The organism is Paenibacillus puldeungensis, assembly GCF_042678945.1.
GTDB lineage: Bacteria > Bacillota > Bacilli > Paenibacillales > Paenibacillaceae > Fontibacillus > Fontibacillus puldeungensis.
The window spans coordinates 1-113,142 of the sequence record NZ_JBHTLM010000016.1 but is presented as its reverse complement, the minus strand read 5'-3'; the positions used below and the strand labels follow the sequence as shown (position 1 = coordinate 113,142).

General features: G+C 47.7%; 102 protein-coding genes, 3 pseudogenes and 2 riboswitches. Of the genes and pseudogenes, 61 read left to right on the top strand and 44 right to left on the bottom strand.

Annotation, left to right across the window (positions count from 1 at the left end):
• A pseudogene (locus ACFQ3W_RS19395) lies at positions 1 to 296 on the top strand (PLP-dependent aminotransferase family protein); the annotation flags it as partial.
• A 250-nt stretch (positions 297 to 546) separates the two neighbouring features.
• On the opposite strand, the gene ACFQ3W_RS19390 reads toward ACFQ3W_RS19395, so the two are convergent.
• Positions 547 to 765 carry a hypothetical protein gene (locus ACFQ3W_RS19390; RefSeq protein WP_379320881.1) on the bottom strand — a complete coding sequence of 73 codons (219 nt, stop codon included), beginning with the start codon at positions 763 to 765 and terminating at the stop codon, positions 547 to 549.
• Between the two features lie 12 nt (positions 766 to 777).
• Positions 778 to 1,584, bottom strand: a complete 807-nt coding sequence (locus ACFQ3W_RS19385; protein ID WP_379320880.1) for a DUF2161 domain-containing phosphodiesterase — start codon at positions 1,582 to 1,584, stop codon at positions 778 to 780.
• A gap of 348 nt (positions 1,585 to 1,932) precedes the next feature.
• Here ACFQ3W_RS19385 and ACFQ3W_RS19380 point away from each other — a divergent pair, with 348 nt between their 5' ends.
• The gene (locus ACFQ3W_RS19380; RefSeq protein ID WP_379320879.1) at positions 1,933 to 3,828 is read left to right on the top strand and encodes a PrkA family serine protein kinase; all 1,896 of its coding nucleotides are present in this window, start codon (positions 1,933 to 1,935) and stop codon (positions 3,826 to 3,828) included.
• A gap of 339 nt (positions 3,829 to 4,167) precedes the next feature.
• On the opposite strand, the gene ACFQ3W_RS19375 is transcribed toward ACFQ3W_RS19380, so the two are convergent.
• From ACFQ3W_RS19375 to yhbH, 3 genes are all read right to left on the bottom strand, one after another.
• Positions 4,168 to 5,142, bottom strand: coding sequence for an aldo/keto reductase (locus ACFQ3W_RS19375; protein WP_379320878.1), 975 nt, complete (start codon positions 5,140 to 5,142; stop codon positions 4,168 to 4,170).
• Positions 5,143 to 5,285: 143 nt separating this feature from the next.
• Positions 5,286 to 6,725 carry a SpoVR family protein gene (locus ACFQ3W_RS19370; protein WP_379320877.1) on the bottom strand — a complete coding sequence of 480 codons (1,440 nt, stop codon included), beginning with the start codon at positions 6,723 to 6,725 and terminating at the stop codon, positions 5,286 to 5,288.
• On the bottom strand, positions 6,722 to 7,885 hold the full coding sequence (gene yhbH / locus ACFQ3W_RS19365; protein WP_379320876.1) for a sporulation protein YhbH: 1,164 nt from the start codon (positions 7,883 to 7,885) through the stop codon (positions 6,722 to 6,724). Before yhbH ends, ACFQ3W_RS19370 begins: the two co-directional genes overlap by 4 nt.
• A 177-nt stretch (positions 7,886 to 8,062) precedes the next feature.
• Here yhbH and ACFQ3W_RS19360 point away from each other — a divergent pair, with 177 nt between their 5' ends.
• Positions 8,063 to 9,082 (top strand): DUF7309 domain-containing protein, encoded by a 1,020-nt coding sequence (locus ACFQ3W_RS19360; RefSeq protein WP_379320875.1) that lies wholly within the window; start codon positions 8,063 to 8,065, stop codon positions 9,080 to 9,082.
• A gap of 100 nt (positions 9,083 to 9,182) precedes the next feature.
• On the opposite strand, the gene ACFQ3W_RS19355 is transcribed toward ACFQ3W_RS19360, so the two are convergent.
• The 3 genes from ACFQ3W_RS19355 to ACFQ3W_RS19345 form a co-directional block, all read right to left on the bottom strand.
• A complete protein-coding gene (locus ACFQ3W_RS19355) occupies positions 9,183 to 10,037 on the bottom strand; it encodes a DegV family protein (RefSeq protein WP_379320874.1) in 855 nt (284 codons plus the stop codon).
• 28 nt (positions 10,038 to 10,065) lie between these two features.
• On the bottom strand, positions 10,066 to 10,926 hold the full coding sequence (locus ACFQ3W_RS19350) for a DegV family protein (RefSeq protein WP_379320873.1): 861 nt from the start codon (positions 10,924 to 10,926) through the stop codon (positions 10,066 to 10,068).
• A 154-nt stretch (positions 10,927 to 11,080) separates the two neighbouring features.
• Positions 11,081 to 11,491, bottom strand: coding sequence for a hypothetical protein (locus ACFQ3W_RS19345; protein WP_379320872.1), 411 nt, complete (start codon positions 11,489 to 11,491; stop codon positions 11,081 to 11,083).
• Positions 11,492 to 11,720: 229 nt separating this feature from the next.
• Between ACFQ3W_RS19345 and ACFQ3W_RS19340 the strand changes: the two genes are divergently transcribed.
• Positions 11,721 to 12,101 (top strand): DUF423 domain-containing protein, encoded by a 381-nt coding sequence (locus tag ACFQ3W_RS19340; protein WP_379320871.1) that lies wholly within the window; start codon positions 11,721 to 11,723, stop codon positions 12,099 to 12,101.
• A gap of 79 nt (positions 12,102 to 12,180) precedes the next feature.
• Here ACFQ3W_RS19340 and ACFQ3W_RS19335 read toward each other — a convergent pair whose 3' ends face one another.
• Positions 12,181 to 12,744 carry a hypothetical protein gene (locus tag ACFQ3W_RS19335; RefSeq protein WP_379320870.1) on the bottom strand — a complete coding sequence of 188 codons (564 nt, stop codon included), beginning with the start codon at positions 12,742 to 12,744 and terminating at the stop codon, positions 12,181 to 12,183.
• 284 nt (positions 12,745 to 13,028) lie between these two features.
• Between ACFQ3W_RS19335 and ACFQ3W_RS19330 the strand changes: the two genes are divergently transcribed.
• From ACFQ3W_RS19330 to sufB, 6 genes are all read left to right on the top strand, one after another.
• Positions 13,029 to 13,511: a Dps family protein gene (locus ACFQ3W_RS19330; RefSeq protein ID WP_379320869.1), complete on the top strand. Its 483-nt coding sequence runs from the start codon at positions 13,029 to 13,031 to the stop codon at positions 13,509 to 13,511.
• A gap of 334 nt (positions 13,512 to 13,845) precedes the next feature.
• Positions 13,846 to 14,628, top strand: a complete 783-nt coding sequence (gene sufC / locus ACFQ3W_RS19325) for a Fe-S cluster assembly ATPase SufC (RefSeq protein WP_379320868.1) — start codon at positions 13,846 to 13,848, stop codon at positions 14,626 to 14,628.
• Between the two features lie 18 nt (positions 14,629 to 14,646).
• Positions 14,647 to 15,948, top strand: a complete 1,302-nt coding sequence (sufD, locus tag ACFQ3W_RS19320; protein WP_379320867.1) for a Fe-S cluster assembly protein SufD — start codon at positions 14,647 to 14,649, stop codon at positions 15,946 to 15,948.
• Positions 15,945 to 17,159: a cysteine desulfurase gene (locus ACFQ3W_RS19315; protein WP_379320866.1), complete on the top strand. Its 1,215-nt coding sequence runs from the start codon at positions 15,945 to 15,947 to the stop codon at positions 17,157 to 17,159. The genes sufD and ACFQ3W_RS19315 overlap by 4 nt, the downstream gene beginning before the upstream one ends.
• A complete protein-coding gene (gene sufU / locus ACFQ3W_RS19310; protein WP_379320865.1) occupies positions 17,159 to 17,581 on the top strand; it encodes a Fe-S cluster assembly sulfur transfer protein SufU in 423 nt (140 codons plus the stop codon). The genes ACFQ3W_RS19315 and sufU overlap by 1 nt, the downstream gene beginning before the upstream one ends.
• A 24-nt stretch (positions 17,582 to 17,605) precedes the next feature.
• A complete protein-coding gene (sufB, locus tag ACFQ3W_RS19305; protein WP_379320864.1) occupies positions 17,606 to 19,003 on the top strand; it encodes a Fe-S cluster assembly protein SufB in 1,398 nt (465 codons plus the stop codon).
• Between the two features lie 98 nt (positions 19,004 to 19,101).
• Here sufB and ACFQ3W_RS19300 read toward each other — a convergent pair whose 3' ends face one another.
• Positions 19,102 to 19,668: an NADPH-dependent FMN reductase gene (locus ACFQ3W_RS19300; protein WP_379320863.1), complete on the bottom strand. Its 567-nt coding sequence runs from the start codon at positions 19,666 to 19,668 to the stop codon at positions 19,102 to 19,104.
• Between the two features lie 9 nt (positions 19,669 to 19,677).
• Entirely contained in the window at positions 19,678 to 20,736 is a 1,059-nt protein-coding gene (locus tag ACFQ3W_RS19295) for an LLM class flavin-dependent oxidoreductase (RefSeq protein WP_379320890.1), read from the bottom strand.
• A gap of 137 nt (positions 20,737 to 20,873) precedes the next feature.
• On the opposite strand from ACFQ3W_RS19295, the gene ACFQ3W_RS19290 reads away from it, so the two are divergent.
• Positions 20,874 to 21,218 carry a winged helix-turn-helix transcriptional regulator gene (locus ACFQ3W_RS19290; RefSeq protein ID WP_379320862.1) on the top strand — a complete coding sequence of 115 codons (345 nt, stop codon included), beginning with the start codon at positions 20,874 to 20,876 and terminating at the stop codon, positions 21,216 to 21,218.
• On the opposite strand, the gene ACFQ3W_RS19285 is transcribed toward ACFQ3W_RS19290, so the two are convergent.
• The 3 genes from ACFQ3W_RS19285 to moaD all read right to left on the bottom strand — a co-directional run bounded on the left by ACFQ3W_RS19285 (position 21,219) and on the right by moaD (position 23,585).
• A complete protein-coding gene (locus ACFQ3W_RS19285; protein ID WP_379320861.1) occupies positions 21,219 to 21,557 on the bottom strand; it encodes a L,D-transpeptidase in 339 nt (112 codons plus the stop codon).
• Between the two features lie 144 nt (positions 21,558 to 21,701).
• Entirely contained in the window at positions 21,702 to 22,748 is a 1,047-nt protein-coding gene (locus ACFQ3W_RS19280) for an HD-GYP domain-containing protein (RefSeq protein WP_379320889.1), read from the bottom strand.
• A 90-nt stretch (positions 22,749 to 22,838) separates the two neighbouring features.
• Entirely contained in the window at positions 22,839 to 23,585 is a 747-nt protein-coding gene (gene moaD / locus ACFQ3W_RS19275) for a molybdopterin converting factor subunit 1 (RefSeq protein ID WP_379320860.1), read from the bottom strand.
• Between the two features lie 140 nt (positions 23,586 to 23,725).
• Here moaD and ACFQ3W_RS19270 point away from each other — a divergent pair, with 140 nt between their 5' ends.
• The 11 genes from ACFQ3W_RS19270 (at position 23,726) to ACFQ3W_RS19220 (ending at position 33,422) form a co-directional block, all read left to right on the top strand.
• Positions 23,726 to 25,174, top strand: coding sequence for a bifunctional metallophosphatase/5'-nucleotidase (locus ACFQ3W_RS19270; protein WP_379320888.1), 1,449 nt, complete (start codon positions 23,726 to 23,728; stop codon positions 25,172 to 25,174).
• A gap of 26 nt (positions 25,175 to 25,200) precedes the next feature.
• Complete coding sequence (locus ACFQ3W_RS19265; RefSeq protein WP_379320859.1) at positions 25,201 to 26,034, top strand: undecaprenyl-diphosphate phosphatase; 834 nt, start codon at positions 25,201 to 25,203, stop codon at positions 26,032 to 26,034.
• An 85-nt stretch (positions 26,035 to 26,119) separates the two neighbouring features.
• Positions 26,120 to 27,220, top strand: coding sequence for an HD-GYP domain-containing protein (locus ACFQ3W_RS19260; RefSeq protein ID WP_379320858.1), 1,101 nt, complete (start codon positions 26,120 to 26,122; stop codon positions 27,218 to 27,220).
• Positions 27,217 to 28,359: a radical SAM/CxCxxxxC motif protein YfkAB gene (gene yfkAB / locus ACFQ3W_RS19255; protein WP_379320857.1), complete on the top strand. Its 1,143-nt coding sequence runs from the start codon at positions 27,217 to 27,219 to the stop codon at positions 28,357 to 28,359. Before ACFQ3W_RS19260 ends, yfkAB begins: the two co-directional genes overlap by 4 nt.
• A gap of 16 nt (positions 28,360 to 28,375) precedes the next feature.
• Positions 28,376 to 29,737, top strand: coding sequence for a hemolysin family protein (locus ACFQ3W_RS19250; RefSeq protein ID WP_379320856.1), 1,362 nt, complete (start codon positions 28,376 to 28,378; stop codon positions 29,735 to 29,737).
• Positions 29,738 to 30,123: 386 nt separating this feature from the next.
• Entirely contained in the window at positions 30,124 to 30,465 is a 342-nt protein-coding gene (locus ACFQ3W_RS19245; RefSeq protein WP_379320855.1) for a PadR family transcriptional regulator, read from the top strand.
• A complete protein-coding gene (locus ACFQ3W_RS19240; protein WP_379320854.1) occupies positions 30,462 to 31,421 on the top strand; it encodes a permease prefix domain 1-containing protein in 960 nt (319 codons plus the stop codon). Before ACFQ3W_RS19245 ends, ACFQ3W_RS19240 begins: the two co-directional genes overlap by 4 nt.
• 197 nt (positions 31,422 to 31,618) lie before the next feature.
• Positions 31,619 to 31,837: a spore coat associated protein CotJA gene (locus ACFQ3W_RS19235; RefSeq protein WP_379320853.1), complete on the top strand. Its 219-nt coding sequence runs from the start codon at positions 31,619 to 31,621 to the stop codon at positions 31,835 to 31,837.
• Between the two features lie 4 nt (positions 31,838 to 31,841).
• The gene (locus ACFQ3W_RS19230) at positions 31,842 to 32,168 is read left to right on the top strand and encodes a spore coat protein CotJB (protein WP_379320852.1); all 327 of its coding nucleotides are present in this window, start codon (positions 31,842 to 31,844) and stop codon (positions 32,166 to 32,168) included.
• A gap of 48 nt (positions 32,169 to 32,216) precedes the next feature.
• A complete protein-coding gene (locus ACFQ3W_RS19225) occupies positions 32,217 to 32,786 on the top strand; it encodes a manganese catalase family protein (protein ID WP_379320851.1) in 570 nt (189 codons plus the stop codon).
• A gap of 174 nt (positions 32,787 to 32,960) precedes the next feature.
• Positions 32,961 to 33,422 carry a hypothetical protein gene (locus ACFQ3W_RS19220; RefSeq protein WP_379320850.1) on the top strand — a complete coding sequence of 154 codons (462 nt, stop codon included), beginning with the start codon at positions 32,961 to 32,963 and terminating at the stop codon, positions 33,420 to 33,422.
• Here ACFQ3W_RS19220 and ACFQ3W_RS19215 read toward each other — a convergent pair.
• Both ACFQ3W_RS19215 and ACFQ3W_RS19210 read right to left on the bottom strand, forming a co-directional pair.
• The gene (locus ACFQ3W_RS19215) at positions 33,412 to 35,172 is read right to left on the bottom strand and encodes an S-layer homology domain-containing protein (RefSeq protein ID WP_379320849.1); all 1,761 of its coding nucleotides are present in this window, start codon (positions 35,170 to 35,172) and stop codon (positions 33,412 to 33,414) included. The genes ACFQ3W_RS19220 and ACFQ3W_RS19215 overlap by 11 nt on opposite strands.
• A 54-nt stretch (positions 35,173 to 35,226) precedes the next feature.
• Positions 35,227 to 37,452 carry a metallophosphoesterase family protein gene (locus ACFQ3W_RS19210; protein WP_379320848.1) on the bottom strand — a complete coding sequence of 742 codons (2,226 nt, stop codon included), beginning with the start codon at positions 37,450 to 37,452 and terminating at the stop codon, positions 35,227 to 35,229.
• An 858-nt stretch (positions 37,453 to 38,310) separates the two neighbouring features.
• Here ACFQ3W_RS19210 and ACFQ3W_RS19205 point away from each other — a divergent pair.
• The 8 genes from ACFQ3W_RS19205 (at position 38,311) to ACFQ3W_RS19170 (ending at position 55,055) form a co-directional block, all read left to right on the top strand.
• Complete coding sequence (locus tag ACFQ3W_RS19205; protein ID WP_379320847.1) at positions 38,311 to 39,279, top strand: LacI family DNA-binding transcriptional regulator; 969 nt, start codon at positions 38,311 to 38,313, stop codon at positions 39,277 to 39,279.
• Positions 39,280 to 39,436: 157 nt separating this feature from the next.
• The gene (locus ACFQ3W_RS19200) at positions 39,437 to 40,387 is read left to right on the top strand and encodes an ABC transporter permease (protein WP_379320846.1); all 951 of its coding nucleotides are present in this window, start codon (positions 39,437 to 39,439) and stop codon (positions 40,385 to 40,387) included.
• A gap of 13 nt (positions 40,388 to 40,400) precedes the next feature.
• Complete coding sequence (locus ACFQ3W_RS19195) at positions 40,401 to 41,297, top strand: carbohydrate ABC transporter permease (RefSeq protein ID WP_379320845.1); 897 nt, start codon at positions 40,401 to 40,403, stop codon at positions 41,295 to 41,297.
• A gap of 126 nt (positions 41,298 to 41,423) precedes the next feature.
• Entirely contained in the window at positions 41,424 to 43,046 is a 1,623-nt protein-coding gene (locus tag ACFQ3W_RS19190; protein WP_379320844.1) for an ABC transporter substrate-binding protein, read from the top strand.
• A 28-nt stretch (positions 43,047 to 43,074) separates the two neighbouring features.
• The gene (locus ACFQ3W_RS19185) at positions 43,075 to 45,540 is read left to right on the top strand and encodes a PfkB family carbohydrate kinase (RefSeq protein WP_379320843.1); all 2,466 of its coding nucleotides are present in this window, start codon (positions 43,075 to 43,077) and stop codon (positions 45,538 to 45,540) included.
• Positions 45,537 to 47,807, top strand: a complete 2,271-nt coding sequence (locus ACFQ3W_RS19180; protein WP_379320842.1) for a GH32 C-terminal domain-containing protein — start codon at positions 45,537 to 45,539, stop codon at positions 47,805 to 47,807. The genes ACFQ3W_RS19185 and ACFQ3W_RS19180 overlap by 4 nt, the downstream gene beginning before the upstream one ends.
• 155 nt (positions 47,808 to 47,962) lie before the next feature.
• Positions 47,963 to 53,575 carry an S-layer homology domain-containing protein gene (locus ACFQ3W_RS19175; RefSeq protein WP_379320841.1) on the top strand — a complete coding sequence of 1,871 codons (5,613 nt, stop codon included), beginning with the start codon at positions 47,963 to 47,965 and terminating at the stop codon, positions 53,573 to 53,575.
• A gap of 52 nt (positions 53,576 to 53,627) precedes the next feature.
• Positions 53,628 to 55,055 carry a GH32 C-terminal domain-containing protein gene (locus tag ACFQ3W_RS19170; RefSeq protein WP_379320840.1) on the top strand — a complete coding sequence of 476 codons (1,428 nt, stop codon included), beginning with the start codon at positions 53,628 to 53,630 and terminating at the stop codon, positions 55,053 to 55,055.
• 76 nt (positions 55,056 to 55,131) lie between these two features.
• On the opposite strand, the gene ACFQ3W_RS19165 is transcribed toward ACFQ3W_RS19170, so the two are convergent.
• From ACFQ3W_RS19165 to ACFQ3W_RS19140, 6 genes are all read right to left on the bottom strand, one after another.
• Positions 55,132 to 56,130: a LacI family DNA-binding transcriptional regulator gene (locus tag ACFQ3W_RS19165; protein WP_379320839.1), complete on the bottom strand. Its 999-nt coding sequence runs from the start codon at positions 56,128 to 56,130 to the stop codon at positions 55,132 to 55,134.
• A 49-nt stretch (positions 56,131 to 56,179) separates the two neighbouring features.
• Positions 56,180 to 57,268 carry a glycoside hydrolase family 172 protein gene (locus ACFQ3W_RS19160; protein WP_379320838.1) on the bottom strand — a complete coding sequence of 363 codons (1,089 nt, stop codon included), beginning with the start codon at positions 57,266 to 57,268 and terminating at the stop codon, positions 56,180 to 56,182.
• Positions 57,269 to 57,287: 19 nt separating this feature from the next.
• A complete protein-coding gene (locus tag ACFQ3W_RS19155) occupies positions 57,288 to 58,121 on the bottom strand; it encodes a carbohydrate ABC transporter permease (protein ID WP_379320837.1) in 834 nt (277 codons plus the stop codon).
• A gap of 1 nt (position 58,122) precedes the next feature.
• Positions 58,123 to 58,998 (bottom strand): carbohydrate ABC transporter permease, encoded by an 876-nt coding sequence (locus ACFQ3W_RS19150; protein WP_379320836.1) that lies wholly within the window; start codon positions 58,996 to 58,998, stop codon positions 58,123 to 58,125.
• 101 nt (positions 58,999 to 59,099) lie between these two features.
• Complete coding sequence (locus ACFQ3W_RS19145) at positions 59,100 to 60,449, bottom strand: ABC transporter substrate-binding protein (protein WP_379320835.1); 1,350 nt, start codon at positions 60,447 to 60,449, stop codon at positions 59,100 to 59,102.
• 68 nt (positions 60,450 to 60,517) lie between these two features.
• Positions 60,518 to 61,981 carry a GH32 C-terminal domain-containing protein gene (locus ACFQ3W_RS19140; RefSeq protein ID WP_379320834.1) on the bottom strand — a complete coding sequence of 488 codons (1,464 nt, stop codon included), beginning with the start codon at positions 61,979 to 61,981 and terminating at the stop codon, positions 60,518 to 60,520.
• A gap of 196 nt (positions 61,982 to 62,177) precedes the next feature.
• On the opposite strand from ACFQ3W_RS19140, the gene ACFQ3W_RS19135 reads away from it, so the two are divergent.
• Positions 62,178 to 63,056 (top strand): ROK family protein, encoded by an 879-nt coding sequence (locus ACFQ3W_RS19135; RefSeq protein WP_379320833.1) that lies wholly within the window; start codon positions 62,178 to 62,180, stop codon positions 63,054 to 63,056.
• 410 nt (positions 63,057 to 63,466) lie between these two features.
• Here the strand turns inward: ACFQ3W_RS19135 and ACFQ3W_RS19130 are convergent, their stop codons facing one another.
• Positions 63,467 to 64,039, bottom strand: a complete 573-nt coding sequence (locus tag ACFQ3W_RS19130) for a TetR/AcrR family transcriptional regulator (RefSeq protein WP_379320832.1) — start codon at positions 64,037 to 64,039, stop codon at positions 63,467 to 63,469.
• Positions 64,040 to 64,283: 244 nt separating this feature from the next.
• Here ACFQ3W_RS19130 and ACFQ3W_RS19125 point away from each other — a divergent pair, with 244 nt between their 5' ends.
• From ACFQ3W_RS19125 to ACFQ3W_RS19095, 7 genes and pseudogenes are all read left to right on the top strand, one after another.
• The gene (locus ACFQ3W_RS19125; protein WP_379320831.1) at positions 64,284 to 65,174 is read left to right on the top strand and encodes an NAD(P)H-dependent flavin oxidoreductase; all 891 of its coding nucleotides are present in this window, start codon (positions 64,284 to 64,286) and stop codon (positions 65,172 to 65,174) included.
• A gap of 300 nt (positions 65,175 to 65,474) precedes the next feature.
• Entirely contained in the window at positions 65,475 to 65,900 is a 426-nt protein-coding gene (locus tag ACFQ3W_RS19120; RefSeq protein WP_379320830.1) for a MarR family winged helix-turn-helix transcriptional regulator, read from the top strand.
• A 132-nt stretch (positions 65,901 to 66,032) separates the two neighbouring features.
• A complete protein-coding gene (locus tag ACFQ3W_RS19115; RefSeq protein ID WP_379320829.1) occupies positions 66,033 to 66,251 on the top strand; it encodes a hypothetical protein in 219 nt (72 codons plus the stop codon).
• 117 nt (positions 66,252 to 66,368) lie between these two features.
• A pseudogene (locus ACFQ3W_RS19110) lies at positions 66,369 to 66,530 on the top strand (MFS transporter); the annotation flags it as partial.
• Between the two features lie 59 nt (positions 66,531 to 66,589).
• Complete coding sequence (locus ACFQ3W_RS19105; RefSeq protein ID WP_379320887.1) at positions 66,590 to 67,369, top strand: NADPH-dependent F420 reductase; 780 nt, start codon at positions 66,590 to 66,592, stop codon at positions 67,367 to 67,369.
• A 126-nt stretch (positions 67,370 to 67,495) separates the two neighbouring features.
• Positions 67,496 to 67,654: a hypothetical protein gene (locus ACFQ3W_RS19100; protein WP_379320828.1), complete on the top strand. Its 159-nt coding sequence runs from the start codon at positions 67,496 to 67,498 to the stop codon at positions 67,652 to 67,654.
• Between the two features lie 925 nt (positions 67,655 to 68,579).
• Positions 68,580 to 69,128: a CueP family metal-binding protein gene (locus tag ACFQ3W_RS19095; RefSeq protein WP_379320827.1), complete on the top strand. Its 549-nt coding sequence runs from the start codon at positions 68,580 to 68,582 to the stop codon at positions 69,126 to 69,128.
• 2 nt (positions 69,129 to 69,130) lie between these two features.
• Here the strand turns inward: ACFQ3W_RS19095 and ACFQ3W_RS19090 are convergent, their stop codons facing one another.
• On the bottom strand, positions 69,131 to 69,523 hold the full coding sequence (locus tag ACFQ3W_RS19090) for a MerR family transcriptional regulator (RefSeq protein WP_379320826.1): 393 nt from the start codon (positions 69,521 to 69,523) through the stop codon (positions 69,131 to 69,133).
• A 119-nt stretch (positions 69,524 to 69,642) separates the two neighbouring features.
• Between ACFQ3W_RS19090 and ACFQ3W_RS19085 the strand changes: the two genes are divergently transcribed.
• Positions 69,643 to 70,494 (top strand): aldo/keto reductase, encoded by an 852-nt coding sequence (locus ACFQ3W_RS19085; protein WP_379320825.1) that lies wholly within the window; start codon positions 69,643 to 69,645, stop codon positions 70,492 to 70,494.
• Positions 70,495 to 70,585: 91 nt separating this feature from the next.
• Here ACFQ3W_RS19085 and ACFQ3W_RS19080 read toward each other — a convergent pair whose 3' ends face one another.
• Positions 70,586 to 71,500 (bottom strand): AraC family transcriptional regulator, encoded by a 915-nt coding sequence (locus ACFQ3W_RS19080; protein ID WP_379320824.1) that lies wholly within the window; start codon positions 71,498 to 71,500, stop codon positions 70,586 to 70,588.
• Positions 71,501 to 71,859: 359 nt separating this feature from the next.
• Here ACFQ3W_RS19080 and ACFQ3W_RS19075 point away from each other — a divergent pair, with 359 nt between their 5' ends.
• A complete protein-coding gene (locus tag ACFQ3W_RS19075) occupies positions 71,860 to 73,242 on the top strand; it encodes an MATE family efflux transporter (protein ID WP_379320823.1) in 1,383 nt (460 codons plus the stop codon).
• A 59-nt stretch (positions 73,243 to 73,301) separates the two neighbouring features.
• On the opposite strand, the gene ACFQ3W_RS19070 is transcribed toward ACFQ3W_RS19075, so the two are convergent.
• Positions 73,302 to 74,063 carry an SDR family oxidoreductase gene (locus ACFQ3W_RS19070; protein ID WP_379320822.1) on the bottom strand — a complete coding sequence of 254 codons (762 nt, stop codon included), beginning with the start codon at positions 74,061 to 74,063 and terminating at the stop codon, positions 73,302 to 73,304.
• Positions 74,064 to 74,239: 176 nt separating this feature from the next.
• Here ACFQ3W_RS19070 and ACFQ3W_RS19065 point away from each other — a divergent pair, with 176 nt between their 5' ends.
• A complete protein-coding gene (locus tag ACFQ3W_RS19065) occupies positions 74,240 to 74,860 on the top strand; it encodes a TetR/AcrR family transcriptional regulator (protein WP_379320821.1) in 621 nt (206 codons plus the stop codon).
• Between the two features lies 1 nt (position 74,861).
• Here the strand turns inward: ACFQ3W_RS19065 and ACFQ3W_RS19060 are convergent, their stop codons facing one another.
• Complete coding sequence (locus tag ACFQ3W_RS19060) at positions 74,862 to 75,533, bottom strand: SOS response-associated peptidase (protein WP_379320886.1); 672 nt, start codon at positions 75,531 to 75,533, stop codon at positions 74,862 to 74,864.
• 245 nt (positions 75,534 to 75,778) lie between these two features.
• A riboswitch (cyclic di-AMP (ydaO/yuaA leader) is annotated at positions 75,779 to 75,966 on the top strand.
• A 133-nt stretch (positions 75,967 to 76,099) separates the two neighbouring features.
• Between ACFQ3W_RS19060 and ACFQ3W_RS19055 the strand changes: the two genes are divergently transcribed.
• From ACFQ3W_RS19055 to ACFQ3W_RS19020, 8 genes and pseudogenes are all read left to right on the top strand, one after another.
• A complete protein-coding gene (locus tag ACFQ3W_RS19055; protein ID WP_379320885.1) occupies positions 76,100 to 77,926 on the top strand; it encodes an APC family permease in 1,827 nt (608 codons plus the stop codon).
• Positions 77,927 to 78,101: 175 nt separating this feature from the next.
• Positions 78,102 to 78,263: pseudogene (locus ACFQ3W_RS19050) on the top strand (nitronate monooxygenase); the annotation flags it as partial.
• A gap of 431 nt (positions 78,264 to 78,694) precedes the next feature.
• Complete coding sequence (locus ACFQ3W_RS19045) at positions 78,695 to 79,204, top strand: DUF2569 domain-containing protein (protein WP_379320820.1); 510 nt, start codon at positions 78,695 to 78,697, stop codon at positions 79,202 to 79,204.
• A 163-nt stretch (positions 79,205 to 79,367) separates the two neighbouring features.
• Positions 79,368 to 80,060, top strand: a complete 693-nt coding sequence (locus ACFQ3W_RS19040) for a response regulator transcription factor (protein ID WP_379320819.1) — start codon at positions 79,368 to 79,370, stop codon at positions 80,058 to 80,060.
• The gene (locus ACFQ3W_RS19035; protein ID WP_379320818.1) at positions 80,057 to 81,064 is read left to right on the top strand and encodes a sensor histidine kinase; all 1,008 of its coding nucleotides are present in this window, start codon (positions 80,057 to 80,059) and stop codon (positions 81,062 to 81,064) included. The genes ACFQ3W_RS19040 and ACFQ3W_RS19035 overlap by 4 nt, the downstream gene beginning before the upstream one ends.
• A 98-nt stretch (positions 81,065 to 81,162) precedes the next feature.
• Positions 81,163 to 81,918 (top strand): ABC transporter ATP-binding protein, encoded by a 756-nt coding sequence (locus tag ACFQ3W_RS19030; RefSeq protein ID WP_379320817.1) that lies wholly within the window; start codon positions 81,163 to 81,165, stop codon positions 81,916 to 81,918.
• Positions 81,915 to 83,852, top strand: a complete 1,938-nt coding sequence (locus ACFQ3W_RS19025; RefSeq protein ID WP_379320816.1) for an FtsX-like permease family protein — start codon at positions 81,915 to 81,917, stop codon at positions 83,850 to 83,852. The genes ACFQ3W_RS19030 and ACFQ3W_RS19025 overlap by 4 nt, the downstream gene beginning before the upstream one ends.
• 256 nt (positions 83,853 to 84,108) lie before the next feature.
• A riboswitch (cyclic di-AMP (ydaO/yuaA leader) is annotated at positions 84,109 to 84,267 on the top strand.
• Between the two features lie 126 nt (positions 84,268 to 84,393).
• Complete coding sequence (locus tag ACFQ3W_RS19020) at positions 84,394 to 86,229, top strand: APC family permease (protein WP_379320884.1); 1,836 nt, start codon at positions 84,394 to 84,396, stop codon at positions 86,227 to 86,229.
• A gap of 93 nt (positions 86,230 to 86,322) precedes the next feature.
• Here ACFQ3W_RS19020 and ACFQ3W_RS19015 read toward each other — a convergent pair whose 3' ends face one another.
• From ACFQ3W_RS19015 to ACFQ3W_RS19005, 3 genes are read right to left on the bottom strand one after another with little or no spacing between them, the layout of a single operon-like run.
• Positions 86,323 to 87,036, bottom strand: coding sequence for an SDR family oxidoreductase (locus ACFQ3W_RS19015; RefSeq protein ID WP_379320815.1), 714 nt, complete (start codon positions 87,034 to 87,036; stop codon positions 86,323 to 86,325).
• A 27-nt stretch (positions 87,037 to 87,063) separates the two neighbouring features.
• Positions 87,064 to 87,615 (bottom strand): NAD(P)H-dependent oxidoreductase, encoded by a 552-nt coding sequence (locus ACFQ3W_RS19010; RefSeq protein ID WP_379320814.1) that lies wholly within the window; start codon positions 87,613 to 87,615, stop codon positions 87,064 to 87,066.
• A 35-nt stretch (positions 87,616 to 87,650) separates the two neighbouring features.
• Positions 87,651 to 88,877 carry an MFS transporter gene (locus ACFQ3W_RS19005; RefSeq protein ID WP_379320883.1) on the bottom strand — a complete coding sequence of 409 codons (1,227 nt, stop codon included), beginning with the start codon at positions 88,875 to 88,877 and terminating at the stop codon, positions 87,651 to 87,653.
• Between the two features lie 173 nt (positions 88,878 to 89,050).
• On the opposite strand from ACFQ3W_RS19005, the gene ACFQ3W_RS19000 reads away from it, so the two are divergent.
• Positions 89,051 to 89,389, top strand: coding sequence for a winged helix-turn-helix transcriptional regulator (locus tag ACFQ3W_RS19000; protein WP_379320813.1), 339 nt, complete (start codon positions 89,051 to 89,053; stop codon positions 89,387 to 89,389).
• 29 nt (positions 89,390 to 89,418) lie between these two features.
• Positions 89,419 to 89,964 (top strand): phosphodiesterase, encoded by a 546-nt coding sequence (gene yfcE / locus ACFQ3W_RS18995; protein WP_379320812.1) that lies wholly within the window; start codon positions 89,419 to 89,421, stop codon positions 89,962 to 89,964.
• A 12-nt stretch (positions 89,965 to 89,976) separates the two neighbouring features.
• On the opposite strand, the gene ACFQ3W_RS18990 is transcribed toward yfcE, so the two are convergent.
• Positions 89,977 to 91,044, bottom strand: coding sequence for a sensor histidine kinase (locus tag ACFQ3W_RS18990; protein ID WP_379320882.1), 1,068 nt, complete (start codon positions 91,042 to 91,044; stop codon positions 89,977 to 89,979).
• A gap of 41 nt (positions 91,045 to 91,085) precedes the next feature.
• The gene (locus ACFQ3W_RS18985) at positions 91,086 to 91,778 is read right to left on the bottom strand and encodes a response regulator transcription factor (protein WP_379320811.1); all 693 of its coding nucleotides are present in this window, start codon (positions 91,776 to 91,778) and stop codon (positions 91,086 to 91,088) included.
• Positions 91,779 to 91,959: 181 nt separating this feature from the next.
• On the opposite strand from ACFQ3W_RS18985, the gene ACFQ3W_RS18980 reads away from it, so the two are divergent.
• The 5 genes from ACFQ3W_RS18980 to ACFQ3W_RS18960 all read left to right on the top strand — a co-directional run bounded on the left by ACFQ3W_RS18980 (position 91,960) and on the right by ACFQ3W_RS18960 (position 96,671).
• Positions 91,960 to 93,393 (top strand): spore germination protein, encoded by a 1,434-nt coding sequence (locus ACFQ3W_RS18980; RefSeq protein WP_379320810.1) that lies wholly within the window; start codon positions 91,960 to 91,962, stop codon positions 93,391 to 93,393.
• A 14-nt stretch (positions 93,394 to 93,407) separates the two neighbouring features.
• Positions 93,408 to 94,559 carry a Ger(x)C family spore germination protein gene (locus ACFQ3W_RS18975; protein WP_379320809.1) on the top strand — a complete coding sequence of 384 codons (1,152 nt, stop codon included), beginning with the start codon at positions 93,408 to 93,410 and terminating at the stop codon, positions 94,557 to 94,559.
• Positions 94,560 to 94,564: 5 nt separating this feature from the next.
• A complete protein-coding gene (locus ACFQ3W_RS18970; RefSeq protein WP_379320808.1) occupies positions 94,565 to 94,774 on the top strand; it encodes a hypothetical protein in 210 nt (69 codons plus the stop codon).
• A 26-nt stretch (positions 94,775 to 94,800) separates the two neighbouring features.
• Positions 94,801 to 95,898, top strand: coding sequence for a GerAB/ArcD/ProY family transporter (locus ACFQ3W_RS18965; protein ID WP_379320807.1), 1,098 nt, complete (start codon positions 94,801 to 94,803; stop codon positions 95,896 to 95,898).
• A gap of 77 nt (positions 95,899 to 95,975) precedes the next feature.
• Complete coding sequence (locus ACFQ3W_RS18960) at positions 95,976 to 96,671, top strand: HAD family hydrolase (RefSeq protein WP_379320806.1); 696 nt, start codon at positions 95,976 to 95,978, stop codon at positions 96,669 to 96,671.
• 285 nt (positions 96,672 to 96,956) lie between these two features.
• On the opposite strand, the gene ACFQ3W_RS18955 is transcribed toward ACFQ3W_RS18960, so the two are convergent.
• Genes ACFQ3W_RS18955 through ACFQ3W_RS18930 form a run of 6 tightly spaced genes read right to left on the bottom strand, consistent with a single transcriptional unit; the run spans position 96,957 to position 103,597 of the window.
• Complete coding sequence (locus tag ACFQ3W_RS18955; protein WP_379320805.1) at positions 96,957 to 98,054, bottom strand: YheC/YheD family endospore coat-associated protein; 1,098 nt, start codon at positions 98,052 to 98,054, stop codon at positions 96,957 to 96,959.
• On the bottom strand, positions 98,036 to 98,572 hold the full coding sequence (locus ACFQ3W_RS18950; protein ID WP_379320804.1) for a GNAT family N-acetyltransferase: 537 nt from the start codon (positions 98,570 to 98,572) through the stop codon (positions 98,036 to 98,038). Before ACFQ3W_RS18950 ends, ACFQ3W_RS18955 begins: the two co-directional genes overlap by 19 nt.
• A gap of 13 nt (positions 98,573 to 98,585) precedes the next feature.
• Entirely contained in the window at positions 98,586 to 99,707 is a 1,122-nt protein-coding gene (locus ACFQ3W_RS18945; protein ID WP_379320803.1) for a YheC/YheD family endospore coat-associated protein, read from the bottom strand.
• The gene (locus ACFQ3W_RS18940) at positions 99,707 to 101,080 is read right to left on the bottom strand and encodes a YheC/YheD family endospore coat-associated protein (RefSeq protein WP_379320802.1); all 1,374 of its coding nucleotides are present in this window, start codon (positions 101,078 to 101,080) and stop codon (positions 99,707 to 99,709) included. The genes ACFQ3W_RS18945 and ACFQ3W_RS18940 overlap by 1 nt, the downstream gene beginning before the upstream one ends.
• Before the next feature lie 22 nt (positions 101,081 to 101,102).
• Positions 101,103 to 102,215 carry a YheC/YheD family endospore coat-associated protein gene (locus tag ACFQ3W_RS18935; protein ID WP_379320801.1) on the bottom strand — a complete coding sequence of 371 codons (1,113 nt, stop codon included), beginning with the start codon at positions 102,213 to 102,215 and terminating at the stop codon, positions 101,103 to 101,105.
• 14 nt (positions 102,216 to 102,229) lie between these two features.
• On the bottom strand, positions 102,230 to 103,597 hold the full coding sequence (locus tag ACFQ3W_RS18930) for a YheC/YheD family endospore coat-associated protein (RefSeq protein WP_379320800.1): 1,368 nt from the start codon (positions 103,595 to 103,597) through the stop codon (positions 102,230 to 102,232).
• Positions 103,598 to 103,847: 250 nt separating this feature from the next.
• Between ACFQ3W_RS18930 and ACFQ3W_RS18925 the strand changes: the two genes are divergently transcribed.
• The 3 genes from ACFQ3W_RS18925 (at position 103,848) to ACFQ3W_RS18915 (ending at position 105,813) form a co-directional block, all read left to right on the top strand.
• On the top strand, positions 103,848 to 105,011 hold the full coding sequence (locus ACFQ3W_RS18925) for a DUF445 family protein (RefSeq protein ID WP_379320799.1): 1,164 nt from the start codon (positions 103,848 to 103,850) through the stop codon (positions 105,009 to 105,011).
• Positions 105,012 to 105,061: 50 nt separating this feature from the next.
• On the top strand, positions 105,062 to 105,406 hold the full coding sequence (locus ACFQ3W_RS18920) for a YlbF family regulator (RefSeq protein ID WP_379320798.1): 345 nt from the start codon (positions 105,062 to 105,064) through the stop codon (positions 105,404 to 105,406).
• A gap of 113 nt (positions 105,407 to 105,519) precedes the next feature.
• Complete coding sequence (locus tag ACFQ3W_RS18915) at positions 105,520 to 105,813, top strand: hypothetical protein (RefSeq protein ID WP_379320797.1); 294 nt, start codon at positions 105,520 to 105,522, stop codon at positions 105,811 to 105,813.
• Between the two features lie 77 nt (positions 105,814 to 105,890).
• On the opposite strand, the gene ACFQ3W_RS18910 is transcribed toward ACFQ3W_RS18915, so the two are convergent.
• From ACFQ3W_RS18910 to ACFQ3W_RS18900, 3 genes are read right to left on the bottom strand one after another with little or no spacing between them, the layout of a single operon-like run.
• On the bottom strand, positions 105,891 to 106,043 hold the full coding sequence (locus ACFQ3W_RS18910; RefSeq protein WP_379320796.1) for a hypothetical protein: 153 nt from the start codon (positions 106,041 to 106,043) through the stop codon (positions 105,891 to 105,893).
• Entirely contained in the window at positions 106,043 to 106,402 is a 360-nt protein-coding gene (locus ACFQ3W_RS18905) for a hypothetical protein (RefSeq protein WP_379320795.1), read from the bottom strand. The genes ACFQ3W_RS18910 and ACFQ3W_RS18905 overlap by 1 nt, the downstream gene beginning before the upstream one ends.
• Positions 106,403 to 106,414: 12 nt before the next feature.
• Positions 106,415 to 106,654, bottom strand: coding sequence for a DUF2249 domain-containing protein (locus tag ACFQ3W_RS18900; RefSeq protein WP_379320794.1), 240 nt, complete (start codon positions 106,652 to 106,654; stop codon positions 106,415 to 106,417).
• A gap of 181 nt (positions 106,655 to 106,835) precedes the next feature.
• Here ACFQ3W_RS18900 and ACFQ3W_RS18895 point away from each other — a divergent pair, with 181 nt between their 5' ends.
• The gene (locus tag ACFQ3W_RS18895) at positions 106,836 to 108,170 is read left to right on the top strand and encodes a DRTGG domain-containing protein (RefSeq protein ID WP_379320793.1); all 1,335 of its coding nucleotides are present in this window, start codon (positions 106,836 to 106,838) and stop codon (positions 108,168 to 108,170) included.
• A gap of 19 nt (positions 108,171 to 108,189) precedes the next feature.
• Here the strand turns inward: ACFQ3W_RS18895 and ACFQ3W_RS18890 are convergent, their stop codons facing one another.
• From ACFQ3W_RS18890 to ACFQ3W_RS18880, 3 genes are all read right to left on the bottom strand, one after another.
• The gene (locus ACFQ3W_RS18890) at positions 108,190 to 108,489 is read right to left on the bottom strand and encodes a YtpI family protein (protein ID WP_379320792.1); all 300 of its coding nucleotides are present in this window, start codon (positions 108,487 to 108,489) and stop codon (positions 108,190 to 108,192) included.
• 248 nt (positions 108,490 to 108,737) lie between these two features.
• Positions 108,738 to 109,235: a hypothetical protein gene (locus tag ACFQ3W_RS18885; RefSeq protein ID WP_379320791.1), complete on the bottom strand. Its 498-nt coding sequence runs from the start codon at positions 109,233 to 109,235 to the stop codon at positions 108,738 to 108,740.
• Complete coding sequence (locus tag ACFQ3W_RS18880) at positions 109,232 to 109,561, bottom strand: YtrH family sporulation protein (protein ID WP_379320790.1); 330 nt, start codon at positions 109,559 to 109,561, stop codon at positions 109,232 to 109,234. The genes ACFQ3W_RS18885 and ACFQ3W_RS18880 overlap by 4 nt, the downstream gene beginning before the upstream one ends.
• 132 nt (positions 109,562 to 109,693) lie before the next feature.
• On the opposite strand from ACFQ3W_RS18880, the gene ACFQ3W_RS18875 reads away from it, so the two are divergent.
• Positions 109,694 to 113,142, top strand: a 3,449-nt coding sequence (locus ACFQ3W_RS18875) for a DNA polymerase III subunit alpha (protein WP_379320789.1), incomplete at its 3' end; no start/stop codon positions are given.

Below are 113,142 nucleotides of genomic sequence, written 5' to 3'. Positions count from 1 at the left end.
TGCTTGCGCTGCTGCAGGCGCCGCCCTGGCGGGGCGCCGCAGCAGAGGACCCCGGCGGCGGGCGCTACCTGTGGGTGCGCCTGCCCGCCGGGGTCAGCAGCGAAGCGCTGCTGCGCGCTTCGCTGCGGCATGGCACAGCGTTCCTGCCGGGAACGCTGTGCTGTGCCGGCGAGCCGGATGACGCGGATGCGTACATCCGGCTGAGCCTTGCCGCGCAGGATGATGCGCGGCTCAGGGAGGGCGTGGCGCGGCTTACCGCCGCGCTGGCGGAGTTTACGGCGCGTTCCGCGGAGTGAACGCGCCCTGTATTTGCCACAAGCGATGGCAGGCCGAGCTTGTGGAGGGATTGCAGAGGGGCGTAACTTCTAACGAACCTGAGTGACGCTATTTGAGCAAAAAACGGGGATTTTCAAATCTAACGAATCCATACAACGCTATTTGGCCAATTATCACGGTTTTTTTACGTTTTTACAGCAAATAAGAACGTATGGATTCGTTAGAATAAAAAAGCACGTATTTTTAGCCAAATAAGCTCTATTGGATTCGTTAGCACTTATTCACTCCAGAATGCTCACCCACCATGTCCTGTTCCATCGTCACACCCAAGGCACGCCTCATCATGCCCAGATACATCGCCGCATTCAGGCTTTGTCTCGCTATGACCCATTCCATCACCGCATCCAAGACACGCCCCGCCATGCCCCGCTGGTTCAAATCCTTTACTGGCTTCCAGCCTAAGCTATGATTAGCGGCGGCCAGCGCCATTTCCTAGGCGCGTCACTTCTTTTTCTTGCGGGTTTTGGCCTGCGGCGAGGAAGTGGGTGCTGCTGGTTCCGCCTTGACCGAGTCTTCGGAGACGGTAGCTGCAATCCGCCGCCAGCCTTCCACGACGTAGGCGTACTCCTTCAGGCTGCTGACCCCTTCCGGCGTCAGGGCGTATCGCCCGCGCGCGACGCGGCAGAACCAGCCGTAATAGTTACGCTGCAGGATCGCGGCTGCACTACCGACGCCGCTGCGGTCGCGGACATCCTTCGGAGCCATCTCCGCCTCCTCCTGCAGGGCGAGTGCGACGCGGAGCGCCTTTTCCCGATATGCGGTCATCAGTTTGGCGCCATGGCTGCCGCCAACATTATAATCACCGCTGCGTTCGTTGAATTCACGTGTAAGGCGTTCCGCTCGCGTTTTGATGACCCTTGCCGTTGGCATATAAACCTTGTCTCCCGGTGAGCACAAGATTTCCACAAAAGGGCTTTTGGTTTTAAATCGGGTTACCGTGATCAGCCCGAGCCCCAGGCGCCGACAAAGGACCGCAATTTCGTTCCATCGCTGATTGTGGGCCCCTTTTTTCGTCCGATTCTTTTCGACGGCCAAATAGACCTCGCCGCTGAGCTTCTGCCGTTCCAAACCTTGCAGCAGCAGGGCGATATTGAACGTTTTCTTCATTTCTACGATCAGCGGCTCATCGCTTCCCGACCGAATGCCGACCAGGTCACAGTGGCGAACCTCGCTTCGGATGATGTATCCCCGTTCCTCGAAAAATGCCTTAATCGGAGCGTATAGTTCCGTCTCATGTTCTACTGCCATGACGCTCTCCTTTTCGTTCCGTTGATTAGTACAAATTATAGCACAAAGTTGAAATCCGACTTTTTCGGGTGGAAATACCTTTTGCACGGAAAAAAAGGTCAACTTCTCCAGCCCAGGCGCATAGGTATGTAATACACTTTTTTTAGAATAAAGAAGTAATAAGTTTTCGGCGGAGCTGAACAAATTTTTAGTCGCAAGAAAAACTACCGCTTAAAAAGCGGTCTGTCTTCCTTGAACGTACGTCGATAGACGTTTTTCTTACGTGGTAGCTCCATTTGCAGGTTTAGCACTGGAACAGAGGGCGGGAAAACGGGAGAAACCCAAGCGGGAGTACAGGAGGTAGCGAACATGGAGATTTTTGAACGTATAGCGGCATACCGGGCGGAAAGCGACTCCTTGTCGTGGAGCGGCACATTCAAGCAATATATCGAAAAGCTGGCGGAAGATCCTTCTCCAGCCATGACCGCACATGCCCGAGTATACGAAATGATCAAATCCTTCGGTATAGAGGATGACGACGGACGCAAGCGGTATAAATTTTTTGAACAGGAAATATTCGGGTTGGACCGGGCGATCGAAAAGCTGGTGGAGGAATATTTTCACTCGGCGGCCAGACGGCTGGATGTTCGTAAACGTATTTTACTTTTAATGGGACCCGTTAGCGGGGGGAAATCAACGTTGGTAACGCTGCTTAAGCGGGGGCTTGAAAAGTTTTCTCGTACCGATAAGGGGGCGGTTTATGCCATTGCCAGCTGCCCGATGCATGAGGATCCGCTTCATCTCGTTCCACATGAACTTCGTCCTGAGGTAGAGAAGACGCTGGGGGTTCGTATCGAGGGGAATTTGTGCCCTGTATGCCAAATGAGGCTGAAAACGGAATATGGCGGAGACATTGAGAACGTTAAAATCGAGCGTGTTCTTTTGTCGGAAGACGAGCGGATCGGCATCGGTACGTTTAGCCCATCGGATCCAAAGTCTCAGGACATTGCCGATTTGACGGGGAGCATCGACTTCTCGACGATTACCGAATACGGCTCCGAGTCCGATCCCCGGGCGTACCGGTTTGATGGGGAGCTTAACAAGGCGAATCGCGGCTTAATGGAATTCCAGGAAATGCTGAAGTGCGACGAGAAATTTTTGTGGAATTTACTGTCTCTGACCCAGGAAGGTAATTTCAAGGCAGGCAGGTTCGCGTTAATTAGCGCGGATGAACTCATCATTGCCCATACGAATGAATCGGAATATAAATCATTTATCGCCAACAAAAAGAACGAAGCGCTGCAATCTCGCATGATCGTCATGCCGATCCCATACAACCTCAAGGTGTCGCAGGAGGAGAAAATTTACGCCAAGCTGATCGGGCAAAGCGATATGAGTCACATTCACATTGCCCCGCATGCCTTGCACTCCGCGGCTATCTTTTCTATTTTGACGAGGCTTAAAGAAACGAAAAAGCAGGGGATCGACCTGGTGAAAAAAATGCGGCTCTACGACGGCGAGGAAGTGGAAGGGTACAAAAATGCGGATTTGAAGGAGCTGCAAAACGAGTTTCTGGAGGAAGGCATGTCGGGCGTCGACCCGCGGTATGTTATCAACCGGATTTCAAGTGCGCTGATCAAGCAAGATTTGCACTGCATGGGGGCCCTTGATATTTTGCGAGCGATCAAAGATGGCCTGGATCAGCATGCTTCGATTACGAAGGAAGAGCGGGAGCGGTATTTGACCTTTATCGGGATTGCCCGTAAGGAGTATGATGAACTCGCCAAAAAAGAAGTGCAAAAGGCGTTCGTGTACTCGTTTGAGGAATCGGCGCGTACGTTGTTTGAGAACTATCTAGACAATATTGAAGCGTTCTGCAACTGGACGAAAATCCGCGATCCGCTGACGGACGAAGAGATGGATCCCGATGAGCGGTTGATGCGCTCCATTGAGGAGCAGATTGGCATTTCGGAAAATGCCAAGAAGGCGTTCCGGGAAGAAATATTGATTCGAATCTCCGCATATTCGCGAAAAGGGCGGAAGTTTGAGTACAACCATCATGACCGACTGCGGGAAGCGATCGAGAAGAAGCTGTTCGCCGATCTCAAAGACATCGTCAAAATCACAACCTCTACCAAAACACCGGATGAAAACCAACTCAAACGGATCAACGAGGTCAGCAAGCGGCTGATCGACGAGCACGGCTACTGCCCGGTGTGCGCTAACGAGCTTTTGCGGTACGTCGGCAGTTTGTTGAACCGGTAGGTAGGAGAAGTTTGTGCAAAAAGGCAATCCCCAACGCTGACAGCTATTCTGCTGCTATGCTGGGATTGCCTTGTTAGTTTTTGGCCTGTAACTCATCTGCAGTAAAATAAATGTAAAAAGTGCAGCTAATTCCGGACAAATGGCCATTTTTGAGAATTTAGCTGTAAAACATACATTTAGTTGGGGTCTGTTCACCGCAAATCCGGGTTAACCCTCTATATAGATGTACATTTTACAACTATTCACGAAAATCCGCCTAGGCCGCACAAATTAAATGTACAAAATGCAGCTAAATCTGCGCTTACGCCATGATCTGCACGCGCCAAAGTCGCCGACGCCTTAAGGCAGGCTTCTCCCGCGCGAGCTGATGTACAGCGTGTACCATTCCTCCCGCGTCAGGCGTAGTTTGAACGCATCCTTGCAGGCCCGAATCCGCTCGGGGTTGATCGTGCCGATCACCGGCTGGATACCGGCAGGGTGGGTCATTAGCCAGGCGAGTACGATCGCCTCGGGTGTGGTATTCTTGTCCGCCGCCATTTGCTGGACAAGCTTCGCCGTGGCTGCCACACTTTCATTTTGGCCATCCAAAGAGCGCCCGGAGTAGAGCCCTTGGGCGAGCGGCCCCCACGATTGGAGCTGAATATTTTCCAGACGGCAGTATTCGAGGGTGCCCTCCGGGAACACATTGTCTCTAGCGGCCTCTTGGTTCACATGAATACCGGTCTCCAGGAAGCCGATTTTCAGCAGGCTCATTTCGAGCTGGTTGACGATCAATTTCTCATCACTATACGCTTGAATCAGCTTCATCTGCCCCTGACTCATATTGGACACCCCAAAATGGCGGACCTTTCCGGAGGATTTGAGCTTATGGAATGCACTTGCAACCTCCTCGGGATCGACCAGGGCGTCGGGGCGATGGAGCAGCAGAATATCGAGATATTCTGTTCCAAGACGATGCAGAATGCCATCGACGCTGCGAAGGATATGCTCTTCGGAGAAATCAAATCGATGCGGGCTGTTCCCCTCGGCAAAACGGATGCCGCATTTCGACTGAAGGATGATTTGCTCACGCAGCCCTGGTTTCGATTTCAGAACCTGACCGAAGACTTGCTCCGCTTTCCCTACGGTATAAATATCGGCGTGATCGAACATGTTGATGCCGATTTCAAGCGCCGTTTCAACCGCGTGCTGTCCTTCTTTTACATGCTCGTTTGTAATTGGACTGTTTTTATCCCAGTCGCCGCCCATTCGCATGCAGCCGAGGACGATTTGACTGGCATTTATTCCGTGCTTTTGAATTGGGATCGTTTTCATTTTGGAAGCCCCCGTTCTATGATGGGATATGTAAGCAACATGTTCATTATACAAGCGTCGGCCGAGAAAAAGAAAGCGCCCTTCGCCATAGCGATGGGCGCCTGTAAGTTCATGGAAAAGACCGTCTTGTCAACACACCACATTTATAAAATTTTTCTGAAATGCTTCTGCCCATCGTAGGTGAACAGTGCCCGTTTCTCCTCGACGACGGTTTCAAGATGAACGGTTCGCCCCCAGAGCCGATACACATGGGGCAGCGTATGCTCCAAATATTTGAGATCCAGCTCAATGCCCTCATACTGATGCTTAAGTAACAGCTCACCGGCCCGCAAATAATCCCCGTCCTGCACGACGATATAGGGAGAGCCGCCATTCACTCGGGAGGCCACCAATTGATCACGGATATTTTCCCAGGTTTTATCGGTAATTTTCCACTCGGGGCCCTGTTTTTCAAAAATGTACAAATCGAGCTCGCGGACAAGGTCTCTTGTCAAATAACTTCGCAGGAAGGAGAGGTCGGAGTCGAGCTCCCGGACTTCAAATAGTTTCTCCCTTCCTTGGCCCGGTACCCGGCCGAAGCGCTGCTTTTCCTCTTCAGTGGGGCGGTCCCAGCGCCGCTCGATATCCTCGAAAATCTTCAGCCCCAAATAGTAGGGGTTCAAGCTCTGCTGCGAGGGCTGCACGACGGCAGAGTTCAGCTTGGCGAATTCGATCGTCTCCTCGCTGGTCAGGTCCAGCTCGCGGATGATCCGCTGGTGCCAAAACGAAGCCCAGCCTTCGTTCATGATTTTCGTCTCCATCTGTGGCCAGAAGTACAGCATTTCTTCGCGCAGCATGCTCATGATATCCCGCTGCCATTCCTCCAGTACTTCCGAATATTCCTGAATGAACCAGACAATATCTTTTTCAGGTTCCGGCGGGAACGGTATAGCAGACTGCTCTAAAGGGGCCTTGGCGCTTGCGGCAGGCTCATCCAGTGACCAAAGATCATCGTACTCATGAACCCGGGACGGTTCACGTCGTCCTTCCTTGGCCAGCCGAATTTTTTCTTCCATTTGTCTCCGTTTGTCATAGCGCTTTGGTTTGATAAGCTGAGGATCGACATGCTCCTGAATAGCAAGGACGGCATCGATAAAGCTTTCCACTGTATTTGCGCCGAATTCCAGCTCGTAGCGGCTAATCCGCTCAGCCGTAGCGGCCATACTTTCTACCATATCCCGATTTGTATTCGCAAAGCGGGCATTATTTTTGAAAAAGTCACAGTGCGCAAGCACATGTGCAACGATTAGTTTATTTTGGACGAGGGAATTGCCTTCTAGCAGAAAGGCGTAACACGGATTGGAGTTGATGACCAGCTCGTAGATTTTGCTGAGGCCGAAATCGTACTGCATCTTCATTTTGTTGAACATTTTTCCGAAGCTCCAGTGCGAGAAACGGGTTGGCATCCCGTAAGCACCAAACGTATAAATGATGTCGGCCGGACAAATTTCGTAGCGCATCGGATAATAGTCGAGTCCAAAGGAATCGGCGATTTCCATGATTTCCGCAATGGCATATTCAAGCTGCTGATGTTCGCTTGTCATACGGCCGCCTCTCCTTCCCGCTTATGGAAAAAGTGCTTCAGTGCACTGTAAACTTCACCTTTTTCCTTAATGACGTAGTACAGAAATTTATCCAGTTTGAAGTTTCGGTAGGAGGACATAAGCGTGCTCCCTCGATTGTATTGATTGACTTCTCCGTAGCCGAACATATTGCATCGCTTGAGCAGCTCGGCGATCAGCTTCGTGCAGCGATCGTTATCGGAGGTCAGATTGTCTCCATCGGAAAAATGAAACGGGTATATGTTATAGCTGGACGGGGGATATCGACTGTCGATAATCTCCAATGCCTTTTGATAGACAGAAGAGCATATGGTGCCTCCACTTTCTCCTCGGGTAAAAAACTCCTCCTCGCTCACTTCCTTGGCCTCGGTGTGATGGGCGAGAAACACGATTTCCACCTTTTCATACTGTCGGCGTAAAAACCGGGTCATCCAGAAGAAAAAGCTGCGTGCGCAGTATTTTTCGAAAGCTCCCATAGAACCTGACGTATCCATCATAGCGATAATGACGGCATTGGAGCGGGGTACGATAACATCCTCCCACGTTTTATAGCGTAAATCGTCTGGAGAAATGCCATGAATGCCTGGAGTCCCAGCAGTGGCGTTACGACGGAGATTTTCTAGAATCGTACGCTTTTTGTCGATGTTGGACATGAGCCCTTTTTTGCGGATATCGTTAAAGCGGAACGACACGGCGTCCATTTCTTCCCTATCCTTCTCTTGTATGAAGGGCAGCTCGAGCTCATCGAACAGCATTTCCTCCAGGTCCTCGATGCTAATTTCCGCCTCAACGTAATCATGGCCAGGCTGGTCGCCGGCTTTTCCGTTTTTTCCGCCGTCCTTTGGGCTGTCCTGACCAAGCACGTCGCCTACTTCGCTGTTTCCGTCTCCCTGTCCGACATGCTTATGCTTCTGATAGTTATGAATAAAGCGGTATTCCTCCAGATTGCGAAGGGGTACCTTGATGATTTGTTTTCCGTCGGACATGATGATGTTCTCTTCGGTAACGAGGTCCGGAAGATTTTGCCGGACGACCTCCCGGACTTTATCCTGATGCCGCTGCTGATCCTGGTAGCCCTTGCGATGCAGCGACCAGTCCTCCTTGGAGACGACAAAATTACGCGCTTCAGGTGAAGATGACATGATGAACACCTCCATATATGGATATCACGGAACGCTGTTTAGTGGATGTAAATTAAGTATATTCACGGATAGGGACGATATGTGAGGGGAAGAAGGGCATGAAGTGAACAGCGATTGTTGAAAAAGACTGAAAGATCGATAAAATAAGTACAAGTGATAGTATGAGGAGGGTAACAGTTGGAAGCTACTACAGCAGAATGGTCTCGTTTATATGAGGCGGCAGCGCAATTTAAAAAGATGAAGCCGTGGGAGTGGTTGTCCAATATTCATTTGTTTGGTGTTAAGGACCCTAAGAGTCATAAAATCGGCTATTGCTGCGTGATGGGAAACGGCGGAGAAATGTACGGAATGGCTGTTTATTTAGGGAGCGCGGGACTTCAAACTCTTCTTCAAATGCTAAACGGGGACTTGACGGAGGTAGACCCGCTTTTTATCCAGCATTGTTATATGCTTTCTTTCGATAACCGGGATGATTTATATCCGGAGGAATACGCTCAAATTAAACAATTGGGCTTATCCTACCGCGGGAGAAACGCTTGGCCAACTTTTCGCCTGTATGAGCCCGGTTACGTGCCGTGGCCTCTAACGAAACAAGAGGACGTTACACTTTTAACGGACGTTATTATGCAATCCATGGAAGTTAGCTTGTCGTATCGCAAAAATCCCGATGCCCTTCTGGAAGGGGAGCACCAATCTTTTCTTGTTCGAATCCCGGATAAGTCGGCAGGGGATAATTCCTCGACTTGGACAAGCGTTTGGCTAAAGCCTGAGCCGGATGAACCGAAAGCCTTCCATTCGAAAATGATGCTTGATGAAATTAGAATGGCTAAAGCAAAAAGGGCAGTTCAACATATAGTGGGGGTTTGGGAAGTAGACAGCTTTTTTGTACCTATGCCTATTCATGAGGAAGGGAGGCCTTTTTATCCGAAAATGAATTTGATTGCCGATGAGGCTTCCAGCCAAATCCTGCATCATGGATTAACGAAACAGCAGGAGGCTTCCCCTAATTTGGCCGAGGGCTTGCTTAAGTTAATTGAGGAGCACAAGGTCGTTCCTTCACTTCTGGTATCAACCAATTCCAAGGTGCTTGACGAATTGAAGCCTGTGATTGCTGGATTTGGAATACACACTCAAACGGTACAGGAAACACCTTCTATTGAACAATTCCTACAATCGATGAGAGAACACATGTTTTAAGCGAAAGAGCGCGAGCAACCGGGAATGATATCTCCAAGGACCCGCGCTTCTTACATGATAAATTTTTGCAAGGGGGAAACCCGCTTGCAGAGTTATACACTTAGCCAATCTTTTTCGTATATAAAATGCCGATCGTCTTGGCTCCGCAATGACTTGAAATGACGCAGCCAGCGTTAGAGGTTACTACGATTCGGGCTTGCGTTTTGGCTTCAAGCGCCTGCTTTAGATGAACGGCATCCTCGTTCGCTAACGAATGCGTAACGAATATGATATCGTTATCCATTTCTGGCAGGTGGCTAAGAGCGTTGCTCAGCAATTGATCCAGTGCCTTTTCACGGCTGCCGCGGATCTTGTAGGCAGGGGTCATTTTCCCATCGATCACCTTGATGACCGGTCGGATTTTAAGTAGGCTGCCGACCAGATTTTGCATGCCGGAGCAACGTCCGCCTTTATATAAATAATCGAGAGAATCAATAACGAATTCCGTCTCCACCTGAGGGCGAACCTTGTGGAGCAGCTTGACGATTTCAGGAACGCTTTGTCCCTCCGAGGCGGCATGAACGGCTTTCATAACCTGTAATCCGATTCCGGTTGACAGGTTTAGCGAATCGAACACCGTTACTTGTCCTTCAGGAAATTCCTCGGCTGCAATCAGGGCGTTCTGATAGGTCGAAGACAATTCGGTAGAAAGGCTGATGTACAGGATCTGCTGGCCTTCCTCCACAAAGGGAGTGAATGCCTGTATAAAATCCGCTGGAGAGGGAGCTGCTGTTTTTGGGGGTCTCCCTGTTTCCGATACCTTGCGGTACAGCTCTGGGGTGTTTAAATCAACTCCATCTTTATAAGTATTTTCAGAAAAGGTGACATAAAGGGGTACGATGCCGATACGATATTCCTCAATCCACTCGGGCGGTAAATCACAGGTGCTGTCCGCAAAAATTTTGATCGAACCCATAGTGATCCTCCTCGTATCCGGCCTACCGTTAATGTGCCGGATTTTTTCTAGTGTACATAATGGCTACCGTATGTGGTCCACAATGACTCGAAATGACACAACCCGCTTCCGTTACAGCGACTTCCCGCACCCCGGTTTGCTCCCTCAAAATCGCAGCTAGCTTCAAAGCTTCCTCTTCGGCCAGCGTATGGGCAACAAGCACCAAATCATCATCCATATTGTCCCGATCGGCCAAGGCATTGTCCAGCATCTGCTGCACGGCTTTTTCTTTTTTGCCGCGTATTTTGTAGGCCGGAATGATGTTTCCATCGACTAACTTCAGAACGGGTCTGATTTGGAGAAGGCTACCGATGAAATTTTGCATTCCTGAGCATCGCCCGCCTTTATACAAGTATTCCAGCGTATCGATGACGAATTGGGTTTCCACCAGCGGACGGCAGCGCTCCAGCATGGCGACGATTTCGTCAAGCGTGTCTCCCTTTTCCGCTGCTTTGGCAGCTTTCATAACCAGCAGGCCAATCCCACTGCATAACGTATAGGAATCGAAGACGTGTATACGACCCTCCGGGAACTCTTCGGCAGCAATTTTTGCATTTTGATATGTAGATGAGAGCTTGGAGGAGAGACTGATGTATACGATGTCTTGCCCACGTTCGATATAAGGGCCAAAAGCATCCATAAAGTCTTTAGGCGATGGGGCGGTCGTTTTCGGCAGATTTCCTTCAGCTTCTACACGTTTATAAATATCGGTTGGAACAATATCAACGCCATCTCTAAATGTCTCGTTGCCAAATACAACGTAAAGTGGGACGATTCCGATATCGTAACGGCTGAGCCATTCCGCGGGCAGATCTGAAGTACTGTCTGCGAATATTTTCACTTTAGCCATAAGCATCTCCTTGGTTTAGTTAATTCGGTTACGAACACAATCTATACCATTTTATCAAAAACTATGAGAATAGGAAAAGCCCCCGTATTCACGCAAGGCTGATTAAGCATAGCGCGGCGGGGGCATTACGTCTTATAAAAAGCTATATAATAGCTTAGTTTATACTACTGCCGATGGCAAACAATACGATAAGCACCAAGATAGGCAGTACAGAAAAGATCGTACCGAGAATAGCGAACACCTTTTTGCGATTTTTCAGGGCCATGCCGATAATACCCAAAATAAGCGCGATCAGGTTGAGTAACCCGGACCCCATAAATAATACAACGCCGCCAATCGCCCCGGGTCGCTGCATAATATCCTCTGCAATAATGGTGGTTGGCTGATCTACCAGATCAATAATGCTGGAGGTGATCATTACGATGGAGGTGATGTAACCGATAATCGTAAGTAGACTTACGATAAAGGAAGCGATGCCTGGACCTGAAAACTTGCGTGGAACGCTTTGTCCAGGGTCTGCAGCATAGGTTGGAACCTGGTTTTGCTCCATTTGGTTATAATCCATGAATATAGTCTCCTTTTAGTCCTTTTAACCTTGTAATCCCATTCTCGTTTAATTTTTCACAAATCTCGTGAAAAATCAAGGATAAATTTGACATTGGGCTTGTTTTATGAATCGAAATCAGCCCGTAGGAAAAAACAGCCGACTAAGGTATGATGATATTTGAGTGTAAGCTTAGGACGATCCACGACCTACATAAGATGGAAGAAAAATAGAAAAGGGGGACAAAGTAATGCAGCGAAAATATGCCGGCATCGGAGCTATTGTCATGCTTCTCGCCGTTTCGCTCGGCGCGTTCGGCGCTCACATTTTAGAGCCGGTGATTGGTGAGTCCGCAATTCGCACTTATGAAACCGGTGTTCATTACCAGATGATTCATGGGATCGCCATTATTTTGGTGGCACTATCGGCTGGGCTATGGGGAGAATCCCGTCAACTGCAATGGGCTAACCGATTGTTCCTGATTGGCATCGTTTTGTTTTCGGGAAGCTTGTATGGACTGGCCGCGCTCGATTGGACCTGGCTTGGCCCAGTAACGCCGCTTGGGGGAATATCCTTCATCGCCGGGTGGCTGCTACTTGCGCTAACCGTATGGCGAAATAAAGAAAAGTAAAGTTGATGCTGCAAATAGAACGGCCGGATCAACTCCTTTGGTATAAAGGGGTGATGATCCGGCCGTTTTTGCTTCATTATTACGTATCTAAAAAATCAATAATTTCACTAAGGTTTAAAGTGTAAACCTGTTTTTCATCTACGTGATAGACGTTCAAAGCAGCGTTCTCCGGAAGGAAGTTTAATATCCGGCAAGGAATGTTGATCCGGCTGCCGTTTCGATGAATGTACAAGCGAACAAGCTTATTTCCCGTAATATAGTTCTGAATCCATGACTGAAAGTTTTCACTTGAAGCGAAGTCTTTAAAGCTGCCGGAAACTTCTTGTTTGGCTTGGGCTTTAGGCTTTGCCTCCGGTTCGGCTTGCTTCTTATCGTTCCCCGTAGGCGCCTTAGCAGGTTCTGTTTTACCTAATCTTTTGTAGGTTTTGGAAATAAAGGTCTGCTTTCTGCTCTCCAACAACGCATCGATGATTTCCCCAAGCTCGATCCCAGAATTAATCCGGTAATCGATGATGCTGCTTCCATTGTTCAGCAGTTCGAGCAGTGATTGAAGGGCCAGAGCATTCGACTGGTTCTTCACCAAAATTTCTACGTTGAACAAATAACCCAGTTCTTCTTTTTGCTTTCCCGTATGATTATCCATATGTCCCCCAAAACCCGTTCGGTATAGAAGCATGTTGTATTTCAAAAGAGTACTTCTCAGTATATAATGATAGCTCGAAAATTGGTAAAAAACTACTGACTATTGTTGGGAAATAAAAGAAACACGGAATTCGCTTATTTCTCATATGAATTTTAAAAAAAGAAGGTTGATATATGATTCACAATCTCGCAACTTGGTTAAATCACTATTATGACATGAATCCGCTGTAATAGCCTCGGGTCTTCCTGAGGATATCTATACTACTTATAAAGGATGGATCGATTATGGCAAAAGCAGATTCAAAAGCAGCGAATAAAGCGAACAAAACGAGTAAATCTGGATTGGAGAAAGTATTAAACGAGCAAGTTGCCAATCTGAATGTACTGTACGTTAAGCTTCATAACTATCACTGGTATGTCAAAGGCGGTAATTTCTTCATCCTGCATGCAAAATTTGAGGAATTGTATAATGAAGTTACCGAACAGATGGACGCTATTGCAGAACGCATGTTGACCCTGAAGTGGAATCCTGCCGCTACGTTGAAGAGCTACCTGGATATTGCCACCATTCAAGAAGCAAGCGGAAAAGAAGAGCCAACAACGATGGTACAAAACTTGGTGGAAGATTTTGCGACCCTGTCCGAGTCGTATCAAGAAGGCATCGATCTTGCTGAAAAAACAGGGGACGTTGTGACCGGCGATTTGCTGACGGGCTTTAAAGGCGATTTGGAAAAACATATGTGGATGCTTCGCTCTTATTTAGGTTAACAAGCTTACAAACGAAATGAATGACTAATATAGAATGCTATCTTTCGAAAAGGGCTTGGCCAAAAAGTAGTGGGCCAGGTCTTTTTCTATGCTCCTGATAAAGGCATTCAAGTTTTGTCAGTGACAAACTATACAGCTGTTTGGTTATATCTGCCATCATCCATTGATTATGCATAAAAAGTAGGTTAGAATGTAATGAGAATCATTGAGAATCAATGATTATCACTTAGAATAATTATAATGTGATAATCGCTATGTTATAATAGCAAAAATAAAGGGCGGCGTCCCTGAATACATTTACGTTAATTTTTGATGGACGGAAGGAGTAAAAAAAATGGCTACACATTTCGTTGTTGAAGGACTAAAAACGACAATCGAGGATAAGGAGATTCTGAAAGGAATCGACCTTGAAATAAAGGGCGGAGAAATCCATGCCATCATGGGACCTAACGGTACGGGGAAAAGTACGTTAGCCTCTGCTCTAATGGGACATCCGAAATATGAAGTGACAGACGGCAAAGTCACGCTGAACGGCGAAGACGTACTTGAAATGAGCGTGGACGAGCGGGCTCGCGCCGGTTTGTTCCTGGCTATGCAGTATCCTAGCGAAATCGCTGGCGTGACGAACTCGGACTTCCTGCGTAGCGCAATTAACGCTCGCCGTGGCGAAGGGAACGAGCTGTCCTTGATAAAATTCATTCGCCAGATGGAAGCGAAGATGAAAGAACTCGAAATGAATCCGGAATTTGCTCATCGCTATTTGAATGAAGGATTCTCTGGCGGCGAGAAGAAGAGAAACGAGATATTGCAAATGCTTATGCTGGAACCGAAGATTGTCATTCTTGACGAGATCGACTCCGGCCTTGACATCGACGCGCTGCGGATCGTAGCGAATGGTGTAAATACTATGCGCGACGAGGATCGCGGTTTCCTGATCATCACTCACTACCAACGCTTGCTAAACTACATTAAGCCAGATTTTGTCCATGTAATGATGCAAGGTCGTATCGTAAAATCCGGAGGTCCGGAGCTTGCCGAACGTTTGGAGGAGGAAGGATACGATTGGGTTAAAGAAGAACTTGGCATCGTGGACGAAACGATCGGTCAAGAAGCCTAAGCGGAAGGAGGAGTAGACATGACAACACAAACCGTTCTTCCGGTAGAAGGGGATCAACTAAAATCTATTTCAGTTCATCGTGGTGAGCCGGATTGGTTAACAGAAAGTAGAATTCAAGCGCTCCAGCTTGCGGGCGAGTTGAATTTACCTAAATTAGAGAAGACGAGACTGGATCGTTGGGATCTTAGCAGCTTTGGCAGTCTGCGTGAAGCACGGAAAGAAATCGCGCAGCAGATTCCGGACAATGTTGCTTCGATCGTTGAATTGAAAGAGAATAGCAATTTACTCGTACAACACAACTCGGATGCGGTATTTACGCGACTTTCACCTGAACTCTCCGCCCAAGGTGTCATTTTCACCGACCTTGAAACTGCTGCCCGAGAGCACGGCGACTTGGTGAAAGGGTACCTGAACACCGTGGTGAAGCCGGATGAAAACCAGCTTACCGCACTTCACTCAGCTTTATGGAGCGGCGGGGTATTCCTATATGTTCCGAAAAACGTAGTTATCGACACACCGCTGCAAAGCATTTTCCTGCTGGACGATTCAAATGTCACTTTTGCTCCGCATGTGTTGATCGTGGCGGAAGCAAACAGCAAGGTAGCTTATGTTGACAACTACATTTCTACGCATGCTGGTGGAACAATCATTCATAATGGGGCTGCTGAAGTCATTGTCAAGCCGGGGGCTAAAGTTCTATTTGCCTCTGTTCATGATTTGAATGAGCACACGACCGATTTGTCGTACCGGCGAGCTATTGTTGAGAATGACGGCAGCATCGAGTGGATCGTTGGCGAGATGAATGACGGCGATTCCATGAGTGAGACGCTATCGATTTTGAAGGGGAACGGTTCGTCCTCTGACGCGAAAGTAATTGCGGTTGGGTCGGGTACGCAGAAGTTGAATTACACGACGAAAGCAATCCATTACGGCAAGAGCTCAACGAGTCATATGATTACCCGTGCTGTAATGCGTGAAAATGCAACGGGGATTATCAATGGCATCACGAAAATCGAGAAGGGCGCGACCAAGGCAGATGGCCAGCAAACGGAAAAAGTGCTGATGCTTAGCCCGAAGGCGCGTGGGGATGCCAATCCGATTCTTCTCATTGATGAGGATGATGTATCAGCTGGGCATGCTGCTTCCGTTGGCCAGGTGAACCCGGAGCAAATCTACTATTTGATGTCTCGGGGGATTACCCGAGCCGAAGCGGAACGCTTGATCATTTACGGCTTTCTGGCCCCAGTAGTGTCAGATATTCCACTTGAGCCGGTGCAGCAGTTGCTGCAAGGCTTGGTAGAAAGGAAGTTGGGACAATGAATGCGCTAGAGCTCAAGAAGCAGTTCCCTATATTGCAACAAGAAATTAATGGGCATCCCTTAGTTTATTTGGATAGTGCGGCAACCTCGCAAAAGCCGGTCGCTGTACTTGATGCTCTTAAGCACTTTTATGAATGGGATAATGCCAACGTGCACCGCGGCGTTCATACATTGGGGAGTCGGGCGACGGATGCCTATGAGGGCGCTCGCGACAAAGTCGCCCGCTTCATCGGTGCTGCACGCCGGGAAGAGATTATTTTTACCCGTGGGACGACCGCGTCTTTAAACTTGATCGCCTCATCATACGGCTTTGGAGTCATCGAAGAAGGCGATGAAATTGTTATTACACCGATGGAACATCATAGCAACCTGATTCCTTGGCAGCAACTTGCACTGAAGAAGAAGGCTGTTTTGAAATACATTTCGCTTCACCCGGACGGCAACATCGATATGGAGGATGCAGAGAAGACGATTACAGACAAGACGAAAATCGTGGCAACATCCTATGTATCCAATGTTCTTGGTGTGGTAAATCCCGTGAAGCAGCTTGCAGAACTTGCACATTGGCATGGGGCTGTCATGGTTGTTGACGGTGCCCAAAGCACGCCGCATATGAAAGTGGATGTACGGGACCTGGATTGCGACTTTTACGCTTTTTCCGGTCACAAGATGTGCGCTCCAACCGGGATTGGAGTACTATATGGTAAGAAGCATCTGCTGGAATCGATGGAGCCTATTGAATACGGCGGCGAAATGATCGACGATGTTGGTCTGTATGAATCGAGCTGGAAGGAACTCCCGTGGAAATTCGAGGGAGGGACGCCAATTATCGCTGGGGCTGTCGGACTGGCTGCAGCCATCGATTTTCTGGAAAGTATCGGGATGGACGAAATTCACCGGCATGAGACGCAACTCGCCGCTTATGCAATGAGCCGCCTCTCCGAAATCGAAGGTGTGACTCTTTACGGACCACGTGAACGTAAAGTTGGGCTGATCACCTTCAATTTGCAGGATGTGCATCCTCATGATGTAGCGACAGTACTGGATGCGTCCGGTATAGCGATTCGGGCGGGCCATCATTGCTGCCAGCCGCTGATGCGCTGGCTGAAAGCGAGCGCAACGGCAAGAGCCAGCCTGTACCTTTACAATACGGAGCAGGATATCGACCGATTGGCGGACGCTTTAATCCAAACAAAGGAGTATTTTGGGTAATGCAACTGGACGATTTGTACCGCCGAGTCATTATGGATCATTATAAAAATCCGCGTAATCGGGGAAAGTTTGATCATGAAGCCGTTACGGTTGAGCTAAACAATCCAACCTGCGGCGACAAAATCTCCCTGCAGCTTATTATTGAAGAAAACATTGTGAAAGACGCCCGGTTTACCGGGGAAGGTTGTTCTATCAGCATGTCCTCTGCTTCAATGATGACGGAGGCCGTCAAAGGTCATACTTTAGATGAAGCTAAAGATATAGCCGGACGTTTTTCCCGGCTGATGATGGGTGAACATGTAGAATTTGATGATTATGAAGATCTCGAGGCCTTATCTGGCGTTAATAAATTTCCTGCCCGTATCAAATGCGCCACATTAGCTTGGAACGCATTGAAGAAGGGAATTCAAGATGAATCGTAATACAATTTAAGGAGGTAGCCTGAGATGGCCAAGAAAGCACCCGAATTGGAAGAATATAAATATGGCTTCCGGGATGAGCACAAGGCGATATTTCAATCGGGAAAAGGTTTAACCCGTGAAATCGTGACGGAGATTTCCCGGATTAAGAACGAACCGGAATGGATGTTGAATTTTCGGCTTAAATCGCTTGAACAATTCGAAAAGATGGCACTGCCTCGTTGGGGTGGCAATCTAGATGAGCTTGATTTTGACGACATTCAATATTATGTAAGACCTTCGGAAAAGCAAGGGAAAACTTGGGAAGAGGTACCTACCGAAATCAAGGAAACCTTTGATAAGCTCGGAATTCCGGAAGCAGAGCAGAAGTTCCTTGCTGGGGTATCGGCACAGTACGAATCTGAGGTTGTTTACCACAGCATTCAGAAAGACCTCGAGGATCAAGGTGTAATTTTCATGGATACGGACTCTGCGCTGCGTGAGTATCCGGAGTTGTTCCGCGAATATTTCGGTACCGTTGTTCCGCCGGCTGACAATAAATTTGCAGCCTTGAACAGTGCCGTATGGTCTGGAGGCAGCTTTATTTATGTACCGAAAGGCGTGAAATGCGAAGTACCGCTGCAGGCTTATTTCCGAATCAATTCGGAAAATATGGGACAATTTGAACGGACGCTCATCATTGCCGACGAAGGTAGCTTCGTTCACTATACAGAAGGTTGTACGGCTCCGATTTACAGTACAAATTCGCTGCATAGTGCGGTTGTAGAAATTATCGTGAAGAAAGATGCACGTGTGCGTTATACTACGATTCAGAACTGGGCGCCGAACATCTATAACCTTGTAACGAAACGTGCGGTTGCCGAAGAAAATGCGACGATGGAATGGGTCGACGGGAACATCGGCTCCAAGCTGACGATGAAGTACCCAGCCGTTGTGCTTAAAGGCCGCGGTGCGAAAGGCAGTGTGCTGTCCATCGCCGTAGCCGGCAAAGGCCAACTCCAAGATGCCGGTGCCAAAATGATTCACCTCGCCCCGGATACGACCTCAACAATTATCTCGAAGTCGATCAGCAAGCATGGGGGCAAAGTCACTTACCGCGGTTTGGCTTCCTTTGGACGCCAGGCAGATGGGGCTAAATCCAACATTAAATGCGATACGCTGATTCTTGATAACGAATCGACCTCGGATACGATTCCATACAATGAGATCATGAACGATAACGTTACTCTGGAGCATGAAGCAACCGTGTCCAAGGTGTCTGAGGAGCAGCTGTTCTACTTGATGAGCCGCGGCCTAACCGAAGAAGAAGCTACGCAGATGATCGTTATGGGCTTTATCGAGCCGTTCACCAAGGAGCTGCCGATGGAGTATGCCGTGGAAATGAATCGGTTGATCAAGTTCGAAATGGAAGGATCTATCGGATAACAAAGAAAAAAACTGATAACTAAGGGCCTCATGCATCCGGTAAGGATTTCATGAGGCCCATTTTTTATTACCAAATAATAATTCCAATATAATGCGGTTTAAAAATCATATTTAGCATCTCTTTCTTCCCGTAGTGCTGTATAGGTTTTTGTCAATAAAATAGTATCCTCAACTAACCGTTCAATGCGGAAGAAAATATCGTCATTTACAATTTCCTTCTGATGGAAATCCTTTTCTTCAATAAATACATAAGATTGGACAATTTGCGCTTTCATATAAGCTAGGATTGGCTTTAATTGCTGTTCTGCCACTAAATAATGTTTTGGTGAACCCGCTGTAACAAGCATGCCGGCCACTTTATCGCGAAATGCGTTGACTGGCAATAAATCGAAAATATTTTTTAATGTTGCAGGGATCGAGGCTTGAAAAATGGGGGTGCCAAAAATAATTGCATCTGCTTCCATAATTGTTTTTGTTACATAGCCTGTATCCCCATCATATTCCAGAAAATTACGCCCATCACTAAACTGCAGATGATAATCTGCTAAATCAATGAGAGTAAATTCGACTTCTGGATATTTCTCAGCGATTTCTTTAGATAAGTAGTTCATTGCAGTTCTAGTTTTTGAACCGACAATTGAACCGGACAAGCCTACGATTTTCATGGTTTCCTCCTAATTTTTTGCTGTATATTTTCTGATAGCCGGTAAAATTTGCTCTCCGATGATTTCAATGTTCTTCACCAATTTATCAAATGGCATTCCACCGAAATCCATTTGTGCGAGATAACGCTGATGACCGAAAAGTTCATGCTGATACAATATTTTTTCAATGATTTCCTGTGGGCTCCCTACATTAATAACACTGCGTTTGTCAACAGCTTGAGCAAATGCTTGTTTTGGAAAGCCTTGACCGTTTGTTAGCTTCATTCCTTCATTGATGTGAGGATACATTTCTCTTAAAGCCTCTTGTGTGGTTTCAGCTGCATAGAAAAAGCCAGTTGTTCCAACCGGTAAAGCGGCTGGATCAAAGCCGTTGTTTTGGGCAGCTTCTCTGTAAGCATCAATTGTTGTCTTAAAGTGACTAGCTGCTCCTCCTAAGGCAGCAAGCATCATGGGAACACCCGCATAACCTGCCTTCATTGCACTTGCAGGGGTTCCACCGACCGCACGCCAAATGGGGAGTGATGCGTTTTTAGGTCGTGGTAATACTTTTGCACTCGTTAAAGGCTCACGGAATTGTCCCTTCCAATCAATCACTTCTTCTTTATTAATCTGAAGTAATAAGTTGAATTTCTCTTCAAATAATGCTTCATAATCCCGCACATTATAGCCTAACAAATCATAAAGTCCTACACGTGATGCACGTCCAGCAATAATTTCAGCTCGTCCATTGGAAATTAAGTCAATCGTTGCGAAGTCTTCATACACTCGAACCGGATCAGACGTACTGATGATCGTAGAAGAACTTCCGATTTTCATATTTTTAGTTGCTTGGGCGATCGCTGATAATACGACTGTGTGAGCTTGGGTGGCGAAATATTCCTGGTGGCTTTCCCCTACAGCAAAAAAGTCAATACCGGCCTGCTCCGCCAGCTTGGCTAATTCAATGATTTCATGAATTCGTTGCTTGGCAGAAATCCGTTCTCCCGTATAAGGATTTGGGAGGTGGTCACCTAATGTATAAAGACCGAATTCAAGACCCTTGCTTTGGTCTATTCGATATTCTTGCATATTTACTTCAACCTTCCTTATATAGTTGCTTCTATTTTTTAATTCTACAATTTTAGTATTACTCATAAGCACCTATTTCGGAAGTACGCACTTCAAAGTGGTATAGTATAGTAAAGGATACTATGGAGGTCATATAGATGGAATTGGAGCCGGATTTATGCAGTGTAAGTGATGCTTTAGAGATATTAGTTGGAAAGTGGAAGCCAATAATTTTATTGCACTTAATAAAGAAGAGTCCACTAAGATTTAGTGAACTAAAACAGAGGATACCTGGAATTACTCAAAAGATGTTGACAAGCCAGTTGAGGGAATTAGAAGAGGAGGATATTATTCAGCGTGTCGTTTATCCAGTTGTTCCTCCTAAAGTTGAATATTCCATTACTGAATATGGTAAGAGTCTTGAGCCAATTTTAAACGCGATGCATGAGTGGGGGACTAAACACACTTTGCATAAGAAGCAGAAATTGAAACAAGAGTTTTAACTAGTTTCGAATGGTGACCCTGGTTCCGATGGGAACAAGACGCGACAAGGCAATGACGTCCTGGTTGTACATTCGGATACAGCCATGGGAAACCTGTTTTCCGATCGAGGAGGGATTGTTGGTTCCGTGAATGCCGTAGTGCGGCCTTGATAGCCCCATCCAAAACGCCCCAAAAGGGCCTCCAGGATTGGGGACCTTATTGATAATGGAGTATTCCCCTTGGGGAGTCAGTGTTAGCATGGTTCCGATACCCACCGGAAAGCCTCTGACGACTATATTGTTATCGAGCAGGTACAGCATACGATCAGATAAATCAACTATAATTCGGTAGTTAGGCATAACCTGATCAGCCTCCATTTTTTGTCTTATAGTCTATGACAAATGGGCTGGAGTTGTTTGGGCACAAAAAACTCGCCTTCAAGAGGTTGAAGGCGAGAAATTTGTCCTATTCGCTTAGTGAAATCCATGATTAAATAGTGATTATTACAAATAAACTTCTGCAATCAAGGTTTGACGCTCTTTGGACAAATCAATAAAACGAGCATCGGTTTGTACAAGTGGACGGAAGAAGTCCAACTGATTCGTCATCACGATCGATCCAACTTCACCTGAGTTAAGCAGTACCTTTTTGCCGATGAAGTTTGGCAGCATGTGATTGATGAGTGCCTGTGTCGGCTCAGGGTTCAGTTTTCCGAAGCTAAGCGTGTTAAGCTCTTGAAGTACGGCTAGTAGCTCCTGTTTTGATTGGTATACCCGGTTCGAGGTCATGGCCGTGTAGACGTCAGCAACCGCGGCAATTTTAGCGAAGGGGTGTATCTCTCTGTCCCGGAGGCCGTCCGGATAGCCACTACCGTCCTCACGTTCATGATGCTGTAAGGCGACTAGCGCGGTGAGTTCATCTCCGGTTGAGTTCATGATGATATCGTAACCGTAAATCGTATGTTTTTTCACTTCTTCGAACTCTTCTGATGTTAGTTTACCTGGCTTAGACAAAATTTCATGAGGAATTTTGCACTTTCCGATATCGATCAAATAGCCGGCTTTCCCCGCTTTATAGGCTTCTTCTTTTGGATAACCAAGCCAAGAGGCTATATAATAAGAAAGCATGCCAACCTGCATGGAGTGATTGTAGGTGTAGTTGTCATCGTCGTTTAATAGGAGCAGCAGAGAAACGACGTCTTTTTGACCTACCAGTTGACTGACCATTGGCTCTAATAGCTGATCTACCTTGGTGTCGTTAAATGTACCGCTCGATAGCGCTTCCAGAAAAATTTCCTCGAATCCGTCTATAGCTTCGTCTAGGAACGGTTTCACTTTGTACGCAGGCAACTCGGGATCTGATAACGAAGGCTTGCTCTGAGGAACTAGCTTCGGTTCGATATCCACGTAGTCAGTACCATGCTGGATTAGCCTTACAATGGCGTCACTGGTCAAGTCCGTGCCTTTTTGCAAAACGAGTACACCAAAACGGTTGAAAATGTCCTCCTGAAGACGATCGCCGGGGTGAAGTTCCATGATATGTACTTTCAATGACGATGCCACCTCATAATCTCCTGATTTTCTTTAAATATAACAGGAAATAAATGGGGTGACAACGATATTTGTAGTTGTTTGCCGAACTTATTTGCTTTCCGAAGAAAAAGAACCGGGAACAGAAGGATTCCAGGGACCGAGACCATGTCCTTTCCATTCTGAGCCGTCTTCCCACATTTCTTTTTTCCAAATAGGGACTATTTGTTTAAGACGTTCGATAGCATATCTGCTCGCTTCATAGCAGCTGTCCCGGTGAGGAGAGGAGACGGCGATAACGACGCTAATCTCGGCGATTCCTACGTTACCTATTCGGTGGCAGATTGCACAGCACGACCCCGGCCACTGTTCACCGATTTCTGCACCGATCTGCCGAAGTTTGGCCAAAGCCATTGGAACATAGGCTTCGTATTCCAGGTGCACCGTTCGACGCCCATCCGTCCATTCTCGTGTCGTACCGGTAAAGGTTAGCGCAGCGCCATGAGCTGGGGTGATGACCTGGCGAGTGACCTCCTCAACGGAAATGGGATGGGTTGTAATGGTGTAAAGCTCATCTATGTTTGGATTCTCATCGTACTCGTCGGTCGGCTGTCCCCCGGAAACGGGCGGAATCAAAGCGACTTCGTCTTGTTCGGTGATCAGAACGTTTCCTGAAGCATACTCCTGATTTATAGCCACAAAGGAAACTGCGATGAGCTGGGCGGCGGATGGATATTCCTCAGCTAAAGCCTCTTTTAATTTATCGGCGGTTACCGTGTCGTGTGGATATGTGAAATTTAAGCTGGATGTGCCGATCCGGTCGGCTAGTCCAGCAAAAAGAGCGATTTTCAATATCATAACTATCTCCTTGGAATTGTTTGTTAGTAATATATCATTAAGACAAGACAATGATCAATTTTAAGGTATATAATACTATTTGAACTCTAAAATTTAGAATAGGCCGGTTTTTGCAGAAAAGGCAAGGGGGGCAATTCATGATGCCGGATATGAACCAGGAGATATTGACGATACTTTTTACAAACGACATACATAGTCATTTCGGCGCGATGGGACGCATCGCATCGATGATTGATGAATTGCGGGCCCAGGCTCCAGGCCCTACGCTTGTTCTCGATATCGGTGATCATATGGATCGGGCGGCGCCTGAGACGGAAGGAACGATGGGACAGGCCAACATCGATGTACTCAATTTGACAGAATACGATGCAGTTACTATCGGGAACAACGAGGGGCTGACTTTTACACCTGACTTGTTGAAAGAGGCTTACGGTGGACTCCGCAGTCCTGTCGTATGTGGGAACATTTTAGAAAAAAGGACGGGAGCCCTTCCCACATGGATGAGCCCACACTTGGTTGTGAACAAGGGCAGCTTTCGAGTTGGGCTCATTGGGGCGACTGCAGCCTTTGCGGATTTTTATGATCTGCTTGGCCTCATGGCATTAGATCCTCGAGAAACGATCGCGAAGTCTGTTCAGCAGCTTCGCAGCGAAGTGGATCTTATAGTGGTTATGTCACATCTGGGTCTGCCGATTGACAAGGAGCTTGCGGAGACCGTGCCGGGAATCGATCTCATCATTGGCGGACATACACACCATCTATTGGAGGAGCCCCTAGTTATCGGTTCAACGACGATAACTGCTGCGGGTAAATTCGGCCGTTACTTAGGGAAAATCGAAGTCTTTAGCAGACCTGACGTGGACCTTCCCTTCAGAATGAACGGGATATGTCTTCCTGTAGAGGAGGGGCCTGCTCTGGACAAAGTCCAGCAGGCGATTGAGCAGAGCAGGGAAACCGCAAAAGCTCAACTGAGCCGAGGGGTAGCCGTTACGGCAAAAGAGTTGTCGATTGATTATGCTTCAGAATCCCCTTTTGGCAACTTGCTGGCACAAGCGGTAAGAAGGTTTACGGGTAGTGACTTTTCGTTAGTAAACAGCGGTCAGTTATTAGCCGGTCTACCGGCGGGGGAAATCAGCTTGGGTATGCTGCACGAGCGCTGTCCATCGCCGATAAACCCTTGCCGAATGCGGGTAGAAGGTAAGGATATTCTCTATAGCCTCGAGGAATCACTTTTGGACGATGTGACGGAGAAGGTCATCTTCGGATTCGGATTTAGAGGGAAAGTGCTTGGGGGCATTTGTGTTGACGGTTTGGACATTATCTATGATCCAACAGCCCAGCCCTACCACCGGATTGTACAAGCGAGCATCTCAGGCACCCCGCTTTTGGAGGAGCAATCCTACGATGTCGGAACGCTCGATATGTTTTCGTTCGGCATCGGTTATGAGAGACTGAAAAATGGCAGTCACAAAGAGTTCATGCTGCCCGATTTTTTGCGGGATTTGCTCCGAATGGAGCTGCAAACAGCGGGGGCGGTCGAGAACTGCTTTACTCCTCGTTGGACTAAGATCAACACCAAGGAAGTATAGATGTCACACCAAATCAGGAGGATTGAATGAGTTTAATAGTTGCAGTTATTTTAGCGATCGTGGAAGGTTTGACGGAGTTTATTCCCGTGTCCTCGACAGGACATATGATTTTGACAGCCAAGCTGCTCGGTTATGATGATCAATCACCCGTAATGAAAACCTATGAAATCGTAATTCAGCTGGGTGCGATATTAGCAATCGCCTGGGTATACCGGGAGCGGATTTTGAACCTGCTTGGCTTAAACAAAAAAGTTACAGTAGTCAGCAAAAGCAAATATTTGCCGAATCGGCGTCTTGATTTGATCCATGTTATTTTAGGAATTATGCCAGCTTTGCTGGTAGGCTTCTTCTTCCGGGATTTCATCAAAGGATTGTTTAGTTCGCATACAGTGCTGTGGGCTTTGGTGGTCGGTGGCGTGTTTATGATTTTTGCCGAATGGTTCTCCAAAAATAAAGCGAACGTAACGGCGGAGGACATCGACCAACTGAGCTACAAGCAGGCGCTTCTTATCGGCTTGTACCAGTGCATATCCGTATTGTGGCCGGGTTTCTCACGTTCCGGTTCGACGATTGCCGGGGGGATGCTCAGCGGGGCCAGCTATAAGGCTTCGGCGGATTTCTCCTTCCTCATTGCCGTTCCAATTATGTGCGCCGTTTCAGGGTATGAGATGCTGGATTCTTTTCGGTATTTGACCTCCGGGACAATAGGCTATTTCCTGATAGGCTTTGTCATTGCTTTTATCGTCGCGTATATCGTTGTTTTGGCTTTCTTGAAGTTGATTCAGAAAATTCAGCTGCGCCATTTTGCATACTATAGATTTATCCTTGCTGCTTTATTCTGGATATTTATTATGCGTTAAGCGTGACCTTACGAAAAAATAGTTTATCCTTAATAAGCTGCAATCCCAATACTATGGAAAATTTACTGAGATGGAAGTGGATTGTTTGCGGTTAATACCTATCGGATCTCTGCGAGCCGGAATGAAATTAGGAAAAAAGATTTATAATGAGGACGGTATTATTCTCCTGTCCGAAAATGCGGAATTAACCGATGCGATTATTCGGCGGTTAAAGCATCACGGCTTGGAGTTCGTGTATATTGCCGATGCTCGTACAGATGACATTGTCGTTCAAGAAATGATCGAGGAAGAGACGCAGCGACGTGCGCTGGGAGAGATTCGAACGAATTTTCGCAAGCTATCAGGGCCTACGATTAAGGGGATGGTCTATCCTTATTTGGGCAAAACCTTCGCGAGTGTAGTCGAGTCGATTTTGGACGATCTTAGCTCTCGGGACGATGCGATGATCATGATGATGAACATTAACAGCATGGACCATTATCTGTATCGCCATTCTTTGAACGTATGCGTCTATACGTTGTTACTGGGGCAAATTCATGGCTACAACAAAGAAGAACTGACATTGCTTGGTTTAGGCGCCTTGCTGCATGATATAGGGAAAACGAAGCTTCCGTTAGAGCTACTTAACAAGCCCTCAAGTTTAACCGCTGAGGAATTTGAGCAAATCAAGCAGCATCCTGAGATTGGTTTCAAGATGCTTAAGGATGAGCCGGGAATTCCCTTGCTCTCTGCACATTGCGCTTACCAGCATCATGAGAAAATAGACGGTAGTGGTTATCCTCGGGGCATTCGTGACGATGAAATCCATGAATTTGCCAAGTGGATTGCCATCACAGATGCATATGATGCAATGACGACGCACCGCGTCTATCATTCGCCGATGCTGCCGCATCAAGCCCTGGAGGTTCTATACACCGGATGCGGGCACTGGTACGAGAAGTCGAAGCTGGAGTTGTTTCGCGACCGGGTAGCCATTTATCCTATGGGCATGACGGTAAAATTAAGTACCGGTGAGGTTGGCGTGGTAGCCAAGATTCACGGGCATATGCCGCAGAGACCCGTCGTGCGCGTGTTGACCGATCCTACGGGTGTAGACTTAAAATCTCCTTATGAAATAGATTTATCGGTCATTCATTCTGTCGTCGTTACTGAGGTGGATGGCCTGGAAACGGTGGTGAACTCTTGAAAAAATGGCCCAACGAGAACAAGGGTGCCGAAGATCGGCTCATAAGTCCGGCTTATGACCCGTGGGACCCTATGCAATCGCTTCGCCAATTTGGTCGGCATAGGCTGACCAGCGTAGAGATGACAATAACGAATTTGTGCAACATGCGCTGTGAGCATTGTGCGGTTGGTGACAGTCTTGTGATGACTGAACCGGAGCAGTTGCCTCTTTCGATGATTCTGAACATGCTGGATCAAGTCGAGCATTTGCAAACGATCAGTATTACAGGGGGCGAGCCTACGTTTCGGAAACGGACCGTAGAGGAAAAAATCATCCCGATCCTGAAGTATGCAAAGGAACGAGGGGTTCGTTCACAAATCAATTCGAACTTGACGTTGGATTATAATCGCTACGAGCCGCTGCTTCCTTATTTGGATGTGATGCATATTTCCTTTAACTATACGAATGAAGCGGATTTTCATGAAGTTGGATTCGCCCGAAGTGGTCATCCCGTAAAACGTGAAGCGACTGCGAGGCTGTATCAGGCGATGATGGAAAATACGCGAAGGCTTAGTGAGGCAGGCATGTTCATATCCGCCGAAACGATGATCAATTATAGAACACATGAGAAGCTTCAGGAAATCCACCAGTTGATCGTCGAAATGGGCTGCCAAAGACATGAGGTTCATCCGATGTATGCGGCTGATTTTGCCGAGCATCTGCCGGTATTATCGCTGGATGACATGCGCAGGGCGATACATCATCTGCTCGATACGCGCGATTCCTCCATTTGGATGCTGTTCGGGACATTGCCGTTCTTTGCATGCAACTCCGATCAGGAAGATATTTCTTTGCTCCGCCGTCTTCGCAAGGAGCCTAATGTGACGGTTCGCAATGACCCGGACGGACGAAATCGAGTAAATGTAAACCTGTTTACAGGAGATGTGTTCGTAACGGATTTCGCTGCGATTCCAGCCTTCGGAAATGTACAGAAGGACCGACTCGACGACATTTTCGAAAAGTGGCAAATGGAGCATCCGCTGAATCAAACTGTAAATTGTTACTGCGACATCGCCAATTGCTGCGGGCCGAATCTGCTCGTTGCCGATATGTATTATAAGGATATTGATTTTAAAACTCGCCAAGCAATAACCACATAGAAAAGAGGCGTTTTTTGTGCCACTTGACGGTCACACTGAGTTTGAAGTAGGCAAATTGCTCTTTAATTTAGTCATTGTATTCGTCCTAGTATTTCTAAACGGCTTTTTTGTTGCTGCCGAGTTTTCGCTCGTGAAGGTTCGGCAATCCAGGCTCACCCAGCTGGCACGGGAAGGAAACCGTCGCGCCAGCTACGCACTGAGGGTGAACAAAAAGCTGGATACCTATTTATCAGCCACTCAGCTAGGCATTACCCTGGCTTCCCTTGGCCTAGGCTGGGTCGGGGAGCCGGCCGTATCCGAATTGCTGATCGAGCCCCTCATGCATCAATTAGGTGTATCGGATTCGAGATTGATCTCCACGATATCGGTGGTCGTCGGTTTTTCGATCATTACGTTCTTGCACATTGTAGTGGGAGAGCTGGCGCCTAAATCCTTGGCGATTCAGAAAACGGAGGAAGCCTCGTTATGGCTGTCTGCGCCGCTCCTTATGTTCTATAAAGTGTTCAAGCCTGTCATCTGGCTGCTGAATACGGCGGCGAACGGGGCACTTCATCTCATCGGGATTGAACCTGCCAGTGAAAGCGAAGCGGCCCACTCCGAGGAGGAAATTCGTATCCTCATGAATCAGAGCGCCAAGAGCGGCGTTATTGATAAAGACGAAATGAAGCTGATGGACAATATTTTCGATTTCTCCGACATGCTTGCCAGAGAGGTCATGCTCCCCCGTACGGACATGGATTGCTTGTTTACAAATCTCAGCTGGGAAGAAAATATGAAAATCGTGACGGAAACGAAGCATTCCCGTTATCCCGTTGCGGTGGAGGATAAGGACCAGATTATCGGTTTTGTACATATTACGGACCTGCTGCTGCCGGAACCTGAGCACTCGGAAAATTTAGCGGAGATGGTCCGTCCAATTCTTAATGTGCCGGAGTCCATGGAGGTTAGTCACGTTCTGCGCTTGATGCAGAAGAAGCACTCTCAGCTAACCCTCGTTGTAGATGAATATGGCGGAACGGCAGGGCTTTTGACCGCTGAGGACATTTTAGAGGAAATCGTCGGGGATCTGCATGATGAGTTTGAGGATGAGCGGCCCGAGGTGGAAAAACTGGCGGAAGGTGCCTATTCGGTGGATGGTCGGCTGCTGATTGAGGATGTGAACGATTTGATCGGCAGCACGATTGAGGACGAAGAGGTCGATTCCATCGGGGGCTGGCTGTTCAAGGAACTGGAAGGTGCCCCGGCGAAAGGGAAAAAGGTCCAGGTTGGAAGCTTCTTGTTCGAGGTTGAGGAATCCGGGCGCTTGCGGATTACTCGCGTGAAAGTATCCAAGCTGCCTAATCAGCCGGCCGAAGGGGAAGAAGAGGCTAAGGAGTAACTCGGGCAGCAGTGCCGTCGCCGTTACCGTGGTGCTGTTATGCTGTGGCTGAATGTGTAGCGGTTAGTCGTTACGAGTATCCTTTAATGAACCTCAGCGACGCTATTTGAAGGAAAATAGGACTTTTTAAAATCTAACGAATCTCAGAACCGTTATTTCTCACTTTTCAGGCCAATTAGCAGCTGATAAGACGAAATAGCACCTGTAGGATTCGTTAGATTTTTTTATGATCAATTTTCCGGGAAATAACGTCTGTTCGATTCGTCCATAACTCGGGATTCAAGTGCCTTTAAATATTTAAAACGATGGAATAAATTGACGATCGGTCTGCTTCTTGTTATTATATACTCTATAATGCGATGTATTATTCAATAGGAGGTTGAGAGATGGGGCTAGATAAGGAATTGTTGAAAGGGTACATGGAGATTATTTTCCTTAGCCTTCTTCAAGAAAAACCGTTATACGGATATGAACTAGCCAAGAAAGCTCGTGAAATCAGCGGCGAGGTCTTTGACATTAAAGAAGCTACTCTCTATATGGCTTTAAAGCGTTTAGAGCAGCGAGGGCTACTGAAATCTTACTGGGGGGACCCGGATGAAGGTTCGGCAGGACGACGTAAATATTACCACCTGACCGATGAAGGAATAACCCATCTTCAGAACGGTAAAAGAGACTGGGTAGCATTTAAACAAGTCATTGACCAATTTTTGGGAGGTGTTGGCGAATGAGTAGAGTTTCATTGACTTCGGAAACAAACCAAAAGATCGAGGTGTATATCGGCCAATTATGTCATGGGATGGTAGGAACCTCAAATGAAATCAACGAGTTCAGGGACGAGATGACTTCCAATTTACTTAGCAGCGTGGAGGAACTGGTCGGACAAGGAGAAACGGAAGAGCAAGCAGTTCGAATTGCGATTGACCGTTTCGGAGAGCTACGTTCTGTGAAGGAAGAATTGAAACAAATTTACAAAATCAGACATTCCTTCTCGGTGGGCATCTTAACTATGGCTTTGACGTTACTGGTGCTTGCCGTGCTCTCTTTTGGCGTGTTTATTGGCATATGGGATGAGTGGTTGTGTGATAAATATGCGAAAGATGCGTACCACCTGGTCAAAAAGGAAATCGCTGTATCTACTAATGAAACGGTATCCAAAAACCTGGATAATAAAATCGCGAAATGGGTAAAAGGCCATTGGGGCGTTAATGGGGTTGCGGTTGTTGCCTATGATGGTGCAGAATCAAAAGTTCAAATTCCGAGTAAAGTGATGTATGCCGTGGACAAAGATACGGAGCAGTATTTAATGCATTGGGCAAATTTAGTTCCTGATGATAGTACGTTCACAGGCATTTCTAAGAAGTCAACTTTTTTCATGTGGGAATATGTGAATTCTTACGGCCACCACCCTAATAGCGGCGATTATGATCCAAAGGAGTATCCCTTTATTGTCCATATTGCTATGAACTATTTTAACTATACGTTTTTCTATTCTTTTGGCTACTGCACGCTTGCCGGGTATTGGTTAATGTTTGCGTTATGGGCCAGCATGAATGTCTACTATGATGGACGGGGAAAAGTACACTGGATCATTATATTCGCTGCATTGAATATCGTGGGGTATTTGTTCTATTTACATGATAAAAAGAAAAGCTTGAGCCGGCAGAACCTCTGTGGAATGTTGTAGGATTAAAGATTTATCGACAAGCTGCCTGAATTTAGGCGGCTTGTTCGCATTTTTCGACGAGACAAACCTCGGCGCTTTTTTTGCCATTTTGGCGAAATTTCGGTTCATAATCTGGGCGTTCGTCATATGTTATTGGTAGGAAGTAGGGGGTCTTTACCCCTGGCAGATGATATTGTTCTGGAAAAGGAGGAAGTTGTTTGAATTATCCGCAAGAGCAAGCGTATGCCCCTTTTGTCGGTCCGTTTGATCCGTGTCCGCCCATAACTTGCAAAACATACAGCACCCCACCGCAACTATACATTCAATTTCAGCCCCCCAATTTGCCGCAGTTCAGTCCGATGGACGCGTTAAGACATGGTACGCTATGGCCCTCTTTGTACAGCCCTTATGAATCCAAATGGGGAAAAGGACGGTGATCCCATGAACGATAACAACAATATGCCGAACATGATGCCGAACATGATGCCAAATTTGGCCAATACGTCCAAATCGCCGTGCGAACCGGAGTATTATGAGTTGCTTGAAAAGCTGCAGGCTCTTGATTTTGTTCTGGTGGAACTAAACCTGTATCTCGACACACATCCCGATGATCTTGCAGCCATCCAGCAGTTCAATCAAGTGACCCAGGAACGGACGAAGCTGGCTAATCATTTTCAACAACTATACGGTCCGTTGCAGAATTTTGGACGCGCCTATTCCAAATTCCCCTGGGAATGGTCGAAGAGTCCCTGGCCTTGGCAGGTTTGATAACCTGCCTTCCGTGTTATTGAAGCTAAAGGAGGTTAGTACGATAATATGTGGATTTATGAGAAAAAACTGCAATACCCTGTTCGTGTAAGCAAATGCGATCCCCGCATGGCAAAGCTGCTGATCGAGCAATACGGTGGGGCAGACGGAGAATTGGCGGCCGCTCTTCGTTACTTGAACCAAAGATATACGATTCCGGATAAGGTAATCGGTCTGCTAAACGATATTGGCACCGAAGAATTCGCCCACTTGGAAATGATTGCCACCATGGTATATAAGCTGACCAAGGATGCGACGGTGGAGCAAATCAAGGCCGCTGGACTCGATCCGTACTACGTAAACCATGACAAGGCGCTATTTTACCAGAGTGCGGGCGGTGTGCCGTTTACGGCGACCTACATCCAGGCCAAAGGCGATCCGATCGCCGATCTTTACGAGGATATCGCCGCCGAAGAGAAAGCGCGCGCTACATACCAGTGGCTGATCGACATGACCGACGATGTCGACATCCAGGACAGCCTGAAGTTCTTGCGCGAGCGCGAAATCATCCACTCGCTGCGCTTCCGCGAAGCGGTGGAGATTTTGAAGGAGGATCGGGATAACAAGAAGTTTTTTTGAGGGAAATTAGTACGGAGTCTCTACTGGAATGTGAGATTCAAAAAGCCTTCGCTAATTACTGGCGAGGCTTTTTATTTCCAGAAGCGATTATTGAACTATATTCCTATATTACCTATAATTAACTAATATTACTATAGTGGCTAAAGAACATATTCCATTAGGAAGTGATATGTAGTGGGTAAAGAAAGTCTATTAGAGATATTGTTTGATCCAACATCAAGTGATGCAGAGAAGGATGACGCAGTTATAGAGTTGGGGAGTAGTTATCAAGACGACGAGACTGTTGATATTCTAATCAAAGTTTCAAACGATAGGAATTATGACGAAATGATTGATGCAAGTTGTGGCGAGTCTATAGCTCAAATTTGGCTGATCCATCAACGAATTGATTTCAAAAGATTAGCAAGTTTAAAAGGAATTACATTGATCGAAGCGCTTTCTTTGATTAAAGCGAAACGTCCAGATTGGTATAGCACCTATTTAGTGAGCCTTGTTAGCCGTGCAGCTCCTGAAGTAAACATAAAAACCCGCAAAAAGCCTTATAGATCAAGGCTTTTTGTGGGTTTTATCTTCTTCTTTCTGCACCTGCTTATCAATGCGTTCCCCACCTCCACCAAAGGAGGATTTACTCGTTGATAAGCTTCGCGTAACGAAGGAGGCGTTCGAGAACAACAACGGTTTCCGCTCTCGACGCTGACTCCTTCGGGGCGAGTCTGTCGGCTGCTTTGCCGTCCATCAGCTTGTTTGATACAAGCAATTCCACCGAAGCTCTTGCCCATTCGGTGATCTCTCCCGAATCTTTGAAGCGGCTCTGCCGGTTGACGGACTTCGCTTGCGGGTCTGTAGGCTCTGTACTAACCAGTCCCATAAACCGCTCCAGCATGGCGGCCATTTGCTCGCGCGTGATCTCCGCATGAGGCCGGAACGTTCCATCCTCCATGCCGCTAACCAAGCCTTGCTCCTTGGCCGTCCGCACCGCGCCGGAAAACCAGTCGCTCGCTTGAACGTCTTTGAATACGGACGACTGCGAATCGCTGCTCAGTCCGGCAGCTCTGACGAGCAGCGCCGTGAATTCAGCCCGAGTTACTTTACCATCCGGGGCGAAAGTGTTTGTGTCAATGCCATTCACGATTAGCTTGGACGCCAAATGCTCGATCGAGTGCTGAGCCCAGTGGCCGACGGCGTCATGAAATGTTGGTTTGGATGAAACGACCATGTACATTTCATTCGTTGGATGCTTGAGTACAACGGTTGTGCCGCCATCCGCCGCACTCATGAAGACGGACGGGACGAAGCGCAGCTCGTGTGTCAGCGGATCGATGGCTGCGACCGTCGAGTTTTTCGGATCGATCTTGCCGGAGAGGGTTAGGGATTTGTTGATGAAACGGGTGCCGCTCGTTTCCACCTTGACCTGTTTGCCGACTGCGGCAGCCGAGATGGTAAACGAAATTGGCTTCGACAAGGTGGCGATGCCTTGGGCCGCCATTGTTTTACTCTCATTCTCCGTGAACAGGCCTGGCTTGGTTTGAATCACAACCGCGATGCCAATTTCGGATGCCAGAGCGTTCAGAGAGCTTTCCAGCGTGGATACGGAAATCGACTTGACTGGCAGCTCGATAGATGAGCTGTTAGATTGTATCGCAACAATCGCATCCGGAGCCATGCTCTGAGCGGCCTTTAGCACCTCCAACGGCAGCTCGACCTTTGCTCCAGCCAAACTTTTGCCTTGTCCAGGAACTACGATGGACACGATCAACGCTTTGCGGTTTTCATTAGATTGAGATGTCAGCTTCCCGAATGCCGCTGACAGCGCAGCCTTGTCGACCGCAACTTTCGCCAGAACAGCTCCATTCTCATTCACCTCTGTAACGGTTAAGGCTGAAGCGGGAACCGTTACTGTGATCGCCGAGCCGTCCGTTTTAACCGGTGAAGCGCCAACGTTAGGTGTTGGGGCTGCACTTCCGGAGCCGCCTCCATTGTACGCCCCCGGACCGCGTCCGGAATCGCTGCTGTCCGAGCCGCCAGTGTCACTCGGTATCTTAGTCACGTCAAAAGTCTGCTTCGCCGCCGTTTCCAGACCGCCTTGGCCGGCGATCACTGTATATTGACCCGTCATCGTATCGGCCGGCAGCGTGATCGTATCTTGATAAGCATCCTGGTTGACCTTCACCGCATTGAAGTAAAGTACCGTCCCGTCCGGGCGGACGATCTTTACGATGATGTTGCTAAGCGGTGAAGTCCCGGTTATTCGAAACGTATCGCCCGGATGCTTGACGGCGGCGTCCAGCTTCATTGCCGGTACTGCTTCCGCGCCTGCCGCAACCGGAACGGACGTCATAAGCATCGTCATCAATAAGAAGGAAATGATGCTTTTCTTGCTTGTCAAAGAAATCTCCTCTTTCTTAGTTGGTTTGGTCTGCTTTGGCTTCGTGCAATATCGCTATTGCAGCGTTACCGGTTCTGCAAGCAGCGTGCCGACATTCGTCAGATCGGCGCTGAAATCGGAAACGATCAGCACGCGAACATGGTAGCCGCTATTGCGGTTTACGTTGAATTTGGCATTGAAGGAGCCGCCCTCGGCGGGTACTGGCGCTTGATACGACGCGATGCTGACCGGTGTATTTCCCTTCATCAGCTGGAAGACGACCACAGCCGTATTTTGTGAGGTGGTCGGCTTCACCGTGACGGTTGCATCAACCATGGACGTATTTGTCGCTAAAGCCGCGCTTGTTACAACAAACGGGTGGTTATCAACCGGCGGTGCGCTAGCAACTTCAAACGTTACCCGTCCAAGTTCAAGATTGTCGTTATCTGAGCGGTATTCGGCTTCTCCGACATAGACCGCATCGTATTTGCCCGGCGCAAGGTTCAGGCCGCTGAATGTCATCGTTCCGTCAGGCTGCTGAACGCTATTCGTTTTTTGCTGCGCGATCGCTTTTACATTTTTGCCGAGTTTCGTTCCTGCAGGGAAAATACCGATCCAGTCTTCCAGAACAGAGCCTGTATACGCGACTTGAACTGGTTCGGCAGGAGCGTACGAGGATTTGACCGTTTTAATAGTAGGATTACCTAACGTCAAATCGGGATCGGTCGCCGGATCGACTACCGGAATTTGCGCCGAAAGCTTCACCTCGAATTGTGCGTTCTCAATCCAGCTGTTGTTTGCGAAATCTCTGCCTTTCACGACCACTTTGTCGTCGTACACTTTCACGAAATAGCCCTGGCTTCCGTCTTTGTAAGCATTACTGTCCGTCCACAGGTAAGCCGTTGATGCCGTGTTGAACAGGGTTGCATACTTCGCGTTGTACATTGTATCTTTCGCGCCCAGCTCCCAATGGGTATGGCCGCTGAACATAATCGATTGCGGATGCTTGGCCAGAATCAGTTTCAATTCCTTATCCTGTCTTACGCCATACCAGTTGTTGGTTGGAATATAGCTTTCGTTTGCCCCGGAAACCGTATTTTTCAGAGGCTGATGGAGAAAAATGAAGGTCGGCTTGTCCTTGGACTCGTTTTCGGACAGCTTGGCGTCAAGCCATTTTAACTGCGTATCCGATAGATAGGAGTAATCCTTCAGCCCTTTTTCCGTGCCGAGAAAAATAAAATGATACCCTTTAATCCAAAAATCGTAATAATTCGATTTCATGTTTGTGTACTTGGTGAACCGCTCAGAATATTGGCTCCAATCCCCCCAGCGAACGTCGTGGTTTCCCTGGACGAAATAGGTCGGCGGAAGTTTGCTCTTATACTGATCGAAAATACGCTTCAATTCTTGATATTCCGCTTCGTCGCCGTTGTTGGTGTTATCACCAACGGTCATCAAGCCATCACTTTTCGGGTCCATCTGGATGATATCCTTCAGTGCATTCTCGAAGTTTTTGTTATGGTAATGGTCCGAATCGCTCGTTATATGCATGTCGCTGATTACCTCGAAGCTGACTGCCGGCTCCTCTGTGGTCAAGCCGGGAATAGCAGCTTCGGCGCTCGCCGACGACGATCCCGCTATGGAGTTGGAGTAGGCGATCAGCTTCGTAGCACCCTTCGGAATCGGCGTGTCGACCGGGAACGTATAAGTAGCGGGCTGGTACGTTGCGCCAGTCACGGTCAAGGGAATCGTTGCGATAGCGGGGTGGCCGGGAAGCTTGCCGACATCGTTGCCCCAATACAGCAAATAGTTAAGTATGTTGGACATGTCGGCCGGGTTTTGAATGGTGACCTCACCGGATATTTGGTTCGGATCAGAAGCCGTATCGGATATGGTCATGCTTTTGGGAGCCTCGAGCGATATGATGGAGAACGGGGCCCGCTGAAAAATGTTGTAGCCGTCGTCCTCCATATACAGGGCTTCGTATTCGCCAGGAGGCAGATTTTTCGTAAAGGTCAGCTTGCCGTCAGGCTGGCCTGACGAGCTTGTGTAGCTCCAGACAAGAGATGGATTGCTGCTTTGTGGAACGGCTCCTTTCATATATAGGCCGATCCAGTCTTTTTTTGAAGCTCCGGTATAGGATAATGTGATGGGCTGGCCTTGTATGTAGGTCGGCTTGTCCATAGTGATCGTTTGATTCGCAGCTCTGGCAACCTGAGCAGGAATAATTTGAAGCATCGTCATAAAAGCCATAACGAAGCAAAGCAATGCGGATAAATGTTTTCGTGCAGATTTCAACATTAAGACACCTCTGTTCAGTTAATAGGTCAAGCTACGATAAGTGACTTCCAAAACAACGAACAGTCATAAAACATTGCCCCTAATTCAGCCGGCATGCTACAACGGAACGGTATCCCAAATAAAAATTCAAAATTTCACCTCCTAATTTGTCAAAAATCTTTTTTGTACAAATTTTAATTGTACGTTCATTCATCTACTTTTGTGTCAAATACCGGTTAACTGAACATTAAGATATGCTAATTAATTATTGTTTGCAGCTTAAATCTCTAATGTAAATGCATTCATCTTCACAAAGATTCCTTCAAAAACTTTTTCATATGTGCTGTTATTTTTTGTAATGATTATGATCATTCAAAATGTATTGAATGTAAATGTGAAAGGCTTTTTGCTGGTTTTCAGTGGATAAGGAATGAGGATTTAGAAAGCCCTTGTCGAGCGGTCTCCCGGTTACGTTCGTTGTTGCGAAGGAACTGTTCGTATGTTTACAAAATCGAGGTTAATATATATAAACGACGCCTTCATTCGAAGTTGCGGGGGAGCAATAACGATGGCTGAACGAACTTAAGTCAGATGACTTCCTCTCGCAGCTTACGTAATAAGACTAAGCCAGGAACTATTCGTTTGCATGATTTTGGGGTACTGAGACAGTGAGATCCATACTGCTTGATTTGTAGTTATACAGATTATGAGGATAGGCGGATTAGAAACGTGTTTATCTATCCGTTCTTCTTGTAAAGGTGTTTCTAACTTTGTTTTGAAGTAAGAACATAATAAAAGCGCCTTCAAAAAAATATTGAAACGTTTCCAATTTGGTGTTATTATGATTTCCATAAGAGAGAGTTTAAGTGGGGGGGTTATATGGCAAGTATTAAAGATGTAGCCAACTTAGCTGGTGTAGCTGTGGGAACCGTGTCCCGGGTCGTTAACAATTCGGGCGCTGTAAAACCTGCTACACGCAGAAAAGTTGAGGAAGCCATACAAGAATTGAATTATATTCCTAATGAGATTGCCCGAAATTTCAAAATGCGGAAATCCAAAATGGTAGCCTTGCTGCTGCCGAGTATCTGGCATCCCTTCTTTTCCGAACTGGCTTATTACATTGAAGATGAATTGGATCGGGAAGGTTTTAAGCTCATGTTGTGCAATAGCGGAGGCAAACCCGAAAAGGAATTATATTATCTGGATATGCTTCAGCAAAACAAAGTGGCCGGTATTGTCGGCATTACGTATAACGATATCGAAAATGACGTGAGCAATGATATTCCGATTGTCAGTATCGACAGACACTTTAGCAAGAAGATCACTTGTGTCACTTCCGATAACTATGAAGGGGGACGGCTGGCGTTAAGGGAACTGGTCAAAGCGGGAGCCCGAAGACCGGCTTTTCTAGGCAGCGTCACTTCCGTTTTCAGCGAAACGATGAATCGGAGAGAGGGTTTCGTTCAGGAGGCGAAAACAATGGGCGTTGACTATGTTGTATACGAGAAGCCGGACCCCGTTGTGGACGACGATGCATATTTTGAAGGATTTCTGGATGAGTATCGTGATGTAGATGGCATTTTTGCTATTACCGATATGTTTGCGGCCAAATATATAGAAAGAGCAGGCAGACGGGGGATTCGCGTTCCGGAAGATGTAAAGGTCATCGGATATGACGGCATACAAGATCATCCTTATTTTCACCCGATATTGTCAACGATCAGGCAGCCTGTAGAGGAGATGGCGCGCACGACGATTAGGCTGCTCTACAAAAAGATCAAAGGTGAGACTTTGGATCGGGAGGCTTATCGTCTTCCAGTTATATTTAGGCAAGGCGAAACGACTTGATTACGGTTCAAGATCATGAGAAAAACATCATTTACACGGCGGTTTCACGTTGCGAATTTGCCGGTTGACGTTTTTCTTCTGATAAATTGGAAACGTTTCAATTATATTGGAAACGTTTCAATTACATCATATTTTTGCTTAGAAAGGGTGCATAAAGGTGAATTCAAGCGATTCCGGGGTAGATCAATCCATAGTCAAGGTGAAACGTAAGACTTGGGTTCAGATTAAACGCAACTACGAATTATATCTGTTTCTTCTGCCAATCATTCTGGTCTATCTCGTGTTCAAGTACTATCCGATGTACGGTGTGCAAATTGCCTTTAAGGATTTCTCGCCGAGCCAGGGAATTTGGGGCAGCGAATGGGTAGGGTTCAAACACTTTATTGATTTTTTTGATTCCTATAACTTCTGGACGATCATGAGCAATACACTGACACTCAGTTTTCTGTCGCTGGTGTTCGGCTTTCCGGCACCGGTCATCATCGCGCTTTTGCTGAACCAGATGCTGGGCAAGCGGTACAAGAAATTTATCCAAACCGTCATTTATGCGCCGCACTTTATTTCTACCGTTGTGCTTGTTGGCATGCTTAATGTTTTCTTATCGCCAAATAGTGGAATCGTGAACCACCTTATCACCTTGTTCGGAGGTGATCCCATTATGTTTATGGCCGACGAAGGCTGGTTCCGTCCTTTGTACATTTTGTCGGGGATATGGCAAGAGACCGGGTTCTCCACGATCATTTATCTGGCTGCTCTTGCGGGGGTTAATCCCGAACTGCATGAAGCAGCGATCATGGATGGAGCAAGCAAATGGAAGCGGGTATGGTACGTGGATATCCCCAGCATTTTGCCGACGATCGTAATCTTGCTTATTCTTGCACTCGGAAACATCATGAGCATCGGTTTTGAAAAAGCATTTCTGATGCAAAGCGATCTGAACTATGCCACTTCCAATATTATTCCGACCTATGTATACGAGTTGGGGATTCAGAAGGCGCAATACAGCTTTTCAACGGCAGTCGGACTGTTTAATTCCGTTATCAATATCATCTTGATTGTCACTGTCAACCGGATCGCCAGAAAATTGACGGAAACCAGTCTGTGGTAAGGGGGGATTTACTTTGAACCAATTGTTGAAAAGAAAAAGCAGAGGGGACGCTTGGTTTGACGCCATCAATGTCTTCTTGTTGACCGTCGTAATGCTGCTTGTATTATTTCCGCTGTATTTTGTACTGATTGCTTCATTTAGCGATCCCAATCTGATTTATTCAGGGGAAGTCTGGTTGTATCCGAAGGGGTTTACGCTTGATGGCTATGAACGGATATTCAATGATTCCTCCATCTGGATCGGCTATGCCAACTCCATACTTTACGCGGGGTTAGGAACCTTGATTGGAGTCGCCGTCACCGTGTTTGCAGCTTACCCGTTAGCCCGCAAGGATTTGGTCGGGAGATCGGCCATCATGTGGTTTTTGATGATCACTATGTTTTTTAGCGGCGGGTTGATTCCGACCTATTTGTTGATCAAAGACCTGCACATGTTGAACACCATCTGGGCGCTGGTCATTCCCGGGGCCGGCGGGATATTCAATGTCATTATCGTAAGAACTTTTTTTCAGTCGTCCATCCCAGATGAAATGTGGGAAGCGGCTTCGATCGACGGTTGTTCCAATACCCGATTTTTTTGGAGCATTGTGTTGCCCCTGTCGAAATCCATCATTGCCGTCATGGTTTTGTATCATGTCGTCGGTTTCTGGAACGGTTTTTTCGATGCTCTGATCTATTTAAACGATGAAAGCAAGTATCCGCTGCAGTTGGTGCTACGGAATATTCTCGTCCAGAATCAAGTCAACTCCGGCATGATGGTGGATGTGGAATCTTACGCAGCCAAGATGCGCGTTACGGAGTTGATCAAATACGGTGTCATCATGGTCTCCAGCCTGCCGTTGCTGATTTTATATCCTTTCCTGCAAAAGTACTTTGTCAAAGGCGTGATGATCGGCTCGATCAAGGGGTGATGTTGGCCTCGGGCTTGAAAGGGGGGATGTGCAGCGATATTGATGTATGGCATCCAGACAAATCCAGAAGACGTTTCGTGAAAGGATTCCAATTGGTGAAAGTTCAAAAGGGAGGTTATGTAAACGATGAAATCTTTATTCAAAAGTGCGGGGATTCTTATACTGGCCGGAGCGTTTGCATTAAGCGGATGTTCGGGCGGGGGTGGGTCAAAGAACGTAGCGGAGAATCCGGATCAGGACGCAAATTTCAATAAAACCGGTCTGCCGATTGTGAAAGAACCGGTGACTTTAAAGATGGTATCCCCGAAAGCTGCTTTGGCGCCGGAATATTCCGAAATGGAAATCTTCAAGCGTCTTGAAAAGCAAACCAACGTTAAAGTTGAGTGGGAGAACATCCCGGATACCGACTATGCCGAGAAGAAAAATTTACTGCTAGCTAGCGGAAATCTGCCGGATGCTTTTTATACGGCCGGGTTCTCTGATTACGAACTCATCAATTACGGGAAAGACGGAACGATCATTCCACTGGAGGATTTGATCGATCAATACGCGCCCAACTTAAAAGCGCTTTTTGAACTCAGACCCGACATCAAATCAGCAATCACGGCACCGGATGGTCACATCTACGGGCTGCCGTCGTGGGAAGAGAATAATCTCGGAACCAACCCTTTCTTTCACGTGATCAATAAAAAGTGGCTTGATAAGCTGGGGCTGAAAATGCCGGAAACACTCGATGAGTACACGGAAGCCTTGGTTGCCTTTAAAACGCAGGATCCGAACGGAAACGGAAAGGCCGATGAAATCCCGTTAAGCTTTATGCACATGCAGTGGTGTATGGACATTGGCGGCATCTTCGGAGCTTTCGGACTGCCGGATAACATGGAGCATCGGATCGTCCGTGACGGAAAAGTGATTTTTACCGCTACGCAACCTGAGTATAAGGAAGCTTTGAAATATTTTCATGAGAAATGGTATAAGCAAGGCCTGATCGACCCCGAATCGTTCACCCAGGACGCCGCTCAGTATCTGGCCAAGGGCAAAACAACAGACGAAACGCTCGGCTCCTACATCTGGTGGGAAGTTGAAGAGGTCGTCGGAACAGAGAGAAGCCAGGATTATGCTTTGCTGTCTCCGCTCAAGGGACCGAACGGGGATCAGTTGATCGGTCGCGGCAATGGCGGCGGTCCGGCACGCGGTGCCTTTGTGATTACCAAAGCGAACCGTTATCCGGAAATCACGATGAGATGGATCGATGAGCAGTATGAACCTTATATGGCGGCGCAAATTCACTGGGGCCCGCTGGATGTCGTTTTCAAGAAAGACGAAAACGGAAAATTGGTGAACCTGCCACTTCCTGAGGGAACCTCCGCCGGCGAATTCCGGCAAAAAGTGGCTCCCGGCGCAGGCGGCCCCGGCGTCATTACCATTGAAGACTTGGGGAAAGTCGTTGATTTGGAGCCTCGGGCCCAGCAGCGCGTGAAAGATTTGGAGAAGTACTATGATCCTTTTATGGAAAAGGAAAACTATCCGAGCATTTTCTTCAACCCGGAAGAATTGGACAGAATCAACAAGATTGAACCTGAATTGATCAAGTATGCGAACACCCAAAGAGGCAAGTTTATCGTAGATGGTGTCATCGATGAGCAGTGGGACAGCTATGTGAAGACGCTGGAGAAGATGGGTTTGAACGAATTGATGGAGATCTATCAAACGGGACTGAATCGCTATAACGCAAATATAAAAAAGTAAGACACTAATGGATAGGTGGGGAGAAACTGTGCTTGATGTAATGACTATCGGGGAAGTGTTGATCGACTTTACTCCGTCAGGCCGTACGGCGGAAGGCAACGGGCAGTTTACTTGCAACCCTGGAGGCGCTCCGGCGAACGTAGCGGCTGCGCTGTCCCGTTTAGGAGCCAGAGCGGGTATCGTTAGCAAGGTTGGGGAGGATCATTTCGGATCGTTGTTGCACCATACTTTACTTAACAGCGGGGTTGACGTATCCGCGCTTTCGTTTACGGACGAAGCCAATACAACGCTGGCTTTCGTCCATCTGGGAGACGACGGAGACCGGTCGTTCAGCTTCTACCGGAAGCCGGGAGCGGATACATTCTTGCGGCCGAAGGATGTCCCGTTCGATCGAATCGAAAAGTGCCGGGTCCTGCATTTCGGATCTTTGTCGATGACCCATGAGCCGGCCCGCACGGCAACGAGAGAAGCGGTTGTTAAAGCGGAGGAGGCAGGAGTCCTGTTGTCGTTCGATCCGAACATCCGATTTGCGTTATGGGAGAGCAAAGAGGAAGCGAAACAACATATTCTTTGGGGCTTAAAACATGCCGACATCCTGAAAATATCGGAGGAAGAGCTCAGCTTTATTGCCGGTACAACCGATGTGGAGAAGGGTTCGCTAGAGCTGCAGCAACAATTCGGTATTGCCTTAATCGTCGTTACTTTGGCGGAAAAAGGCTGTTATTACCGACTAGCCGATGCTGACGGATATATATCTGGTTTCCGGGTGAAATCCATCGATACGACGGGAGCCGGCGATGCTTTTTTAGGATGCTTGTTATATAAGATTCTGGAAAGCGGAATCCCATTGCAACTGCTGGAAGAGCAGCAAATCATCGGTATGCTGACATTTGCAAATGCCGGTGGTTCGATCGTTACGACACGGAAGGGAGCTCTTCAGTCTATGCCAACAACAGATGAAATTCATAAGGTGATCGAGTCAAACAAGCGGGATGAGGATAAGTTCAAACCGGGGTTTCATTTTTCACCCCCATCACATTGGATGAATGATCCGAACGGTTTAGTTTATTACGAAGGTGAGTATCACCTGTTTTATCAGTATCATCCCTTTAGCAACAAATGGGGGCCGATGCATTGGGGACATGCGGTAAGTCCGGATTTAATCCATTGGGAGCATAGGCCGATCGCTTTATTCCCGGATGAGTACGGGGCGATTTTCTCCGGCTGTTGCGTGGTGGACTGGAATAACAGCAGCGGACTGTTCGAAGGTTCGCATGGATTGGTCGCCATCTTTACCCATGCGGACACCTGCCCGAAGACTAAACAACCGCGCCAGCGGCAAAGCTTGGCTTACAGCAGCGACAAAGGCCGAACTTGGCACAAATATGAGGGGAACCCGGTTCTCGCCGAGGAGGATCTGATCGACTTTCGAGATCCGAAAGTGTTCTGGCATCCGCAAAGCGAGCGGTGGGTGATGGTGCTAGTGGCGGGAGACCATGCTCGTTTTTATGGATCGAAAAACTTAATTGAATGGACGCTGACCGGCGTATTCGGCAAAGGGGAGGGATCGCATGACGGCGTGTGGGAATGTCCGGATCTCTTTGAATTGCCTGTCGGTGACAGCGGGCGCTCCAAATGGGTGCTGATCATTAGCATTGGGGATAACCCATCCGTTCCCGAAGGATCGCGCACACAGTACTTTATCGGCGAGTTCGACGGAAATACGTTCATTAATGACAATCCTGCCGATCAGACCCTGTGGCTGGATTATGGACGAGACAACTACGCGGGGGTGACCTGGTCGGATATGCCTGAGCAAGACGGGCGTCGCGTGATTATCGGATGGATGAGCAATTGGAAATATGCCAACGAGACGCCGACTGGAGCCTGGAGAGGCTCAATGACGCTGCCTCGGGTCTTGTCGTTGACGAGCCGCGACGAGGGCGTGGTGCTGACGCAAATTCCGGTACGGGAAGTCGAGCAACTGCGCAAAGCATCGATGAGCCGGGAGAATGTCACGGTGATGCCGGAGGCGCCGTTTACGCTGCAAATAAACGACGATTTGCTGGAAATTGAAGTGGACATCGATATCCGGTCCGGGAACGGAGTCCATATCCTATTGAAATCCTCCGGGGAAAGCGAAACGAGGATCGGATACGATGCTGAGCGCGAGTGGTTATTCATTGACCGTTCGAACTCGGGCCTGACCGATTTCCACCCGTCGTTCGCTTGCGAGCATGGCACCGAATTGGCACCGGACAACGGGAAAATTAAACTTCATATCTGGATTGATCGCAATTCGGTTGAGGTATATGCGAATGAAGGGCTCGTTGTGCTGACGGATCAAATTTTCCCTGACGCTCCGATCGAGAGTGTTTGGGTAAGCGCAAATTCGGGGCAGGTTGTGTTGAACTCATTCCGTGTTCATTCGCTTACTTCCGTTCCTTTTCCCAATATTGCCGTCGAGCAGCCTTCAAGGGGGAATGATGCGTGAGCCAAATAACCCATAATCGGGGGCCGGTGATGTATTGGGCTTTCGACGAAGGAGGAGGGGACAGCGCTCTGGAGAGCCTGTCCCAATCTCGGGATGATATTCAATACGTATTGAAGCAAGCGGAGTTTGCCGAGCCGCGCGATCCGCAATGGAGACAGGGCGTGTTAGGCAGCGGACTCCTGTTCGACGGTTACTCGACATATGTTACCCATTCGTTCGAAAAGGGAGAGACAACGGGAAATGTGTCGGAGCTGAGCATCGAAGTATGGGTAGCACCCCGTTCGTATGAATGGGGGGAAGGAGGCAAGCTGGCCGCGATCGTAAACCGCTACAACAGGGAGAGCAAGCAGGGATATCTGCTTGGCATGTTCCGTCACGGTTCTTGGTCCTTTCAACTCGGGCTGGAAGGCGGCGAATGGAAAGAACTTTGGTCCTCTGACGGCTATGAACTGCCCAAAAATGAATGGTCCTACGTAAGTGCGGTGTTCAATGGGAACCAAGGCGAAATGAAGCTGTATTTGAACGGTAACGAAATCGCTTCGGCTTCCTTGCCGCAAGGTTCCCGTCTGGCCGAGGCGCCGGGCACGGAGCTGCTCATCGGCAAAAACAATCACAGCAGTTGGTTGGCGAGAGCCTTCAGCCTGCATATGTTTAGCGGAATCATCGATGAGCTTAAGATCTATCATCGGGCCCTAAGCGCGGAGGAAGTAGCCGCCGCTTATCGGGAAGTGTTGGATTCGACCCACGGAGGCGTCCATCCGTCCTTAAAATACGATGAGATTAAGTTGGACCGAACGTCCCTGCGGTCAGACCGGCACCGACCGCAATACCATGTCAGCCCGCCGGCCCATTGGATGAATGAGCCTCATGCGCCCATCTATTTTGAGGGGAAATATCATTTATTCTATCAGCATAACCCGCTGGGGCCTTTCTTTCATCATATCCATTGGGGCCATTGGGTAAGCGAAGATCTGGTGCATTGGCGCGACCTTCCCGTGGCGCTCGCGCCGGAAAAGGATCAGCTTGCGCCGGACGGAATCTGGTCGGGAAGCGCGACATATGATGCGGACGGCCTGCCGGTCCTGTTCTTTACGGCGGGAAATGACAGCGCTTCGCCAAACCAAAGCGTGGCGTTGGCCCGAAGCACCTACACCCTAGATGGCGACTCGGATCTGGTTCGCTGGGTCAAACACCCGGAGCCGCTTATTGTGCAGAAGAAGGGAATAGGCGCGTTCGGCGATTTTCGCGATCCATTTGTGTGGAAGGACGATGACGGCTGGTATGTCCTGGTCGGATCCGGAATCGAAGGTGAAGGCGGGGCCGCCCTGGCATTTGCGTCAAAGGATATGCTGAATTGGACGTACAAAGGCCCGTTTTTTAAAGCGGATATCCAGAAGTTTCCTTATCTAGGCCCAATATGGGAGCTTCCTGTCTTTCTTCCCCTTGGCACCGACAAGCAAGGGGTGAACAAACATCTTCTGCTGGTTAGCCCGGTGGGAAAGGGGGCGGATGTCGAGGTGTTTTATTGGATCGGGCAGCTTGACAAGGAAAATCTTACCTTCGTTCCCGATCGAGAGGAGCCGCAATTGATTGACGTCGGTGATTTTCATTTTACCGGTCCGAGCGGAATGGTGGATCCTAAAACCGGGCGAAAGATCATCTTTACGATCGCCCAAGGCGACCGGACGCCCGAGCTGGAATATCAATCGGGTTGGGCCCATAATGGAGGCTTGCCGCTTAGCGTATATTTGCGGGATGACGGACGGCTGGGAATCGAGCCTATTGAGGAATTGCAATCGCTGCGCGGGGAGAAACGGCTATCGCTTCGGAACGAGACACTCGCCGAGGCAAATGTACGGCTCCGGGAGGTTCAAGGCGACATGCTTGAGATTCAATTGGAAATCGAGCCGGGCAGCGCCCGGCAATTCGGAATTAAAGTTCGGTGCACCCCGGACGGGGAAGAAGAAACGCTGCTATATTATGATGCGAAGCAATCGATGCTCTTGGTCGACCGGACGAAAACGACGCTGCATCCGGGAGAACGATGCGGAGGGATTCAGGGCGGTAAACTGGAGCTGCCAGATGAGAATCTGAAGCTGCACCTTTATTTGGACCGTTCCATGGTCGAAGCCTATGCCAACGGATTGAAAAGCCTGACAACCCGGGTATACCCGAGCCGAAAGGATGCTTTGGGGCTTGAGGTCTGGAGTGACGGGGAACTAACGGTTAAATCCTTGGATATATGGGTGATGCAAGCCATTTGGTAACGTGAGCGCTTAGGCGCTCCTTATCACCTTACATTGTGAAAACGCTTTATCCTTCTTCTTTTTTCATCATGATTATCATCCTTGTACAGAGGGAGCATTGCGAAGTCAGATAGCGGTGTTTTTCTGAAGTGGGAAATCACGAAGGAGGATTGTTAATGAGAAAAGAAAAAATGAGAGGACACGCGTTTGGCAAGGCGGTTATATGGACTCTGGTTCTTCAGCTTATGGCTCCCGTGATTCCGGCCGCGGCCGATTCCGATGGGATGGAAACGCACGCGTCTTTGGCTGAAGTGAAGACAACGGTTACGGATGCAGTATATCAAATCGAGAATTCGGGATTTGAAACCGGAGATTTGACGGGATGGACGATTGTCGAAGGCGAAGCGTTCGGCTCGGATAGCGTCTCGGACGAAACAACCTGGTGGGCGGAAGAAATCCCCTATAACCAGGAAGGCGCTTATCATCTAAATGGGTGGAAATATGCTGAATCTGCGACAGGCACGCTTCGTTCCAGCACTTTCGAGCTGGGCGGCAGCGGCTGGATCAGCTTCAAGCTTGGCGGAGCAAAAAATCCTGACAAAGTATATGTAAATATCGTAGAAGCTGATACGGGTCAAGTTATTGCCAGATACGGTAACAGTGCTTTCGCAGACGTTGGCTTCCCAAATCCCGCTCAGGGCATGCGGCTTGCCAATATGGAGCAGTATAAGGCGGATCTTTCCGAACATTTGGGCAAGAAGCTGTATGTGGAAATCGTCGATCATGCAACCGCGGATTGGGGGCTGATTTTTGCGGACGCCTTCTTTATGTACCATGAATCCGAGCCAACTGAGGGCATTGTTGCTAAAGATATCAAGCCGGACTTCCAACGCCATCAAATTGTAAACCCCGGCTTTGAAACCGGAGATTTGACGGGATGGACGATTGTCGAAGGCGAAGCGTTCGGCCCGGATAGCGTCTCGGACGAAACAACCTGGTGGGCGGAAGAAATCCCCTATAACCAGGAAGGCGCTTATCATCTAAATGGGTGGAAATATGCCGAATCTGCGACAGGCACGCTTCGTTCCAGCACTTTTGAGCTGGGGGGAACGGGGTGGATTACCTTTAGACTGGGCGGAGGCAAACATGAGGATCAAGTTTATGTGAGCGTCATCGAAGCAGATACGGGAAAGATGATTGCCCGTTACGGCAACAGCGAATTTAACGAGTCCGGGTTCCCGGATCCCGCGCAAGGTATGAGACTCGCCAATATGGTCCAGTATAAAGCCGATCTTTCCAAGCATATCGGCAAGAAATTGTATCTTGAGATCGTCGATCATGCAACCTCGGATTGGGGCCTGATTTTTGCGGATGCCTTCCGTACCTTCCATGAAATCGTTCCGGAAGAAGGGGTTATGGCGGATAACATGATCCCGACTGAAATCACGAATGCCGGTTTTGAAACGGGAAATTTCGATGGCTGGACGGTTGAGGGAAATGCGTTTCAAGTGACCGATGAAGCTCATGCGAGCAAAGAAGGAGACTTCTATGCAAAATCTGCCCTGGAAGCTCAGGGCTCCATCACCTCGAATACTTTCACGCTCCGGGGAAGCGGAACCATTAGCTTTACGATTTTGGACATTTCAAAACCGGAGGACGCCTATGTCGAACTTTATGATGCCGTCAGCAACACGTTGCTTAAGAAAACGGGGAATGTCCGCGCAAATGAGAAAATCACATGGAACGTGCAGGAGTACTACAACAAGGAACTTTATGTAAAGGTCGTTGACCGGTCTGATCAAGCCGGCATTGCCGTTGACGATTTCCAAGTACGTGGTACGGGTACTATATTTTACTTGGATCTTAATGAAGGCGCAGGAAAGAAAACGTTGGATGGAGTACGTAAGCTTGAGCATGATGTGAACTATGTATTTAACAACGCCAGATATATGGACTCCAAGGATCCGAGATGGACTCCCCGCGGGGTGAAGGGCGGGGCCTTATTGTTCGATGGATATTCGAACTATATTGAGGTCAATGCCAAGGATACCGTGCCTGTAAACGATGCGTTAACCATCGAAGCCTGGGTCGCTCCTCGCAGCTATGAATGGGGAGACGGAAACAAACTGTCCGCCATTGTGAATCAATCCGATCAGGATAAAGCGGAAGGTTTTGCTCTTGGAATGTACCGGCACGGTACATGGTCGATGCAGGCCGGGATTGGCGGGCAGTGGATTCAGGTATGGGTAAAGGACCACCCATTGGAAAAATACAAGTGGAATTATGTTGCCGCTACTTTCGACAAAAAAGATGGAATGATCAGGTTATATCTAAACGGAGAGGAAGTGGCTTCCCAAGCAACCCCCGTTAACGTCCCAATCACACCATCCACGGAAAGCCTGATCATCGGAAAAAACAATAAACCGGTCGAATTGGCAGGGCTGTTTTCCTACAATATGTTCAGCGGTCTTATCGATGAAGTGAAACTGCACAACAAAGTCCTTACGACCGAAGAGGTACTCGCTGAGTATGAGAGCGTGAAGGCGCTCCATGGCGGTTTGGTTCCGGAAATTCCGAATGGGGACATTGATGAGGACCCAAGCGTGTTTGACGGAGATCAGCACCGTCCCCAGTATCATGCAATGCCTCCGCAAAACTGGATGAATGAAGCGCATGCGCCCATTTATTATAACGGCAAATACCATTTGTTTTATCAGCATAACCCGCAGGGGCCATACTGGCATCAAATCCATTGGGGGCATTGGATAAGCGACGATATGGTGCACTGGGAAAATGTAAGGCCGGCCCTTGCGCCCGAAGCGGGCACTCTTGACCCGGACGGCGTGTGGTCAGGTAGCGCGGCGTATGATCGAAACGGCAATCCCGTACTGTTCTATACCGCCGGCAACGACTCCAAGTCGCCGAACCAACGAACATCAATTGCAACCCCAGCCGATTTGTCCGATCCCGATTTGGAGCAATGGGTGAAATACCCCGAACCGGTAACGGAACAGAAGGGGATCGGTATTCATAACGAGTTTCGCGATCCGTTCGTTTGGTACGACGAAGAGACGGATAAGTGGTATCAATTAGTGACTTCCGGCCTTAAGGACTTCAGCAGCGGCACGGCATTAGTGTATGTATCCGACGATATGTACAACTGGGAGTATAAGGGGCCTTTATACGTTAGTAACAGAACACTCTATCCGGAGTTGGGCACGGTCTGGGAACTGCCGGTATTATTGCCGTTAGGCAAGGATAGTAAGGGCCAACAAAAACATATATTCCTGATTAATCCGCATGAAAAACCGGAGCATGTACCGCCGGCGAACGATGTGCAAAGAGATGTTGAGGTTTTTTATTGGATTGGGACCTGGGATCGGGAGAATTTCAAGTTTATCCCCGATCAGGAGGCTCCCTCCAAAATGGATCTAGGCGATGGTTACTTAACCGCAGAGAGCGGTCTGGTCACGCCTGACGGAAGAACGGTCGTATTCTCCATGGTGCAAAATGTAAGAACACCGCAAGCAGAATATCAATCCGGATGGGCTCATAATTTGGCATTGCCGGTTTCCTTGAGCCTGGATGAGGATGATCGATTGCATATTGAGCCGATTCAAGAATTGCAGAGTCTGCGAGGAAATAAATTGGTTGATTTTTCGGAGAAAAATATGGAAGACGCAAATCAATTGATCCAGAATGTGAAAGGCGACATGCTGGAGATTGTGATGGAAATAGATCCCCGTGAGGCTCAGAAATTTGGAATCAAGGTACGGCGCTCCGACAATGGCCAGGAAGAAACGCTGATTTACTATGACAAGACAAACGGAACTTTCAATGTGGATCGCACCAAGAGCAGTATCGACCCGGATGTGCGCGTGGACGGCATTCAAGGCGGATACGTTGATCTGAACGGAGAGAACCTGAAACTCCATATTTTCCTCGATCGCTCGGTCATTGAAGCTTTTGCCAATTACAAGAAAAAGCTGACAACCCGAGTTTACGTAGGCAGATTTGACTCCTTGGGCTTGCAGGTTTGGGCCGACAAGGATATCACAGTCAAATCGATGGAAGTATGGGAGATGAATGCTTTAACGGGTGAACCTGCTGCTCCGGTCGATGTGCCTGAGAATTGGGATAACTCAGTGTATACCGATATTACAGATCTGCCTAATCATGATTTTGCTACAGGCGACTTAACGGGCTGGATAACGGAGGGAGACGCCTTCCAGGACGTCCATGTGACCGATACCCAGTTCTTCTGGGATAACATTTACTTTAACCCGTCGCAAAATATTCCGGGCGGTTATCATTTGTGGGGCTTTAACGAGCAAGCCGGGGGCGACAGCTTAACGGGAACGCTGAGGTCGCAAAATTTCGTCCTCGGGGGGAACGGCAAGATCGACTTTCTGATCAGCGGCGGCCGGGATATAGACCGCTTGTATGTTGCTTTGGTCCGGGCATCGGACGGCAAAGAATTGTTTAAAGAGACGGCGACCAATTATGAGGAATATCAGCGGAAAATTTGGGATGCTTCGGATTATATCGGCGAGGAGCTTTTCATTAAGGTGGTTGACAAGGCCACAGGCGGTTTCGGACATCTTAACGTCGATGATTTTAACGTGCCGGTACAGGTAAAGAAGGGGAACGTTCCAACTGACTCCGTCACTTCCAATACCCCCAGGAGCACTTCGGTTACCCCAAGCAAGCAGAACATTCAGAGCAGCTTGTCATTCGAAATGGCTGAAGGGGAACGGCAATTGCTGTTCCCTGCCGAAATGGCGGCAAACGATGGCAAGAACGCTTTGAAGATTAATAACAAGGACGCAGAGATTGAAGTTCCCGCCGAGGTACTGAAGGAGTTGCTGGACCTGGTTACGAGCGATGAACTTGAACAGGCGCAGATTTCTTTTGAAATGGGGGTGTTCACTTCAGATCAAATCAAAGAACTCCTTACACGTGTCGAGCGCAAGTATAAAGCCGACATATCGGCTGCAGGCGGGGTCTATGACTTCAAATTGTCTATTGTGAAGGGCGATGGAACAACTCTGCAGCTTAAGAAGTTCTCCCATCCGGTCACTTTAAGACTGAATGCAAGGGAGGGTATTAGCCAAGATCTGGTAGGTGCCTATTTCATCTACGATGACGTCAGCCTGGAGTATGCGGGCGGAGCATTTTCAAGTGATAAGTTGACTGTAGCAGTGAACCATTTCAGCAAATGCGCTGTTCTCAACTATGACAAATCGTTTGAGGATGTTAAAGCATCGTATTGGGCGCATGATGTGATTAAGAAAATGGCTGCCAAACAGATGGTTAACGGTGTAAGCGATATGACATTCGCACCGAAGCAAAATGTGACCCGTGCCGAATTTACCGCAATGATTACACGGGCCTTCGGCATGCAATCCTCACAGCAGACCGCATTCAAGGATATTGATTCCACGAAGTGGTACGCTCCTTCCATTGCGGCTGCAGTTGAGGCGGGAGTCGTTACCGGAAAAAGCACGGATACTTTTGCACCAGAGGAAACCTTGTCTCGGGAAGAAATGGCGGTTATGATTCGCAATGTATATCAATACCAAACAGGACAAAGCATTGAAGCAAATGAAATAATTGATTTTAATGATGCGGATACCATTAGCGGTTGGGCCAAAAAAGCAGTTTCTTCTTTGCAAGCGTTAGGCTTAATCAATGGCCGTGGCAACCAATTATTCATGCCGCATGAAAAAATGAACCGTGCGGAAAGTGTGCAGACCATCTCGCAGATATTGGATAAGATTAATAAATAGATGGTCTGGGAGAACGTATATGCCACTTAAATCTTAAGGGGGAAATCATCGGATGAGAGAATTTTTCTATCGGCCGGAGAACGCTTGGGTCGGGGACGTTATACCCTATTATGAGGACGGGGAATTCAAGTTATTTTACTTGCACGGTTGGCGGGAGAACTACCGGGAGGGGCTGGACCATGGCTGGTATTTGGTCGGAACGAAGGATTTCGTGAATTATCGGGCAGAAGGAGCCTGTAAAATCGAAGGCGGCACTGGCCATATTTTGAAAGTGGACGGGATCCACCATATGTTCTACTGCATATTTCCTCCGGGCAAGCAGCTGGTCTGCCATGCGGTCAGCAGCGACTTGAAGACCTGGGAACCCATTCCGGAGCATACATTTGCCGCGGATGACCGCATCTATGAACTGTCGGATTGGCGCGATCCGTTTGTGTTCTGGAATGAAGAGGAGGGCCAATACTGGATGCTGCTTGCGGCGATGGCGAAAGGCCCAACAAACCGAAAAGGGTGTACTGCGCTGTTATCATCCAAGGATCTAAAAACTTGGGAGTACCGCGAGCCTCTATATGCGCCGAATTTGCACGTAGGGGCCCATGAATGTCCTGATTTATTCCGGATCGGGGATTGGTGGTACTTGATCTATTCGTCTTATACGGGACGGTTTGCGACCTTCTACCGGATGAGCCGTTCCCTTGAGGGCCCGTGGCTGACTCCCGGGGAGGATACCTTCGACGGCCGGGCTTTCTATGCGGCCAAATCCGTGTCGGACGGGCAAAAACGCTATTTGTTCGGGTGGAATCCTACGAAAAACGACGATTTATTCGGTTGGAACCCGCCGAAATCCTGCGGCCAGGACTACCATACCTGGGATTGGGGCGGGAATCTGATCGTCCATGAAATCGTTCAGCGTCCTGACGGTACGCTTGGTGTAAAAGTGCCGGATACGGTGGATGCGGCATTTTCGCAGCCGCTACCCATACAATACCAAGGGATTGCGGGAGAGTGGAGAATTGCGGATCATTCTCTCTCGTGCGCCTCGCCATATGGCTTTGCTGGCTGCACGAGCCGGGAAGAACTGCCTGAGCAATGCAAGATTTCAGCCAGCGTCTCCTTCTTCTCCGGGCAGACTCAAGGGGTTGGGTTGATGCTCCGAACTGAAGACACGTTGGATGAGGCCTATTACGTTACCCTGGAGCCACAGCGGAATCGACTTACTTTCCGCGGGAAGATCATGCAATCGGAAGAGGGCGGGAAGACGTTCCCATATGAGGTAGAGCTGGAACGTCCGATTGAGCTGATTCCCGATCGTCCTTACGAAATCAAAGTGTTTATAGATGGATCAATTTGCGAAATTTACGTGGATGCGAACATAGCGATGAGCGCCAGAATGTATGATATCCCGCGAGGGAAGCTTGGCATGTTTGTCAGTCAAGGCCATGCTGAGTTTTGCAATGTGCGAATTGAGGCCAGAGGATAAGGCAAAAAGATCGAGCAGGGGATGTATGAATCCTTGCTCGATCTTTTGTATAGTCTGCCCGAAATACGTTCGTATATCAACTGGTGCGCCGAACCATCAATTCCGTCGAAAATACTTCTTCGACCGGCGCGATCGGCTTCCCGTCGGACTCGATGGACTCGATCATCAGTTTGGACGCGGCATCGGCCAATTCGTTGATAGGGTGGCGAATGGTCGATAAGCTCAGCAGCTCCGAGACGGTTGGCATATCGTCGATGCCCAAAACGGCGAGTTGTTCCGGAACGGCCAAGTTCAAATCTTTGCAAGCCTTTAAAGCCCCGATGGCGGAGATGTCGTTTAAACAAAACAACGCTTGGGGCAGTTGGTTGTTTCGGTCTAGGTTAACCACGGTATCGTAACCGAATTTCTCCGTCATGTCCCCCGTCATGACCGTCGTCAGCTTGCCATGTTGCTGTAGGGCTTCGCTGGCTCCGTTCAGCCGGTCGTCAAATCCGGGGACGTGCCCGTGCGGATACGTCAAAATGATCAAATTGTCATAGCCGCGAGATAACAAGTGGTTCACCCCGGTTTGGCCGCTCTGATAGTCATTGACGCGCAGCACGTGCGCTCCGTAGGATAAATTGTGGCGACCTACCGTAATGACCGGTACATTGAGATTCATCAATTTCGGCATGAATTTTTCCGTTTCCATTGTTGCCTTGACGATGATCCCGTCGACCATCTGGATGTTCATGAAGATTTCTTCAAAGTCCAGCAGGATGATTTTGTATCCCAAGGCCTTTAACTGCTGCTTGATGACTTTGGCAAAATGGAGAAAGTATAAGTCCTCAAAGTAACCGTCTCCGTCATAGACGCTATCGGATAAAACAAGCCCAATCGTATGCATTCTGCCGGTAATAAGGCTTTTGGCGACTGGGTTCACTTGGTAGCCTAATTTCTCGATCGAGAGACTGATTTTTTCTTTCGTCTCCACGCCCATTTTTTGAAAGTTGCCGTTCAGGAAATGGGAGACCGTCGCGGGCGATACGCCCGCGTCTTTGGCGACTTGAACTAAGGTAACCCTTTTATTCGTCATATTCAAACCTCTGTTTCTTTATGAATTGCGACGTTTCTGTTCCTCTTGATTAACGCGGACGTCTTTCCAGCACGCCGGGGAGTTCGGGAAACGCTTGATGCGGTTCGGTCTGATACCAGTAGCATACGGAACTCACGTCGTCGCTTCTTTCGAACAACGCCTTGCCGTCATGTCCGATCTGTTGAACGGTGATGCGTAAATCCTCTTCGAACAAAATGGGATCAAGTATATGCCAACGATAGAAGCCGCGCATCGGACAAGCCGCTCCATCGTAAATATGCGATCTGGTGTCGTCCTTCACTTGGAAATGTGGGAAACCCATGAAGGGAGTGGAATAGGTTTGTTCCTGCACCGGGTTGCCGTTGTCGGATTTCACGAAACCCCAGGCGCCGCCGAAGTAATCCTCCGTACCCGTGCCGCAGATCGTTGGCCAATCCCGGTCGCCGTCGAGGTAAAATTTCACTTCTCCTTCGCCGTACCAGTAGCGGGACAGGGAGGTCCAGGCCATATAGGTGCCGACATATTTCCCTCTTCCTTTAATTCCATCAATAATTGTATAATCCTGCTTGAGCTTGGTCGGATTTTCCCGGCGGAATTGGGCGTGAAAATATTCCGTATCCTCGGCGAGTTCATCGACCAGCATATAGTCAAACTGGTAGAAAAACGCTTCGATCTCCTGAGGGTGTTCATTCGTAATGGTTACTTTGGCGGATTTTCTGAAGGGCATCGCGAAGTAACTGTTCATGCCGCCGACCGGATTGACCACAATCGGCATGGAGTTGACGACCGCTCTGGCACCGAAGCCGTTGCAAAAGAAATCGCCTAATGGAACTTCCACCGACGGGGATTCTTCGCCGTCCCAATACATCCGCAGCACCAGGTCGCGCAATACGAACCAGCCGGATTCGGTTTGATCGGTCACGGTCATCCAGATGTGCTGGATGATGCCGGGGCCTTCGATATCGACGAGCGTCGCGGTTTCGCCCTCAGCCAACGAGATGAAGGCTTTGCCTTTCCGGGCGACGCCCAAGGGACCGGCGGCTTTCCCGCCTTCGCCCTTCAGGCCGCGCGGATTTTCTGCGGTGATCGCTCTGCTTTTTCCTTTCATTCTGCCAAAAAGTTGATTCATCGATTGCATGGTGATCTCTCCTTGTCTCTTATCCTTTTACCGCACCGTCCGACACGCCGGCCATCACGTATTTGTTCAGGAATAGGTACGTTACGATGATCGGGATGATACTGATGCAGATGGCCGCAAACGTCTGGCCCCAATCCGTCGCGCCGAACGCCCCGATAAATTCCTGAAGCCCGACGGCAATCGTTTTGTATTGCTTGTCGTTCGTAAAAGTGTTGGAAAAAATAAAATCATTCCAGATGAAAATGAAGTTGATCGAGGCGACCGTGACCGTCGTGTTGATGGTCAGCGGCGAAATGATTTTATAAAACACCTGATAAATGTTGCATCCGTCGATGACGGCGGCTTCGATCAATTCACCCGGCACGTAGCTGTAAAAGCTGGTAAAGATCAAAATCGACAACGGCAGGGCAAACCCGACTTGTGGCAGGATCAACGCCAAGTAGGAGTTCAACAGCCCGTAGTCTTTGTACATGATAAACAACGGAATTAGGGTGACCTGAATCGGGATCATGATGCCGACCGTAAAGAACAGCAGCAGCTTCGAATTCAATTTGATCTTCATTTTGACGAGGGCAAAACCCGCCGTTGCGCTGAGGAAGACGATTAGTACCAAGCAGCTGAAGGTCACGATAGCGGTATTTTTGATATACAGCAGCAGATCGCTTTCCCGGAACACGGTGGCATAGTTGTCGAACGACCATACCTCAGGCAGCGAGAAGGGGCTTGTCGTCAATTCGATGCTCGATTTGAAGCTGGACAACATCAGCCAGACGACCGGATAGATTTGCACGATCAGGATCGCGATCACGATAAAATAGAGCAGGAAGGACAAAGCTGTTTTTTTGGATTGCATCTTACGCTTCTCCTTTCCTGGAATTGAAAAGGGTCCGGATAATAAGTACTGCAACAAGGCTTTCGATGACGATAAAGACGGCGATTGCGCTACCGTAACCGTATTGGATGGTGGAGAACGCTTTTTTGTACATATAGGTCGTCACCAGCTCGGTGGTCGAACCCGGCACGCCGATGATATAAGGGATATCGAAGCCGCGCAGTGCCCCGGTGGTGCACATGATCAGCGCCAGGCTCAGCACATGCTTGATGCTCGGCAACTTGATATGACGGATCAACTGCCAGCCGTTAACGCCGTCGATGGTGGCGGCTTCCTCGATTTCTTTTGGTATGGCGATCAGCGCCGCGTAAAAGATAACCATGTACATCCCCGTAAAGCGCCAACCTTCGGGAATGGATACGGCGATCAATGCAGTATGCGGGTCGGATAACCAGGCGTTTTGCAGATGACCGAGTCCGATCCATCCTAGGAACATGTTGAGGAGACCGAGTGGCTGCAGGGAATAGAAGTTCCGAAACATCTGGGCGATCGCAACTGTGACCACGACAGCCGGCAAGTAATATAGCGTTCTGAAAATGCCAGCTCCTTTTTTGACGTACGAGAGCAATAGCGCGAAAAACAACCCGATGAAAACTTGCATCAGTACGACGATGACGACGTATACCAAATTGTTTTGCACGGAGTTCCAAAAGTAGGGGTCATGAAACATTTTGATATAATTGCCCAGCCCGATATATTTGGCGTCCTTGATGCCGTTCCAATCTTGAAAACCATAATTCAGCGACTGAATGATCGGGACAAAGACGGTTCCCAAATAAAAGAGCAGGGCGGGAGTGATAAAAATCAACCATGCCTTTTTATCCTTTAGTACATTCATGTGGAATCTCTCCATTGATTCAGATTGAAAACTTAGGATGAAAGGTCCCCACCCGGACCTTAAAGGGCCGGGCAGGGGGACAGTTTGTCTGAAGGTTACGGCTAATTGCTGGCGTTTTGGGCGATGGAGTCGTCGACTTGTTTGGCGAACTCTTCCGGAGTCATGGCTCCCATGGCCAGTTTGATGATCAAATCGCTCATGACGGAGTTCGTATTGGCGTCCAACAACGTATCCCAAGGCTTGGCAAATTCCGAACCATAGTTATCCATATCCTTTTTGATGCGCAGGAACAGTTTGGAGAACTTAGACTCGTCTTCAATCGTGAATTTCAGCGGGGACATCTGTTGTTTAGCCACGTAGACATCGCTGTAGTTCTTCAGGACGTAACTTAGGAAATCCTTAGCCGTTCCTTCGAATTTGCTAGCGGTGGCGGCCAGGCCGATCCCGCTGTTTCCAAAAAACTCGTTCTCTGGCGTTTTGGCGCCTGTCATGGTCGGCAGGTAGAAATAGTCGACGTTCCCCTTCATTTTATCCGGCAGATTTTCGTCCACGAAGGACGGAATTTCCCAGGTCCCCATCTGGTACATGGCGGCTTCGCCGTTAAGGAACATGTTTTTGGCGGTCGTGTAATCCGTTGTGGCGAAACCTTGCTGGAAGTATTGACCGATGTCGGAGACGAAATTCGCCGCTTGCATACCGACTTTGTCGGTCATTTTGGCTTTGCCCTGGCTCAAATTACGGGCAAATTCGTTTCCCGTCGCGCGGAACGGAATCATCGCCGCATAGCGCAGCACGGGCCAGACATCCACGCCGTCTACGGCGATCGGGGTGATGCCTTTGTTTTTAAGCACCTTGCTGACGGCAAGCATATCGTCAATCGTTTTGGGTACGTCAAGGTTATTTTCCGCAAAAATTTTCTTGTTGTACCAAGTCATCTCCAGATGGTATTCCAAAGGGAGGAGGTACAGGCGTCCGTCGGGCAGCTCCTGGTATTTCAACGCCGGTTCATAGAACTTATCGTACAAACCTTGCTCGTCCAGGAACTGCTTCATGTCGACGAGCTTGCCGGCATCCGCCAGTTCCTGCGCGTACGGATCGGCATCCGTATCGATAAATTCCGGAACCTCGCCGGAAGCGACGAGCGTTCTCAGCTTGGTCAAGTACGAAGGTCTGTCCGCCGTTACTTGAATATCCAACTTGAAGCCGGGATGATCTTGAGCATAGCGGTCCGCCAGTTCCCGAACGGTTTGAATGATCGCACCGTTCTCCGGTCGGGCCGTCAACCAGGTGATCGTTTGGCTTGTGTTCCCCTCGGACGAATTCCCCTGTTTTTGCGCGTCGCTCTCGGCGTTTTTGTTCGCCGAGCCGCCGCAGCCCGCGAGAGCGGTTGCAAGTAAGGCGGAGATGACGATAAGAGAGAAGACCTTTGACATTTTTCTGCTTCTAGCCATTTCTAAACCCCTCCATTTTGTCTTATATAATTAAAAATCTGCTTGCAGATTTTTAATCCAGAAACGGATCAACCCATGGCCGTGATTTTCAGCTTGACCTCGTCGATCGTAACGGAACCTTCATTGGCATAAAAACCGAGATGGCCGGTTTTGAAGTTGTAGATCCGCGTGGTCATCGCGACCATGTCATTGACGTAAAGGCACAAGATATCGTCTTCCAAAATCAGCTTCACGTTGATCCGATCGTGCTCCGCGAAGCGGAATGGACGCTCCAGCTCGATCATTTGCGGTTTATCGCCAGCAATTTGCCATTGAAAGAAACCGGGCTCGGTTCTTGGCCACATATCGAACGCGATGCGGTTGTGGAACGGATCGAATTTAATGAAATAACCCGTATCGAGCACTTTGTCGGTGCGCAGCGCGATGCCGAAATCTTTCGCCTCATTCCAGACCGTAAACGAGGCTTCGATCAGGACTTGGGAAGGCAGTTCATTCAAGACCCGGTATGCCAGTCCATCGGGAGATGCCAATTCGAAGCGACTGCCGTCATGGCGGCAGTTGTTCTCCGCTTCGGGAATGAGGTCTATCTCGGTATTAAAATGCTCATAGATCGCTTGAGGCATCCTGACTAGGAGATCGCCACCATCGTTTTGATAAACCTCATGCACGACCAAGGTTCCGGCCCATTCCCAGTCGCCGTAATCGCTCGCATCTTTCTTGGAAGGCACCCAGCCGAAAGCGTATCTCTGCCGTCCGTCCGAGGCCGTTTTCGCCGCGTAAAATCCTCTGCCGTCAAAGGTGTCCGGGACCGGGGAAGTGTATACGCCCCCGATGCTTTTGCTCTTTTTGTAATGCGTCACGAACTTCTCGCTGAACGTCGAGTAGACCAGGTAGTGCCAGTCTCCCATTTGAAAATAGTCCGGACATTCCATCGTGATGTACTTGTCCGGGCTGTAAAACGGCTCCTGATAACGCCAATGTACGAGATCCTCGGAAGTGAGGAGGGCAATGCACCCTCCTTTCTTCTCGGAGGAGTTCATTAACCTTGAGGTGACGAGCATCCAGTACTCTTGCCGTTCTTCGTTGAAAAACACGAACGGATCTCGCCAATCGAACTTCTCATAAATGACCCCATCTCCATAAAGCTTGAAATTTACATCCTTCATCCAGTTGATACCGTCGGTACCAGTGGCCTTTAATATAACTTGTAAGGGCTTTCCATTTACGCAAAACTCGGGGTTAGGATTATGTCCGGTGTAGAACAGGTGATAAATGCCGTTTTGGTCCTTAATCACTGAACCGGTATAAGCGTTTCGGTCCGGATCGGTTTCACTGCCGTTTGGCAGAACTGTTCCGTAATCTTCAAAATCCAAGCCGTTTTTGGTGGTGATTAGGTTCCACGTCGTATGATTCCCGTAATCGCCGCCGACTCTTTGATCATGGAGATAGTATAGCTTGTACTCTCCATTGTCATAGAACGGGATTACGTCTCCAACCCATCCGTCTTTCGGTTTGTAAAATACTTTTTTCATCTTGTCATCTCCATTTAGTAAAACGTTTTACAAAAACATAATAACATAATTTATTATCTTGTCAACGTTTACATTATTGATTATAACAAGTATATGGTTAAATATTTTGCAGTCAAAAAAGTTATTATAGTAAAACGTTTTCCAACATAGTAAAATAAATATGGAAGCACTTACAGTTGAAGAGGAGGAGTTAACTATGCGAATTGGCGCGATTGAAGCGGGAGGCACGAAATTCATATGCGGGGTCGGGAATGAAAAGGGAGAAATTCTCAAACGGATCAACTTTCCGACGGAGGCGCCGGAAAAAACGCTAGAGCAAGCGGTTGCATTTTTTCGGGACAAGGGCGTTGAAGCAATCGGAATCGGGTCCTTTGGACCGATCGACCTGGATCGTTCCAGCCCTGCATACGGGCGGGTGACCACGACGCCGAAATCGGGATGGGCAGGGTTTGACTTCGTTGGGTATATGAAGCGCTTTTTCCCGGTGCCGGTCGGTTTCGACACCGATGTGAACGCAGCGGTCTTCGGCGAGGCGAAGTGGGGCGCGGCCAAGGGACTGGATAGCTGCGTTTACTATACGATCGGGACGGGCGTCGGCGTGGGGGTGTACGCGGAAGGCAAACTGGTGCATGGCCTGGTCCATCCGGAAGGGGGGCATGTCTTAACTCGGCGGCATCCGGAGGACAATTTCAAAGGGGCATGTCCTTTTCATGGCGACTGCCTGGAGGGGATGGCCAGCGGACCTGCGATCGAAAAACGCTGGGGAGTGAAAGGAAACGAATTGCCGGACGACCATAAAGCATGGGAGATGGAAGCTTACTATCTGGCCCAGGCCCTTACGGGAGTGATTCTGTTGCTATCGCCGAAAAAAGTGATTCTCGGCGGCGGTGTCATGCACCAGAAGCAGTTGTTCCCGCTGGTCCGCAAGCAAGTTGCCCAAAACTTAAACGGATACGTCGCCTCCCCGGCGATTCTTGATGATATGGACAATTATATCGTTCCTCCGGTTCTGGGGGACAACGCCGGTTTGTGCGGGGCGCTGGCGCTGGGAATCACCGCCGTAGAACCGAAATAGAATGTGGTGAACGGTAACTTGATTTCAGCCTTATTCCCCTTAATCTATAATGGAACGTAACCTTCGACACTCCACAAGTGTGAAGTTTTAAATGTTTTCCTTAGGTGGCGCAAAACCGAGGAGCATCTTGATTAGATACTGGCTCAGTTGAACGGGAATCCATAACTGGGAATAAGGCGTGACAACGGACGATCTCTTGAATAAAGAGGGGCTGCGGCCTCTCTTTATTTATTACTGGCTTTAGCCAGTTGAGCTCGCACAGCGTGCGAAACAGAAAACTATCCTCTGGCTTATAGCCTTAGAGCAAACCACCTGTCAAACGGGTGATTTTGTTTCCCGATGTAGGACAAGAACTTTCATTGATTGCCGAAGTCGGCACTATTGTTCAACTGAGGGACGGGCAGGATGGTTCAATGATACTCCCCCGAAATATATGGAATAGCATACCGAATATTTTGTTCAGCAGACAACGTACTATTTTGCATCAAATCCATTGTTGCTCCAAAGATGCTTGTGCTTAACACAGCCGCACCAACTTTAATGGATTCCGGATCCGAATTTTTACTTTGGTTTTGCAAAAGAGCCTGAAATAATTTTTCTAATTCATTATTTATTTTAGATTCGAAAACGTTACTAAATGATTGAATACTTCTCTTGCACTGGGAAGTTAATTCTTTTCCGAAATCTGTCTGAAACTTTATCAATAACATGAAAATGTTGACCATTGTCTCTTTATTTAAAGCGTCAAAATTCTTTAAGCAACCACAGATTCTTTCAGTAATTACCTCAGAAATGGCATATTCCATCAATTCATATTTATTCTCGAAATGAGCATAAAAAGTGGCACGATTCACAGTAGCTCCGTCAGTTATATCCTTAATTGTTATATCCTTGAAATCCTTGTTATTAGCTAGATTTGCAAACGCGTCGACTAAGAGTTTTCTTGTTCGGATTATACGAGGGTCAACTTTTTTATCGAACATAATCATTTCTCCTCTCCTTACATAAGCAACAAATTTATTAATGTGTTGCTTAAGCCATAATGGGGCATCATTGATGATTGAATAATAATCGAACTTCATGCAAAATCAACTATACAACTTATGTTGCATATATTAAAAAATTGTCGAATCGTTAGTTGAGGGGGAAGATTCATGAAGTAGTTTCTATCTTGCTTAGCTTTCAAAAAAATTAACAAAAAAAACAAAAATGGAGGTGTTAACTATAATGAACAGAGTAACAGATATTCTAGGGATCAAATATCCGATCATTCAAGCACCTATGTCTTGGGTGACATCAGCCGAATTGGTCGCGGCTGTATCGAATGCTGGTGGCATGGGGACTCTAGGTCCAAATGCAGGGCAAAATACGGTAGCTAATGGACCGGAAGAAAGTGCAGAGCGTTTAAGAACTGAGATTAAAAAAACGAGAGAGCTTACGGATAAGCCCTTTGGGGTGAATTATTTCCCACCTGGTATTGGTTCGGGAGAAAACCCTTATGGAGAAGCACAATTAAAGGTTCTTATTGAGGAAAAAGCAAGAACTCTTGTTGTAGTTGGCGTGGCAAATGAAAAAGATATTAAAAGATTAAAGGAATTAGGTTTTACAATTGTTTTCAGGGAACTGCATCCAACAGTTTCAGGAGCCAAGGCGGCAGAAAGAGCGGGCGCTGACATCATTGTTGCGACTGGTTTTGATGAAGGAGGTTCAACGCCAAACATCCCAGTTGGAACGATGACAGTCGTTCCCATGATTGTTGATGCAGTTAATATCCCAGTTATGGCAACTGGAGGCATTTCAGATAAGCGAGGGGTAAACGCCGCTTTTGCATTAGGCGCCGAAGGCGTTTACTTGGGTACAAGATTTATTGCATCTGTTGAATCGCCTGCGCACGACAATGCGAAACAGGATATTATTAAACACGGTACTGAAGATTTAGTCCTTCTTCGTACCGGTCATGGTGGTTACTGGCGTGCAACTCCACATTCGGTTGCTTTAGAGGCTCAAGGATTAAACGATAACCAAGTGCATAGCAATTTTGCAAAAATAGGGAATTTAAAGACGGCCATGTTAGATGGGCAGCTTGAAGAAGGAATCAACACGTATCCAGTTTATTAAAGAGATTAAAACATGCGAAGAAATCGTAAATGAATTAATGGCAGATATCATCTTAGTAAGTTAAGGAATAGTTTCGAGTTCGTTTTGTCCCTCCGATGCAATTTTCAGGCTGATGATTAAGCTAATGAGAACGATAGCTCAAAATATACAACGGCAATCGGCAGATGATCGTTGCCGTTTTCCGTTAAAGTGATGGGCAGTAATTGGAAAATGAATTATCGAAAGTTGACTGCTATTTACAACAGTGATATATTTAGCTTGCTAAACAGATATTTCAAAGGGTAAAGGCTGAGAAGCAAAATGGAGACAAAGGTTGACTGTGAGATACGTGAGTTGTTCGATAAACTTTCGGCTAGAATGAGACGAGATTACAGCGAAAGTCTCAGAGAACTGAACTTATATGTCGGACAAGATAATTTACTCTACCGCTTATGGTCAGGTGACGGAGTAACACAAATGCAGCTAAGCGAATATTTGAATTGTGAGCCTCCCACCATAACCAATATGGTTAAATCACTTGAACAAAACGGATTCATTTATCGTAAGCGTGATGAGAAAGATGCACGTGTTATGCGTATTTTTCTAACCGAAAAGGGTAAAGAGCTTGAAGAGCCAGTTCGTATCATATGGCAACAGCATCAAGAAAAGCTGCTAAAATCGATTTCATCGGAAGAACGGCTACTTTTAAGACGGCTTATGAAGCAAATGGAGAGTAATATGTTTTAAGCCGTTCTCCTTTTTAGATTTTATTTAGCAAGCTAAATAAAAAATAGTATACTAACAAAATAGATATTAAAAATTTGATTATTTGTTTAGTAGGCTAATTAAATTAGATGTAGAAGGAGGGAAATTTACGATATGGACAAAATCCAGCCTATAAATCTGCAAGGGAATTATTATGCATCTCGTGGCCCATTGCCAATCCCACCCTCCGAGCAAGGTCAACCCGTTATATTCCAAGCAGGCGGAGGGAATGAGGGATTGGAATTGGGGGGAGGTGATGATATCAAGGTGTATACAGGTTTTATGTTTTCCCTAGTCTCAACGGAAGAAGAAGCTTTGGAACGGCGAAGATAGCTTATGAGTTTTAATCCTGAGGAGATTCCAAGTAGGGTAAGTTACCTTGGTTCCATGGTTGGTTTGCCACTATCGGTGAACACGGTAGATATTGATCAACCTTTAGCAACTGATTAATGGCTTGTTATTCCCGGACTCGTTATCGTTACAGTCATGTTATGGTTCTTTACAACCCTATCCCCTACTTCTTCAGTGGCATTTATCATTGCTTTGCATATCGGGCTCACGGTTGGTATAGCCATGATTTGGACGCCAGCTCAAACGAACGGGCTGAATCAATTCAAAACAATTAAATCATAGCTCATTAAAGATATGAAGGCAGCCGACCAGAACGATCGCTGAGGCAAAATAACTCTTCGAATAGGATAATAATTAGGAGGAAAGAAATGAGATTTGGAATTATAGGTGCAGGACCCATCGGGTCAAATATTGCAAAAAAATTAGTTGAGAATGGACATGATGTCAAAATTGCAGATGCTCGCGGGATTGAACGGCTAGAAGGAAAAGAACTTGCAGGAATCCCCGTGAGTGTAGAAGATGTAATTACAAATATTGATGTTCTTATCATATCTATCCCTTTCCACGCACTGCCAAGCATTCGAAACGTTATAGATCAAGTTGGGGAGGAAGTAGTCGTTGTAGACACTTCAAATTATTATCCTCAAAGAGACAATAAAATTGAAGAAATCGAGAACGGGATGGTTGAAAGTGTTTGGGTTTCAAATCAATTAGGCAGACCAATTATTAAAGCTTTCAACAATTTATTAGCCTATACTTTAGAACATGAAGGAAGTCCCGAAGGTACTAGCGGACGCATTGCCATAGCGATTGCCGGTGATGACCTATCGCATAAACAAAAAGTCATGGGAATAGCCAACGAGCTGGGCTTCGACACAGTAGATAATGGTTCTTTAAGCGACTCTTGGAGACAGCAGCCAGGAACTCCTGCATACTGCACAGAACTAACAAAAGAGGAACTAATTATAGCATTAAAAAAAGCAAATAAAGAAAAAGCCCCATTCCTACGGGATAAGGCGATAGAGAAGCTATCGACGGCTAAAGGCGGATATTCACATAAAGAAATTGTTAATCTAAATAGAGAAATATATTATTCCTGAGCAAGTCTGATGAGTTTTAACCTACAAAACGCTCCTCTTGACTCCTGTATTGTTAAACAGATAAAAGAGAGGGATAACCGAACGGCAATCTGCAAAATTCTGGAGATTCCAGGTGGGTTCCACCGAATGACTGTAGATGATGTTGCTGAGTGCGCCCGGTTTGCCAATGCCGCGGGAGCTTTGGCTACGGCGAAAAAAGGCGGGATTCCGGCACTCCCGGATAGAGCAACTATCGATAGGTTTTTTAGGAAATTAAAATATAGGAATAAGAAGAGGTTCTTTTGAGTGTTTCCAAAAGTGACCATCTGATAGAATCAAGCTTCAGGTGGTCATAAGTATATTATTATAAAGGCTAAGAATTACTATTAAAAATCAATCCCCAAGTAGATGTGGGGTCCTTCGTGATTCTTTATTATTAGGTTGTAAATTAAAGAATCAAGGAGGAAGCAAAAATATGACCACACAATTATGGATTCAGATAGCAATCATTTTCGCGTATTGCTATACACTCAATTAGGAGTAAAGAAATTAATTTTCGTCGACTCATCTTACCGACTGCAATAACGGTATATCTAGGTTATAAGTACTTGAAATCTGTGTCTATAGATGGAATTTGATCTGGTCGTATTGTTCCTTTGTGCTGTATTAGGAGCCTTTCTTGTGGATTGTTGATCATAGTATCAACAGTTTAACAGGATGCTTCCGAACAGTTCTTTACTCAGGCTGGGATTTATAATAACTCTTATTGCTTGGATTGGGTTAGTTGTGATCAGATTTGGGATTAGCTTTGCCTTCAGTGGGTTTGCACCTGCCGGCTCTTCCTATCGAGTCATGTGGATTTTTGGGCTGGCATGGCTGTTGCTTTCGGGACAAGGAGCTATTTTCTTCAGAATCGTTTTCCGAAAATTGGGTATATTTGTGTAAGGAAAGAAGACAGTGACGTAGAAATCGGTGATGTTAGTATCTCTAGAAACATTCTAGGTTGGAAAAGGGCTACTCCCAAAGAAGAGTAGTCCTTTCTATTAACTTAGATTTACAAATTTCATTCATAAGTTCGGTCATGACGGTGATAAGCAGCGAAGTTTCTATGGCGCCTGACTTGCCGACTTTTCGAAGTCACGAGTTCGTTTTTTATCGCAATATCATCTATGCTATAATCTTGTTTATTCGATCCATTCAAATAAATTAAACTGTACGAAAGGGGCCAGGCATGAAACGAACCACGATTTTGGCGGTAGTCGGCGGCATTGCGATTGTCGCGTTAGGAAGCTTTTTTCTATTAACGGGAAACGCCGATAAAAAAACAGAGTCGAATGCGCTAGCTCCGCAGAGCATCAAACAGATGGTCTACGATTATAGCGTAGGCAATCTGAGCGGCAAGTCCGCCTCCATCACGTCACATCAACTGATCGTAGACGGCGAAACGGCAGATTCGAAGAGCTATGCTCTGCCCAAGGACGAATTTTTCGTATCTATCGCACCGTACGTCAAACAGACGCATCCTTGCGAAATCCATAGTTTAACCGGCTGCCAAGGCGAGATGACGGAACAGAAATTCCAGGTGAACATCACCGATGCGAAAGGCAAAACCGTACTGGACCAAACAATGACGTCCCAATCCAACGGGTTTATCGACCTGTGGCTGCCGCGGGATCAAACCTATCGCATCACCGTGGGCCATGACGGAAAAACGGCCGAATCGGAAATTTCCACGTTCGAAAATGATAAAACGTGCATTACAACATTACAGTTGAGTTAATCTCACCATTTACCGGGATTCGTATCGTCCGGGAGTGCTTGCTGGATAATGTCTAGATAGTGATTGGCCTTATCTTCCATATATTTTACTCTCTGCTTCGCTTCCTCCAACTGCGCCAGAGCAGCGGCTTTTTGCTCCAATATCATTTCATACCGTTTCTGAATGGTCGAATCGCCTTTCAAGCATAAATTTACATAGGTTTTGATGTCTTTCACCGACATGCCGCATTGTTTCAGATATTTTACGCCTGTGAGCCAATTAATAGATTCATCGTCGAACAGACGATTATTGTTTTGGTCTCGCTGTATGCTGGGTACGAGTCCCTGATCCGTATAGTAGCGAACGGTATGCTCGGTGAGATCCAGCAGTTTTGATACGTCTTTCACAGTATACATGGGAGCCCTCCTCGAATGAATTCTCCGAATCTCTTGACTTCGAGTAACTCGAAGGGAATAGACTCATACTATAGCCCAAGTGAGCTGAAATTGTAAATGAAAAAATAGGAGGACTCCATATGCAAAAAGTAATCTTGAACAATGGTGTTGAGATGCCGATCCTCGGCTTTGGTGTGTATCAAATTCCCGATGCGATGGAATGTGAACAAAGCGTTTACGATGCCCTGATGGCCGGCTATCGTCTGATTGATACCGCTGCAGCTTATCAAAATGAGGAAGCGGTCGGTAGAGCGATCAAACGGAGCGGCGTGCCACGGGAAGAAATATTTGTGACTACCAAACTCTGGATTCAAGACGCCGGCTATGAGAGCGCAAAGCAAGCTTTTGCTAAATCACTGCAAAAATTGCAACTGGATTATTTGGATTTGTACCTTATTCATCAGCCTTTTGGGGATGTATACGGTTCTTGGCGAGCGATGGAGGAGTTGTATCATGAGGGGAAAATCAGAGCGATCGGAGTTAGCAACTTCCAAATGGATCGCCTGGTGGATTTGATGATTCACAATAAAGTAACTCCAGCCGTCAACCAGATTGAGACGCATCCTTTCAACCAGCAAATCGAAAGCGCCAAGTATATGAAAGAAAACAGTGTGCAGATCGAATCGTGGGGACCTTTTGCTGAAGGAAGAAATAACATCTTCCAGAATGAAGTTTTAGTGTCCATCGCCGAGAAATACAATAAATCCGTTGCCCAGGTGATTTTACGCTGGTTGACCCAAAGAGACGTCGTTGTAATTCCAAAATCGGTTCATAAAGAAAGAATCATCGAGAACTTTAATATTTTTGATTTTACCTTAAGCGGAGAGGATATGGAGTGTATTGCTGCATTGGATACGAACAAGAGCTTGTTCTTCTCCCACAACGATCCTGAAATGGTGAAATGGCTGGGCAATGCAAAATTTGAGAGTTAATCCTCATTAAGAAGCGGCAACCTGAGGCTTTACTTAAGTCCAGGTTGCCGCTTTTGTATTTGCGTTAAAGCTGTTTTCGTTATGGTGAGCCTTATACGTTAATTCTTTGGTCGTATTTTTCCGTCAACCGCTTAATGTCTGTTCTTGGCGGATAACCGAACATACGGGCATATTCACGGCTGAATTGGGACGCACTTTCGTAGCCTACCCGGTAAGCGACATCAGCAGCATCCGTTAATTCGGATAGCAAGATACGTCTGGCTCCCTGCAGTCTAAGCTGTTTTTGAAATTGAATTGGGCTCATCGCGGTGACTTCTTTAAAGTGTCTGTGGAACGAGGAGACACTCATATTCGCGATTTCTGCAAGCTCCCCAATGCGCAAGGGCTTATCCCAATGTTTGATGATTTGTTCGATTCCTTCTCTGATTCGGTAGGTGCTGCTCCCTTCCATAGCGATTTGCGCTAGCGCAGCCCCATATTGCCCTTGCATAAGCCTGTACAAAATTTCTTTTTTGTAGATGGGGGCCAGGTACGGGATATCTTTGGGATGATCCAACAATCGGGTTAATCTGTGGACCGCATCCAAGATGGATGACTCGATTTGACCGACAAATAGCGCCCGTTTCGCATTTTCCTTCGGTGGAATTTGAATTTCCGAGTCGTTGATAACCTCTAATATTTCGCTTTGAGAGAATTCAAGCTTGATGCTTAAGTACGGCACATCGGAAGATGCTTTAATCACTTGGCCCATCACTGGCAAGTCCATAGATGCTAGAAGGTAGTCATCGGGACCGTACTGATAGCGTTCCTGTGCCAGCAGAACCTCTTTCAAACCTTGGGCTATGATACATAAAGAAGGCTTGTACACTCTGTATACGGGTTCGGTTATGTGAAAGCTTCGAATAAAAAATAAAGAAGGTATGGCGGTCTCCCATACTCCATCTGCGGTCGTATGACGCTTGATCACGTCAGCCAAATCACTCTGCCGGCTACTTAGTTCAGCCATAGGCTCCTCCTTATTACGATAATCTTTGTTCAATTATAGGGCTTCTGCGTTCAAGATGTTAGTGGTAGTAAGAGGATTAGGCAATGATTTAAGACAATCGGGATAACGGTTTTTTTATGGTTTGTCTCATAATGATCTTATGTTCTTAGGCAATAACGACAGCTTTGATGAAGCAAAACAAGCTTCGTAATTTAGTCTGAAAGCTAGGATGATCCAATGGAATATGTAAAGCTTGGTCACAGGAAGATTTGGTTGTAAAGTTAGCTGAATTGCCGGAAATGGAGGTTGCCGCAGTTTAGGAGTAAACAAACCTGAATAAGGTTAATGACACGAAATAGCACCTTAAGGAATGTGGTTATATGGAGCAGATAGAAGTTAGAGAGATAGGTATAGGGAGAGCAGGGAAAAGCAGCTATTTATTTTCAAACCGGGATTTGTTCAAGCTGTTTCTTCCGTTGATGGTTGAGCAACTGCTGGAATTTTTGGTCGGACTGGCCGCATCCATTATGGTGGCATATGTTGGGGAGGCTGCGGTGTCCGGGGTTTCCCTCGTGGATTTTATCATGGCGCTGCTGATTAATTTATTTGCTGCGCTGGCTACAGGCGGTGCGGTCATTGCCGGACAATATATGGGAAAGAAGCAAATGAAAGAGGCCCGCGAAGCGGCTAATCAGATGGTATGGTTTGTTGGCGCAATCTCCATCGTAGTTATGATAATCGTATATTTAGTAAAGCCGTTTATTTTGTATTCTCTGTTTGGGCAAATTTCCGATGAAGTACGAGGTCATGCCAATACCTATTTAATGATTGTCACGGCATCCGTACCGTTTTTAGCCCTTTACAATGTCGGAGCAGCTATTTTCCGTACGATGGGAAATTCGAAGGTGTCCATGAAGGTAGCTTTACATGTGAACGGGATTAATGTAGCCGGAAATGCCCTGTTACTTTACGGGCTTCACTTCGGTACCGAAGGGGTAGCCATACCGACCTTGATTTCCCGGATCATTGGTGCAGTTGTAATCATCCTACTCGCCATGAACCATAAACATCCGCTGTATATTGAGAAAAGTATAAAAATAAAATTTCAGTGGTCGATGATCAAGAGAATCTTGAATATCGGAGTACCGTACGGAATAGAGAACAGTCTGTTCCAAATTGGTAGAATTCTTGTGCTGAGTCTGGTCTCCACTTTTGGGACGGCGGCTATAGCTGCCAATGCCGTAGGCGGCACAATTGTCTTGTTCCAAGTTCTGCCCGGAATAGCGATTAACCTTGGACTTACTGCGGTCATAGCCAGATGCGTCGGTTCAGGCGATTACGAACAGGCAAAATATTATAATAGGAAAATATTGATTATCGTATATATCTCGCAGATAGTGATGAACGCGATAGTTTTGGCGTTGCTTCCGGTCATTTTGCATTTATATGGCTTGTCTGAAATTACGGCATCCCTTACGACGAAAATCGTGTTGTGGCACGGGATATGTGCCAGCTTTATTTGGCCGCTAGCCTATACTTTGCCCGTCACTTTCCGGGCTTCCGGCGATGCCCGGTATCCCATGGTGATCGGTATTACGACCATGTTCGTTTGCCGGATCGTCATGGCTTATTTGCTAGGTGATTACTTCCATATGGAAGTGTTTGGTACGTGGGTAGCCATGTTCATAGACTGGATCGCGCGAGCGGTATTTTTTATATATCGGTATTTCAGCAAAAAATGGATGCAATTTCGAGCCATATAGAAAGGGCGAAACACAGGGATTTACCTTGCGTTTCGCCTTTTTTCACAGCACAGAAGTCCTTATCGAGCCGTCCAACCGCCGTCCGCTTTAACAACATCACCATTGATGAAGCTTGAATCATCCGATCCCAGGAAAAGAGCGACCCGTGCGATCTCCATAGGATCAGCTAATGGCCCTTGGCCTACATCGCCGATTGCTGCCATACCGAGTGGATGCGGGGCAGTGATGGAGGATTGAATATTCGTCTTAACTCCTCCCGGTGCAATAGCGTTGCAGCGGATATTGCCGCCTTCACGACCGTAGGTGGATGCAATATTTTTCGTCAAGCCGACTAAACCATGCTTCGCCGCAACATATGCAGCGCCGCCTCTGGCACCAAACAGGCCGCCGACGGAAGCATTGTTAATGATGACGCCACCATGAGGCTGGTCTTTCATAATGTTAATGGCTGCGCGGCATGCCATGAACGGTCCCTTGAGATTAATATCCTGAAGTCGATCCCAGTGCTCATCCGTTACATCTCCGACAGGTGTAAAGTTGTCCATGATGCCAGCGTTGTTTACGAGAATATCAAGTGAACCGTAGGAAGTGACAGCGGTTTCAATCATACTCTCGACCTCAGCCCGTTTTGCCACGTTAACAATGACACCGGTCCCTTCACCGCCCGCATTTTTGATTTCTGCTACAACGTCGTTAACAGCGGATGGATTGATATCGGCTACTACGACTTTTGCGCCTTCCTGTGCATATAAAATTGCGATGGCCTTTCCCATGCCGGACCCTGCTCCTGTCACTACAGCTACTTTTCCTTGAAGTTTCATAGTTAAAACCCCCTATTATTAAACCTAAGATATTTGAATTTGAAGCAATTTTATATTATATAGTAGTAAGCACATTCTTCAATTTACATCGCGTGGCGCAATGTTCACGAATGAACGAAACGCCCGTACAACGTCTAAAAAAGCGGTGACAATATACATTAGGGAGAGGAATGTTCATGGGTGCTAAGAAGGTCAATCAAGGAGTCATTCGAACGAAAAAAGCGCTGAAAGAAGCCCTGATCGCGATCCTTAACGAGAAGGCATTGCGGGAAATAACGATTACCGAAGTCGTTACAAGAGCGGGATATACGAGGGGAACTTTTTATAAACACTATCAATACAAAGAGGATCTCCTGGATGAAATACTTCAGGAAACGGTGGATGGCTTCAAGAAAGCGTTCGAGGAGCCTTATGAAGGAAAAAGAGACCATCACGATATGCGCCGTTTATCCGATTCATCGTTAAAAATCTTTCAATATGTCTCCGAACATTCGGCGGCATTCAGTTTATTTTTGAAAGAAAAGGCCCTAGGTTTTCAGGAGAAACTGGGGGAAACCCTGCAGGAAGTTTTCCATCATGATTATGAGCTGCTGTTTCCGGAAATTCCGTCCCATATCAATCGGGAGATTCTAATCAACCAGAACGTTTTCGCTCTTATGGGAGTGATCACTTATTGGGTTCAAACCGGGTATAGATACTCCGACAAATACATGACGGAACAAGTGCTGGAGATCGCCAGGTTGACCTATCGACCGGACATTCCTAGCTGTCTTGGGTTAAAGGCCGAAATCCGATAGCTTATTTTATTTCCTCTATTAACTCTCTTGAATCGTTTCTTACATTTCCTACAGCCGATGATACGGGGTAGGCTCTCATTTTCGTAGCATCGTAGGGTTTAAGTAAACTCTTCAAGAAATGAACATCGGTATTATCTCGATTAAGCCACATCGCCTCATCATCTGGGCGAAGAATAGCGGGCATCCGGTTATGAATACCTGCCATCAGCGAATTAGGTTCGGTTGTGATGATTGTGCAGGTGGCTAATTTATTACCATTCGGGTCGCTCCATATGTCGTAGAGTCCGGCAAAGGAAAAAATACTCCCATCTTGCATCATGATCCGATAGGGCTGCTTACGCTCTACTTCCTGTTTCCATTCGTAAAAACCATCGGCTGGGATGATGCAGCGGCGCGATGCGAGCAGTTGACGGAAGGACGGCTTGTCCGCCAACGATTCCGCACGGGCATTGATCATTTTGCTACCCATGCTCTGATCCTTGGCCCACTCTGGTACAAGCCCCCAGCGAAGCTCACCTAACCGCTGGCCCATTTTGCCGGATATAACCGCAAGTACGTTCTGCATCGGAGCCACGTTATATCTTGGTTTATAGTTGATGATTTTTGAATCTTCAATGATGTAACGTAGGATTAATTCATTGATCGGCAGCGTGATCGTAAAGCGTCCGCACATATCAAAATCCCCCTTTTTGGTGATTTGCATATATTTTATACCGTAGATCCTCTCCATTCCAATTTTATTTTTTTCAGAAAATAGCACTAACCATGCAAGAAACCTCGATTCAAGGAGCAATAAGTAAATGTAAACGGTTTATGAGCGCTTAATGAATCATTTTTATCTTCCATCTCACCTACATTGCCTTTACAAACCTTAACCTGGAACGTATGATTTTATTTGCTTCTTGAAAAAATTCATAAAATTCATAATCGCTGAATTTCCGTAAGGAAAACGGGGGAACCGTATATGGAACCGGCCTAGGTTTGGGCTTGGGACTTATTTGGGGTTAATCTTGAAAAGGCGTCTGTAAATGGCACCGTGATCAAGTAGGGCGACTCTTGCCGTCCGCATCCGACAGCTAACCTCGTAAGCGTTGGTCAGGAGTGGGTTTACAACTTGTGAAATTAGGCACAGGGATACCCTGTGTTTTTTTGTGCCTAAATTTGGACTGAAGGCATTAAAATGTTTTGAAATGCTAAAGGGGAAACTAACTAAAAATAAGGATATTGGCGGTGGAATTTGTGTTTTCCTATATAAAAAGATTTCTTATCGGACGACCTTTAAAGTCGACGGAGCTTGGGGAGCAGAAGCTTACTAAAGTTAAAGCATTGGCAATTTTATCTTCGGATGCCCTGTCTTCAGTAGCATATGGACCAGAGCAGATTTTGCTGGTACTGATGACCATTGGCGCAATAGCCTATTGGTACTCAATCCCTATTGCCATCGGAGTATTAATTTTGTTGGCGGCTCTGATTTTGTCTTATCGTCAGATCATTTTTGCCTATCCACATGGCGGGGGAGCTTATGTCGTATCCAAGGAAAACCTTGGGGTACTTCCAGGTTTAATTGCAGGCGGTTCCTTGCTCGTGGACTATATTCTCACGGTAGCTGTAAGTGTATCGGCTGGAACGGACGCCATCACTTCTGCCTTTCCAAGTCTACATCCTTACAATGTCATCATTGCTGTAGCTTTTGTCGTGCTCATCACCACGCTCAATTTGCGAGGGGTTACGGAATCGGCTTCGGTTTTTGCCTTGCCCGTCTATTTGTTCATACTCGCCCTGTTTATTCTAATCGGTGTGGGGGCTTACAACATACTGACCGGACACGTCTCGCCAAGCCTTCATACATCAATCGGCACCCCGGTTGCTGGGATTAGTCTGTTCTTGTTATTGCGTGCCTTTGCATCCGGATGTACCGCTTTGACGGGGGTTGAGGCCATTTCGAATGCCATTCCTAATTTTAAAGAGCCTTCTCCTCGTAACGCAGCGAAAACGCTGATGGCCATGGGTACCATTTTGGCTTTGCTTTTCTCGGGCATAGTAATTCTTGCCTATTACTACGGAGTTGGACATCGTGAAGAAGTGACGGTGCTTTCTCAAATTGCCGAGCAAACTTTCGGACGAAACTTCATGTACTTCTTTATTCAGGGAACGACAGCCTTGATCCTTATTCTTGCCGCCAACACGGGCTATTCTGCTTTCCCGCTGCTCGCGGTTAATCTGGCCAAAGATAAGTTTGTCCCAAGAATGTTCACGGTGCGTGGTGATCGACTCGGATATTCCAATGGAATCATTTTTCTCGGACTTTTTTCGATTATATTGATCATTGTGTTTAAAGGACAGACCGAAATGCTGATACCGTTGTATGCCATTGGGGTGTTCATTCCGTTTACGTTATCCCAGACCGGCATGATGGTCAAATGGATTAAAGAAAAGCCAGAGGGCTGGGTTCACAAGCTCCTGATCAATACGACCGGTGCCTTGATCAGTTTGTTAGTCAGTGTCATGTTCTTCATCACCAAGTTTAGCAGCGTATGGCCGGTTCTCGTGTTCTTACCCATCATTATTTACTTTTTCCACCGAATTCATAAGCATTACGAGGCGATTGCCGAACAGCTGAGAGTATCGAATTCTGTACCAGCTATACCGATTGAGGGGAATGTCATTATCGTTCCTGTTGCGGGTATTACGCATGTGGTGGAAAATTCGCTCAATTATGCGAAGTCATTGTCGCCTCATCAGATTATTGCTGTGCATATTCCTTTTGAAAGAGAAGACGAAGCGATTTTTGAACAAAAGTGGGGGAATTGGCAGCCGGGTATTAGATTGGTGACGCTGTATTCTCCATATCGGAGCATCGTACAGCCACTGCTTAAATTCGTTGATATTGTGCAGAACAAGGCGAATGAATCCAACTACCAGGTTACGGTCATTATTCCTCAGTTTATACCGAAAAAAGGCTGGCACAATATCCTGCATAACCAGTCCAGCCTCTTGATCCGGGCTCACTTGCTCTACCGCAAAAACGTTATTGTGGCAACAGTGCCTTATCATTTAAGTAAATAATAGTCGGGATCCAGACCGCTCAATAAGGCGGCAAAATGTACATGGGAGTCGTGTTCAAACACGGCTCCTTAACATTTTTATCAAGGCGCATGATATAATGAAATACATAACTCAATTTACTATATATTCCATAACGCTGGTATCAACGATTCTTTTTCTTGGGGGAAATGAAGTTATGGCGATTCATCTAAGCACTGAGGTATGTCGAAATTTTAATATTCGGTACCCTATCTTTTTAGCAGGTATGGCCGGCATACCGAATATGCCCTCCCTCGTAGCAGCGGTGTCCAATGCTGGCGGCTTTGGAACCCTAGGAGTTGCTTATATGACGCCTGAATCCGGGATACTGCTTCTAAGCTGAATAATCCGGAGTACATGTCGCTATGGGCGGGACAAGGCACTAGAATGCTAACAGCGAATCAGAAGGCTGAGGATATTATCATGGAAGTAATGCAGCAAGCTAGGGCGATATTGGAGTAAGGTTACGGCGTTTGCTCTAACGAATCCAATAAGCGCTATTTGGAGGAAAAACGGGGTTTTGAAAATCTAACGAACCTGAGACACGCTATTTGACCGTTTTCACGCTATTTGGCTGCAAATTATGTGAAATAGCGTTATCTGAGTTCGTTAGCACCGCCAGAAAAGCATTTTGAGCAAAATAACGCTTATACGGTTCGTTAAACGCCTCTCCGACGCCCCCGCGGACGCCTTGCTGATGCCCCGCAGAAAAGACAGGCCAATTATTTAATAACAAAGGAAGTGTGTTAATTGGAGACGGAAGTCAAGAAAAAGAATATCGATTATCGAACATTGGATGTTTCGGGTTTAGGAGGATGGTTAATCCTCGTGCAGATCAGTCTATACGCGTCGATTCTCTCTTTAATCATTCAGTTGTTTGCATATTTATCGCCTGATTATATTTCAGAAACATGGAATGTATTAACCTCAGAAGAATCGATGTTTTATCATCCATTATGGGGGCCTACGCTTATTTTCGAAGTGGTTTGCAACTCCTTGCTGCTCCTGTTTAGTCTATACATACTGATAATGCTTTACAGAAAGAAATCAGCATTGCCACGTCTCATGATTGTATTATTAAGTGTCAGCTTGCTGGCTGAAATCATAGATACGCTGCTTCTATTTCAAATTCCTCTTGCTAGAGAAGCGGGGAGTGGAACAGCTGCCATGAGGAACCTAGTCAAATCGTTAATTTCATGCGCCATTTGGATTCCTTATTTTTTGAAGTCGGATAGAGTGAAGAGTACATTTATTAAGTGAATCTATAGGGCGAAAATGCAATGTTAGATCCTGGGCTACGGTGCTTCGTGCATTACTAAGTGAGTAACTGTTTATATAGCACATCCACCTATTTTCTTATACACTGGGAAGGTGTACCGCAACAAGCAAATTACCCAATACATAAAGTGTGGTGACTTTTCCCTTGTTTAAAATCATGCTGATCGAAGACGATATGACCTTGTTTGATGAAGTGAAGGTCCGGTTGCTCCAGTGGTCTTATGATGTGTACGGAGTACAGGATTTCAGCAGAGTGCTTCAGGAGTTTACAGAAATTAGGCCAGATTTGGTCGTAATCGATATACAATTGCCCAAATACGACGGCTTTCATTGGTGCAGAATGATTCGCTCCCACTCCAATGTGCCGATTATCTTCCTGTCGTCGCGTGATCACCCGAGTGATATGATCATGTCGATGCAACTAGGAGCGGACGATTTTGTGCAGAAGCCGTTCCACTTTGACGTGCTGATCGCCAAGATTCAGGCAACGCTCCGCCGGGTTTACAATTACAACACGGAGCGGGTGGAGCTTAGAACATGGCGCGAGGCGACCGTCGAGTATGTGAAGAATACCGTTGCGAACGACAGCGGAACGATTGAACTCACAAAAAATGAAATGTTTATCCTGAAAATGCTCATTGAACGGAAAAATCAAATTGTGAGCAGGGAGGAGCTGATGAAGAGTCTGTGGGACAACGAGCACTTCGTCAGCGACAACACTTTGACGGTCAACGTCAACCGGCTCCGTAAAAAGCTGGAAAACATCGGCCTCGGTTCTTATATTGAAACCAAGGTCGGACAAGGCTATATGGCTACGGAAGAGGCTAACGCCATATGATCTACAAATTTTTGAGAGAACGCCTAAGCTGGATTTTGTTCTTTGTAGTTCTTCAGCTCCTGGTTTTGTTTACCGCCTACATCGATAATTCGATTCCGTTCGGTGCACTTTTATATATCGTGTTCTTGTCGACGCTTCTTTTTGCGGCGTTCCTGTTTGTTCGGTACCAAAAGGAAACGAGGTTTTACAAGAGCCTGCTTTCCTGGGACGATACCTATGATCTCGCTTCCATAGCAAGCGCGGGAAGCCCGTTTGAAGAGATTGTGATGGACATGCTGAACACGCAAACGGGAAGGTACAAGCGGGAATCCTCCCTGCATTTGGCCCGGATTGAAGAGGAAAAAGACGACCTGATGTCTTGGATTCACGAGGTGAAGACACCGCTGACGACGATGCAGCTCATGATCGATCGGCTGGGCGATGAAACGCTGAAGTCACAGCTTATGTACGAATGGCTCCGGATTCATTTGCTGCTGGATCAGCAGCTGCATCAAAGGCGGATTCCGTATATTGAAAATGACTTGTTTATCGAGATGACTGAGCTTGAGCCTATCGTGAACAAGGAGATCAAAGCGCTCAGATCCTGGTGTATACACAAAGGCATTGGCTTTGAGGTCAACCTCCCTATCAAAGAGGTGCTCACGGACGCGAAATGGCTCGGTTTCATTCTCAGGCAGCTGCTGACGAACGCCGTAAAATACAGCAGTGCGTCCGATATTATGATCGAAAGCGGCGAAAGGAACGGGCAGGCGTGGCTTAGCGTTCAGGACTTTGGAAGGGGGATTGATCCGAAGGATTTGTCCCGGATTTTTGACAAAGGCTTTACGTCTACGACGCTACATAAGGATTCTGCCGCTACCGGCATGGGTCTCTACTTGACTAAAAAGGTGGCCGATTCCTTGTCCATATGCATTGAGGTGGAATCCAAGCCCAGCGTGGGTACAACCTTCACGTTAATTTTTCCGAAAAGCAATGATTTCGTCCGCATTACGGGAAGCATGTGACAACATTGTCACATGCTTCTTATGTTTGTTCGGCGAATCGAAGGAAAAGGCGCGCCGCCTCGTTTATGATAGGAGCATAACCTAAAGGAGTGAGAAAATTGGCTATACTCGAAGCTAGTCAAATTCATAAAAGCTATGGCAACAAATTCAATAGACAGGAAGTGCTCAAAGGGATCGACCTTCGGGTGGAAAAAGGCGAATTCGTCAGTATTATGGGCGCCTCCGGCTCCGGGAAAACGACGCTGCTGAACGTACTCTCCTCGATCGATAAAGTCAGCTTGGGCAGCATTAAGATCGAAGGCAAAGAATTTACCGGTCTGAAGGAGAAGGAACTCGCTGAATTCCGGAAGCACCATTTAGGCTTTATTTTTCAGGAATATAATCTGCTTGACACGCTGACGGTGAAGGAAAATGTCCTGCTGCCGCTCTCCATCAAAAAGGTTTCCAAGAAAGAAGCCAATCAGAAGTTTCAATTGGTGGCGATGGAGCTGGGTATCTTTGATATCAAAGATAAGTATCCGAATGAGATTTCCGGGGGACAAAAGCAGCGGACATCAGCCGCGCGTGCTTTCATACATGACCCCAGCATCATTTTTGCAGATGAGCCGACGGGGGCGCTGGATTCAAAATCGGCCTCCGATTTGCTGAACAAACTAAGTGAACTGAACCGGAAGATCTCGTCAACGATCATCATGGTAACGCATGATCCGGTGGCCGCCAGCTATTGCAGCAGAGTGGTTTTTATCAAGGACGGACAGATTTTCACGCAGCTCAATAAAGGCGAGGAAACCAGACAAGCCTTCTTTAACGACATCATGAAAACCCAAGGCGTGCTGGGTGGTGTCCAGGAATGAATATTAACTACCTGATCCTTCGCAATTTGAAGAAAAATATTAAAAACTACTACTTATACGTCTTTGCACTGATCTTCAGTGTCGCTTTATACTTTGCTTTTGTTACACTGCAGTATGATCCGGCGATGGATGAGATCAAGGGCTCGGTGAAAGGTGCGGCCGGTATGGCTACCGCTTCCGTACTGCTGGTAGTAATTGTTGCGATCTTCCTGCTGTACGCTAACAATATTTTTATTAAGCGGCGCAGTAAGGAAATCGGACTGTTTCAATTGATCGGCTTGACCAAAGGTAAGATTTTTCGGATTTTAAGCAGCGAAAATCTAATATTGTACTTTGGTTCGATGCTGGTCGGCATCTTCGTTGGTTTTTCCTGCTCACGGTTGCTTCTGATGATTCTGTTTAAAGTGATGGACGTGGATGCCCAGGCCTCTTTAAACTTTTCAACACGAGCTTTGCTTCAGACTGTGATCGTTTTTGCGGCGGTTTACTTGCTTATTATGCTGATGAACTACACGTTTATCAAGAGACAGACGATCCTGTCCCTATTCCGGGTGACCTCATCGACTGAGAATAAAATCCGGAAGATGCCTGTCGTCGAAATTGTTATGGGTCTGTTCGGGATCGTTCTCATCCTGTTCGGCTATTATTTGTCCACCAAGCTGTTCGGGGGGCAATTTGTAAAGACCGAGGAGCTTTTTCTCGTGATGTCTATGATTCTAGGGTCGGTTATTCTCGGAACCTATCTGTTCTATAAAGGCTCAGTCAGCTTGATTTTTAATGCGATTCGCAAAAGCAAAGGCGGTTATTTGTCGCTGAACGAGGTGCTTTCGCTGTCATCGATCATGTTTCGGATGAAATCGAACGCTCTGCTGTTAACGATCATTACCACCGTATCGGCGCTGGCGATCGGCTTGCTTTCCTTAAGCTACATTGCTTATTATTCGGTAGACAAGTCGGCCAAGGAAATTGTGCCGAATCATTTCTCGCTGCTTGAAGATGAGGATATCACGAAATTTACCAAGGCCCTTCAGAAGAAAAACATTGTGTATAAACAGACGCGCAGAGACGTCATCATGGTGAAAGCCGATTTTTCTCATATCGCCGATGTAGACAAAATTGGAAAAAGCAAGGGAATCATGACTATGCCGGTCGTTAGCGAGAAATCGGTTGAGGGTGTAGACGTGTCGCCGGATGAGACCAAATTTACCGGATATAGCGATGCGGTGAAGATGCTCAAGTCTCTGAAAAGCACGGGGGAAGTGGAGCTTAAGGGTAAGCATGAGTCCATAGAGCAACGTTTGATCGGTTTAAGCAAGGATCCCGTGGTCTCCTCGTATTTTTCAGGCGGACTGCTGACGGCGATTGTCGATGAGAAGGTATTCGAACAGTTGGCCAAAGATAAGGATCCGGATATCCAACAGAATTCTCATTCTTATGTCGGGATAGATATTGTGGACTCAAACATGCTTGAACATGCTAACCAAATATATAAAGACATGAATTTTGAGCAGAAGGGAGGATATACTTCCCAATCGGACATTATTTCCGGTCAGAAGCAGATGATGGGCATGATTATGTTTGTCGTCGGTTTCCTCGGGTTGACCTTTCTCATTACCTCAGGGTGTATATTGTATTTCAAACAAATGGACGAAGGGGAGGAGGAAAAGCCAAGCTATACGATCCTTCGGAAGCTCGGCTTTACACAGGGCAACTTAATCCGCGGCGTGCAATTTAAGCAGGTGTTCAACTTCGGCATTCCCCTCGTTGTTGGTCTCTCCCATAGTTACTTTGCCGTCAAATCGGGCTGGTTCCTATTCGGATCGGAGCTTTGGGCCCCTATGTTTATCGTTATGCTGGTGTATACGGCCTTGTATTCGATTTTCGGGTTGTTATCTGTCTTGTTCTACAAACGTGTTATTAAAGAATCGCTATAATATATAACTTTAGTTCTTCAGATCTCGGGCTGTTCGGTGCCATGCAAAATGACATTGGACAGCCTTTCTTTTTTTGGCACAAGGTAAAAGTCTCCTTATAAACGATAAGGCCAGTAAATATGAGGTAACAAAAGATCGTTGTCGTTGTAAGCGCTTCGTTTACATGAAACGACGGAACTGCGTGGATTATTACCTATTTTTCAACCTTTACTCCGGTTTTCGTCAAGAGTATTATTCATGAAGTGAATTAAATATCAACCCTTTATCGCTGAATTCTGTAACCAGAAACGGGGAAACCAGGAAGGCCAAGCCGACCGCTTGCCTTCAGGGGTGAATCGCTTTGCACACCAAAGCGTAGGGCTGCTTTCGTGCCCGAATCCGTCAGCTAACCTCGTAAGCGTCCGAAAGAAGGAATTAACGTTACCGTCTCTTGATTAAGAGAAGGCCGCGGGAAGTTCCCACTTTCCTGCGGCCTTTTTTGTAATTTTTTTCAGAAAGTTTCCTACATTTAAGAAAGAGAAGGCAAGGTGTACTACCTATGATGAATTCCATAAAACGCTGGTTGATCGGTTCTCCGCTTCGTACGAAACAGCTGACCCAGGAGCGATTGCCGAAGTGGAAAGCACTAGCTATTTTCTCATCGGATGCGCTTTCCTCTGTGGCTTATGCAACGGAAGAAATTTTGCTGGTGCTCGCTTTGATAGGTGTATCTGCACTTACGTATTCCGTACCGATCGGCCTTTGCATTCTATTGCTGCTGTTAGTTGTCACGTTATCATATCGTCAGATTGTTCATTCGTTTCCATCCGGCGGGGGAGCGTATGTCGTTGCTAAAGAGCATTTGAATACGCCTTCGAGCCTTGTTTCCGGCGCAGCGCTGATGATCGACTATGTTCTGACGGTAGCCGTTAGTATCAGCTCCGGGGTTGCGGCATTGGTAGCCGCATTTCCTTCACTGATCCATTGGAAGGTAGAAATCGCTGTTGTTCTAACGCTTATATTAATGGTACTTAATTTACGCGGCATTCGCGAATCGGCCACCGTATTTGCTTATCCAACTTATTTATTTATATTTTCTGTTCTGCTCGTTCTCGTCGTCGGAGGCTTTCAAGTTTTGCATGAGGGTTGGCAGGGGTATCACACGGCATCGATCTCTTCAGCCCAATCAGGTTCAACCCATATAGGCACTTTCGCGATGATCCTGCTTGTTCTTCGTGCTTTTGCTTCAGGGTGCTCTGCTTTAACCGGCGTAGAAGCGATTAGCAACGGAGTTCCGTCTTTTCGCTCACCCTCAACTCGCAATGCCGGGATCACGATGATTTGGATGGCTGTCATTTTGGGCACGATGTTTATGGGAATTACGCTGCTGACGTTTGCGTTTGGCATTGCTCCGATGGAGCACCAGACGATTCTGTCTCAGCTAACGGAACATGTAATGGGCCGCGGGCCGATTTATTATTTGGTTCAGATCGCTACAACGCTCATCTTGTTTTTGGCTGCGAATACGAGTTTTGCCGGCTTTCCGCAGCTCACCTCGATTATCGCACAAGACAAGTTTTTGCCGCGGTCGCTTGCACTTCGGGGAGCACGGCTCGTTTTTTCGAACGGGATATTCCTGCTTAGTACGATGGCCGTTCTGGTCATTGTGATCTATCAAGCTAATACCCATGATATGATTCCACTGTATGCGGTAGGCGTATTCCTCTCCTTTACCATTGCCCAATTTGGTATGGTACGGGCTTTTCTCAAGAAAGAAATTCCTAGCACGAAGTGGACGGTAATCGTTACTGGTATTGGAACACTGGTGACCGGAGCCGTATTGGTCATTACGGTTATCGCTAAGTTTACTGAGGGCGCCTGGATGGTTACCTTGGCCATTCCGCTGCTGGTATTGCTGTTTTATGCAATCCATCGTCATTACAGTGCGATTGCCAAACAGCTTCAGGTCGATTATAGTGTGCAGCCTTTAGCCATGCATACCAAAGTCATTATTCCAATTTCGGGAATCAGCAAGGTGGTTGCTCAATCGGTATCCTATGCGAGAGGTATTTCGGATGATGTAGTAGCCATATCTGTAAACAGCGATGACAAACAGGCTGCTTTACTGAGAGAAAAGTGGGAGAAATGGAACCCCAGCGTCCCGCTCGTTATTCTTCGATCGCCTTACCGGACCGTATTGTGGCCGCTGATGAAATATATCGACAACATCGATAAGAAAGAACCAGGCGGCATGATTACAATCCTAATCCCGCAATTTATCGTAAAAAGATGGTGGCATGCGCTGCTTCACAATCAGACCGCTGTCGTCATCCGTACAATGCTGCTGTTCCGGAAAGATATCGTGATTTCGACGATCCCGTTCCATTTGAATAAATAGAAAAAAAGCGCAAGTCGCAAGGGTTCAAACCCTTAGACTTGCGCTTTTTTGCCTGCGTTCTTTGTTGATCATGTTGATTTCCAGGAAAGAAGATTAGGTGAGAATATGTCCGCCTTCCACATGAAGGGCCGTTCCGGTGACAAAGCCGTTTTGAAGCAAATAGATGACGGCTTGAGCGACATCCTGGGCCTTTCCGACCCGCTTGACGGGAAGCTTGGCTGCCACTTCCTGATAGAAATGATTGCGAGCGTCTTCTGGCATTTTACTGCGGGACGGGGTGTCGATGATGCCTGGTGAGACAACATTCACCCGAATGGGGGCGAGCTCTAAAGCCAAAGTTCGGCCCAGATTGGTAACGGCGGCGTTGGCCGCACCAAGCGCGGAAGAGCCTATCATGTTTTTGAAGGCAACCACGCCAGAGAAAAGAGTGATGGATCCATTTTTTCTGAGGTTTGGAGCCCCGTATTTTGCAGCATAATATTGTCCCCAAAACTTGTTTTCGAACAACTGGCGGGCTTGGGCAGAGTCCATCTGAAGAAATGCTCCTCCGGATGTCTCCGCGGCACTGACGACTAGATGGTCAAACTCTCCAATTTGTTGAAAAAAGGACTGTACTTGCCGTTCATCTGTAGTATCCAGCTGATAAGCTACTGCTTGGTCTCCTAGAGTTTCCTTGGCCCGGTTCAATTTGTCCTCCGAACGGCTTGCGATGACGACATTCCCTCCGAGCTCGATCACTTGTTTGGCTGTTTCCAGACCAATGCCGGAACTTCCGCCGATAATCACTACTTTTTGTTGGGTTAACATGTTATTTCCTCCTAAGATTATAATGAATTAATCATTTACTACTTCTTCTAAATGCGCGATCAATGCGGATGTAAAAGTATCTATCTGCGGATTCTTCACAACATCGTAGCAAGCAAAGCTTTTCACAGGCTGCAAGCCGATAAACTCCTGCGCACGGTGTAAATGACGAATCGCTTCTTCCAGGTCAGCGCCCCTAAAAAATTGAGCTCTATCATTAAATGCCTTTTCGGGAGCATTCCAGGTCACGGAAAACATATACTTCTTCCCGGTTAATAAACCGCCTTTTCCATATTGGTCCGAGCCTTTGAAAAACAAGCCGTAGGCGTATACCTGATCCATATATGTCTTGAGCAATCCGGGAACACTGAACCAGTATATGGGGGTTTGATAAATGACCATATCGGCCCAGATGAACTTTTGCTGCTCTTCTGCAACGTTGTATCCCTGTTGGAGTATCGATGTCTTCACCTGGTTCTTCTCACTTAAGAAACCTACCATGGTATCCATCAAGGTTTGGTTTAATCTTCCTTCCGATGAATCGTATTTCTGATGACCGTTGATAATCAGTATGTTTTTCATGGTTAAAGCCTCCTATAGAATTTCACTATGGTTCTCTATGATTTTGCAGACAAACCTTTTAATCGTTCAGTGGGTGAACTATGAGACGAAGCTTCTCTCCGATCCAAGTTCCAACTCATTAAAGTTACTAAAAGACCCAGGCTGGTTATGATGGCAGCTACCCATGGCAATGCTTCGAGGCCTAAACCGCTCTCAATGACCCATCCTCCTAGGTAAGCTCCTCCGGCATTAGCCAGATTAAAAGAACTGATATTTAAGGCGGAGGCCATATTCGGGGAGCCTTCTGCTTTAGCCAGAACCCGCATTTGGAAGGCGGGAACAATGGTGAAGGAAGCAAAACCCCATACGAATACGGTAATGACGGCAGCGATTTTGTAAGAGCTGGTTACAGTAAACAGGGCCAATACGGCAGCCAAGAAGACCAGCATTCCAGTGAGGGACGGCATTAGCTTCCAGTCGGCCAGTCTACCTCCAATCGTATTTCCAATCGTCATTCCGATACCGAAGACAAGCAGGATCGGCGTGACGGACTCCTCGCTAAACCCGGTAAGCTCTGTCAATATGGGCGTAATATAGGTAAAGGCTGTGAACACACCGCCAAATCCCAAGATGGTCATCATTAGAGCCAGCAGGACCTGCTTATTTCTGAGCACTTGAATTTCTTGTCTGAACTTCGAGGATGCCTGCTCCAAGCCTGCAGGAATAAGCACGGCAATTCCGGCAAGGGAGAGGATCCCAAGCGCTGAAACAACGAGAAATGTAGCACGCCAACCCCATATCTGCCCGATAAAAGTACCTAATGGGACACCGAGTATATTCGCTAGCGTTAACCCGGCAAACATCATGGCAATCGCACTAGCCTGTTTCTCCTTTGAAACAAGCTTCGTTGCTACAATGGAACCGACACCGAAGAAAGTTCCATGTGCAAAGGAAGCTAGAATTCTGGCAACCATCAGCACGGAGTAATTAGGGGCAAGCGCTGCAAGCACATTACCTGCGACGAAGATAAGCATCAAACCGAAGAGCAGCCATTTTCGCTCAAGACGCCCTGTGCAGGCCGTAATCACCGGACCTCCGATGGCGACCCCCAGCGCATAACCGGTAACGAGTAATCCCGATGTGCTTAAGCTGACATGCAAATCATGAGCAACATCGGGAAGGATTCCCATGATGACAAACTCCGTAGTTCCGATTGCGAATGCGCTGATTAAGAGAGCAAGGATCGCTAAGGGCAGCTTTTTTTGTGAGCTTCCTGTGGAAATTTTATTCACCTCCTCATCAGGTAACTGGAAAAATTAAGGTTGCATTGATATTATAGATATAGTAAATTCATTTTGGGAAGTAGTGATATTTAAACCATATAGTTTCCGAAAGTATACTAATGTGCTGTGATAATGAATAATCCTTTTAAAAAAAATGAGTGGGGGATGCTTCCATGTACAAAACTGAACCGATTGAGCTGACTAAAGGAGCACCAGGAGAGCCTTGTCCCATCGCCAAAACGCTTGAGGTCATTGGTACCAAATGGACCTTCTTAATCATTCGAGATTTATTGATTGATGGAACGTTAAGGTTCAGCGACCTTCTGAGATCGATGGACGGGATTAGTCCGAAGACACTCTCGCTGCGCCTTAAGGAATTGGAGGAGCATGGGATCGTGGAGAGAACGGTATATCCCGAAGTTCCGCCGCGTGTGGAATATACGTTAACGGAAAAAGGGCATCGGCTTGAGGGTATTTTTAAGGAATTAAAGAGATTTGGGTTAAGTTTATAGAGTAAATTAATGAAAGGGAGTCTACACCAATGAAAATCATGTTTATATCGGACATTCATGGGTCTGCTTTCTGGTTAAATCAGGCCTTGAACAAGGCTGGGGAGGAGCAGCCAGACCAAATTGTGCTGCTGGGGGACTTCATGTATCACGGCCCGCGGAATCCACTTCCGGAACAATACGATCCGAAGCAGGTAGCAGAAGTGCTTAATCGGCATAAGCATAAAATCATCGCCGTTCGCGGAAATTGCGATGCTGAGGTGGATCAAATGCTGCTGGAGTTTCCGATGATGGCCGATTACGCCATGCTCTTCCTTGAAGGCCGTCGTATCTATGCGACCCACGGACATCTGCACAGCATGGAAAACCTACCGCCGCTGATGGAGAATGACGTGTTTATCCAGGGCCATACACATATCCCTGTAGCCGAACGAAAGAGTGGGGTATTTGTATTGAATCCAGGCTCGATTTCCCTCCCCAAGGAGAATAACCCCCATTCATATGGAATCCTGACGAAGGAACAGTTTATCGTTAAGGATTTTGAAGGGGGGACAGTGAAACAAATTCATTTGGTTTAAAAATTATAAAGATCAATCGAGCGCAGGAAATGAAGTTTCAAAATCGGTTTGCTTCCGCGTGCTTTTCGCGCTGATGGTACCGTGGTGCAGCTCAGTGATACTTTTTGCAATGGCAAGACCTAGGCCGGTTCCGCCCGTTTCCCGAGATCTTGATTTATCGACCCGGTAAAAACGCTGGAACAGGTGAGGAATATCTTCAGGCGGTATCGGCGGGCCATAATTGGTGCAGACCGCTATGATTTGATCGTCCTTTCTAGAGACGGTGATGTCTAATATTTTGCCCTCTTTGCCATATCTTACGGCGTTTGTGAACAGGTTCTCATACAGTCGTACCAGTCCGTCCACATCGCCCATCATGACTAGTGGGCCTGCACCTAGATGAACCCGATAGGTCATCCCAGCTCGCTCCAATATGGGTACAAACTCCTCGGCGAGTTGGCCGAGCAGCTTGCCCAAGTCGACGGGCTCAAGCTGCAGAGGCAGCCCGCTATCGGACACCCGGGTAAATTCAAAAAGGTCATCGATGAGCTTCTTTAGGGTTAGCGCTTTGTCATAGGCGATCCCAACATAATAACGCAGTTCAATCTCGTTATCGTAGCGATCGTCCTCAATATACTCCAAGAAGCCAAGCACCGAGGTGAGCGGGGTTCGCAAATCGTGGGATACTCCGGTAATGAGGTCGTTTTTTGCCTGGGCAGCCTCCCGCTCTTCATTGATCGCTTGTTGAAGTTTGGTGGCCATTGTGTTCATGCTCTCAGCGAGCATTGCCAGTTCATCGGTGCCGGAAATCGGCAGCTTGTACGACAAATCACCTTTAGCCAGCGTTTGAACGCCAGTGGAAAGTGTTCGCATGTAGTTCATCGTATTGCGGGATAGGGCCAGAAAAAAGAAGATGAACAGTGGTAGCCCCACAACAATCATGATCGGTTTGGAGCCGATATTCTTTATCACCCACCAAATGAGCTTCACACCCCAAAAAGAGCGGGATGGATTCAGCCAAATCAGCAAGGCAGTTCCGTAATAACCCAATATTAAAATAAGTGCGGTTACGCCAAGGCTAGCCAGACTGAACCAGACCATTTTCCAAGGCAGCGTACTGTATCGTTTGAAGTTAAGCAAGGCTAACCCCTCTTTTCAATTTTGTAGCCGACGCCCCAGACTGTGGTCAAATAGATAGGTTTTCGCGGATTGGCTTCGATTTTTTCTCTGATTTTACGGATATGTACCATCAAGGTGTTATTCCCCTCGAAAAAAGACTCTTTCCAAATTTTGCAATAAATTTGTTCCATACTCAGCACCTGCCCGGCATTTCGAGCGAGAAGCTCAAGTATGGCAAATTCCCTGGGCGTTAACTTCACCTGGTGTCCATCCACACTTACTTCATGGGTGGAGCTGTTGATCAGCAGGCCGTCGATCACGATCTCATCTTGACTTTTGGGCATGTAGTTCCGGATTCTGCGAAGCTGTGATTTTATCCGGGCTAAAAGCTCTAAAGGACTGAATGGCTTTGTGACATAATCGTCTGCTCCAACGCTGAGACCATTAATTTTATCCAATTCCTGCCCTTTGGCCGATAGCATAATAATCGGAAACTTTTGGGTTTCCCGGATTTTAATGCAGGCCTCCAGCCCGTCCATTCTAGGCATCATAATATCAAGCACCATAAGGTCGATCGGTTCTTTTGTTACTATTTCAAGAGCTTCCATACCGTCACGAGCTGTTAACAGGCGGTACCCTTCATTTTTCAAATATATTTGCATCAGCTTGATGATTTCTTCCTCATCATCTACCAGCAGAAGAGTTGCATTATCCATTCCATTTCATCCTTTCACGCCTATCAATATTAGAAGTATACAATAAATGAGCTTTAATTACCGCGTAGTTTGGCACGTAAGTTTATCCGCACAAAAGATGGAAAAAATAACATAGACAACATAGTAACGCGAGGTGGATCAGTTGACCGGAGAAAATCTTAAACCTTCACTCCAAGACAATATGAACATGATTAAGCGGATTTTTGCTGGAGATGAAAGCTTGAAAATTAGACCATTTCATGATCCTGATACAAATTTAGTCTCCGGGTGCTTTATTTATATCAAAGGTATGGTTAACAATATCATGCTTAACAGCAACATTATTCGACCGGTTCTGAACTACAACTCGTCCCATGAAGGGGAACAACTGTCCCCACAAATTATTATGGATCACATCCTCGATGTCGGTGATGTCGAATTGGCGGAGGATATGGATAGCATTCTGGGCTCACTCATTTATGGATATACGCTGCTGCTTATAGACGGCTACAAGGAAGTTCTTGTTATCGGTACGGTTGGTTGGGAGAACAGGGGAGTTAATGAGCCTAATTCGGAGAGAAATGTTACTGGACCGAGAGAAGGTTTTTCCGAGTCGCTGGTGATCAATTTGTCTCTAGTTCGAAGAAGAATTAAAAGTCCTGATTTAAAGCTCAAATTTATGCAAGTTGGGGAGAAGACGAACACCAAGGTTTGCATCTGCTACATCGAAGGCGTGGCCTCCGATAAAATTTTAAAAGAGCTGATGCATCGAATCGAGAAAATCAAGGCTGACGATATACTGGACTCGGGATATATTCTGGAAATGGTTAAAGATTCGCCGCTGTCTCCATTTGAAACGATCGGTAATACGGAACGGCCGGATACGGTGGCCGGCAAGCTGCTGGAGGGTAGAATTGCGGTTATGGTCGATGGGAGTCCTTTTGTGCTTACCGTGCCCTTTCTGTTTGTCGAGTATTTTCAGGTTAGCGAGGATTATTTCAATAACTATGTATTTTCATCCATTAACCGGATTCTACGATTTATCAGTGCATTTCTGGCAATTAGCATTCCTGCAATCTATGTCTCGCTTGTCGCCTATCACCAGGAAATGATACCGACCCCGCTCCTGCTTAGCATTTCGGCAGCAAGACAATCCGTTCCCCTTCCAACGGTAGTCGAAGCCTTCTTCATGCTGTTCGTATTTGAAATTTTAAGGGAAGCCGGAACAAGAATGCCGGCTCCGATCGGTCAGGCCGTCAGTATTGTCGGCGCGCTCGTGCTGGGACAAGCGGCTGTGGATGCCAGGGTAGTCAGTGCGCCCATGATCATTGTCGTAGGGTTTACGGGCATTACCGCTTTGTTAAGCATTAAGCTTCAAGGAGCTTCGATTTTCGTTCGGTTTATCTTGTTAATATTGGCTTCGGTTATGGGGCTTTACGGTTATGTGTTCGGTATACTCGGACTCGTAATTCATTTGATGACGATGAAGAGCTTTGGCGTCTCCTACATGCTCACAGTTGGTTCATTTAAGGAACATGACATCAAGGATACCGTGGTCCGTATGCCTTGGTGGCAAATTAAGCTTCGGGCACCGGTTTCCTCGGTGAAGCAGCATATCAGAAAAGTATTAAAGTAAGCGAGGCGATGGGAATGAGTAAAATGAAGTATGTCCATATTGCTATCCTAATCGCTGTAGTAACATGCTCTATTACTGGCTGCTGGAACTATCGAGAAATCGAAAAAATGCTGGTTGGTGTGGGAGTGGCCATCGACAAAACCGAAGATGGCAAGATTCAGCTTACGGCTGAGGTTGTAGATATTTCACAAGGTAAGGAAATGCAGATCGGGGCCCAATTGATCACCGTTACCGGAGATACGATGTTTGATGTTGTCAGAAGAATGATTACGAAATTCGGCATGAAGCTGTATTGGAGCCATGCCAAGGCGGTCATTATGAGTCAGGAGGTCGCCAGGGAAGGAGCGGCGAAAATTATCGACTGGTATATGAGAGATGCAGAGACACGGTCTGACATTCATATTTTGGTTTCCGGCGAGAAAACCGCCAGGGAAGTGCTGGCTATAAATGAAAAGGGGGAGGAGCCGATTTCTTTCAAGCTGGAGGAAATGCTGAAAAATCTAAGCAGCGTCTCTACCTCTCCTGTGATCCAGATATGGGACTTCATCGATGCTGTGAATACGCCCGGGAAAACGGGGTTCGTCCCCCTCGTTTATTTGAAGCAGGGCAGTCAAGGAAAGCAGGTCGCATCCATTGAAGGAGGGGCGGTGTTCAAAGAGGACAAAATGATCGGCATTCTCGGAGGTAAAGAAACGAAAAACGTTTTGTTTGTCAGAAATGAGATTCAAGGCGGGATTCTCACCTTGGGCAGCTATGAGCGCCCACCCGGGATTTCATTGGAAATATTCAAAAGTAAGACAGAAATAAAGCCAGTCATCGTTGACGGGGAACTGGAGGTCCAGGTTTCCATACGGACGGTGACGGCGATCGACGAAGTGCAGAACGATCAAGATTTTTATTTGAAAGAAGGTTACACCCGGTTGGAAAGGGAGGCGGCAGAAAAGCTCCAAAATGAGGTGCTCTCCACCATTCACATGGTACAGAAGCAGTATGGCTCTGATATATTCGGAATCGGCCTCGCTATTCACAGGAAGATGCCTAAAGAGTGGAAGAAGCTGGAGCCTGATTGGGAGTATCACTTTAAAAACTTGAAAGCGACGGTTCAGGCCCAGGTAGAGATCAGAAACACGGCTATGACCTCGAAACCGATTAAGCTTAAGGATTGAGTTCAATGACCCCATTTGTTGTTTTGGCTTATGTCGTCGTTATTTTGATCGATCAGGTGCAGGTGTATAAAGATGGATACAAGAAGGATTTCTGGGTCAGCTCCGTGATGTGCCTCATTTCCTTCGCGATTGCTTTGATGATCAGTTTGGACATTAAAATACCTAGCCCGGCTGAACCGATTGAGCACTGGATTCTGTCCATATTAGGACGATAGATTGGAGAAAGGAGAGAGCGCATGTTGTGAAAGAGACGATTACTCACGGAGAAGCCCGCTGCATCATGATTTTGTTTATCATGGGAAGCACATTAATTTTAGGATCGGCGGGACAAGCGCAAACGGACAAATGGATCTCCATATTACTCGCCCTTTGCGCGGCAGCGCCAATTGTCATGATATACGGAAGACTGCTTGATCTTTACCCCGGGAACGACTTGTTCGACATCTTCGAAATCGTATTCGGCAAGTGGCTTGGCAAGCTGTTCGTCATCTTGTACGTTTGGTATGCCCTGCATCTGGGGGCGCTGGTACTCCGCAATTACGGGGAGTTCATGAATTCCGTAGCAATGCCGGAAACTCCTATGATGGTGCCGATGCTTTTTGCAGGCTTACTTAGCATAGCGGCTGTAAAGGCGGGGATTGAAACGATGGGCAGGAGCTCGCGGCTGCTTTTGAACTTCTGCCTTCTGGTAATTATGTTGGTAGCTCTGCTTTCGATGGGAAGACTTCATTTTGGAAATATGCTCCCGATCTTGGGTAAAGGCTGGGGCAGAGTGATGGAGGGGGCTTTTTCCACATTTTCGTTTCCGTTTGCGGAGACCGTATTGCTGACTTGTATCCTCTCCTCAGTGAAAGGGAAAAAATCGAGGGCTTCCGTTTTTTTTTACGCTTTACTGTTTGGCGGGGGCATCGTTCTGTTCATTGCGTTCCGTAATATTTTCATGCTTGGAGAAGTAGCTTTAGCGAGCAATTATTTCCCCTCGTATATCGCGGTGAGCCGGATAAATGTAGGGGATTTCATTCAAAGGATTGAAGGAACGGTTGCGATCGTGTTTGTTATATCTGTTTTTGTAAAAATGAGCGTATGTTTGCTTGCCGCAAGCAAGGGGTTAAGTAAATTGTTTGGATTGAACAGCTATAGGTCGGTGGCGATGCAAAGTGGTTTGCTGCTCATCTACCTGGCTTATTTCATTTACGATAACATCATGGAGATGGAGTACTGGGCAACCTACATTTATATGTATTACGCCTTTCCGTTTCAAGTGGCGATTCCCGTCGTGCTGTACATTTTCGCCGAAGTCAAAGTACGGAGAGCAAGTCGGCTTAAACGTGCAGAATAACCGGCCGTCTGGTTTACAAGGGATATCGTTTTGACATATCATGGGGCTATCAATACAGACAAGGAAGGAATGTGGGGATGGAGAGATTGAAAGTACGCCTGAACAAACCGGAAGCGATGATTTTTGATATGGATGGCACCTTGTTTAAGACGGAGACGCTGCTGCTTCCGGTGTTTCATCAGCTGTTTGATCGGCTTAGGGAAGAAAAGCTTTATGAGGGAGAAACGCCTTCCGAGGAATTGATGCTGAGCTGCCTAGGTATGCTGCTGGAGGATATTTGGAGAAAGGTGATCCCAAACCATGGCGAAGCCGTACATCGCCGGGCCGATGAACTGCTCTTGGAACTGGAGCTGGACGGATTGAAGCGACTTGATACTGAGTTGTATCCTCGCGTGGCGGAAACGCTGGAGCAGCTTAATCGTAGGGGGGTTAGGTTGTTCGTGGCCAGTAACGGTCTGGAGCATTATGTAAAAGGAGTTGCCGATGCGCATGGCGTTCTGCCGTTCTTTGAAGGTCTATACAGTGCTGGTGAATATAAAACGGCAACAAAGGTGGATTTAGTGAAGCTGCTGATGGACAATCACCAGATAGGCAGTGCTTGGATGGTCGGTGACCGATCCTCTGACGTGGAGGCCGGCAAGAAGAATGGACAGACAGTTATCGGCTGTGCATACGCTGGGTTTGGACAAGGGCAGGAGCTCGCCGGGGCCGATGTGTTGATCCGTTCCTTTGAAGAGCTTATTGCTCTATATGAAGAAGCCGAGGAAGCTTGACGGTATTGGCTATGGAAACGGTGCTGCGGCTCCGGTCGCGGTATCGGATGAGGGTTATAGTAAGGAATCATAAAATATAGCGCGAATGCGGGAGCTAAAGTTGTTCCGCAATTCGCGCTTTTTAACTGATATGGGGCTGTTTTGGAGTGGCCGATGGGCATCTAATATCAAGAGAAATAGATGCACTTTTTACATTTAGATGCTTAGCAAGACTAGAGACAACCGAGAAAAACATATTTTGACTGGTCAAGTACGCGCACGTACGTAGACGTTTGTATAAGTAACTTAGGAATTTTTTTGCTTGTGCATCCACATGGCATATTCAAGTGGCCTTACGATAGCTCTGCGGTACAAGTCAGCGTTTCCGGATTGAGCGAAAACTTCGCGGGCAGGTTTGGGATTAACTTCGAGCAAGTAAATCTGACCGTGCCGATTAATCGCCAGATCAAGTGCGAGCTCGCAAAGCGCCCCTATGGTGTTTTCCAGATACTCGGCAACATCGAGGCTTAACTTCTCGGCGTCTTTACGAACCTCGGAGCGTCGCTCCTCGCCGGTAATCCATTGCTTGAGCAAAGTATTCATCGAAACGGCATGACCGCCACCATGCAGGTTGGAGGTGACGCTGCGCGGAGGGCCGACACGGCCGGCACCCCCGGTCACCTCCCATCGGCCCTGACCGTTTTTCTGCACAAGCATCCGGTAGTCATGGACCCGCCCGCTCGGCAGCTTAATCTGTATTCCTTGCTGGGCGAGAAACCGTCCGCTGCCTTTCCAGCCGAGCAGATAAGCGCTAAGCCGGGATTTATGCATTTTTTGAGCGGGGACGATGCTGCGGTTTTGACGTCTGCCCTGGACCAAATACATATCCTTTTCCAGTCGTTCGATCCGGAGAATGCCCCTGCCCCCGGTACCATTAATCGGCTTAACATAAACGGCAGAGTGATTTTTAAGCAGCCCAAAAACATCGCCGGTATTTTGGAACAGTACGGTTTCGGGGAGATGGGGACGGAAACGGGCCTTACGGGACAGCGTTTGGTGAATCGTCCATTTATTTCGAAGCGGTCTGTTAAGAAAGGTCAGCCCACCGTAGCGGGCACGAAATTGCTTAAGCTGCTCAAAGCGTTTGCTGCGCTGAATGCGGCAGCGATCAAAGATCAGGGTTGGAAAGCTGCGCCACTTGTGAGACCATTTCTTCAGTTTGGGATCGTAGACGAGTGCGTTAATCATTTTTTTCTTGTCGTCCACATCCATTGGGGTAAACACAAAAATATCCAATCCCATCTGCTGTCCTTCTGTGATCATACGCTGATAAATATGCCGCTCTTCAAGATGCTTCTTATCATTCAGGTATAAGGTTAAGATGCCTAGGACGGGCTGAGACAACTAAAATCACCTTCCTTGCAGAATTTCGCCTCCGAAGCCTCGGAATCGTTTGGGGAAACGGTACCCTTCTCCAGCACTAGCCATGATCTTCCGCGCGCATCCTTGACCATGCGATTCGCCGTAAGTCCCGCACGAAAACACATGTTCAGGCTGGAAGCATGACCCAGTGCTACCCGGAGAGACAAGTGGCCAAGGGCAGCGATTTGCTCTGAAAGCAGCCGGGTGCCGAGGCCAAGCTTGCGATATAGCGGATGAACAACCACTAGACAGAGCTCGCTGCCATAGCCTTTTACGCAGCAAACCCCGGCTATTCTGGGACCGTCCTCTGTCTGAATATGGGCCGTCAAGAGGGAACTGCCCGGAAGGCTGAGGTCCCGCGGGGATAGCTTGAGAAGGGCCCGAAAGATATCGGAGGGAATTCGTCCTACACCATATTGTTGTATAAAGGAAAGAATATCCCCATGCTGCGTTTCCCAGTCGGTTCGGCTAGAGACATTTATGGCTCTAATTTCCATCATGATCGTCCCTTCGTTACTTGACTTTCGGGTGTCGGGACAAATATTGACTATACTGAAATATCCGTTCCAGCGATTTTTTGCGGATATGAGGCTCATCAAACTTCATCGGCTTGGCGTTGGCCTCAAAGAACCAGATTTGCCCTTCCGTATCGATCCCAAGATCCATGGACATTTCCCCAAGCATAAAGCCGGATTCCTTCTCGATCTGCTTGGCGATCAGCAGTGCATTCGATTTAAGGCGGCTCAGCAGAAATGATGCCACATCGGCCCCGAAGGTCGGGGTCAGCAGCTTCTCCGGATCTTCGATGCTGCCCCCTTGAGGTACGTGAGTGGTAATTCGCTTCCGTCCGGCAAGTCGGGCTCCGACGCCGGAGATCATCCAGACGCCTTTACCCGTTTTTTGCACGAGAACTCTCAAATCAAAATGCCGGTCCCGGTAAGATGTGAGGCTGATGCTTTCCTGCATAATGTAAGGCGCACGGCCCGATTCCGCTTTAATTCGTCTCCAAAGGGTGGGGAGGCTGGCGGTTCTGTACACAATATTCCTCATTCTTTGTCCCTGAATGATGAGCCGGAACGGCTTGATCGCGGTTTCCTCAAATTGTAGCAGCATGATGCCCTTTCCTGCCTTGCCGCTCTCCGGCTTTAAATATAGGCTTCCGTATTTTTTCAGCATTGTGAAGAGCGTTTTAGGCCCAACCATTTTCTTCGTATCCGGCACGAGTGCCTTCGTCGTCCGGTTCTTCTTAAGCCAATCGAACAGACGCCACTTATTAAAGAAAAATGGATTGAAAAAATGGATCGTCTCATGCTGGATGCATTCGTCTATTTTCCTGCGCACCTCCGGTCTCTTTTCGTCCTCGCGCAGCGGGATGCGGTTGTAAATGACATCGGGAAGCGGGAACCATTGCTTCTTCCAGGTTCTATCCTCACTATGGAACAAATAGCCCTGCACTTTCTTGGCGCCCAGCTTTAAGTCCTTGGCGGTGACAACATAGACGTCGCAATCCTGCTCCAGCCCGCTTTTGACAATATCTCTAAAGTTGGCACGGTTTCCCCGAAATTGCTTGAAATCGTCGTCGACCGTCAATACCGCAACTACCGTTTTTTTCTCTCCAGCAAATGGAGTACTCATCAAGCATCCCTCCGGCGGAATTTGCTTAAGTAGAGGCAATGTTCAAGAATGTGGTCTACGGAGGCTTTGCCTTCGGCACGCAATGACGGATGCTTGAAGATGGAACGACCCGGTTTGGCGTTTGCCTCGAACATCCAGATTTGCTCATCCCGATCGATGCCGATATCGAAGCCAAGTTCCCCGATCAAATGCTGGTGATGAGTTTCGATCGCTTCCGCCAAAGTGACAGCGACCCCCTTGGCGTGCCGCAGCACTTCATCGGCCCGGGCTCCGAAAGCTCGGCTTAACGCCTGCTCTGGTGTGAGTAAGGAGCCACCGTTTTTTATATGGGTAGTTACGCTGCCTTTTCCTGCCTTCTTAGCTCCGATGCCGACAACAACCCATTGATTTTTTCCGTTCTTGTGCATATGAAACCGGAAGTCGATCGGGCACCCTTCAATTTCGATGAGACGAATACCTTGCTGGGCGACATAACCTCTTAAAGAGCGCCCATGTCTCGCTTGCAGCGTACGCATCAGGCTATTAAAAGTACCAAACCGCAGCAGGGCGTTTCGGCCGTTGTTGCGGTAGCGGGCGTAATATCCGCTCTTGGGAATGTAAGAAAGTCGGTATATGCCGTTACCAAGGCTCCCCCCATTCGGCTTGTAATAAATAAGCGAATGCCGCTCGAGCATCTCTTTGATTTGTTCCGTAGTTGGCCCCATGATCGATTCAGGGACGTAACGGTTGACGACATTGTCATTCTCCAGAAGCCGGTAAATATCGGATTTGTTAAAAAAACTCCAGTTGAAAAATGGGATTTTCCGGCGGACGAATCTCTCACGAAGTTGGTTGATTGAGGTGCTTGTTTCCGCCCGGCGGCTGGGCAGCCGATTATAGACAACATCGGGAAGTGGCACTCGTTTTCTTACGAATCGTCCTGCTTCATTAAGAAAGTAGCCATTCACGCTTTCGTCTTCCCAATTAATATCTCGCGGGGTGAAGGCGAAAATATATGAGATTCGGCTCCCTTGGCGCAGCAGCTGCTTTATGAACCCGGTTCTGGAGCCAAACGGATTCCCCATCGAAGTCATTGGTCCGTCCGACAGCACGCCGATCAGCGGCCCGATCTGGACCTCTCCTTCTTGGAGGCTGCGCAGGTATACGCCGCCAGCCTTCGGAATTTTTATCCCTCTCCGAACGCCGGAAGCGAGGTACAAATGCTTTCCCGCCTTATTAATACTCTTTACTGTAGCGGGTATCCGTTCTCCGCCCAGTCTGAGATGTAGTGATTTTTTCCCCGACAGCTTCAGATTTTTCATTAATGCCCTGGACACGTAGACGACCCGCTCGGGTTCCTGCGTGAAATGGACGTTGCAATAAGTCAAACTCATGAATTTTTCCTCCTAAACGTTTTCAGGGTTTGCTTAGCAGCAAATAGCGGGCGTAGGATATCGGATTTTCAATCGATTTTTTGGCACTGATAGGATCTCCAATACGAAAAAATGAGGAACGACCTGGTTTAGAATTCACCTCTATAATCCATACGCTGCCCTGACGATCGACGCCGAAATCGAGGCCGAGCTCCGCCAGACGACCGAAATGGGTCTCCAAATACTCCGGAATCCTTTGGGAGAGTGTACGAATTTCGTTGGCGGCCTCTTTGCCGTCATGTACCCCTAGCTCCCGTATCAGAAAAGGCAGGGCTTTATAAGCGGTTCCGCCTCCGTGAAGGTTAGAGGTAAGCGAGTGTTTTTGGCCGACCCGGACCACCATTCCCGTTAAGCTCCATTCCCCCCGTTCGTTTTTCTGCATGAGGACTCTGACGTCAAACGGTTCGCCCGTTTCACTGCTTAAATGCAAATAGGGTTGAACGAGAAAAGGGCGTGTGCCAGTAAATTTATCCACCCATGCGAGACCTGACTCGGCCGAAGGAAACCGCCTTCTGAATACCGTATTTCTGCTGCTTCTTCCCCTGACCCGCATCTCGCCGCTGTAAGGCTGTAGCTGGATATGCAGCGTTCTTTTTCCGTGCGTTCCGTTCCGAGGCTTCAGGAAAGCTTCCCCTCCATGAGTTTGCAGCCATTTCGCAAGTTGAGGCGGTCCTTCATACTGCACCGTGTTCGGCAAATAAGGTACGAAATCCGGACATTTACGGAGTGCCTGATAGACTGACCACTTTCCTGCCAGGCCACGAGTTAGATACATAAAGGGATGCTGTGTGGCCAGTTCGGACAAAAGATCTTGCTTGCGCAGCATCTGTTTACGGTCGTAGGTAAAGGTGCGGTCATATATGATGTCCGGGCGGGGCATCCATTTGCGAGCCCAGGCTCCATGCTCAAAAATATATCCGGGAATACCGCTGATATCTCCCGCGGAAATCCACTCGGGGCAAAAGACGAAAACGTTCATCCCTTGCCTTCCGCCCATGATGCATAGCTTTCGGCAAAAGGAGGCTTCGGAAAAGGGAAGAGGGCCTTGACTTTCTCCAACCAGGATACCCATGGTGCCTTTATGATGTTTGTTCATAGGATGATTCCTCCTTAGAAGCCGGACAAGAAACGGGTATATTCGATCACTTGCTTAACAGAAGGGCGGATCTTTCCTTCTCCCATTGGAGTGTTATCGTTTTTTGAAGGCTTGGAGTTAACTTCGAGCAGCCACACTCTGCCATTCACATCTACGGCGAGATCTATGCCGAATTCCCCAAAATGCGCCGGCAGCTGTGCATCGACGCCTTGGGCGATTTCAAGCGCCGCCCTTTTCAACCTGACGCTAATTTTCCCCTTGATGCCTGCAGGCAGAGAACTGCGCGCAATTGCATCTTTAACCGTGCTTAATGACCCGCCTCGTGCTAGATTTGATACGAAGTGCTGGCTTCCAGCAATGCGCCCGACAATCGAGGTTGTGTTCCACTTGCCGGATATATTTTTCTGCACAAGGGCCCGGAAATCGACCGGTCTATGGTCCACCTCTATCAAATGCAATCCCTGCTGGATCTGATAACGGGTCGTCTTCATTTTGCCGGACAATGAGGAGAACAGCTTAGAAAGGCTCGGGTAGATTTGCTTGCGCGTTCCTCCAACTTGAGCGGTCAGTGTTTGATATGCGCCGCCTTCGAGCCGGGAAATCCGAATGATTCCTTTACCTAGGCTGCCTTTGACCGGTTTCAAAAAAACGGTGGAGTATTTGCTGCACATCGTTTTCAGCATCGCGAAATTTCGAAACAGGTGGGATTCTGGCAAGTATCGCAGCAGCGAAGCGTCGTGGGAGAGCGCCTCGAATACCTCGTTCTTATCGAGATATTTTTCATTGAAAAAATGGCTTCCGTATCGGGATTTTACTTCTTTCATGAAATGCTGTACGCTAGGTTTATTCTCCAGTTTTCGCGAGGTAAGGCGGTTGTAGAATACGTCTGCGGCAGGGACCTGGGTTTGCTTCCAACCGTTTCCGTAAACCCAACCCGACAGCTGCCCGGAATTTGTACCGATATGCTTCGGCGTAAAAAAGTAGACGTAGACCCCTTGCCGATAACACGCATTGACGAGTTCCTTGCAGAACAGGGTAATCTGACCAAAGGGCTTTTCCGGATTTCCCGGATAATCCTGACTGAGAAGCACACCGAGCAAAGGGCCAAATTGAATAGTAGAAGAGTGTGGTCGGTAGGTGAGACGAAGCGGTGACTTTTGCTGAATCCCCATTTTTCTGGCAAGTTCCTGACTCATTCGAACTCCGTCAGTTCTGGATAACGGGATGACTTTGACGCGATGCCGGAATGATCCAAAAGCGAGCAGGAGTGAAAGATGCGTCGGTATTTTCCATTGTTTGATCAAGTTGTCTCCGAGCACGAGAATATCGTCTTCCAGAATGCCCGGACTCATGATCTGTACTGTTATTTTTTTGGAGGGCATGTAGCGGATCTCCTTCCAAGCTTGGCTTGAGTCTCGGATGTAATTAAAGATCATCTGTGTTAAATGCATGTAATGCATCATATGAGGACATAGAATCCTTGGTGATTAACCTATGCCCGTTTAGATGCCGCTTCGTAAGGGCGGGAATGGTGCTTTTTTGCGTTGGAGACGTGAACCTAGAGCGAATTGTTCTGGTGAAAGAATGGGCGTTAGATCGGGCAACAGCCTAAGAGAATGAGGGAGGAAAGAAGTGGAAGATTGGCTTTACGTATTGATTAGCGTGGGGGTAGCTGCCTTTGTAGGTGGAATTACGAACCATTATGCGATTAAAATGCTGTTTCATCCGAGAAATCCGGTATACATAGGTAAGTTTCATGTCCCTTTTACGCCAGGGTTGATTCCTAAACGTCGGGATGATATCGCCGAGTCGCTTGGCAAGGTGGTAGCCGAGTACCTGGTCACGCCGGAGGGATTGCAGGAATCGGTGCTCAAGCCTTCCTTCCGCAGCCGAGCGGAGGAACGTCTGAATGAATGGCTTGATCGCTGGGATGAAAGCGACTTAACGCTTCGGGATGCTGCATTAAAGGTGTGGACCGAGGAGGAATGGGAGTCGCTTCGATTAAGGCTAGCGGACTTAGCCAAACAAGCGGCTACTCGTGGATTTGAGCAAATGTGGCAGCGCTTCGAGTGGGGAGGCTTGCCGCTGAAGCAGCTCATCCCAGGCTGGTCTGAGGAGAATCGCAAACAGTGGAGCAGAACTGCGGCCGAAGCGATTTTACACGTAGTCGAGGAAGAGTTGTTGTCCGCATCGGGACAACGCATGCTGTCGAAAATGGCGGCAGGGATGATGGATAAAGCCGGTGGCTTTCTTGGAATGATGGCGGCAATCTTCATGGACGAGGATAAACTGGTGCAAAAGCTTACGCCGGCGCTTGTTCGTGCTCTACGTGGCGAAGAAGCCATCCTCAAAACGGCGCGGGCGATTGAAGTTCGCCTTGAGCTTTATGGAGAAAAGCCGGTTGCAGAGCTGCTGGCGTCGTTGACCGGGGAAGAGGCGATAGGATGGATCACCGGCAAGCTCGAGGGTCTCCCGGTGGAGCGGTGGATCCAGCATGCGGAAGCTGTGCCGATCCGTTCTCTACTGAGCTCATGGAAGCATCATGCCAAAGCAAACATCCCCGCGGTGACGGATCGGTTAGTGCGTCTGATCGTAAAAGCGATCCCGTCAGTGATCCAGGCAGTAAGGCTGCCGCAGCTAGTGCAGGAGCAGGTACAGAAGTTTCCGGTCGAGCGTCTGGAGGAAGTGATTCTTAGTGTGTCTGGCAAAGAGTTCCGGGCGATCACCTGGCTTGGGGTGCTGCTTGGGGGGATCATTGGTCTGTTTCAATCTCTCCTCATGCTATGGATTGGATAGCAAGAGAACATATTTCATTTTAGAGTAAACTACTATTAGGAGGAAAACAAATGAATATTTACGACAAAGCCCATGATTTGGCTGCAGCCTTGAAGGACAGTCAGGAAGTGGCAGAAATTACGGCAGCGATGAAGCTTGTGGACGTCGATCCGGAAAGCAAACGCATGCTGGACGACTTCAGAACCCGCCAAAATGAACTACAGCAGCGCATGATGGCTGGAGATATGCCGTCTCCCGAGGAGATGGAGCAGATGGAGAAGGTGTTTGAGGTGCTGAGCCTCAATCTGAATATCCGCCGTCTGTTCGATGCGGAACGCCGCCTTAGCATCATAATCCAGGATGTAAACAAGATCATTACAGACAGTCTGCAGCATTTGTACGGTCCTGAAATGTAAAAGGAAGCAAAAAAGACTCTCATATTCTTTCGTTTTCCTTCATAGAAATAGAGTAGAGCCTAAAGAACGAAGCAACATATCTCGTATTCTATGAAATGAAGGAGCTGCGGAAAATGAAAACGGTGAAGAAGACAAGCAAATGGAAGCATGTTATCTATTTGGTTTTGGCGTTAGGGATGCTCGTTTACGCGCTGCCTCTAATTTCCTTCAAGCCCGGTAGTGGTTGGATTTCTCTATTTGGTGCCGTATGGGCGGGATTCGCTTTTTTAGTGATCGGTGCTCATCTCCATTTTATATTAGGTGTAAGCGAGGAGAAGCAGCGAGCTCTGGATACGATTCGCAGGGCTAAGTTTCGGGAGTGGGAGACGAAGTGGCAGCAGGAGGGAAAGAGCGGACAGGGCCTGTGAGAGAAAAGAAAATCAAAAAAACCTGACGGAAAATCACCGTCAGGTTTTTTTTGTGTCTCCTCAACAGTCCAATCAGTTTACTGTTCAGGTTGAAAAGTTACCTTCCAGTGATCGTCTGCCAGCTGCTCGAAAGCCTCCATAATGATTTGAAACGGCTCTTGGCCTGAACGTAACTGTGGACGTACATCCAGTTCAACGATGCGATTCTTTTTCGTATTTGAGGAATCCATTAAACACTTACCTCCAAATCAGGATTTTCAAGAGCCAGCGTACAGCAAAGACGGGCCATACCGCTTAACCCTTTCATACCGCCATATAAAGTATAGAAAAAGGCATCGGGCGCATCGAGTGAGAATGAAAGGTATTGCTTTGGGTCGATACCGAGCATTTTCTCAAATAATGCAGCCGTGTCATAGGCATAAAAACAAAAGTATGTGTACTTAAATTCCGGCATTTTGTCAGCGATCGTTAGAATTTCATTTGCATAGAGCTCGAGGTTGCTCTCCGCTTCCTCAATCATGCGCAAAGCGTCCTCGATCTCCACGGCGATTTTGATCGTCTTCGCATCGACTACCGTGATTGTGGCCACAGTTCATTCCTCCTAGGCTTGGACTTTGCCGATCTTCACTTGGAACGTGTCCGGACCTTGCTCAATATACTCCCAAGTGAATTGTCCGGCATGCATCGCTTCAAATTGAAACCGCAGAGGCACCGGATCATGGTCGTTGATGAGTAACATCGCTTCTCCTGGTTGCAGGTCATTATAGGCAGAAAAAATCGTTTTATGCTTCAATTGCGGCGGATATTCGGTAGCATTAACGGTAGTTTTGATTGAATTCATCACAAATTCCTCCTGTAACTTAAAAATTTAAGCATTTGCCATCATTATAACAGTGGCGGATAAAGCAAATGTGATACAAATCACAAAAGTGGAAAACCCCACAATTAAGCGCTTTTTTTTGCAATTAATTCGTGTATAATAGGTACAGAGTAGTACAGATTCGGGGAGGGGGGTATAACAGTTGGAGGAACAAGAAGAAAGTGTGACAAAACACGAGCAACTGCTTCAGCACATCGAAGGGCTTAAGATCGGAACGAAAATTTCCGTACGTAAGCTGGCAAAAAGTCTGGGAGTTAGCGAAGGTACGGCTTATCGGGCGGTTAAAGAAGCGGAGAACCTCGGGATCGTCATCACCAAGGAGCGGATTGGAACCGTTCGTGTGGAAAAGAAACCGCGGAATATTTCAGATCAGCTGTCTTTCGGCGATGTGGTGGAAATTGTTGAAGGACATGTGTTAGGCGGGGCTGATGGGTTAGACAAGACGCTTCATAAATATGTGATCGGGGCAATGAAAATCGACGCTATGGCCCGCTATATCGATGCTGGCAGCCTGCTTATTATTGGGAACCGGGAAAATGCTCATTCGCTAGCCCTGGAACAGGGAGCGGGCGTGCTTGTCACGGGGGGATTTGGGACGAGCCGCGAAGTCAAAGCGCTGGCGGACCGATTGTCTCTTCCGATCATTTCTTCACGCCATGATACCTTCACGGTTGCCTCGATGATTAACCGTGCGTTGTTCGACCGCTTGATCAAGAAGAAGATTATGCTGGTGGAGGATATCGTCGCCAGAAAGCCTCGGGTGAATATGCTGAAGGTGACGAGCAACATTTCCGATTTTGATCAGCTGTCTTTGGAAACAGGAAATCAGCATTTCCCGGTAGTAGATGAATGGAACCGGGTGATCGGGATCGTCAGCCGTAAAAACGTAGAAGAACTAAACGGCGATCAGGTAATTGAAAAATGTATGACTCGCCATCCGATTACGGTAGGAATGCAGACCTCCCTCGCTTCAGCCGCACAAATTATGGTTTGGGAGGGGATCGATTTTCTCCCGGTCGTCGACCGCAACCGCAAGCTTGTTTCCTCGGTGACCCGACGGGAAGTACTTCAAGCGATGAGGGACGTGCGCAATCAGCCGCAAATGGGTGAGACGTTCGAGCATTTGATGTGGAACGGCTTTGCCGAGGAGCGCGATGCGGAGGGCAAGCTGTTCTTTAGGGGGATGATTACCCCGCAAATGGCCACGGATCTCGGGACCATATCCCATGGCGTATTGACTTCACTGATGACCCAAGCCGGCCTTCGAGCTGCCAAGGACATCAGCGGAGGAGACTTTGTCGTCGATAGTATTACGACCTATTTCGTACGTCCGGTACAAATCGAAAACCCCGTTGTTGTTACACCGGTACTACTCGAAATGAGCCGCCGGGCCTGCAAACTCGAAATTATGATTACGTATCAAGACAGCCTTATTTCGAAAGCGGTCATGGCACTGCAATCAATTGATCATGCTTAAGTTTCGCCAAGCCTGACGGCTACTCGGCCTTGCTGCGTGAGAAATAGCCATAATTGCGTATTCCGGCGAAAATGTTGAAAGCACCTAGGACCATAAAAAGGGCACCGATCACGACGCGAAGCGATGAACCGCTAAACATAAACATTTGTATGAGTGCGAGGATGATGAGCATTCCTCCCATGCTGATGTTAGTTTTGGCGGCCGACAATCCACGAATCGCAGGATCGACCGAGCGGCGCGACTTAAAGCTGAAAAAAACAGAACATATACAAGTGATGATAAGTCCAGCATATAAGACGTATTGAATACTTTGGACCATAAATTATACAGCTCCTTTTTGAAAATTCAGTTTTGCATGTGAACCTGCGCAAGTTAGGGGTGGAAGTTATGGCTTCCACCTTTATTTTTTCGTCGCCAACTGGAAGGAAAGCTTGTCTTCATATCGGCTCGCCCCCGTCAATGTTTGATGTTAGATGCAGGTTTTGCATTTAAAGGTAGGGCATACCCAGGGAAATGGGTGTGAAAATGGATAGACTGCCTTAACCATCCATATTGTACCATGAAAATTTAGAGCCGCACATACGGACGCATATCGACCCATACTTGAAGCACGCCTTCGCTAACGAGCATCGTTTTGATCTGGATGCTATATTCCTTTTCACGGACCAAGTAAATTTTACGATTCAAGAGCGTGCGGGCCATTTTTGCATCGGTGTCAATCTCGAAAATACTCCGGCCGCGAAGCACTTCCAGTTCGTCATGAAGCTGCTGGGCGACCTCCTTTACCGCAAGCGAGTCTAGCGGAGGATCTCTTTCTTCCACGCGAACCTTGATCTCTTTAATTACCGTGGACCGTTTGTTGTATTTTTTCAGCGTTCGGATATCTTCTTCTGCCTGTTCTAGTTGGATTTTTAAATCCTTGTTCTGAATCCAGAGCATGTTGTAGCTTGTCTGATAAATGACATTGTACGCGATGCTCCCAACGACCATGCCAAAAATGAAAACGGCAGCGAGTTGCATAAACCTCCGGAAACTGGAAAGCTCCGGCGGCTTTGTTTCATTCATCCCCGGTTTCCTCCACACATCCATCTTACCAGCTCCGATCCCATATGAGCTCCCAGAAAAGCGAACAGCAGGAAGCAGATTTGTTTAATGACCGGCGAAAGGTTCCCATCAAAAAAATTGCTCTCGATGACCCGCATCGGGTCGATCGTTCCTCCAACCGCAGCGGCCAGCGCCCAAATCTTAATCCGCGAGGCAACGTCCAGCATTGTATGTGTCGGAGGCTGCAAGGTGACAACCGCGCCAATGCCGCCTACCATGGCCCCTCCGATAACAATCCCGAAGGCGATAAAAAAATCCATGATGACTTTCGTCAGAAAATTACTCAAATATTAGCTCCCCTTTCCGAGGTTGTCCCGTACTTGCTTCCCTACCATTCTATGGGCGGGCTCTAGCCATGTATGATAAAATATTTATAGCTATTCTTCGAGCCATGAAATAGCAGAAAGGGAGGGAATCGCATGAACGACTTTGTTCATCTGCATGTGCATAGCGAATATAGCTTGCTGGACGGCGCGGCCAGACTGGATGAGCTGGTAGCCCGGGCAGCCGAATCCGGCATGACTGCGCTGGCGCTGACAGATCACGGGGTTATGTACGGCGCGGTTCCTTTTTATAAATTGTGCAAGGCGCACGGAATCAAGCCGATCATCGGCTGCGAGGTATATTTTACGGCAGACTCGCGCAAGGAGCGTGGGAGCCGCCAGGATCAACCCATATATCATCTGATATTGCTTGCGAAGAATGAGACCGGTTACCGAAATCTCATGAAGCTGAGCTCGATTGGCTATCTTGAAGGGTTTCACTATAAGCCCCGCATCGACTGGGAGGTTCTGGAGCGTCACCGGGACGGGCTGATATGTTTAAGCTCCTGCCTTGGAGGAGAGGTACCGCAACACCTGCTGCGTGGCAAATACGATGACGCGAAAAAAGCTGCGCTGAAATATAAAACTGCCTTTGGCGACGATTTCTACCTGGAGCTGCAGGACCACGGGATACCCGAGCAGAAAAAGGTCAACCCCGAGCTTGTCCGGCTGTCACAGGAAACGGGCATTTCCCTCGTTGCCACGAACGACGTTCATTATTTGAGTAAGGAAGACGCCGAGGTGCAGGATGTGCTCATTTGCATCGGCACCGGAAAGACGGTTGGTGATGAAGACCGCCTCAAAATGAAAACTAATCAGCTCTATTTGAAAACGGGGATGGAAATGGCTGCGCTGTTTCCGCATATTCCCGAGGCGCTGGAAAATACGGCGAAAATAGCTGCCAAATGTGAGCTTGAGCTGGAATTCGGACGTCATATTTTACCGGCTTTCCGCCCGATTCCGGAAGGGCAAACTGCGGGGAGTTACTTAGCTTACCTGTGCCGTAAGGGACTGGCTGAACGATATGGTCATCTAGAGGTATGGCAGGACGAAGCAGGCCGAGGGCAGCTGGAGGAGCGGCTGGGTTATGAGCTTGAAGTGATCGGCAACATGGGCTTTTCCGATTATTTTCTCATCGTATGGGACTTTATCGCCTTCGCTCATCGCCAAGGCATCAAGACAGGGCCGGGGCGGGGCTCCTCTGCGGGCAGCATTGTCGCGTACGTGCTGCATATCACCGACGTGGACCCAATAAAGTACCGGCTGCTGTTTGAACGATTTTTAAATCCTGAGCGGGTAACAATGCCGGATATCGATGTGGATATCAGCGACGAACGGCGGGATGAGGTCATTGCCTATGTGGGGGATAAATATGGGCCGGAGCATGTTGCTCAGATCATCACCTTCGGGACGATGGCGGCCCGTGCGGCGGTGCGCGATGTTGGACGAGCGCTGAATGTCCCGTTCGGAGAAGTGGACAAGGTGGCCAAGCTGATTCCCGGCAGTCTGGGCATGACGATTGAACGGGCCATGAAGGAAAGCCCGGATTTAAAAGGAATGTATGATTCACTGCCGCGGATCAAGGGGCTGCTCGATATGGCCATGAAGGTAGAGGGGATGCCGCGACACGCCTCTACGCATGCCGCCGGTGTGGTTATTTCACGCGATCCGCTGACCGATTCGGTGCCGCTGCAAACCGGGAGCGAACGTACCGCTCTAACCCAATATTCTATGGAAAATTTAGAGTCCATCGGACTTTTAAAAATGGATTTTCTCGGCCTTCGAACGCTTTCTATTATCGAACGCTGTATGAACTGGATCAACGAGCAGACAGGAGAAGCGCCTGATTTCCGGCATGTTCCCGACAATGACCCGGACACCTATGACATGCTGGGACGTGGAGAGACGACCGGGGTGTTCCAGCTGGAATCGGCCGGAATGCGCCGCGTCCTGCGCGAACTAAAGCCTTCGGCCTTTGAGGACATTATTTCCGTGCTTGCGCTGTACCGTCCGGGGCCAATGGAGTTTATTCCGAAGTATATTGCAGGAAAGCATGGGGACATCAACGTAGAGTACCCTCACCCCGATTTGGAGCCCATCCTAAAAGATACTAATGGAATTATCGTGTACCAGGAACAGATTATGCAGATCGCTTCGAAAATGGCGGGATTTTCGCTCGGTGAAGCGGACCTGCTGCGGCGCGCCGTGTCGAAGAAAAAGCGGGAGGTGCTGGATGAGCAGCGCAGCCATTTTGTGAGCGGCAGTATGACGCAGGGCTACGGAGAGGCGGAGGCAAACGCAGTTTACGATATGATCGTTCGTTTTGCCGATTACGGCTTCCCGCGGGCTCACGCCGCCGCGTATGGTGTGCTCGCTTTCCAGACGGCGTATTTAAAAGCTCATTACCCGGTTCATTTTATGGCTTCCATGCTGACGGCTGTGATGGGCAGCCACCGCAAGGTCGCCGAATACATCGTTGAGTGCCGCCGAATGGGGATTACCGTACTGCCGCCGGACGTAAACGAGAGCGGAGTCTTGTTTACCCCACAGCCCCAGGCTAAAGGTTTAGTCGTTGCTGGCGGGGATGATGGAGCCCAGGAAGGGGCAAGCGTTTTAACTTCGGCATTATCGGATGAGATGTCCAGTCATAACATTGAAGCTTCACTGGGCAAGCCACTGTCTGGGAAACATCAGGATGCCGGACCTTCAGTTCATCATCATTATGAGGTTTCGGGCGTCATCCGCTTTGGCCTGGCGGCGATCAAAAATGTAGGGACTCAGGCGATCGAAAGCATTCTTCGCGAACGGAAGGAACGTCCTTTTGAAAGTCTGCTCGATTTCTGTCGGCGTGTAGATTTGCGCACCTGCAACAAGCGGGTCATTGAATCGCTTATTCAGGGCGGGGCGTTTGATTCTTTGCCAGGACACCGTGCTCAACTGCTGGCGATGCTGGACGAAACGGTTGAAGCGGCACTAAAGTGGCGCAAGGAGCGGGACGATTTGCAAATTCAGCTGTTTGATTTTGTGGAAACGCCAAACTGGGACATCGAGTATCCGGACATTTCCAAGTTCAGCGCCATGGAACAGCTCGGGATGGAACGTGAGCTCCTTGGGCTGTACTTGTCGGGCCACCCGCTGGACGACTATGACGAGCTGCTGGAGAGCGAGGGGATTGACCGGCTGATGGATTTGGCTGAAGCACCTGACGAGAGTCGAACCGTTGTGGCTGGCATGGTCGTTTCGCTCAAAACGATTACGACGAAGCAGGGCAAGCCGATGGCGTTCATCGAGCTGGAGGACCAGATTGAGCGCTGTGAGGTCGTGCTGTTTCCTGAGGTATGGCGGCGTTGCTCGGCGCACGTCGCCAAAGGGGCGCTGATTGCATTAAGAGCCACCGTCCAGCTGCAGGACGAAGGCTTCAAGCTGCTGGCCGATGAGGTGGCGCCGCTTAGCGCGCATACCCTCCAGCAGCTGCGGCGCGGCCTCGCTCGCGGCCGCGCGCAAGCGGGCGGCGAGGCGGGGCACGCCACCGCCCGCCCGGGTGC

Bases quoted from the DNA above. Each gene is read 5' to 3' on its own strand.
- ACFQ3W_RS19270 (WP_379320888.1), top strand. From the start codon at position 23,726: ATGCCGGATATGAACCAGGAGATATTGACGATACTTTTTACAAACGAC.
- ACFQ3W_RS19245 (WP_379320855.1), top strand. From the start codon at position 30,124: ATGGGGCTAGATAAGGAATTGTTGAAAGGGTACATGGAGATTATTTTC.
- ACFQ3W_RS19345 (WP_379320872.1), bottom strand. From the start codon at position 11,491: ATGGATTATAACCAAATGGAGCAAAACCAGGTTCCAACCTATGCTGCA.
- ACFQ3W_RS19020 (WP_379320884.1), top strand. From the start codon at position 84,394: ATGAATTCCATAAAACGCTGGTTGATCGGTTCTCCGCTTCGTACGAAA.
- ACFQ3W_RS19120 (WP_379320830.1), top strand. From the start codon at position 65,475: ATGGAGACAAAGGTTGACTGTGAGATACGTGAGTTGTTCGATAAACTT.
- ACFQ3W_RS19145 (WP_379320835.1), bottom strand. From the start codon at position 60,449: ATGGCTAGAAGCAGAAAAATGTCAAAGGTCTTCTCTCTTATCGTCATC.
- ACFQ3W_RS19135 (WP_379320833.1), top strand. From the start codon at position 62,178: ATGCGAATTGGCGCGATTGAAGCGGGAGGCACGAAATTCATATGCGGG.
- ACFQ3W_RS18945 (WP_379320803.1), bottom strand. From the start codon at position 99,707: ATGAGTACTCCATTTGCTGGAGAGAAAAAAACGGTAGTTGCGGTATTG.
- ACFQ3W_RS18950 (WP_379320804.1), bottom strand. From the start codon at position 98,572: ATGATGGAAATTAGAGCCATAAATGTCTCTAGCCGAACCGACTGGGAA.
- ACFQ3W_RS19125 (WP_379320831.1), top strand. From the start codon at position 64,284: ATGAACAGAGTAACAGATATTCTAGGGATCAAATATCCGATCATTCAA.
- ACFQ3W_RS19080 (WP_379320824.1), bottom strand. From the start codon at position 71,500: ATGGCTGAACTAAGTAGCCGGCAGAGTGATTTGGCTGACGTGATCAAG.
- ACFQ3W_RS18900 (WP_379320794.1), bottom strand. From the start codon at position 106,654: ATGAATTCAATCAAAACTACCGTTAATGCTACCGAATATCCGCCGCAA.
- ACFQ3W_RS19085 (WP_379320825.1), top strand. From the start codon at position 69,643: ATGCAAAAAGTAATCTTGAACAATGGTGTTGAGATGCCGATCCTCGGC.
- ACFQ3W_RS19100 (WP_379320828.1), top strand. From the start codon at position 67,496: ATGACTGTAGATGATGTTGCTGAGTGCGCCCGGTTTGCCAATGCCGCG.
- ACFQ3W_RS19155 (WP_379320837.1), bottom strand. From the start codon at position 58,121: ATGCAATCCAAAAAAACAGCTTTGTCCTTCCTGCTCTATTTTATCGTG.
- ACFQ3W_RS18920 (WP_379320798.1), top strand. From the start codon at position 105,062: ATGAATATTTACGACAAAGCCCATGATTTGGCTGCAGCCTTGAAGGAC.
- ACFQ3W_RS19340 (WP_379320871.1), top strand. From the start codon at position 11,721: ATGCAGCGAAAATATGCCGGCATCGGAGCTATTGTCATGCTTCTCGCC.
- ACFQ3W_RS18985 (WP_379320811.1), bottom strand. From the start codon at position 91,778: ATGGATAATGCAACTCTTCTGCTGGTAGATGATGAGGAAGAAATCATC.
- ACFQ3W_RS18915 (WP_379320797.1), top strand. From the start codon at position 105,520: ATGAAAACGGTGAAGAAGACAAGCAAATGGAAGCATGTTATCTATTTG.
- ACFQ3W_RS19230 (WP_379320852.1), top strand. From the start codon at position 31,842: ATGAACGATAACAACAATATGCCGAACATGATGCCGAACATGATGCCA.
- ACFQ3W_RS19205 (WP_379320847.1), top strand. From the start codon at position 38,311: ATGGCAAGTATTAAAGATGTAGCCAACTTAGCTGGTGTAGCTGTGGGA.
- moaD (WP_379320860.1), bottom strand. From the start codon at position 23,585: ATGATATTGAAAATCGCTCTTTTTGCTGGACTAGCCGACCGGATCGGC.
- ACFQ3W_RS18935 (WP_379320801.1), bottom strand. From the start codon at position 102,215: ATGAACAAACATCATAAAGGCACCATGGGTATCCTGGTTGGAGAAAGT.
- ACFQ3W_RS19225 (WP_379320851.1), top strand. From the start codon at position 32,217: ATGTGGATTTATGAGAAAAAACTGCAATACCCTGTTCGTGTAAGCAAA.
- ACFQ3W_RS19335 (WP_379320870.1), bottom strand. From the start codon at position 12,744: ATGGATAATCATACGGGAAAGCAAAAAGAAGAACTGGGTTATTTGTTC.
- ACFQ3W_RS19170 (WP_379320840.1), top strand. From the start codon at position 53,628: ATGAGAGAATTTTTCTATCGGCCGGAGAACGCTTGGGTCGGGGACGTT.
- ACFQ3W_RS18890 (WP_379320792.1), bottom strand. From the start codon at position 108,489: ATGGTCCAAAGTATTCAATACGTCTTATATGCTGGACTTATCATCACT.
- ACFQ3W_RS19315 (WP_379320866.1), top strand. From the start codon at position 15,945: ATGAATGCGCTAGAGCTCAAGAAGCAGTTCCCTATATTGCAACAAGAA.
- ACFQ3W_RS19140 (WP_379320834.1), bottom strand. From the start codon at position 61,981: ATGAAAAAAGTATTTTACAAACCGAAAGACGGATGGGTTGGAGACGTA.
- ACFQ3W_RS19165 (WP_379320839.1), bottom strand. From the start codon at position 56,130: ATGACGAATAAAAGGGTTACCTTAGTTCAAGTCGCCAAAGACGCGGGC.
- ACFQ3W_RS19060 (WP_379320886.1), bottom strand. From the start codon at position 75,533: ATGTGCGGACGCTTTACGATCACGCTGCCGATCAATGAATTAATCCTA.
- ACFQ3W_RS19330 (WP_379320869.1), top strand. From the start codon at position 13,029: ATGGCAAAAGCAGATTCAAAAGCAGCGAATAAAGCGAACAAAACGAGT.
- ACFQ3W_RS18970 (WP_379320808.1), top strand. From the start codon at position 94,565: ATGACCCCATTTGTTGTTTTGGCTTATGTCGTCGTTATTTTGATCGAT.
- ACFQ3W_RS19115 (WP_379320829.1), top strand. From the start codon at position 66,033: ATGGACAAAATCCAGCCTATAAATCTGCAAGGGAATTATTATGCATCT.
- ACFQ3W_RS19380 (WP_379320879.1), top strand. From the start codon at position 1,933: ATGGAGATTTTTGAACGTATAGCGGCATACCGGGCGGAAAGCGACTCC.
- ACFQ3W_RS19290 (WP_379320862.1), top strand. From the start codon at position 20,874: ATGGAATTGGAGCCGGATTTATGCAGTGTAAGTGATGCTTTAGAGATA.
- ACFQ3W_RS18960 (WP_379320806.1), top strand. From the start codon at position 95,976: ATGGAGAGATTGAAAGTACGCCTGAACAAACCGGAAGCGATGATTTTT.
- ACFQ3W_RS18940 (WP_379320802.1), bottom strand. From the start codon at position 101,080: ATGAGTTTGACTTATTGCAACGTCCATTTCACGCAGGAACCCGAGCGG.
- ACFQ3W_RS19000 (WP_379320813.1), top strand. From the start codon at position 89,051: ATGTACAAAACTGAACCGATTGAGCTGACTAAAGGAGCACCAGGAGAG.
- ACFQ3W_RS19130 (WP_379320832.1), bottom strand. From the start codon at position 64,039: ATGTTCGATAAAAAAGTTGACCCTCGTATAATCCGAACAAGAAAACTC.
- ACFQ3W_RS18980 (WP_379320810.1), top strand. From the start codon at position 91,960: ATGAACATGATTAAGCGGATTTTTGCTGGAGATGAAAGCTTGAAAATT.
- ACFQ3W_RS19355 (WP_379320874.1), bottom strand. From the start codon at position 10,037: ATGGGTTCGATCAAAATTTTTGCGGACAGCACCTGTGATTTACCGCCC.
- ACFQ3W_RS19150 (WP_379320836.1), bottom strand. From the start codon at position 58,998: ATGAATGTACTAAAGGATAAAAAGGCATGGTTGATTTTTATCACTCCC.
- ACFQ3W_RS19240 (WP_379320854.1), top strand. From the start codon at position 30,462: ATGAGTAGAGTTTCATTGACTTCGGAAACAAACCAAAAGATCGAGGTG.
- ACFQ3W_RS19385 (WP_379320880.1), bottom strand. From the start codon at position 1,584: ATGGCAGTAGAACATGAGACGGAACTATACGCTCCGATTAAGGCATTT.
- ACFQ3W_RS19025 (WP_379320816.1), top strand. From the start codon at position 81,915: ATGAATATTAACTACCTGATCCTTCGCAATTTGAAGAAAAATATTAAA.
- ACFQ3W_RS18930 (WP_379320800.1), bottom strand. From the start codon at position 103,597: ATGCCCTCCAAAAAAATAACAGTACAGATCATGAGTCCGGGCATTCTG.
- ACFQ3W_RS18975 (WP_379320809.1), top strand. From the start codon at position 93,408: ATGAGTAAAATGAAGTATGTCCATATTGCTATCCTAATCGCTGTAGTA.
- ACFQ3W_RS18990 (WP_379320882.1), bottom strand. From the start codon at position 91,044: ATGGTCTGGTTCAGTCTGGCTAGCCTTGGCGTAACCGCACTTATTTTA.
- ACFQ3W_RS19295 (WP_379320890.1), bottom strand. From the start codon at position 20,736: ATGCAAGAATATCGAATAGACCAAAGCAAGGGTCTTGAATTCGGTCTT.
- ACFQ3W_RS19090 (WP_379320826.1), bottom strand. From the start codon at position 69,523: ATGTATACTGTGAAAGACGTATCAAAACTGCTGGATCTCACCGAGCAT.
- ACFQ3W_RS19265 (WP_379320859.1), top strand. From the start codon at position 25,201: ATGAGTTTAATAGTTGCAGTTATTTTAGCGATCGTGGAAGGTTTGACG.
- ACFQ3W_RS19075 (WP_379320823.1), top strand. From the start codon at position 71,860: ATGGAGCAGATAGAAGTTAGAGAGATAGGTATAGGGAGAGCAGGGAAA.
- yfcE (WP_379320812.1), top strand. From the start codon at position 89,419: ATGAAAATCATGTTTATATCGGACATTCATGGGTCTGCTTTCTGGTTA.
- sufD (WP_379320867.1), top strand. From the start codon at position 14,647: ATGACAACACAAACCGTTCTTCCGGTAGAAGGGGATCAACTAAAATCT.
- ACFQ3W_RS19285 (WP_379320861.1), bottom strand. From the start codon at position 21,557: ATGCCTAACTACCGAATTATAGTTGATTTATCTGATCGTATGCTGTAC.
- sufU (WP_379320865.1), top strand. From the start codon at position 17,159: ATGCAACTGGACGATTTGTACCGCCGAGTCATTATGGATCATTATAAA.
- ACFQ3W_RS19190 (WP_379320844.1), top strand. From the start codon at position 41,424: ATGAAATCTTTATTCAAAAGTGCGGGGATTCTTATACTGGCCGGAGCG.
- ACFQ3W_RS19010 (WP_379320814.1), bottom strand. From the start codon at position 87,615: ATGAAAAACATACTGATTATCAACGGTCATCAGAAATACGATTCATCG.
- ACFQ3W_RS19015 (WP_379320815.1), bottom strand. From the start codon at position 87,036: ATGTTAACCCAACAAAAAGTAGTGATTATCGGCGGAAGTTCCGGCATT.
- ACFQ3W_RS19390 (WP_379320881.1), bottom strand. From the start codon at position 765: ATGGCGCTGGCCGCCGCTAATCATAGCTTAGGCTGGAAGCCAGTAAAG.
- ACFQ3W_RS19210 (WP_379320848.1), bottom strand. From the start codon at position 37,452: ATGTTGAAATCTGCACGAAAACATTTATCCGCATTGCTTTGCTTCGTT.
- ACFQ3W_RS19300 (WP_379320863.1), bottom strand. From the start codon at position 19,668: ATGAAAATCGTAGGCTTGTCCGGTTCAATTGTCGGTTCAAAAACTAGA.
- sufB (WP_379320864.1), top strand. From the start codon at position 17,606: ATGGCCAAGAAAGCACCCGAATTGGAAGAATATAAATATGGCTTCCGG.
- ACFQ3W_RS19070 (WP_379320822.1), bottom strand. From the start codon at position 74,063: ATGAAACTTCAAGGAAAAGTAGCTGTAGTGACAGGAGCAGGGTCCGGC.
- sufC (WP_379320868.1), top strand. From the start codon at position 13,846: ATGGCTACACATTTCGTTGTTGAAGGACTAAAAACGACAATCGAGGAT.
- ACFQ3W_RS19375 (WP_379320878.1), bottom strand. From the start codon at position 5,142: ATGAAAACGATCCCAATTCAAAAGCACGGAATAAATGCCAGTCAAATC.
- ACFQ3W_RS18885 (WP_379320791.1), bottom strand. From the start codon at position 109,235: ATGAATGAAACAAAGCCGCCGGAGCTTTCCAGTTTCCGGAGGTTTATG.
- ACFQ3W_RS19035 (WP_379320818.1), top strand. From the start codon at position 80,057: ATGATCTACAAATTTTTGAGAGAACGCCTAAGCTGGATTTTGTTCTTT.
- ACFQ3W_RS19065 (WP_379320821.1), top strand. From the start codon at position 74,240: ATGGGTGCTAAGAAGGTCAATCAAGGAGTCATTCGAACGAAAAAAGCG.
- ACFQ3W_RS19350 (WP_379320873.1), bottom strand. From the start codon at position 10,926: ATGGCTAAAGTGAAAATATTCGCAGACAGTACTTCAGATCTGCCCGCG.
- yhbH (WP_379320876.1), bottom strand. From the start codon at position 7,885: ATGTCATCTTCACCTGAAGCGCGTAATTTTGTCGTCTCCAAGGAGGAC.
- ACFQ3W_RS19370 (WP_379320877.1), bottom strand. From the start codon at position 6,725: ATGACAAGCGAACATCAGCAGCTTGAATATGCCATTGCGGAAATCATG.
- ACFQ3W_RS19175 (WP_379320841.1), top strand. From the start codon at position 47,963: ATGAGAAAAGAAAAAATGAGAGGACACGCGTTTGGCAAGGCGGTTATA.
- ACFQ3W_RS19160 (WP_379320838.1), bottom strand. From the start codon at position 57,268: ATGCAATCGATGAATCAACTTTTTGGCAGAATGAAAGGAAAAAGCAGA.
- ACFQ3W_RS18910 (WP_379320796.1), bottom strand. From the start codon at position 106,043: ATGGATTCCTCAAATACGAAAAAGAATCGCATCGTTGAACTGGATGTA.
- ACFQ3W_RS19095 (WP_379320827.1), top strand. From the start codon at position 68,580: ATGAAACGAACCACGATTTTGGCGGTAGTCGGCGGCATTGCGATTGTC.